Below are 113,909 nucleotides of genomic sequence, written 5' to 3'. Positions count from 1 at the left end.
TCCATCTGAAACAGCGCCTGCACCGCGTAAAGGCGGGCGGCGGATTTCATCTTGCGTTTCTGATTGCCCGACAGGGCGGTGTTCTGCGTGCTCATGCGGTTGAGGATCCGTCGTTTTGCTCTGCCAGCAGGATCGTGTTGAACCCGACCCCCTTGCTTTGGCCGCCCCACTTACGGGCCAAAGCGATCAGATGCAAGGCGGCTGCGGCAGCCCCGCCGCCTTTGTTCATCTGCTCTGTATCGGCACGGACCTCAGCCTGTTGCCGGGTCTCGACCGTCAGGATTCCGTTGCCGATGCACAGGCCCTGCAACCCCATCAACTGGATCGCCCGGCTGCTGTCGTTGCAGACCGTGTCATAATGGGTGGTTTCGCCCCGGATCACGCAGCCAAGCGCCACATATCCGTCGAAATTCGATTTGCGGTCCGCAATCGCGATTGCCGTTGGCACCTCGAGCGCGCCCGGCACTTCGACCAGATCCCAACTGCCGCCCGCCGCCTCGATCTCGGCCTTTGCTCCGGCCACAAGATCGTCGGCGATGTCCTTGTAGTAGGGAGCCACCACGATCAACAGCTTGACCGGCTTGTCAAACGCGGCACGCGGCAGGGTGTAATGGGTTTCGTGTCCGGCCATGGTTCAGTCCTCCGACAGGATCGGGCGAGTCCCGGAAATGGACAACTCGTAGGCGTCCAGCCCGAGATAACGGGTTTGCGGAGAATCGGTCAGCAGAATCAGATCGCGCAATCCGAGGCGCGACAGGATCTGCGCCCCCAGACCGGTTTGCTTGATGGTGCGCGGGCCTTCATCCTCGGCTGCGTAAAGCGCATGGCGCGGCTCTCGGAACAGGCAGACAACGCCGCGCCCTTCCTCGGCAATAAGCTCCATCGCGCGGGGCAACTCGCGCGCCGATTTCGGCCCAAGGCCCAAAACATCCGATGCCTCGTGCAGCGCATGGGTGCGCACCAGAACCGGATCGGGCGTGCCGATATCCCCCTTGATCAGGGCCACGTGCTCGACCCCGTGGGTTTGGTCGGTAAAGATCCGCATGTCCCACTCGCCGCCGAATTCCGAATGAACCGACTTCTGGCCGGTCTGGACCACCAGGTTGTCGTTAATGCTGCGATAGGCAATCAAATCGGAAATGGTGCCGATTTTCAGACCATGCCGGTTGGCGAATTCAATCAGTTCCGGCAGCCGCGCCATGGTGCCATCGGCGTTCATGATTTCACAGATCACCCCGGCAGGCTTCAGCCCGGCCAGACGCGCGATATCGACTGCCGCTTCGGTATGACCGGCACGCACCAGCACCCCACCCTTGCGGGCGCGCAGCGGAAATATGTGACCGGGGGTGGCCAGCTGGGCCATCGTGTTCTGCTCGTTGATCGCAATCGCCACCGTGTGTGCCCGGTCGGGGGCCGAGATACCGGTGCTGACCCCTTCGCGCGCTTCGATGGACACGGTGAACGGGGTTTCATGCCGGGACGAGTTATTGACCGCCATCATCGGCAGCCCCAGATGATCGACCCGCTCGGAGGTCATCGGCAAGCAGATCAGACCGCGCCCATGGGTCGCCATAAAATTAATCGCGTCGGCCGTGGCAAACTCGGCGGCAATGACCAGATCGCCTTCGTTCTCACGGTCTTCGTGATCAACCAGGATAAACATCCGACCCTGGCGCGCGGCCTCGATGATGTCCTTGATCGGCGAGATGGCGGCGCGCAGGTCGTTTTCGACCGGGCCGGGTGTTGCAAAGCTCATGAGGCAGACTTTCCGGTCACTAAAGAGTTGCGCGCCAGATACCGCAGGCAGACGCCAAATGCCAGTCCCGGCGCAATGCGATCAGGTCATACCCGCAACCGCTTTCAGACGGCCTCGTTCAACCGCGCCACATAGCGTGCCAAGGTGTCGATCTCCAGATTGACCATATCACCCAGAGACACATCGCCCCAGGTCGTGACCTCTTTTGTATGTGGGATGAAATTGATGCCGAATTCACATCCTTCAACCTCGTTCACCGTCAGGGACGTGCCGTTCAAGGCGACCGAACCCTTTGGCGCGATGAACCGGGCCAGGTCGTTCGGGGCACGCAGGGTGACGCGGGTGCTGTCCCCCTCGTCGACGATGCCGACCACCTCGGCCACCCCATCCACATGACCGGACACGATATGGCCGCCCAACTCGTCTCCGACCCGCAACGCGCGCTCCAGGTTCACCCGTTTACCCGGCGCCCAGACCCCCAGATTGGTCTTGGCAACGGTTTCGGCGCTGACCTGCACATCATACCAGCCTTCTCCCAGGGCGATCACGGTCAGGCAAACCCCGTCGCTGGCAATCGAGGCCCCGATGTCGATACCGGCCGTGTCATAGCCGGTGCCGATCCGAACCCGCAGATCACCCTCTTGCTGCACATCCTTAATCTCGCCGATATCGGTGATGATGCCGGTAAACATGGCGCTGCCCCTTTCGCGATCGCTTTCCGCCCTGTGACGTAAACAGCGCAGCCCGGAACGGCAAGTCCCCCGTTTCGGCTGAATGTCTTGGCGCGTCAGCGATTTGATCAGACTATCGTGACAGTCAAGCGGCATCCGCAATTCCGCGCAAGAAGGAGCCGACATGCCCCCCAGGGTCAGCCCATCCCGGATGTTCCTGTTCTTGCAGGGACCGCATGGCCCGTTCTTTGGGGCGTTGGCGCGGGCGCTGCTGCGCACCGGCGCTGGTGTCTGGCGCGTCGGCTTTAACGCCGGAGACGGTGCGTTCTGGCCGAAGGCAGCGGCGTACATCCCCTATCGCGGGGCGCTTCAGGATTGGCCAAAGGCGGTCGAGACCCTGTTTGCTGAGCGCGGGATCACCGATATCGTGCTGTACGGCGATACCCGCCCGGTACATGCCATGGCCATCGCGGCGGCCCGGCGGCGCGGCATCACGGTACATGTGTTTGAAGAGGGCTATATGCGCCCCTATTGGGTGACCTACGAGCGCGAAGGCTCAAACGGCCATTCCCGTCTGATGCGGTTGACGGTCAAGGACATGCAAGCCGCGCTTGCACGCGCGGGATTGGACACGCCACTGCCGCCTGCGCATTGGGGCGACATGCGTCACCACATGTTCTATGGCGCATTGTATCATTGGTTCGTAATGTTCCGAAATCAGGGATATCGAAACTTCCGGCCCCACCGCGCCCTCAACGTGCGACAGGAATTCCGCCTGCACCTGCGCCGCCTGCTGCTGCTGCCCATACACGCGCTTGACCGGCGCATCGCCACATGGCGCATTCGGCGCGGCAGCTATCCATATCACCTGGCCCTGTTGCAGCTGGAGCATGACAGCAGCTTTCAGGCACATTCGCCTTTTTCCAGCATGACCGACTTTCTGGACGAAATCATCACCGGCTTTGCCAGTGGCGCCCCCATGCACCACCACCTTGTCATCAAGGCACACCCCCTCGAAGACGACCGCACGCCGTTACGCCAGTATCTGCGCCAGCTGGCGCATGCGCACGGTCTTCAGGGGCGCGTACATTTCATGCGCGGCGGCAAACTGGCACCGCTGCTGGACGATGCGCGGTCGGCCGTGACCGTAAATTCGACCGCCGGACAACAGGTTCTTTGGCGCGGCCTGCCGCTGCGCGTATTCGGCGCCGCAGTCTATGACAAACCCGAACTTGTGTCCCGTCAGCCCCTGGCGGAGTTCTTTGCCAATCCGTACCGTCCCGATATCGGCGCATACAAGGATTTTCGCCAATTCCTGTTGCAAACCAGCCAGATACCGGGCGGGTTCTACTCGGCCCGCGGGCGGCGGCAATTGCTGCGCCATGTGGTCGATCCGATGTTGGCCAAACAGGATCCATATGCCGCCGTGACTCGACCAAACCTGACGCTCATACAACCCTTGCGCGAACTCCGTTAGGCTAACCGTCCCGAATCGCTGGAAATTTACTCGATTTGCAGATATTCACGTTGCAAGACCGCCGCCTAGAATGACAGGTCGAGGAGACTGAGCAGTGAAAACCGTTTCTTTACGCTGGGTTAAACCCATGGTCGTGCTGGCTGTGGCTGGTTTGTCCGCCGCGTGTACGCTGCCGCAGGTTGGCCCCAGCAAGAACCAGATCCAAAAGGGCTCAGTATCCGAGCAGGGCAATGCCTTTGTCGTGCCCGTGAATGACCATGTCGCGCGCGCCACTGCAGTGGTGCCGACATTGGGATTTTCGAACGCTTTCTCAACGGCACCGCAACTGACCTCGGATACGATCCGACCGGGCGATGTTTTGGGCCTGACTGTCTGGGAAAACGTCGATGACGGCCTGCTGTCCGGCGAAGCGACCAATGCGACCATGCTGGAAGAGGTGCAGGTCGACAGTTCCGGGTTTATCTTTGTGCCCTATGCCGGACGTGTTCGGGCCGCCGGCAACACACCGAACGAACTGCGCGAGATGATTACCGAAAAACTGCAGGACCAGACTCCGGATCCGCAGGTGCAGGTAAGGCGCATCGCCGGTGATGGCTCGACCGTGTCGCTGGTCGGATCGGTCGGTGCCCAGGGCGTCTATCCGATCGAACGCCCCACCCGTACCCTGTCGGCGATGCTGGCCAAGGCCGGTGGTGTGATCATCGAGCCCGAGATCGCGCAGGTCACCGTGATCCGCGGAAATCAGCGCGGCAAGATCTGGTTTCAGGATCTGTTTTCGAACCCCCGTCTGGACATCGCATTGCGCGGCGGTGACAAGATCCTGGTGGAAGAGGACACCCGATCGTTTACTGCTGTGGGTGCCACCAGCCAACAGGCCCGCGTGCGCTTTGAATCCCAAGACCTTTCGGCGATCGAAGCGATTGCGCAGGTCGGCGGCCTGATCTCGACCTCGTCGGACCCGACCGGTGTGTTCATCTATCGCCAGGAGCGCGCCGATATCGCGCAACAGGTGTTGGGTCGCAATGACTTGCAAGGCCCCCAGCGCGTCGTCTATGTGCTGAATCTGAAAGAGCCAAACGGCATGTTCGTGGCCCGAGAGTTCATCATTCGCGATGACGACACGATCTATGTCACCGAAGCGCCCTACGCCCAGTGGACCAAGTCGATTTCCCTGATCGCGGGCGGTCTGACTCCCTTCGCCAACGTGGCCACCCTGACACAATAGGGATGGCAACTTCCCGCATCGACGGATCTGCCATAGGCCAACGACACCGGGTTTTTGTCTATAACGCCGGGTTTGTGACGCAATCACGGATCCGCCGTATCCTTTCATTGGCCGGCTACGACATTCGTCTGGGTCTGCCCGGCACGGGCGATCTGGTCGGGGTCTGGGGAAACAGCCCGACTGCGCACCGGGGGCATGGGGTCGCAGCCCGTCGCAAGGTACCCTTGCTGCGCATCGAAGACGCCTTTCTGCGTTCGATCCGACCGGGGCGCGCTGGCGAGCCGCCCAGCGGGCTGGTGCTGGACCGCTCCGGAGTGCATTTCGACGCCACGCATCCTTCCGATCTGGAACGGCTATTGGCTACCGCCCCTCTTGATGACACCGCGCTGCTGGATCGCGCCCGCGCCGCCATCACACGCTTGTGCGAAGGGCACCTGAGCAAATACAACGCTTTCGATCCCGCAACGCCCGGACCCGATCCGGGCTATGTACTGGTGATCGATCAGACCCGTGGCGATGCCTCTGTCACAGCCAGCGGTGGCAATGACGCGCTGTTTCGCGAAATGCTTGTGTTTGCGCAAGAAGAACATCCCGGTTCCCGGGTCGTGATCAAGACCCATCCCGAGACCGTTGCAGGATTTCGCCCAGGTTACTTCACCGCCGGGGATGCCAACGATCGCATCAGCCTCGCAACCGATCCGCTCAGCCCGTGGGCTTTGCTGGAAGGGGCCGTTGGCGTCTATACCGTGTCGTCCCAGATGGGGTTCGAAGCGATCCTTGCCGGGCACAAACCCCGGGTCTTTGGCCAGCCTTTTTATGCGGGATATGGGCTGAGCGTGGATCAGAACCCGGTGCCCCGGCGCACGCGCAACCTGACCCGGGCGCAACTGTTTGCCGCAGCCATGATCCTTTATCCTACCTGGTACGACCCGTTTCGCGACCGGCTTTGCGAACTGGAAACGGTGCTGGACAACCTCGAAGCGCAGACGCGCGCCTGGCGACAGGACCGCAACGGCTGGGCCGCCGCCGGTGTCAGCCTGTGGAAACGCGGCGCGATGCAGCAGATGTTCGGGCAGCAAAAACCGGTGCGGTTCGTATCCGCCACACCACGAACCGGCGCGCCCGCGTCACTGGTCTGGGCCAGCCGCGCCGATCCGCAGCTGGTCGCCACACGGGTCGAGGACGGCTTCCTGCGTTCGCGTGGACTGGGGGCCGATCTGGTGCCGCCGCTGTCGCTGGTGATCGACGATCTGGGCATCTATTACGATCCGGCCCGCCCCAGTCGACTCGAGCAACTTATCGCACAGCGCAGCACGCTGCGCCCGGATCAGCGCCGCCGTGCCGAACGGCTGCAAGCCATCCTGGTCGATAGCGGACTCAGTAAATACAATCAGGGCCGCACCCCGCCGGACCTGCCCAAAGGTCACCGTATCCTGGTTTCCGGGCAGGTCGAGGACGATGCCTCTATCCTGACGGGCGCAGGCCGCGTGCGCAGCAACGCGGCCTTGCTGCAGGCGGTGCGCGCCGCGCATCCGGAGGCCGTGCTGATCTATAAACCCCACCCGGATGTCGAAGCCGGGTTGCGCCCGGGTGCGGACCCTGCGCATCTGGCCGATGTGATCGTCACCCAGGCAGATCCGGCACTGTTGTTGCACGCGGTGGACGAGCTCTGGACAATGACTTCTCTGCTTGGCTTTGAAGCCCTGTTGCGCGGGGTTCCCGTCACGGTTTTGGGCGCGCCGTTTTTTGCCGGTTGGGGTCTGACCACCGATCTGGGCACGGTGCCCGCACGCCGCACCGCGCGGCCCGATCTGGCGGGGTTGCTCCATGCGACCCTGATCGACTATCCGCGATATCTGGATCCGGTCACCGGAAAGATCTGCCCGGTCGAGATTGTGGCCGAACGCCTGGCCTCGGGCGCCCTGCCCCGGCGTGGGCTGGCAAATCGCGGGCTGGCAAAACTGCAGGGGGTATTTGCCACTCAGGCTCACCTGTGGCGGCGACAGACACGAGGCTAAAACGCGCGGCGCCAGCGATGCAGGATGTCCGGCCCTATGGCCCGCGTCTCAATCAACTCGAATCTGGGCGCAGCCTCAAGGCTGTCCAGCCCCAGCGCCCCGATCGCGGGCAGACCCTCGGCCCCTATGGTCAGCCCGGCCGTGAACCCGACGAGTTCGTCCACGATATCGGCCGCCAGCAACGAGCCCGCCAGCGAACTGCCGCCTTCGCAGAACACACGGGTCAGACCCGCCTGCCCCAGCTGTGCCAGGATGTCCGCCGCATTCAGCCGAAGCCCATCCAACGCGCAAGGAAGCAGTGTCGCCCCCAGTTCCTGCCAGGCTTTGACGCGCTCGCCATCGACCGCCTCGCCATGGCAGATCCACAGCGGGATGTCCCTGGCAGACCGCGCCAGTTGCCCCAGCAGGGGCAGTTCCAGATGGCGCGACACCACCACGCGCACCGGCTGACGTGCGATCCCCAGATCGCGAACGGTCAGCGACGGATCGTCGGCGCGCGCCGTCCCCGCCCCCACCATGACGGCGTCATGACGCGCCCGCATCCCGTGAACCGCGCGGCGCGCCTGTGCTCCGGTGATCCACTGGCTCTGGCCCGACGCGGTGGCGATGCGCCCGTCAAAGCTGTTGGCCAGCTTCAGGGTGATCAGCGGCCGACCCTGTTCGGTCCGCAGGAAAAACCCGGCATGATCCTGCGCCGCCCGATCGGCCAGAACGCCAGTGGTGACGGCAACCCCATCTTTGCGCAGCGCCTCAAATCCCTGCCCTGCAACCCGCGCATCAACGTCCTGAAACGGCGCCACGACACGGGCTATTCCGGCGGCGATCAGCGCGTCGCAACAGGGTGGCGTTTTGCCGTGATGGGCGCAGGGTTCCAAGGTGACATAGGCCGTCGCCCCGCGCGCCAGACCACCTGCCTGTGCAAGGGCGACGGTTTCCGCATGCGGCCGCCCTCCCGGTTGGGTCCAGCCCCGACCGACAATCCGCCCGTCGTTGACCAGTACACACCCGACAGCGGGGTTGGGCCAGCACATCCCCTGCCCGCGCCGCCCCAAGGTCAGGGCCAGCGCCATATAGCGTGTATCGGTTGCGCTCACTCTTGCGGGGGCTGCGGGCGCAGCTCGTGGACAAAGTCCTCGAAATCGTCAGCGGCCTGGAAGTTCTTGTAAACACTTGCAAAACGCACATATGCCACAGTATCGATCCGGGCCAGCGCCTCCATCACGATCTCGCCGATCTTGCTCGACGAGATATCGGTTTCGCCCATGCTTTCCAGACGCCGCACTATGCCAGAAATCATCTGATCGATACGTTCCGGATCGATCGGACGTTTCTGCATCGAGATGCGGATGGACCGCTCCAGCTTGTCGCGATCGAAATCTTCGCGTTTGCCGCTGGACTTGATGACCACCAGATCCCGCAGCTGCACCCGCTCGTAGGTGGTAAACCGTCCGCCACATGCCGGACAGAACCGTCGCCGCCTGATCGAAACGTGGTCTTCGGCAGGCCGGGAATCCTTGACCTGTGTGTCGATGTTTCCGCAAAACGGACAGCGCATCAGCCGTTCCCCTTTTATGTTCCGCCACGTGTTGTGCGCGCTCTGGCTCACTTATCCAGAACTATAGGCGAGCCTCTAGAGTTTGGGTAGGGGTGAATTGTCACCGCTAGATGCAGGAGTTGCTCAGCTCAGATGTGCCGCGACCCTGCGGCGATGGGGGGCGTCGCGATGCTCAAACAGATAGATGCCTTGCCAGGTGCCCAGAACGGGCCGACCATCCGCGACCGGAATCGACAGGCAGACCGGCAACATGGCCGCCTTGATATGTGCGGGCATGTCATCGGGGCCTTCATAGGTATGGCGCAGATAGGCCATGCTGGGGTCCGTGCTGGGCGGAGCCAGCCGCCTGAAAAAGGCGGCGAGATCTCCCTGAACTTCGGGGTCGGCATTTTCCTGAATCAACAGCGAACACGACGTGTGTCGTACAAACAGTGTCAGCAACCCGTTCCGATCCACGCCGCCGCGCACCCAGCGGGTGACCTCGGTGGTGAAATCGTACAATGCCGCCCCCGAGGTCTGAATGACAAATTCGGTCTGCCTCGGGGGCGACTCGCCAGAGGTCACCCGCCAGGCGCCTTGTTTGTCAGGCAGTAGTCAAACGCCATCGCGGCGCTGATGTTTTCACCCACGCGGGTGACCGACAACAATCCAATGGTCTGATTTTTGACATTGGCGGGAGCCTGAACCGAAAACTGAACCGCCGACTTGCGGTCGGTGGTTTGCGCCTCGGCCCGCCCCCGCACAATATAGATGCGCTGACCCAATGGCAGCGAAAGAACCCGCCGGGCATAGTCGCCTGCGGCGCACCAATAGTCCACATTGGCCGATCCGGATTGTCCGACCACTTCGAAAACAGCGTCGCGCACCGGATTGACCCGCAGATTGTTCCAGGCCGTCCATGCGGACCCCGCCTCCGGAAGCAAGGCCAGACACATCGCTCCAGTTGCCATGCCGATCCTGTACATGCCCGCTACCTTCCGAAAATGAGCCGGTTTACCACCGGCGGTAGAACTCGTCGCCATCGGCTTGATAGCAATACCATACCGCCGTATGCCGCGCCAGATTGTCTCCGGCGGCCTTGACCGACAGGGACAGCGGGGTGTCGGTATCGGCCCCCGGAGGCGGCGACAACGCGAACTGGACTGCCTTGCGGCCCGGCCGGGTTACGCTGGGTCCGATACCGCGCCAGATGTAAATACGTTCCGCCGCCGGCACGCCCATCACCCGCTGCGCGAAATCGCCGGCCCCGCACCAATAATCCCAGGCCGCCGACCCAACCCGGCCAACCACCTCGTAAACCCCATCCGAAACCGGAAACACCTCGTGCCGGTTGATCGCCCACCAGGCCGAGGCCCAGGTCGGGCTGACCACCACGGCTGCCGCCAGTGCAAGCTTGCCAAAATATGCCATCATTATCCTCTCAACCTGTCAGTGCCCGATCACTGCAACCACTCCAGCCTAGCACAGGGGCCACTTCCTTGTCAGGATTCCGTGTAACTTGCCCAGTGTCAGAATGGCACCTGTTTCTGACAATAGTAAAACCCCTGCTGCACGGTCATGCTCTCGCCGACCTTCATGGAATTGATGCTCAGGGACGACTCGGTTGGCGTGATCCCCGCCGCTTGTGGATCCAGCGTGAACTGAACCGCCGAACGCTTGTTCATGGTTTCACTTGGCCCCATGGCGCGCGCAACGTACACGCGGGCCTGCCAGGATGCTTTCAACGCGCGCTGCGCATAGTCCGCCGCGCCACACCAATACAGATCACCGCCACCACCGCTGCGGGGCACCACCTCAAACACTGCCGCATTGACCGGATTGACACGCACGCCGCTGCGGCTGGTAAAGGCCTGGGCCAGAACGGGCTGGATCGCAGCCAATCCCGCAACCAGGACCATGCCATATATTCTTGGTTTCATTTTACCCTCTTTTCTGCTGGCACCGTGACCTAGCGTGGCCCGGCATCTCGACCATAACCGGTCACGCCAAGTTTATCGTGTGACCGACCGTTTGCCTACATGACCGCTTCTATCAGACAAGGCCCGTCGGACTCCAATCCGGCCTGTACCGCCTGCGCCAATGCCTGCGTTTCATCCACCCGGAAGCCCTCGACACCCATGCCGCGCGCCATCTGAACCCAACCCAGATCCGGACGGTTCAACGACAGCATGTCAACCGCACGCGGCCCCGGATTCCGCACCCCGACATTGGTCAATTCGCCGCGCAGAATTTCATAGCTGCGATTGGAAAAGATCACGATGGTAACGTCTTGCTGCTCGCGCGCCATGGTCCAGAGCGCCTGAACCGTATACATTGCGCTGCCATCGCCGATCAGCGCCAGAACCTTGCGGTCCGGGCAAGCAGTCGCCGCTCCTACGGCCACCGGCAGACCGAACCCGATGGAGCCGCCGCAATTGTTCAGCCAGGTATGCGGTGGCGCCCCGGCGGTTGCAGGAAAAAACGCACGACCGGTCGTAACGGATTCGTCCACCACGATAGCGTTTTCGGGCATCACCCGGGCCAGCACCGCCGCGATGGTTTCCGGCGTGATCGCCCCCTGCGGCACCGTCGTCTCCTGGCGCGACGAGACATGCGCCGCAGTCAGATCGCTTGCGGCCAGCCCGTCGCACAACATACCAAGTACGCCGGTCAAATCGTCTCCGGCCCCTGCAAGGGGTACGATCTGCGCATCCTTGCGGGTCAGAACCGCCGGTTTGCCCGGATAGGCAAAGAACCCGATCGGCGCACGCGCCCCGGCCAGAACGATGCGCCGATACCGGTGCAGAACCTCCAGAGCCATGTCGATGGGATATGGCACCTTGCCGACAGACACCCGCCCGGCTCCGCGCTCCATCCGGGCGTTGGACCATTCCGACAGCAGCGCACAGCCGGTGCGGGCCGCGATTCGCCCGGCAAGCTCCAGATTCTCTGCAGTCAGCGCCGCACCGCCCAGCAGCAACAGGCTGTCCGGCCCATCCAGCGCACCAACGGCCTGATCGACCAGATGATCCGCGACCTGTGACCGCGGCGCTGGCGGCAGCGGCTCGGCCACCGGGCCACCGGGGTTCCACGCGGTGTCGCTGGGCAGGATCAGCGTCGCCACCTGCCCCGGCGGAGTCATCGCCGCCTGCACCGCCCGCGCCCCGTCATCCGCGACATCCGTCGCCAGGACTGACGCCTGCACCCAATGCGAAACCGGCCGCGCGATTCCCGCGATGTCCGACATCAGGGGCGCATCCAGTTCCACATGGCTGGCCGCATGTTCGCCGACGATGTTGACCACACCGCTGCCTGCCTTCTTGGCGTTGTGCAGATTGGCCAGCCCGTTGGCCAGCCCTGGCCCCAGATGCAGCAGCGTGCAGGCCGGTTTCCCCGCCATGCGGTAATACCCATCTGCCGCACCCGTGGCGACACCTTCAAACAGCGCCAGAACCGAACGCATGCCCGCGACATGATCCAACGCGGCGACAAAATGCATCTCCGAAGTTCCGGGATTGGAAAAACAGGTGTCCACACCGCTCGCGATCAGCGTCCGCACCAGGCTTTCGGCCCCGTTCATCGGTGTGGGCGAGGTTTCGGATCTAACTGTCATGGCTACCTGACTCCTTGTAATTTGCCCGACCCTAGGCCGCGCCGCTGGCCCGATGCAATCGTGTTCGATGAGGGCGGGTTCGCGTGATCGGGGTGGTTGCCGTTCCCATCTCTATCTGAAACAGTTGGCCAGCCAGTCACGCGTGAGGAGACCACATGCAATACCACACCCCGGCCAGCTTTGAAGACGCCGCCGCGATTGCCGCACAAGCCGATGGCGTTACCCGCTTTTTGGCAGGCGGAACCGATGTTCTGGTCCAGCTGCGCGCCGATATCGTCACGCCGGATACGCTGATCGACATCAAGGGAATCACCGGCACCAGGGACATCGCCCGCAACCCCGATGGAAGCTGGCAGATCGGCATCGCCGTCTCCGGTGCGGAAATGACCGAACATCCCGCATTGGGACGTGACTGGCCCGGCGTGGTCGAGGCCACCGACCTGATCGGATCGACCCAGGTTCAGGGCCGCTGCACGATGGTTGGCAACCTGTGCAACGGCTCGCCCGCCGCTGACGCAGTCCCGGCCATGGTCGCGGCTGGCATCACCGTAACCGTTACCGGCCCCGATGGCACCCGCGATGTGGCGGTCGAGGACATCCCTACCGGTCCCGGCAAGACCAGCCTCGCCAAGGGCGAGCTGATTTCCGCCGTGCACATCCCGGCGCGCGGCGATCATGGCGGCGACGCCTATCTTCGCTTCATCCCACGCACCGAAATGGACATTGCGGTTGTCGGCGCTGCCGTGAACCTGCGGCTTGAGGGCGACACCATCACCGAGGCGCGCGTGTCCCTTGGCGCGGTCGCCCCGACCGTGTTGCTGGTGCAAGAGGCGGCCGACGCGATCATTGGAACCACGCTGGATGACGCCGCTTTGGCAGCTCTTGCACAGGCCGCCAGAGATGCCTGCAAACCCATCGACGACAAGCGCGGCACCATCAAGTTCCGCACCCATGTGGTCGGTGTTCTGGCCCAACGCGCCGCAAAAATCGCCTATGAACGCGCCCAGAAGGCAGGGAAATAGACCCATGAGCAAGATTCACGTCACAACCACCGTCAATGGCGACGAGGTCGAATTTCTGTGCGATCCGCGCGAAACCGTTCTGGACGTTCTGCGCGACCGTCTGGGCATGACCGGCACCAAGGAAGGCTGCGGCACCGGCGACTGCGGGGCATGTTCGATCACTCTGGACGGGCGACTGGTCTGTTCCTGTCTGGTGCTGGGGGTCGAGGCCGAAGGGCGCGAGATCGCCACTGTCGAGGGCATCGCAACCGGCGAAGACCTGCACCCGCTGCAACAGAAGTTCATCGAATATGCCGCCCTGCAATGCGGCATCTGCACGCCGGGTATTCTGGTCGCCACCAAGGCGCTGCTGGAAAAGAACCCGGATCCGACCGAAACCGAAGTGCGGTACTGGCTGGCGGGCAACCTCTGCCGCTGCACCGGTTATGACAAGATCATCCGCGCCGTGATGGACACGGCAGCGGACATGCGGGAGGCATCGTAATGGCACTGGACAACACGAAATCCACCGGTTTCACCCATGTCGGGACCACGCCGGATCGCCCCGATGGCGTGGACAAGGTCACGGGCCGCGCCCGTTTTGGCGCGGATATTACCGCGCCCGGCATGCTGCATGCCGCCATCGTCCGCAGCCCCCATGCCCATGCGCGCATCAAGCGGATCGACACCAGCAAGGCCGAGGCTCTGGCCGGCGTCAAAGGCGTGGTCACCCGCGCCGATTTCGCCACCGGATTGACTGGCGAAAACTGGAATATCCTGGAAAACGTCATGGCCGGGGACACTGCCCTGTATGACGGTCACGCCGTGGCAGCGGTGGCCGCAACCAGTTCGCTGATCGCGCGCGACGCCGCCAAGCTGGTCGTGGTCGAATACGAACCGCTGCCCCATGTCACCGACGTGGACAAGGCCATGGCCGCGGACGCTCCGGTGATCCGCGAAGGGGCCGCAGATACATCCGTGCCCAAGGGGCTGCATCCCAACGTCGTGCGCTATCACGAAAGCGGGCATGGCGATGTCGAGGCCGGTTTCGCCGAAGCCGATCTGGTGGTCGAGGATCATTTCAAGACCGAGGCCACCCATCAGGGGTATATCGAACCGCATGCCTGTCTGGGCACACTGGGCGGTGACGGCAAGGGCGAGCTGTGGTGCTGCACCCAGGGCCACTGGAACGTACAAAAAATCTGTGCCGCGCTGCTGGGGCTGGAAACCGCCAACCTGCGTGTGACAGCCAGCGAAATCGGCGGTGGTTTTGGCGGCAAGACCGCCGTGTTCATCGAGCCCGTCGCGCTGGCGCTGGCCCGCAAGACCAACAAACCGGTCAAGCTGGTCATGCCGCGTGCCGATGTGTTCAAAGCCACCGGTCCCACCGCGTCAACCTCGATGGACATCAAGATCGGCATGAAAAAGGACGGCACCATCACCGCCGCGCAGGGCACCTTCCGTCTGCAGGGCGGCGCCTTTCCCGGTGCGCCCTGCGAATTCACCGCGATGTGCGCCTTTGCCCCCTATGCGCTGAAAAACGTGCGCCAGGTCGGCTATGACGTGATGAGCAACCGCCCCAAACAGGCGGCTTACCGCGCGCCCGGCTCGCCCATGGCCGCGTTTGCAGTCGAGTCCGTGATTGACGAGCTGTGCAACCGGCTGGATCTGGACCCCATCGAGACCCGCCTGAAAAACGCGTCCAAAAAAGGCACCAAAGCCAGCTTTGGCCCGACCTTCGATCGGATCGGCCTGGTCGAAACCCTGGAAGCCGCCAAGGCGCATCCGCATTATTGCGCCCCGCTGAAACCCGGCCAGGGGCGTGGGATTTCCTGTGGGTTCTGGTTTAACCACGGCGGAGAAACCGCTGTTTCTCTTGCGCTTTCCGAAGATGGAACCGCACAGCTGGCTGTTGGAACTCCGGATATCGGCGGCAGCCGGGCGTCAATGGCGCTGATGGCCGCCGAAGAATTGGGTATTCCGTACGAAAACATCCGCGTCACCATCGCCGACACCGCCACGCTGGGGTATAACGAGGTCAGCCATGGCAGCCGCGTGACCTATGCCAGCGGTCTTGCGACCATCCAAGCGGCCCGCGACGCGGTGAAAAAGCTGTGCGGACGCGCGGCGGCCAAATGGGGCATCCCAGAAGATGCGGTGAAGTGGGAAAACGGCTGTGCCGTGCCCTCCGGCCCCAACGCAGGCGATTTCGATCCGCTGCCAATTGCCGAGATCACCAAGCGGATGGGCGCAACCGGCGGGCCGATCGTGGGCCATTTCGAAGCCACCCCCGAAGGTGCGGGTGTCAGCTTTGCCACCCATATCGTAGATGCCGAGGTCGATCCCGAAACCGGCAAGACCTCCGTGGTGCGCTATACCGTGGTGCAGGATGCGGGCAAGGCGATCCACCCGACCTATGTCGAGGGCCAGTTCCAGGGCGGCGCGGCGCAGGGCATCGGCTGGGCGCTGAACGAGGAATATATCTATGGCGAAGACGGACGGTTGCAGAACGCGCTGTTCCTGGACTACCGCATCCCGGTGGCCAGCGATCTGCCGATGATCGACACCGTCATCGTCGAAGTGCCCAATCCGGGCCATCCCTACGGGGTGCGCGGGGTCGGTGAAACCTCGATCTGCCCGCCGCTGGCGGCGATTGCAAACGCGGTGTCCGCCGCCGCCGGGGTGCGGCTGCGGCAACTTCCGATGTCCCCACCGCGCATTCTGGAGGCGTTGGAGCAGCAACGGAATGGTTGAGGTCAACCTCTGGTCCGGCCTGCGCGCCCTTGCCGATGGCAAGGACAAGGTCGAGATCGAGGCAACAACAGTCGGCGAGGTCCTGTCGGGCCTCGTCAAAGCCCATCCCGGCCTTCAGGACGCAATCGACGCGGGCGTGTCGGTCGCGGTGGACGGGCGCGTGATCGCCAGCAGCCTGACCGAGCCGGTTGCCCCGGACAGCGAGGTCTTTCTGATGCAGCGTCTCAAGGGCGGCTGACCCGGTCAGGCGAAAGCATAGCCTCCGCCGCGTTCCAGCGCGCGTTCGAAACCTGGCCGCGCGTGGATCTGCGCGACGAATGCGGCCAGCTTCGGGTGCGCATCCCCCCGGCCCTGCCGCACGGCGACCTCGGCGGGAAAGCTCATCATGATGTCCACCGCAGACAGCTCATCCAGAACGAAATGCCCGGACGGTCGCAGGACGGTTTCCATGTAATTGAAATGGCTGTCCAATTGGTGCTCGATTCGTGGCCCCAAAGGCGCGCCCGCCGCTCCGAGCCGCCCCACATAGAGCGCCAGAAGGATGGGCGTCATCGCCGAGCCTTCGGCAAAATGCATCAACTCTTGATGGCTGATCCAATCGTCGCTGTCCGCAGCAGGGATCATATGCGCACCATAGCGCGTACAGAGGTATTCCACGATGGCACCGCTTTCGGTAATCAGCCGCCCCTTGTCCTCGATCATCGGTGACTTGCCCAAAGGATGCACCTGCAACAACTCTGGCGGTGCCAGGTTGGTTTCGGCATCGCGTTGATAGGATTTCAAATCATAGTCCAGCCCCAGCTCCTCCAGCAGCCAAAGGATGCGTTGCGAGCGCGAGTTGTTCAGATGGTGGACGATCAGCATGGCGTTTCTCCGCAAAGACGTTGAAGTCACTCTGACCGTTTCAAACCGAAAAGACCAGATTCCGAACCGCCCTCGGACCGTGCGGGACATCGGCAACGCCTGCTCCGTTTGCGCGTGCCCCCTGGTCATGCGGGTTGACGACAAAATTGGCTGCGGTACTGATGTGTCGACAGTGCGACAAACAAGGAAACAACATGAAACGCATCGCTATCGGCAGCCTTCTTATTCTGTCTCTGATCGCGGTCTCCGCCTGTAGTGGCGGTGGGGCAAAAACCACCAACACCATCAGCACCGCAACCACGGGTCAGGAACTGACCGATCTCAAGGCGGCGCTGGACGCGGGGGCAATCACCGAAAGTGAATATGAAAAGAAGCGCAAGGAAATCCTGAAAAGAAAAGGCTAGCCCGCGCCCCAGGCCATTCCCGCAAAAAATCCCCGGCCCGCCCTCGCGCGCCGGGGATTTTTTTCGCGGCCGGCGCTCAGTTGCTCGACGGGGTCGTCGGGAATATCGGCAGGGCCGAGACTGCGCCAGAGGGCGAACTGCCCCCTTGCATCGCATCCCGCAGAACCGCCACCCGGTCCGAGGACTGCCCAAGAACCGCGGTTCCGCCCCCGGCCAGTGCGTTCAGTGCCATGTTCATCCATGCACCGGATTTCTGAGCCGACGCTTGCGCGGCACCAAAGCCTTCGCGCATGTGGTGGCTGACCATTTCTCCATATCCGGTCTGCCCGGCCGACACCAGCAACACGGATGAGGCCAGCGCCATTGCCGCATTATCGGTGCGATAGCCGACCCCCAGACACACCTTTCCAGCCGAGATCAGCTGATCCATCGGGCGACCGGATCCCTCTAAAAAGGCAGAAGTGTCAGCGATCACCTGATTTGGGGTTTCCGTCTCCAGCGCAACCATTTGCGGCGCGATGGCTTGTGCCAGCCCTTCGCATTGCTGGGTAACCTGCGCATCGGTCATGTTTGGAATCGTGGATACGATCGACGTGCTTTCCGCCATTGCATGGGTGCGCGCCAGACAGAACTGCTCGTTCAACGCGAATTCCGCATCGCTGATCCGACCCCCAGTGGCGATACCGCCATTGGCCGCGGTCAGAACGTTGATTTCGTTGCAATGCTCGTTCACCGAGCGCGGCACCTGACCAAAGGTGAATTGCGGCAGAGCGGCGGTATCAGCCCGTGCCGTGACCGGCTCGGGTTGAACCGGGGCCGGGGCCGGCGCCGCCACCGGAGCCGGAATTGGGGCTGGTGCCGGGATTGGCGCAGGAGCCTGCACCGCTGCTGTCTGAACATTGGCGTTCATGTTCGGGGTGGCAATACCGAGCTGTTCGTTGCGATAGGTACGCAGCAGGCCGTTGTACCCCTGACTGGCGACGATCTGGTTATAGGGCGGCACGCTCGAACTGGCCAAGGACCGCTGATAACTGCCCAGCAGAAAGTCCTTTTCATACCCGTCCAGGTACCCGTCCGGCTGATATCCCATATCCGCCTGATAGCGGGAAATGCCCGCGCGGCTCTGACGGCCCAGAGACCCGTCCACGCTGCCCACATGATAGCCGAAATAGTTCAGCGCCGTTTGCACCTGCCGGTTCTCGGCCCGCTGCGCGGACGACACACCGCTGCTATAGGTGCGGCGCGTGGTCGTGGTGGTGCGCTTGCGTTGTTTGTTCTTATGAACCTCATTGACGATGATCCCCCCCAGCAGGGCACCCCCCAGCAAGGCCGCCGCGTCATTGGCCTGGGCCCGCTGAACGGGGACCGCGATCAGGCTGGCGGCAACCAGAGATGTACAGATTTTTCGTGCAAACATTTTTTTACCCTCACTTGAAACCATGTTGCCGGTCCGATCCAGCGGTCCGGCGGTTCTGTGTCAATGGAATACTGAATGATATTATACCAGCCCAACACCCAACCGTATAGTTGTCAAGATTGACGGCGGTTTTTGGCCGCCTCGGGGCCGTCAAATGGCGGGATTGTGAATTCTGCCTTTGCCAGGCGGCTCAATCCAACGCCGACTTCAACAGATCCGCGGGGCTGATATCGGGCCGCGCCGCATAGACCGCCAGATCCGCCCAGAACCGTTCCAGTGTTTGCAGGGTCTGTGTGCGCCCCGACAACGACAGTTCCTCGCGCAGCACGTCATAGGCGGCCTGGCGCTCGGAGGCGCCGATATCGGTGGTCAACGTCTCCAGCGCGGCGCGCAGGGACAGCAGATAGGTCGATTGAACCTGCCGCATCTGCTTGATCTCGGCGACGTGTTTCTCGACCTGCCGACCATAGACCCGGCTGTTGTTTCCAGCCCGTTGCAAATCGATCAGCAGGCGGATGTTTCCCGCCTTGTTTTCGATGTCTCCGGCATTTTCATCCAGCGAGTCGACAAACACCGCGCCGGCCAGCAGGGTCGAGCGTGCCGATTGCTGCAAGGCTGTCTGGGTCCGGTCCCGCGAGCGGCGGAATTCCAGTTTCAGGTCATCCAGCGCCGCCTTGCGCCGGGGGTCGACTTCGGCTTCGATCAGACGGGTGATCTCGGCCACGGGATCAACGGTCGGCTCTGCTTTCTCGCCCCCCGAGCCCGCCATTTCAACCCAGCGATCCCGGATCTGGCGCAGCCGGTCATCCGAGGTGGCGATATGCGATGCCAGCACCAACCGCAGGCCAAAGGTCGCGCCCTGCAGAGGGCCGCCGGTGGCCCAGTCATACGGCGGATATTCGGTGCGTTGCGCGCTGTAGATCTGATCGGCGGTGGACAGAACCGAGCCGCCACGGGTGACGATCCCCCCCACCTGCCCGCCCGCGCGGCCGATAGCATTCAGCCGGAATGGCTCCAGCATCAGCTCTTCGGCATTGCCATACACATCAAACAGGCCCAGCGGATTGGGCTTGCGCAGCCCGATCGGCCCCAGCTTGCCACGCGACGACCCTGCCGCCTGGAACCGGGCATAGGCCCGCAGGTCTCCGGCACCGAAAAACGTCAGCCCGGGAAACTTGGTGGCATCAATCCGCGCTCCGCCCCGTGTGGCATATTCCCATTCGGCCTCGGTCGGCAGCCGCACGAACCCGATGGCCTCGCCCGCGCGCGGCATCCGATCCGGGGCGTTCCGGAACAACCATTGCGAATAATCCCGCGCCAGCCCCACCGCATCGAACCAGCTCAGTCCACCCTGCGCGACCCGGTCGGCCCGTGTCGGCGGCGCACAATCGCCGGTCAGCGCGCGATATTGGCCCCGGGTCAGCTCATATCGCGCGATATAGTAATGGGTGCTGCCCGTATCCGTACCGCTCTCCGCATCGCTGAACGGCCCGCGCAGATAGGCCGGCAACAGATAGTCGGAATAGCCCGTCTGATCCAGCGACTGGCCCAACCGCACCCGCCGGTCCGCCAGCGGATCATCCGTATCCACAGGTACGCTGACTTTCTGAAAGGCCATCGCGACACCGCAGGGCATCGGCAGGATCAGATCGGCAGGATCATCCGCATGGGCGGGGTCGATCAGGTCCAAGGGCCAATCCGACTGCGCCGCAACCGGGGCCGCGCAAGACAGCAACAGCATCGTTAACCAGAACCGCATTTTCAGACCCCTTCCCGCAAAACGCTGGCCGGATCCAGCCGCTGTGCCGACCAGGCCGCAACCCCCGCGGCCCCCAGAACCAGCATCAAAACCCCGGTGCAGATCGCCAGCCCCTGCGGCAACGTGATCCGCGTCAGCCCCGCCTCACCGGGCAAGCCCTGTCCGAACAGCTCTGCCGCAATCTGCCCTGCGATCAGGTAAAACATAAATGAAATCGTCAGTCCGAAAAGCGAAGTGATCAAGGCCTGCACCACCGGGAACAGCGCCAGCTGGCGGCTCGGCACACCCAACAGCGCGATCCCCGCCAGCACAACCTTTTTGCGGCTCACATCGGACCAGAATCCCAATACCAGCGCCGCCCCCAGCCCCAGCGCCGCCAGCCCGGCCGTCAGCCCCAGCGCCAGGTTCAGCTTGCGCCCCAACCCCAGCAACGACTCGACGTCGCGGGTGCGCGCGGTGGTCCCGATGCTCAGGTGGCGCTCGATCCGGGCCTGCAGCGCGGCCAGATCTTCGAGCCGCCGCGCGTAGATCCGCACCCCTTCATAGGAGTCGACCCGCTCAGACAGATCGCGGGTGCCTTTGATGCCAAAGTCCGGCAGGCTGTAGGAATCATAGAACGCCTCGATCAGATCCAGCATCGCAAACGGGGTCAGCACCGCGCGCCCGGACACCGCCGTTTCGGGCAGCACGACGGCCACCGTGACCGGCAGGACCAACTGTTTGGGGCGCCCTTCGGCCTGGCTGATCAGCTCCAGTTGACTGCCCGTCGCCAGATCCAGTTGCGCGGCCAACTGGGCGCTGACCGCAACCTGGTCAGGGTCAATCTGCGTCTCGGGGGGCAGCGTCGGATCCCCGGACCCGGTTGGAATAATCAGCGCCGGGCGCATCCGGCGCCCTCCCTTGGCCCGCACGTTCATATAGTCGAACTGGCCCCGGACCTTGGGCGTCATGAACGCGATTTCGGGCCAGTCGCGCATCGCGACGAGATCGCCCCGGTCAAAGCTGGCGTTGCCCTGGGTGTCGATCTGCCGGTTGGCCGGATCGGCCAGCATCTCGCCGATCAGTGCCGTGTAGACCCCGTTCTTGACTCCGAACAGCACCAACAGCGGCACCAAGATACCCACCATCACCGCAACGTTGCACCACAAAAAGAACCGGTCGCGCATCAGGTCGCGCCAGGCCAGGGTCACGATCAGCATGTCAGGCCTGCGAGCGTGCCGGTCACCTGCGCGCCGCGGGTCCGGGTCGTCAGATGCAGGCGCGGAACGCCAAACCGGGCAATACGCGCGATATCATGACTGGACAGGATCACGCCGGTCTCCTGCTGACGCGCTGTTTCCAACAACAGTTCCAGAACCCCATCCGCGCTGTCGTTGTCCAGCGCTGCGGTGGGTTCATCGGCGATGACAAAGGGCGGGCGATGGGCCAGTGCCCGCGCAATGGCGACCCGTTGGCGCTGACCGATCGAAAGCGCGCCGGGCATCAGCGCGGCAACAGCGTTCAATCCCAATCTGTCGATCAACGCGGCGCACCCCGCCGCATCCGGACATCCATTCACCCGTTGCGGCAAGGCGATGTTCTCGGCGACGGTGAGAAACGGCATCAGACCGCCAGTCTGCGGGACAAACCCGAACAGCCGCCCGCGCATCGCCGCAAGCTCGGTGTTGCGCGCCCCCCTGTCCCATAGCGCGGCCAGATCGCGGTCGCCGCAAACATACCGTGTTCCCCGCCCCGGCGCGCGCAGCAGCCCGAGCAGTTCCAGCAACAGGGTCTTGCCCGATCCGCTGGTACCGGTCAGCGCCACCGCCTGTCCGGGTCGCACCTGCAAGTGATCGATCTGCAGCCGAAACTGCCGGTCGCCATCGCGCAGGCTGACGTGACCATCGCGCATGTACAGGCCAGCGGTCATCGGCGGTCAGGGCAACACATCAAAGGGCATGGCAAAGACATATTCCCCATCCGGCGCACCGTCATACAGCGGCGTCCAGACCGCCGGATCCAACAGCCACTTGCGGTATTGCACCAGTTTCTGGCGCATCCCGTCCAGAATCGCCCGCCGGTTCATCGCGCTCTGCGCCCACCGTTCCTGTGTGGTCAGCATCAACTGGCTTTCATAGGGCAGATCCTCAAGAAATTCGAGCGCCCCGCCCAATGTCTCGCTGTCGGTATTGATCAGCCGGTCGGGGTTCTGCGCCATCCGCGCAACCACATCGCGCACCTGGGAAAAGAAATTTGCAGCGTCTTCGGCGCCCCGGCTCTGTTCTCCCAGCGTCAGCAATTCGGACAGCAGATCCGCCATCGTCGCCATCTCGTTCTTGGTGACCAGCAGTCGCGGCTCGATGGCCAGCCGGGTGGGATCCTCGACCGCCTTTTCCGAGACCCAGCCCTCGATCACGTCAGGGGCCTGCGTGCCCTTGAGCCGCCCCAGATAGGCCAACTGCAAAGCCAGCCCCAGATTGACCAGCTCCGGCCCGGTGTCTTGCGGGCTGAGAACGCGGTTTTCATTGCGCGCCACCCTGATCACGTCGGTCAGGGCGGTGACCAACAAGGTCACCGTATCCTGAAACGCCTGCGGCGAGCCGTCCTCGATGCCGTAGTAAAACGTGTTGTCATGAAACCGCGACAGATCGCGATACTGACTGGCGGCATAGGCATGCTGGGCATCGCCCCCGGCAGGGGTCTGCAGGTGCAGGGTCATGACCGCCACCCCCTTGTCCTGGGCGTTGCGCTGCAATTCCTTGGCCCCGATCTGGCTGCGCGCGTTGGGATCGCGCACATCCTTGGGTCCGGCATCGGTGATCAGGATCACGATACGCGCGTCGAACGGATCACTGCCACCGCCGGTCCAATCGGTCAGATCGACCGCATCCTCGACCCCGGCCAGGCTGTCTTCGTTGAATCCGGGCGAATTGGCCTGCGCCACCCGTGTGGCGGCGCGGATCGTGGCCACCACAGGGGTCTGATCCTGCCGCCGCTGCAACGGCAACAGGGTGCGCGTGCGGTATTCCAGTTCGGGCGCGGCGGCGGTGTTGTCGCGAAACGCCACCACGCCGAACTGCACCCGGTCGCCAATCTCGGTGCCTTGCAGATCCTTGACGATCTTTTCCACCGCCGCCTGGGTGCGCTGAATATACGGATCCATCGATTGGGTGGTATCAAACACGAACACAATGCCCGCATCGAAACTGGCCGACGACGCCTGCGCCGGTTTGCCATCCTCGCGCAGCGGCACCGATGCGACCTTCATCAACAGATTCTCTTCGTAGTTCAGCGGGTGCAGATCCTGGGCGAAATCGAGGATCGGCATCAGATACAGCTGATCGACGATATTGACGAATTCCGGCGGTTCCACTGCGACAATGCCGCGTTCTTCGGGCACGGACCCGGCGGCGATCTCGGCCAGCATCCGGTCCTGCATGCCGCGCAAGCTTTCATGCTCCATCAGGTTGCGCAGCTTGTCTTCGTCGGCAAACAGGAACTGACGTTTGCGCCCGGCGCTGTTGGTAAAGGCGGCGACGATATTCTGTTTCCAGGGCACGACCGACTCGGCCCTGACCCAGCCGGTCGGCCCGCCCGAAACCGACGGACCCACCTGATACCATCCCGCTTGCGCACCATAGACATACAACGGCTGGAACGCCGGATAGCCCCGCGTCGGGTCGGCACCGGGGTCCGCGTGATGCAGCGCGCCCGGACGGGTCAGAACCCTTTGATAGACCGTCTTGCGCCCTTCGGCCAACAACGGTCGCTCGGTGTTCTGGCCCCAGACCGGCGCGACCGCACCGCCAAGGGCCGCCGTCACCCCAAGGGTCAGCGCAATGACACAGGCAGGCAACCGTTTACGAACAGAAATCATCATAAGCCCCTTTGGCTAAGGTCGCAGTGGACGCGGACAGGATCTGGCAGATATCCGCAAGATGGCCTTGGGCCCCGGCTGCACCGGCACCCGCCGCGCGGGCATAGTATTCCGCCGCCTTGGCTGGATCATCCTCAAAGGTCAGCCCCACCAGAGTCTCGATGCGCGGATCCAGCCGGGTGCCATCATAAAGCGTGCCGAACAGCAGCAGCGCGTCGCCATCGTCTTGCGCGGCGGCCTCTTCGACCAGACGCAGGGCCGTATCGGCCGAGACATCGGCACCGCATTTCCGGATCGCGTCGGCAATGGCGGTGAACCCACCCGCAACGGCCGACAGGGCGGCAAGGCTGCAATGCTCGGCCTCGGTTTCCCCGGCCTGGTCATCGTCCGGTAGAGGCCAGAGGTACCAGGCCGCAACGGCCCCAGCCACCATCAAGACCGCCAGAGGCCAGATCAGGCTGCCTATTCGAATTCTCCGTCCCGCCGGTTCCGGCGCCGTCGGCTCGGCGATTGGCGGCTGCACAAGGACAGTCTCTTCAACTTCGGGTGGATCCAGAGTATCGGCCGGGCGCGTTCCGACCAGTCGATCCGCCGACGCTTCGGCCATCTTGCGCGCCACCGGACGCAGACCGCCCAGTACCGCCGCACCGGCACGGGGCGGAACGTCATCGGGCCAGGACACATCATAGCCCTGCCGGTCTACCTCGATACGCAAGGGCATGTATTCGTCCAGCCGATTGACGATTTCGGGGCCGATCCGGACCCAGTCGGCCCCATCGTGGCGATGTACCTCATAGGGACCAAACCCGACGCGATCCGCCTGCCATACGGCGTCACCGATATCGATCCGGTCACCCTGCTCCGGGTGCGGGGCCAGCCAGCGCTCGCCATAGGAATCAAACACGGCCACCGACACCGGTGCATCCGGCAGACTGCCCGACGGCAGTTCGAGAAACGCATAACCGCCCGCCGGGTGCTGGGGGTCTGGATGAATCGTCAGGCTCATACCGCCGCGCACCCGTCCAGCGCCGCCAGGATCTGCCCCAGCCGCAAGTTCTGCTCGACGTTGATCTCGCCACCGATGCCGTCCTTGGCATTGGCCACAAACGCCGCGTCCAGCGCAAAGACCCAGTCGGTCCAGACCTGGTGCGCGACCGCGCGCGGTTGCGCGGGCAGATCGTCCACGGTGTCCGCCGCGGGAGCGTGTTGGAAAATCGGGCGGCTGTTGCCGTCGGGCGTCTGCACCTGTGGCCGATCCTTTGGCGGAATTTCGTCCATCCCCAGCGTTGCGACAAATCCGTTGATGCTCTCGGCCCCCAGGATTGAGGCAGGCTGCGCCTGTTTCTCGACGTTCAGGCCAAAATTCACCTGTTCCAGCTGCGCCGCTGTCCGCCGTCCCAACCCGGTGCGGCGCGCGGCATGGATCAGCTCGGCCACCAGATCCCCGGTGGTGGTTTCGCCCAGACCATAGGCCCCGCGCCGGGTACGGTCGTCACGGAACTGCTTCATCCGGTCGATCCAGATCTCGATCGCGGTCTCGGCCTGAAACTGCTCAAGCGTCATGGTGCGGATATCCGAATCCGGTGCCGCCGCCGCGTCAGGCCGGGTCACTGCCACCGGTGCGCGATCGGGGCGCGCCGGACGCTGCAGCACCGGTGCATCCCGCGTTTCGCCGGCCGCACTGACCGCACTGGTGATCCGTACCGAACTGGGCACCCGCGCGATGCGCCCCTCGATCTCATCCTGATCGACCATCAGCGCCGCCAGAACCGCGCCAAACCGGTGCCGCGCCAGCGCCTGTTCCAGATCGTCGATCACCCGCGTCACCGATTGCTGTTTCTCGGCAATCCGGGCCTGCACATCGTCACTGACATGGTAGGGGGCGATGGCCTGTTTCAACTCGGATTGGGCCTGCTGCAACTGGGCACGGATCTGGCGCAGCTTGCTGTCGGGTTTGCAGACCCGTTCCAGCGCCGCAGTCAAATAGCTGACTCCGCCGTCATTCAGCGACAGCGCCGCATCCCAGGCCGCCTTGGGATCCGCAAAATGGCGCTGTACCGACGGCGCGGCCAGACAGCCCGCGCGCAACTCGGCGATGCGGGCCTGCTTGTCGGTACGGATCTGCCGCTCGCGCTTGTCCGGATCATATTCCATCAGCCCGTCGACATAGAAATTCGGATTACGCAGCCAGAAACAGTTGTCAAACGCCCGCCCCGGCTCCCATTCACCGACCCAATTATCGCTGCCACGTCCGAATTTTTCCAGCAGCGACGCCCCCAAGCGCCGTTCAAACCGGGTTTCGTCACCGCCCTCGGCGGCGGAATCTCCCAGATGCTTGTCGAACTTGGTCAGCACCACAAACAGCACGCACGCGCTTTGCGCCCGCAATTCGGGGGTCGCGCCGTGGGTGGTGCCGATCCAGTTCTGTACCAGTCCGGGCAGGTCCACCGTTTCCATGTTACTGTCCGGCACACACAACAACATCGAGGTAATCTCCTGATTTTGCACATAACGGTCGAACAGATAAGCAACCTTGCCGCGCAATAGCAGCTCGGGCAGGATGGCGGCGGCATTGTCGTCAAACGCCTTGCCCAGATCCTGCTCAAAACGGTTGCGCGCACCGGGGAAATCCAGCAGATCGGTTTCCGCAAACATCGCCGAGGGCAGGCTCTGCATCGGCAGGACCAGTTCAGCCGCCAGACCACAGATGATCGACCGCGGCAGGGACACCGGCTGGCCATCGGCCGCCACCACAGCCAAAGGCGCGCCATCCGCCGCCCCGCTCAGGGTCTTGACGTCGATGATGGATGTTTCGCGCGGTACCAGCGCGTCGAGACCGGCAAAGACCTGATCGACATGGCCCAACTGTGCCAGCGCCTTGGCCAGCCGCGTATAAAGTTCCGACAGCGCGGCATGCCCCCCCCACAGCAACGCAAAAAACGCCGCGCGGTCCTCGGGGCTGAGCCCCGGCGCAATCACCGCCGCGTCTTCCCAGAACGGGCGCAGCGCAACGGCATAGGCTTCGCGCCCAAACGCCGTCTCGACATATTCGCCGATCTCATGCACGTCGTCCTGGCTCATGCCGGCGCGTCCGGCCCCGGCGCGGGCCTTGAACGCATCCAGATGGGCTGCGATCTCGGCAGCCTCGGGGCTGGGTTCGCTGCGGTCGCCATCCATGAAAAAACTGTTCAGCAGAGTGCGGATGATATCCGCCTCGCTCAGCAGAGTCAGTCGCACCGGATACCCGTCCGGCGTCGGGGCATGGTCCATGGTGAACCGCGTCACCAGACCCGTGCTTTCGCCTTCGCCCTCGGGGTTGATCTCGCGGATGTAATCCAGGGTGCCGCCCGGACCGTTAAAATCGGCCACCAGCGGGCCGTCCTCGGGGCGCGCCAGCACCGAGACCAGAAACGACTTGCCCGCCTGGCTGGGGCCAAACACACTGACCGACATGCGGCTTTGCGCCGCGCGGGCCAGACGCCGCGCCCGACGCGCGCCGCGCCGCATCATCTGCACCAGAGACTTGGTTTCCGACCCGACCAGTTCGGCGTTGTCCGCATCGGTGATCCAGGCCAGCGCCTGTTCGGTCAACTTGGCAAATTCGCGACAGTCCGCCGCCAGTTGATCTTGGTCCTGTGTGCTCATACCCGCGCCCTCCTCACAACCGGAACAGCCCCGTGTCGATCCAATAGTCATCCTCAAAACCCAGCGTGTGCAGACGCAGTTCGACCTCGCTCACCTTCATGCCGGTCCCCTCGCTGTCCTCGACCTCGCTCACCACAAAGGCCTCGCGCATCGCTTCGCGGCGCAGCACGGTTTCGCTGGTCTCGCGGTCCGGGTCCTCGTCGAATTCGGTGCGCTCAAAGGTCACCGCCAGCGGCGCGCGCGATTGGGCGGACTGGGTGGCAAAATCCAGCCGGTACAGCGGCGTGGTGGTCCAGCGTTCCAGCGGCAATTGCCGCGACCCCAGATACACCGGCGTGTACATGGTGATCTGCGCCACCAGATCGCTTTCGGTCTTGCGCGCATCCAGATCGACATCGGCAAACAACACCCGGTCGGCCATGATCTGCCCCGAGCTGTCCATTTCGCCGATATAGCGCGCTGTGGATTGCATCCGGAACGCCCCGGTTTCGACCTTGAAATTCGGAATCCGGCTTTCGGACAGGGCAATCAGCATGCCCCCGACGGCGACCGTCGATTTCGGGTCGCCGATCCGCTGTGTGACCGGATCTCGGAACGGATACCACCGCCCCGTCTTGTAGCTGTGCATCGATATCAGCCGGTGCGGCGGCACCACCAGCATCTCTTCCAAAATCGCGCGCACCGCCGGCAGGCGCGAGGGCCGCCCCGTCAACAGCACCACATCCACGCCCAGATGATCGATTACCTCGGCCAGGTTGCTCAGCGCCTTCTGGAACACTTCGCGTGCAATGGCGTCTACGTCTTCGCGACTGAAGGTCAGATCCACAGCCTTCAGACGGAAATCGACCGCCCCCAGATCGCGTGCTGCCTCCTCGATATAGGCAATCAGCGTCTCGGGCACCTGGCTGTCGCCGGCCGGGTCCTCACCGCCCAGCGGCAGCACATCGCGCAGCGCCAGGGTCAGAGGCTGGAACTCACCGGCGGTTTCACAGGCCTTCAGGATGGCAATCGAAACCGGCATCAGCACGCGCAGCGCAAACTGCCGTCGTTTCTGCACGCTCTGCTGATCAAGCCCGCCAATATCCCCGGCAAAAAGCTCGCGCAGTTTCTCGCCGACAAACCGGCCACCCGCCGCCTCGATCGACGCTTGCAATCCCGGCAGGATGATCGCGGCGATGATCCGTTGCAGCATGTCATCGCCCGCCACCCGGAACCCTTCGCGAAAGGTCTGGCGCGGCTGCAGCATGCGGCCCGCCTCGGCCCAATAGGTCGTCACCATCAAATCCGTGGTGCCACCGCCGATGTCGATACAGGCCAGTCGCAGCGACGGTTCCGCCTGCGCCCCCGGCACGCGCGCACGGGGTGTTCCCTTGAGACCCAGAAACCGATCTATCCTCCCGTCGAATTTCTGTGTCAGTTCGGAATAGAGATAGACCAGCTGTGTTGCGCTGGCCTCGTCCCATTCCACGATCAGCTCCGGCATCCGGCTGATGCTGCTATCGCCATCCTTCAGCCCCAGCATCGCCCAGACCAGCGCCAGCGCGCCCTTGGCCTTTGAGCGGATGATGGCCTGTTCCTGCGCCGTCGTTGCCGTGGGCAGGGTCAGGATGATCCGGTCCAGCCGCCGTGGCAGTTCCGATTGCGGGCGCCGCGCCCGGCTGGCCGGGGCGTTCACCTGTATCAGCGCATGGGCAATGATCTCGGCCAGCATGAACCCGAACAGCGAGGCGCGCGAAAACCGGGGCCGGATCGCCGGGGATTTCGCCGTCTTGCCACGTGGACGCAACCGGGCCTTTTCATCGGCCTCGATCTGTTCCAGCACATCGCCCGCCTCGTTCAGATGGCGCATCGCCGCGCGCAGGGACTTGGGCAGGTTGTTGGGGTCCGAATGGTGATGAAACCGCCAGTCCTGCAACATCGGCGCGTCGTCCCACAGATAGCGTTTCGGACTGGACAGCCCCGAGGCGGTCTCGGTCCCCTCTTCGCCCGCCACCAGCCGCAGCGCTTCGGGACCGATACGCACGAAGCTGGGCCACAAGAACCCGTTGCGCCGGCCCGAGCGGCTGGCATAGCGTTCGTCGCCCATCCGATGCTCGCAAAACTCGACCCGGCTTTCAAACAGGCCCGAGTAATGGAATTCGGGCCGCGACAGGTCGCGCACCTCCAAAGGAAAAGACCGCGCCAGGTCCAGCCGCGTTTCACCCGGAAACCGCTCGATCAGGATGCCGCAGGTGCGCGAATTGCCCACGTCCAGCACCAGCTCCACCTCGACCGGGGTGGTGCTTTCGCGCACGCTGACCGTATTGGCGAACCGCAGTTTCGGGATCGAAACCGCGTGTTCGATCAGACGCAGATAGGCCAGATAACGCGCCCAATGCTCAAATTTATGCGGCAGCTCGTTATGGGTGATCCGCCGTCCCGGCCGCTCGGCACGTTTATAGGACATAAAGGTGTCGTCCAGCCAGTCCGACACCCATTTCTGCAAATCCAGCATCTGCCCGTCGCTGTCCGGCTCCAGCCGTCGCAAGAACCAGTCCATCCGCGCCGGATCGCTGACGAACCTGAAATCGCGCGACTTTTCCGCATCGCTGCGCTCGGGCGCGACATATTGAAAACTCTGATCCCCGGCCATCAGCGCCGTATCCAGCGCCAGCTGCACCCGATGGGTGTGTCCGCTCACCGGGTCCGGTTCCTCCAACTCGACAGTGCGGATGCGGGCCCAACTGGACGGGCCGGGATCAAACCGTTCCTCGCCGCCCGGCCCGCGGTCGGTCTTGATCCGCAGCACCGGCACCGGCATCCATTTTGACAGGAACGGCTCCAGCGCCGCCACCGCGCGCACCGAATATTCGTCGTCCTCAGGCGTGGCGTTCTCTTCGACAACCGCGTCGCTGTCGGTATCCCCGGTCAGCGGCAGCAGCGCCCATTCCTCGGCCGCGTCGGTGCCGCCGACGACCCGTTCGACAAACCGCGCATTCTTCAATTCGAGCGTGTCCAGCCGAAAGCCGAAATCAAGGATCTGCGTCCCTGAATAGGGCACCAGCGTCACTTCAGAGCGCCAATCGGTCAGCTGCGCCAGATGGTGTGAATGCTGCATCCTGCCTACCTTGAAATGCTTATGTTTAACGACCACTCAGGGGCCTTGTCACTGACTGTACCAGAATATGACCGGGAACGGCCATCCTGACGCAATACATGCAGCGTCACCGGTTTTTCCCCCTCCGTCCGGTCTCCCTTGAGCGTCGCGCGCACCTTATACAGGCCCGGTGTCACCTGATCGAACACGATGTTTTCGACCGGGTCCGCCACCGCCTGGGCGCGTTTCACATTGGCGTCCAGATCAAAGCTGCCACCGCAATCGCTGCGGTTCTTGTACGAAATCTCCTGCCCGCCCGGGCAGATCACCGCCAGATCGATATCGTCTTCGCTGGCCCAGGACAGCGCAAAATTCAGCGCGCCGCGTTCGGCTCCGCGCGCAACAAGCCGCCGCCCCACGGCCTCGGGCGACAGGTCGGTCTTGTCAGAGGGATCCGCCCGATCGGGCACAGATTTGTCCGGGCCGGTCTTGGGCAGCGGCGGTGCCGGCAGAATCGGAACGCCAGGCTGACAACCGCGATCCAGCAGGGCCAATTCGCGTTGCAACCGCGCCACCTCGTCCTCGATCACCTCGCGCTCGCCGGGGATGGCGGACACCTCGTCGGGGGTGCGCGGGCAATATCCCAGCCGCCCCGGAGTCAGCCCGCAGGGCGCAATCAGCAGATACAGGATATAGCCCAGCATCAACGCCAGCAACAGCCACCCCAGCAGGATCAGCCACCACCACGCGGCCGACGCATTCCCCGGCGTGGAAGCCGCTCCAGCGGCAGGCGCCATTGCCGCCTGCTCCGCCCCTGGCCTGGGCACCATCGCGGTCAGAACCCCGCGCACCGATTGCTGTGCGTCCCGCAGCCAGGCCCAATGCACCAACACCGGATGCAGCGCACCGTCAGCATCCCGAACCACGTGGACCATGCTGTCATCGGGGATCTCGATGGCATTGGCCAGCGCCTCCGACAGCCGCTGATCCTGCGCATCAGCGCTCTCGCCCAGACGCTCGGCCTCGGTGCGTATGTCGGCGACCAGAACGCCCAATCTGTCCCGCACCGCCTGCTGCTGATCCTCCGGCAGGTCCGGCAACGGAACCGCCGCCCCCGCCATCGGCGCATACCAGTCGACCCTGTCGCCATGTTCGGTCGCCACCGGCTCGGCAAACAGCCGGGCGTGGTCATGGCCCAACCGGCTGCGCACCGTCTCGCTGACCAACTCAAAGGACCGCTGGGCCGCCGAGCCCAGAGGCCGCAACCCTGCGGTCGAGGTGGTGACCAGGAAGGCTTCGAACATCTGCGGCCCCTAGTCCGATCCGGGCGCGGTTGCGGGGGCCGAAGTCTTGGCCTCCGCGCGCATCACCACCGGGGCGCAGGGCGCGCTGTCCACCTCGGGCGCGGCCACTGTGCCGTTCAGAAACGCCATCAGATCCCCCGAACTCAGCGCAAAGCCGCGGTTCTGCAAACGACCCTTTCGCACAAAGGTGTTCACCCCGACCAGACGTCCGCACATATCCACCAGCGGGCCGCCCGAATTGCCGCTGGACAGCGCGGCGGAATGCATCAGAACGTGTGTCTGCGCACCGATCTGCTGTTCGGTGTTGATGATGCCATCGGTCACGGTCAACCCCGGCACCGCGCCCAGATCACCGGATTTCAGGGCCGCATAGCTGACATCGGTTGCCAGCACATCCCCGGGGAACCCGGCGGCCACCACATTGTTCAACTGCAACGATGCGGATGGCAAATGGACGGTAAAGGCCGGCGTGTCCGTTTGGTCGATCTGCAACAGGGCAAAATCGCCCCCCGCCTCCATCAACGGCCCCTGGCTTTTAAGAACCCGCGCCGGTTGCGGCGACGACAACACGCCACCGGTCACCAAAATTTGCCCGCCCTCGACCAGCCCCGGCTCAATCACATGCCGATTGGTCACCACCAGGCCGGGGCCGATGAAAAACCCGGTACCCGTCGTCACCCCGGTCGCGCCCGGCGACGCCAGAACCAGCACCGTGCGCGCCTCGATCAACTGCAACAGGCTGCCCTCGCCCGCCGCGTTTGCCCCATCCGGCACCTGCACGCGCGCCGGGCTGTTGGGCAACAGCGCATCGGGAATAACGTTGGCCTTTCGCTGCGGTGCGACGCCAACTGCGGGCGGCGTCAGCCCCTCGGGCGTGCGCCCGTCGGGCAGCACCAGAATTCCGTCCGGTCGACACACCGCCCCATCCAGCGCCGCCTGCAGTGTCGCCCGGCGATCGCGCAGGCTGTCGTTCAGCGCGCGCGCCGCCTGTAATGTGGCCTGCTCGGTGACGGCGGGCACTGTGCCGCTGCGGGCAAACAACCGTGTCCCCGGCATCAACAGCCAGGCCAAAACCGCCCCCGCCAGAACCAGCAGGATCGCCAAAGGCACCCAGGCGATGGGCGAAACCACCCGACGCGCCGGCTCTCGGCCGGGTCCCGTTTGGGCCGCAACCGCAGCCCCGGCAGCAGCCGTGACAGATGCCGGTGGCGTCGATGGTACCGCCTGTGTCGGAGCCGAAGCCGGGGCCAGGGAAAGATACCGGCCGAGCGTCTCGGCAAAATGCGCCGGACGCAGACCGACATTGGCGCCGCCGCCCCCCGGCAGCAGCCCCCAGTTCACGATCACCGGCCTGTCGCCCACCACCAACACATTGTCGTGGCCATAGACGCTCAGCGCCCCCAGCGCGAGATCGGCGGTTTCGGGCTGTTCGGCCAGGACCCGCAAGGGGCGCAGATGGTCGCTCAGATAGGTCTCGACCCGGTCTCGTTCGGTCGGCGACAGGCTGGCCAGAGGGCGGGCTTCGCCTTCACCCTCGCCATACCAGGAAACGGTGGGCGGCGCGGTGTCATTGCCCTGGCTGACCAGCGGTTCGGCAAACAACCCCGCCACCTCGGGTCCGGCCCGTTCGGCCAGCAGCCTGCGCAATTCGCCATGGCGCTGCAGCACCGGCACGCCGTTGGCCTCGACAAAATCCTCGGGCGTCACGCGGATCTTGGACAGGAAATGATCGGCCATCGCGGTTATCTCCCGGCCCGGCGCAGCGTCGCTTCGCCCCGGCCTCTGGTTTCGGGTTGATAGGTATCGCATTTCGCAGTGCCGCGCGCATCCAGCTTGCAGGTCACATCGCGGCGAAAGATCGACGCACCGTTGTCACATTGCAGATTGCCCGGTTCACGCATGGTCAGGGTGCCATTGCCCGGCATCCGCCCGCGCAGCCGTCCATTGCAGCGCGCGCCGTCGGTCGACCGCATCTGTTCGGTGCCGTTGCCGTTCTTGTCAAAACAGATGCGCCAGTATTTGAACCGGGTGATCTTGCCGGTGTTGATATCGCGCACCGCATAATCCGACGACAGCTGCCAACAGCCCTCCATCACCGACATGTCCCGGCCATCGAACGCATCCGGCGCGAGACCGCTGGGCGTTTTTGGCTTGGCCGGCGGTTTGGGCCTGGGCGGCGGCGGCGGGGGCGGCAGCGGTGGTGGATCCGCTTCGCAGACCAGCCCGGCCAATTGCTGCTCAAGCGCGCCGACTTGCGAGGAAAGATCGGCATTGGCCCGGTCGGCAACCGCCAGGTCCGCCCGCAATGCCAACAGATCCGCATTCTCGCATACGCTGATGATGCGCTGCGAAAACGGCAGGCGTACCCCGCAGGACCGCAACAACAATGCGGCCGAGATTCCGATCACCGCCACCAGCAGCAGGGTCAGCAGGGTCAGGGCAAATCGCATGGCAGCCTGATGATCATGTTTCCCGTCTCCTGCCCCGTAGCGCCGCATTGCCATCCAAGGCCCTGCGCCGATGTCGGCGAATGGCTCTATTTCAACAGCTTGACCCTATGCCGCTCGGCTCGAAGGCTGCAAGGGCTGTCTTTCCAGATCGCGGAACGGACGCGCCAACGGGGCCGAAAATGGCCGGTTTTCCCCTCTGGATCGGGGCAGACACGCAAAACTGACGCAATTGTGTAAGAATTTGCCCTGCCGCGCCGCCACAGTTTTCCCGTTGCGGCACGTATAAAGCCGGAAACGGAATGTGCGGTCTTTGCTGAATATCCCGCAAAACGCCGCAGAAATTCAATCCGGACCCGCAGCCGAAACCGTTCGGAAACCGGATGTTACGGGGCTTTGGAACGGCTCTGCCGTGTCGTCAGTACGCCGCTCGCGCGGATGTTTCCGGCGGCATAGACGATGAAGGAACCGGTTCTTGCGAACTGTCGGTCAAATCGGAGCTATAGAATGTATGACAGGCGCGGCCCGCCCGTTTGGACTTGTACAGCGCGATATCTGCCTTGTGCAACAACTCCGCCGGGTCCCCCGTCGCCGACTGGTTAGAAAACACCGTGCCTATGCTGGCCGAAATCTGGCAGGTCTGCCCCTCGATTTGGATCGGCTCTTCCAGCCGATCGATCATGCGTCGCGCGATCCGCGCCAATTTCTTGCGATCCAGCAGCCGGTTGAACACCAGAACAAACTCGTCGCCGCCAACCCGCGCCACCATATCCTCGTCGCGGGTTTCCTCGACCATGATCCGCGCCGCCTGTTGCAGGACATGATCGCCGGCGGCATGACCCATGGTGTCATTCACCGCCTTAAAGAAATCCAGGTCGAGATTCATCAGGGCAAACGGAACCGGACTGGCCACCATCCGCGCCAGCACGTGATCCATCGCCCGGCGGTTCTTGAGACCGGTCAGCGTGTCGGTAAACGCCTGCTCCTCGGCCGCGATCATCGCCCCCTGCAGACGCAGATTCAACTTGCGCGAGGCTTCCATCGCGGCAGATTTTGCCTCGACCAGATACAACAGCTCTATGGTCAGATCGGTGGCCGAGAAATCCGCGCTGGTCAGGGCATAATCGCGCACGGCATCCAGCACAGAAATGCCAAAGGACAGATTCACAATGGCACCCGTCCCATCCGGAACCGGCACGATCACCCCCTTGAGAGAGGTGCGCGGCTCGTCCCGGAACTGCAGGTGCAGCTTGGTACCTGCATTGGCCAGAAGACCCGTCAGGTTCGCCACCGCCCGCGGTCGGGTCAGTTCGAACAGTTCCAGAAACCGCTCGCCCGCCATCTGCATGTCTGGGCGCAGTTTTTGCAGGGTCGGACCGACCCGCACGATATGCCCGGTCGGATCCAACAGCACGAACATCGGACACATCAGTTCAAGCGTATCGGCCAATTGATCGCGGTCAATCATCCTGCACGTGCCCCCAGATCAAAGCTTCGGCCTTCGGCATAAGCGGTTTCGACCAAAGTGATGGAAATGACATCCCGTCCGTTCCCGTTGCCGCCACCCTGACGGTCCAGCATCACCAGCGCGCCGTAGTCGTCGGCCATCGCCCGCAACAGCCCGACCAGCACGCTGCCAAGGCCCGGCAGACCCGGATGGCAGGTCAGGCTGAATTGGCCGGCTGCATGTTCCCGCAGCTCCAGCGCCGGCAAATGCAGATCCGACACCGCCAACCGTGTGCGATCGGGCAAATCATCCAGCGAATGCAGAAACTCCACATAGGTCACGCCGCCAAACCGCAACAACCGGCGCAGGGATTCAACCTGGGGATTGGACACAAGGAAAGTGCCGATATCTTCCAGCACCTCGTCCAGCGGACGGTCCAGTTCGGCGGCCATCGCATCCAGCATGCCAAAGGACTGCTCTTCGTCATAGATCAGCATCGCCTCGTACTCGCAAAACTCCAACCCCGCTGCCTCGGTCACCCGCTGCCAGCGATCGGTGCCGTAGGTCGTGCAAAAAAATGATTGGATGGCTCTGTTGATCAAACCATGCATGTCGGCCCCTTTGCTTGACGTATCAAAACATCGCCAGACAGGTCTTAAGAAAGGCCTGACATTCGCAATTCGACCTATTTTTTCACGCCGGATGACACCGGGCTCACGGCGCCGCCCCCAAAACCGCACCGCCGATGAACAGCGCATTGCTGCCACTGGGGCGAATCTGAAATTCGCCGTCCAGCGCCTGTGCCACCGCTTCCCCTGGCAGTATCGGCCAGCTGTTGGCCACCGGGTCGAAAACATCGCGCACCGCGGCTTCGCCCGGCATACGCAGAACCACATGGTCGGCCCGTGCCGTGCCGTCGCCGTCCAGATACAGCACGATGCCCTGCGCACCGGCCGGGGCCGACGGCGAGAACGCGCCCTGAACCAGAACGCAGCCCGCCCGCCCGTCCGGCAGGCGGCGCCGACATCCGGTTAGCCACTGGTCCAGCCGGTATGCGGGCGCCGCCGCCAAAAGCCCCGGTGACATCCGGCTGCCCTGCGGGCGCACCGCCATTACCTCCAGCAACGCCCGTGCGCGATCCGGAGCCGACCTTGCCTGTACCGCCTGCTCAAACTGGAACGGGTTCACCTCGTTGCGCACGTCCTGAATGCGCGCCAGCAACTCGGCATGATCCGCGCGATCCGTCATGGTCTCAAGCCGCGCCAGCGCCGCTTTCCCGGCGCGCCCCCAGTCATGCCCCATTTGCCACAACGGAAGCTGTACGAGCTTGCTTTGCCCGGCCTGAAACCGGGCCAGCTGACTGGCGCTCGACAAGCGATAGACATCCAGAACGGGCGTCATCCACAACGCCAGAACGGCGATGGCCGCCAAAGCCATCGCAACATTGACCCGGCGGACGCGCGCCATCCAGCCGGTGCGCCCAAGACACGCGGCACCATAACCCAGCCCATAGGCCAGCAGGAACATCGCAAACAGGCTCGCCAAAATCCGATCCGGGGTCCAGCCATAGTCACGCACCCGCAGCACCAGCGCCCAGACCGCCAGCGCGGCCAGCAACGGCAACAAAAGCGCCAGACCGCGCGTGGCCCCCCGCAACCCACGGGTCCGCACCGCGGTCTCATCGCTGCGATCCAGAGCCACGCTGATCAGTGTGACCGCCGCAATCGCCGCCCCCATCAACGGACCCGCCGCCGAGAAATCGCCAAACAGATCCGACAGCCCCCGCACCGGCACCGCCACCAGAAACACCGCCACCACGGCCAGAACCACCGGCACCAAAAGCCGAAACAGCCGCAGAAATACAAATGGAGAGATCGTGTCGCGCAGTTCGTCCACCACGGCCAGACCCAACCCCAGAACCGCACCGCTCAGCCCGAACCGCGCCCAATCCGTTCCCAGCACCTGGCCAATCGCGTCGATATCAACCAGCTTGAGCAGCGAATCCGACAAAAAGACCACCAACCAGAACACCGCCACAAAGGCCCAGGCGGCGACATAGCGCACCGTCATGGTCCAGGCCGCGTCAAACAGGCTGGCATAGCGCAACACGGACGGTCGATCCTGCAACCAGACCAACAGGAACGGCGTGGAAAACAGCACCAAAAGCGCGGCCACGCCCAGCATCGCCGGATCGTCCAGAAGATCGGTCGCCTGCACCTGCCGCAGCCCCGCAAGGCTGACCAGAGCCGTCACGGGAACGGTCAGCGCCAGCGCCCCCGCCAAAGCACGCCCGACCGAAACCGGCCCGGCCAACGCCAGGGCCACCCCGAAATAGACCGGCACAAAGATGAACAGCGCCAGAAAAACCGGCGCAGCCAAAGCCGTGTCGTCCCAGTGATCGCTCAGCAGCCACAGCCCCAGCGCCGCCGCCGCCCCCAGGGCGGCCAGCACCATGCGGTGCACGGCGATCTGCTGTTCGTTGTTCAGTGCCATGTTTCGCCTGTCATGATCCGGCCATCTTCATAATCGTCATCGTATCACCCGATGCGCGGACATGTGGTGAGACCAAAGATCCCCGACGACAGCGCGACAGGTCGATGCGGTTGTCCGCTCCTCGCCCCAAGACACCTTTGTCCTAGTTGGAAACCGCCAGCTTCGCACCCAGAAAACCAAAGGTGCCGGCAAAACAGCGTCTAATCCAACTCATGACCGAGGGGCGGCGAATGACAAAATCTCTCGCAAAAGAAGCAAACGCCCCATAGACCACGAAGACCGCGAACGTCATGATCATAAAGACCATCGCCAGCACCACCAGAGACAGGGTCGCGCTGGTTGCAGCAGGCGAGATAAATTGGGGCAGGAACGCCAGAAAGAACAAGGATAATTTCGGGTTCAGGACGTTCAACACCGCGCCTGTTGCCGCGACGCGAAAATGGCTGGCTTCTTCCCTGTTTTCCGACACCTCCATGACCGTGTCGTCTTTCAGGATCTTCCAGGCCATGTAGAACAGGTAAGCAACGCCCATGAACTTGACGACCTGAAACGCCAGCGCGCTGGTGTGCAGCAGTGCCGCCAGACCGATGATACTGGCCACCGCAGCGGGAACGATGCCAAGCGTACACCCGAACGCCGCTGCAACGCTGGCCCTGAATCCGCGCCCAAGACCGATGGCCAGAGTATAAATGACGCCGGTTCCGGGCAACAGCACCACGACAAGCGAGGTCATCAGAAATTCAACCGACATGACTTTTGCTCCTGCGAGTCCTCTGTCTCTGCTTAAACCGCAAAACCATCGACCTTGGCAATGCTTGCGCTGCTGGCCATGGCCACGCCGGAGCCTCTCAGAAATCGGTCGGTGCGCCACCCTCTTCCTTGCGTTTGGCGACAAAGGCGGCCAGTTCCTCGCGGATCGCCACATCCATCGGCGGTTCCTCGAAACTGGCGATGATCTCCTTGAACAGGTGATGCGCGCGCTCCGGTGTCCAGATGCCGCCAGCGACTTCCCAGCCTTCGTAGTTTTTCCAGTCGCTCAGGAACGGCTGATAGAATGCGGTTTCATACCGGTCCTGGGTGTGCTGAATTCCAAAGAAATGTCCCGTATTGCCCACCGCCCGGATCGCATCCAGCGCGATCTCATCTGGCCCTGTGGCGCAGATCATCGGATCCATATAGCGTTGTATCTGCTGCAAGACCTCGCAATCCATTATGAATTTCTCCGGGCTGGCGATCAACCCGCCCTCAAGCCAGCCGGCGGCGTGATAGACCATGTTGGTGCCCGACTGCACCGCCGCCCACAGGCTGTTAGAGGTTTCCCACATCGCCTGCCCGTCCGGCACATTTGCCGCGCAAACGCCGGAGGACCGCATCGGCAACCCATAAAACCGCGCCAACTGCCCGGTCATCTGCGTGGCGCGCATATATTCGGGCGTGCCAAAGGCCGGTGCGCCCGACTTCATGTCGACGTTGCTGGTGAAAGTGCCGATCACACAGGGACAACCGGGGTTGATGTATTGCGCCAGCGCGATGGCGATCAGCCCCTCGGCCAGCGATTGCGTCACCGCCCCCGCCATGGTCACCGGCGCCATTGCCCCGGCCAGCGTGAACGGCGTCACCACCAACCCCTGACCGCGCCGTGCCAGCCGCATCCAGCCATCCAACATCGGATAGTCGTGTTTCAACGGCGATGTGGAATTGATATTCGTGTACATCCGGGGGGTTGCGTCAAACTCCTCATGTGTCAGCCCGCCGGCGATGCGAACCATTTCCATCACATCCTCGACCCGCTCCTTGCCCAGGGAATAGGCATGCATCACCTTGTCGGTCAGCGTCAGCTTGTCATACAGAACGTCCAGATGGCGCACGCTGGCATGCAAATCGACCGGCTCGACCGGATAGCCTCCCGCAAAATGTATGCAGTTAAAATATTGCGTTAATTTCAACAGGTTGCGGCACATTTCTCGTGTGCCTGGAACCTTTCTGCCGATCTCCATGTCCCAATAGTTGGGCGGCGAACTGACATTGCCGAACAACAGCGTATTGCCGCCCACCGTAATCTGACGGTCGGGATTGCGCGGTGTCAGGGTGAATGTGTCGGGGGCCTTGCCGACCATCTCCATGATGAATTCGCGACTGCACCGCACCACGTCTCCATCGATCGAACACCCGGCCTCGCGAAAGAGTTCCAGCGCCTCGGGGTTCAGGATCGCAATGCCGATATCTTCGAGGATCTGCATTGCGCCCTCGTGAACCGCCGCGACCCCCTCTTCGTTCAGCGGTTCCACTGGCCGGTCGATGTTGATCGGCGGGTGCCACGGCATCTGTTCGATCACCACCCCGCCGCGCCGCGCCGCATTGCCCGCACGCCCGCCGCCCCGCCGCTTGCGTCCTGCACCGTCCGCCATGTCACTCTCCTTCGGCTTCCCCTGCAAGCAAGCACCCGGATTTGGGAAAGTTCCGCTCAGTTCGCGACGTGGCGCGTCGTTTTTGGGTCAGAAAGCGTCGAACCCATCCAGGCGCAAGCGCCCCGCGATCAGCGGCCCAGCCATGCGTGCAGGTGACTGATGTCCGGCAGGATCACATCTGCAAAGGCGGCCAGGTCCCCGGCATCCGCGATTCCGGTCAGAACGCCAACCGTGACCATCCCGGCGCTGCGCCCTGCGATCAGATCGTGGCTGCTGTCCCCGACCATCGCCACCAGATGCGGCGCGACCCCGACGGCCTTGGCAAAGGCCAGCAACTGCCCCGGGCCGGGCTTGGCGCCATGACCGCTGTCGAACCCGGCAATAAAATCGAACCGGTCGATCACCCCGGCGGCCCCCAGATGCGCCCGCGCCGGGTTTTCCGCGTCATTGGTGGCCACGCCCAGCTTTAATCCGAGACCGCGCAGCCGATCCAGAAACGGCCCCAGGGGGACCGCCTCCACCTGGGGCGTCCGTTCGGCCTCGTCATTCAGCATCGCCAGCACCTGGGCGACGGACAGGTCGGGCACATGCGGCGCCAATGCCTCGGCCACCTGCCCCGCCGTACCGGCAATCGCGATGCTGTCGGGCAGGAAACGGCAGGCTTTCATATCAAACCCGATCCCCCAGCCCGCCGCGGCGGCACGGTCCGCATCCTGCGTGCACAGGCGCAGCAACAAGGCCTGCGCCCAGACCTCCCACGTGGCGCCGAAATCAAACAGGGTGCCGTCCTTGTCAAACAGGATCGCCTCGATCTGCCGGGCCTGTGCGGTCACCGGCGCGGGTATCACGGTCATGTCCAATGCACCTGCGCGCCCCCCGGCAGTGCCGCGCGCGCCTGCATCGGCTGCGCATAAGGCACCGCGCAGGTGTCGCAAAAGGCAATCACCCAGGCCTCGTCCATCAGCAGAAAATCCAGCACAGAGCCCAGAAATTCGGGATCCCCGGCCCGGTCCCGCACATCCCGCTCGCTGGCCCCGCTGGAGCCAAGAAAGACAGGCAGCAGATCCTCTTGCCCGACCAGCCAGGTCAGAGCCTTCAGGGCGAGCGTTTCAGCGTGTTCGGTGGATAGATGCATGGGCAGATCTTTGAATTGCAGGGGGCCTTGCGGGCCGGAAAGCCGAAACCATGCCGGGCTCACCCCGACCTGGCGCAGCCGTGGATAACCGCAAACCGCGACCGTGACCAGCACCCCGATCCATGCGATCCACCGCCCCCGCCGTCCCATGTCCATCGGCCTGGCCCCTAAAAAACGACGTCTCAGGGTCGCAATCGGAACGGACCCCTGCCGCCAACCATCTCAGCATGACCGCGAGGAGGCCAAGCCATGAACACCCATTACCGCGACCGTCGCAAGATCGACCCGACCCGGGGCGACACCCTGCCCGATGGCACACCCAACGATCAGGACCGGATGGAGATCGGGCCGACACAGCTGGCGCTGACCGAATGGGCCGAGGCCGGGCTGACCCTCCCGAATTTGCTGGCCATGCGCGACTATCGCTGGCGACGGCTGACCCGCCATATCGTCGACCGGGAATATGGCGGGCTGTTGATGTTTGACCCGCTGAACATCCGCTATGCCACGGACAGCACCAACATGCAGCTGTGGAACACCCACAATCCGTTCCGCGCCGTGCTGCTGTGCGCCGATGGATATATGGTGATCTGGGACTACAAGAACTCTCCCTTCCTGAGCGAATTCAACCCTCTGGTGCGCGAACAGCGTTCGGGCGCGTCGATGTTCTATTTCTCGGCCGGGGATCGGATCGATCCGGTTGCCGATGAATTTGCCAATGAGGTGCGCACCCTTGTGGCCGAACACGGTGGCGGCAACCGGCGTCTGGCGGTGGACAAGATCATGCTGCACGGTGCCAGGGCGCTGCAGGCCCAGGGCTTTGAAATCATGGATGGCGAAGAGGTCACCGAGAAATCCCGCGCCGTCAAAGGCCCCGACGAAATCCTTGCCATGCGCTGCGCCAACCATGCCTGCGAAACCGCCGTCCGCGGCATGGAGGATTTCGCCCGCGCCCACTCCGGCGACGGCAAGACCTGCGAAGACGACATCTGGGCGGTGCTGCATGCCGAAAACATTCGCCGCGGTGGCGAATGGATCGAGACCCGCCTGCTGGCCTCGGGTCCGCGCACCAACCCGTGGTTTCAGGAATGCGGTCCCCGCATTACCCGGCCCAACGAGATCATCAGTTTCGACACCGACCTGATTGGCAGCTATGGCATCTGCATCGACATCTCGCGCAGCTGGTGGATCGGCGACGCCCCGCCCCGGCCCGACATGGTCTATGCGATGCAACACGCGCATGACCACATCATGACCAACATGCAGATGCTCAAACCCGGCGTCACCATTCCCGAACTGACCGCCAACGCCCACCGGCTGGACGACAAGTATCAGGCGCAGAAATACGGCTGCCTGATGCATGGGGTCGGGCTGTGTGATGAATGGCCGATGGTCGCCTATCCCGACAAGGCGGTGCCGGGGGCGTTTGACTATGCGCTCGAGCCGGGCATGACGATCTGTGTCGAGGCCTGTGTCGGCGAGGTCGGCGGCGATTTCTCGATCAAGCTGGAAGACCAGGTCCTGATCACCGACGACGGGTTCGAGAACCTGACAACCTATCCGTTCGATGCGGCGCTGATGGGTGGCCCGATCGGATTGCGTTGATTGGCGCATTATTCCGGCGCATTAAATTGAACGCAACAGACTCCGGGGACGGATTTGGTCCGGTTGTCGCGGTTCTCGGCAGCGACCGCCTTTCTGCGCCGAGCGATCCTTTTCCGCCCCGAAGGGCCGATTTTCATCTTCGGAAAACCCTTTTGGGTTTAAACACGGCTATGTGACCGGATCTTTGCTTGATCTCGCATGCTTTCACAGGCAGTCCTTTTGTGGACTCGCCGCAACCGAGGATCGTGAACCCATGTTGACCCGACGCCATTTTGTACTTTCGTCCGCCGCCCTGTTTTCGGCCCCTCTTGCCGGCACGGCCTGGGCGGCACCGACATCGGACCGCTCCAAATGGTCTCGTTGGGATGCACAAATCACACCGGCGAATTACGATCCGGCCACGTCCAACCCCTGGGGCTTTCATCCGCGCTTTCTGCCGCAACGGGTCGAGGCCAATTCCGGTCTGCGCCCCGGCGACATTCACGTCGATGCGGTAGCCAGATATCTCTATCATATCGGCGACGATGGCACCGCGATGCGCTATGGCGTCGCGATTGCGCGTGGCAATCTCTATGAACCCGGCACCTATACCATCCGGCGCAAGGCCAAATGGCCAACCTGGACCCCGACCGCCGCAATGATCGAACGCGACCCTCAGCTTTACGCCCAGCACGCTGACGGCATGAACGCCGGTCCCAACAACCCGCTCGGGTCGCGCGCCTTTTATCTGTACGACGGCAATCGCGACACCTATCTGCGCATCCACGGATCGCCCAGCCCGCGCTCTATTGGCGGACGGGCCAGTTCCGGCTGTGTGCGCATGGTCATGGTGCATATCAACGGGCTCTACGATCAGGTGGCAACCGGATCGACCGCGTATCTGTATCCCCCCGAGAGCAACGCCACTGCGCGCAGCTAGCGCACAGTGCGTTTTGGCCAGGGTCGGGTATTTGTCCGGCTTGGCGAAGGCCGTGGGGCGCAACGCGCACCAAACGCCCGTAGATCGCGGGTCTTGGGCCTAGGTCGCCTCCGGCGCGCGCGAACAGATCGGTCGCCCATCCGCCGACCGCAACGGCAGGAAAGTCGTTTCGACCGGTCCCACGTGTCGATAGACATAACAGCCATCCGCCGGATCGATACTCACCGCACTCAGATCCTGATAGGGGGCCGCGATCGCAACCACGCCCTCTGGAACCTCGCCAAGATAGCTGTTGGACGGCGACGCAAGGCCGCCTTCATAGGTGTCGCAAGCGGACAGAAGCAAGGTTGCGCCGCCCAATAGCCAGACCAGTTTTTTCACAAAATATCTCCTGTTAGACTGTGTAAATCATCGGCGATTCTGAATGGGAAAACCAGTGCCGGGTGCGGATCTGCGCCCAACGCGGTGTTTTGGCCACGCCCGGTCATCCTCGCCCCGTCCGCAACCCATACTGCGTATGTACCGGGTATGTACCGAGCATGTACGCGATCCATACGCCTGGCACCGCCCGGTTTTGCCCAGTTGCGGTGTCACCTCTGCGTGATCCGCTCCTCCATCGGCTTGGCAATCCCAAGCGCGGCCTCCACCTTTGCCCGACTCAATATAAGGATCGCGCCATGCCCTCAGAACGTCTCACATTTGCCGGTCACGACGGCAGCGAACTGGCCGCGCGGCTGGACCTTCCCAACGGCCCACATCTGGCCACGGCCCTGTTTGCGCATTGCTTCACCTGCTCCAAGGACATCCCCGCCGCACGCCGTATCGCGGCCCGGCTGGCGAGCATGGGAATCGCGGTATTGCGGTTCGACTTTACCGGCCTCGGCCATTCCCAGGGCGAATTTTCCAATACAAGCTTCACCTCAAATGTGCAGGATCTTCTGGCCGCCGCCCGCTATCTACAGAATCGGGACATGGCCCCCAGCCTGGCCATCGGTCATTCCCTGGGGGGCGCGGCGATTCTTAAGTCTGCACATAAAATCAAAAGCTTGAAAGGCATTGTGACCATCAATGCCCCGTTTGACCCGGCCCATGTCAGCCACAATTTTGCCGACGCTGTGCCCGATATCCACGAACACGGCAGTGCCGAGGTCTCGCTGGGCGGGCGCCCTTTCCGCATTACCCGCGCGTTTCTTGACGACATCGACACCGCCAGCCTGACCCCGGCGATCAAATCGCTGAGAGCCGCCCTGCTGGTGCTGCACGCACCGTTGGATGACACCGTCGGCATCGACAATGCCGCGCATATCTTTCAGGCCGCCAAACACCCCAAGAGCTTTGTGACCCTGGACGATGCCGACCACCTGATCACCCGCGACAAGGATGCCGAATATGTCGCGCAGGTCATTGCCACCTGGGCCGGGCGCTACCTGGATCTGTCCCCGCCCGCGCCACCGCCAGGTGCGCCCGAAGGGATCACCCGCATCAGCGAAGCCGACCCCGACGGGTTCCTTCAGGACATCCAGTCCGGCCCCAGACATCACCTTCTGGCCGATGAACCCATTGCCTTTGGCGGCACCGACCGCGGTCTGTCGCCCTATGGTCTGATGGCCGCCGGCTTGGGGGCCTGCACCTCGATGACGATCCGCATGTTCGCGCGGCGCAAGGATTGGCCGCTGGAGCATGTGAGCGTCGATGTCAGCCACGGCAAGCTCCACGCCCAAGACGCTGAAACCACCGATGCAAATCGCATCGACCGGTTCGAACGTGTGATCGACCTGCGCGGCGATCTGAGCGACGAACAAATCGCCCGCTTGATGCAGATTGCCGACAAATGTCCGGTTCACCGCACCCTGGAGCGGGGTGCAAGCGTGGTTACCCGACAGCGCTCGGACTGAATTAACAGGTCCGGCGGTTCAGCGGAGACGCGCGCCCCCCCCGCCTCCCGGCAGTCGGTGGATGGGCGGACGCGCGGTCGGTGCCCCCCCCTCCGGGGGACGGGCACCAGGCGGACGGGCAATCGGGTGTTCGGGGCGCGGCGAGCGCGCCCGCGAAGACGTCAAGACCCAGCGCCCCGATCAGCATGTACCCCAGGATCGTCGCCTGTCCGAGGCGCGCGCCGATGAACAACACGGCAAAACTGCCCATGGCGACCGGAACCGGCCTCATCGGCACTTTGATCTTGGCAGTAATCGCCAGAACGACGATTCCGCCCAGCACTGCCTGATTCAGACGCAGGGCATTGCCGGATTCAGCCCGATAGCCTGTGTCCACAGCGGGTTGGCTATGGTCGCGGTCATCGGCAAATCTCCTGTATCGCGGCCAAAGTCGAATGCCTTGTGGCGTAGATACTGCGCTGCCGCAGATTAATTTGAGCGTTGCACCCTTGCCGCAGGTCGGCACAAACGCAGCATGACCACAGACCTCGGCGGTCAGATCCTATGGTATGTACTAATCATACGATAGGATTTGCGCGGGCCGGACACCTGCCAGGTCACCGTGAAAACCGGCCAGAAATCAAAATCATATGCCCCATCATATTGGTCAGGATCGCACCAATGCGAAGTCGGGCCACCACGGGCCGGAACTGTGTGGAAATACCGGCCATCGGAAAACCACACTGACAGGTCCGCGCGCCAAGAAAAATTCTGGCTGGCTGAAATCGGTACATGCCCCTGTACCTTCAGTTCCCCGTTTTCCACATAGCCCAGCCCCTGTGCCTGCGGGGTCCAAACCGCCCGTGCGACAAACCTGGCCCGGGTCCCATCGGCATGGGTAATCTCACGCTCCAGATGCCACGCTCCTTGAAAATCCAGCAATTGCCGTGCTGCACCATCCATGCCGCCCCTCGTCGGTTGTCGGATCTCGGCTATTGCCTGGCGACCGCACAGTCAACGCATGCTGGCACTGCCCCCTTGGGATCAGTGCAGCCTTGCCGCGCTGCGGCGCGCGGTCTATGAGGCAGGTACCCCAAGCAAAGCAAGGTGCCGCCCTATGATCCCGCGTTATTCCCGTCCCGATATGGTCGCCGTCTGGTCCCCCGAAACCAAATTTCGCATCTGGTACGAAATCGAGGCCCATGCCTGCGATGCCATGGCCGACCTGGGGGTGATCCCTCGCGAAAATGCCGCCGCCGTGTGGAAAGCCAAGGATGTGGAATTCGACGTCGCCCGGATCGACGAAATCGAAGCGGTGACCAAACATGACGTCATCGCCTTTCTGACCCACCTGGCCGAAATCATCGGCAATGACGAGGCCAGGTTCGTGCATCAGGGCATGACCAGTTCCGACGTGCTGGACACCACCTTCAACGTCCAGTTGGTCCGCGCGGCTGACATTCTGATCGCAGATGTCGAAGCGCTGCTGGCGGCGCTGAAACGTCGCGCGCTGGAGCACAAGGATACGGTGCGCATCGGTCGCAGCCACGGTATTCATGCCGAACCGACCACGATGGGCCTGACCTTTGCACGGTTCTATGCGGAAATGGATCGCAACCTGACCCGTCTGCGCGCGGCGCGGTCCGAAATTGCCACCGGTGCCATTTCCGGAGCCGTCGGCACCTTCGCCAATATCGATCCGCGCGTCGAGGAACACGTCTGCGCCCAGTTGGGCCTGGAACCGGAACCGATCAGCACCCAGGTGATCCCGCGCGACCGCCATGCCGCCTTTTTTGCAACCCTCGGCGTGATCGGCAGCAGCATCGAGAACGTGGCCACCGAAATCCGCCACATGCAACGCACAGAGGTTCTGGAGGCCGAAGAGTTCTTTTCCAAGGGCCAGAAAGGCAGCAGCGCGATGCCCCACAAACGCAACCCCGTGCTGACCGAGAACCTGACCGGGTTGGCGCGACTGGTGCGCATGGCCGTAATTCCGGCGATGGAAAACGTGGCCCTCTGGCACGAGCGCGATATTTCCCACAGCTCGGTCGAGCGCAACATCGGGCCGGACACCACGATCACGCTGGATTTCGCCCTGTCCCGCCTGACCCAGGTCGTCGACAAGCTCGTGGTCTATCCGGACAACATGCTGGCCAACATGAACAAATTTCGCGGCCTGGTGATGAGCCAGCGCGTGCTTCTTGCCCTGACGCAGGCCGGTGTCAGCCGCGAAGACGCCTATAGCCTGGTGCAACGCAATGCGATGAAGGTCTGGGAACAAGGCAAGGATTTCAAAACAGAGCTGCTGGGCGATGCCGATGTGCTGGCCGCGCTCAGCGCCGATGAAATCGAAGAGAAATTCGATCTGGGCTATCACACCAAACATGTCGACACGATTTTCAAACGCGTATTCAAAAACTAACGCGTCGATATTGATGCTGTCAGCGGCCCGCACCGGCGTCATCACGCCATTGTGGGCCGTTTTCGTTTTGTAAATCCGGCTTTGCCGTTTACGATCAGGATGACTACGTAAAGACCAACTGCATGTAACACTTGGAGGACACTCATGACCCTCAGAACAGGTATGGTTGCACTGGCGCTCATTGTTGCGCCAAGCCTGTCTTTCGCCATGTGCTCGGAGCGAGATCACCAGGCACAGTCCTGTGCACCGGGAACGACATGGGATTCAACAAACCAGAGCTGCGTGCCGCAAACCAACAGCTAGCGGCGCGTCTGACCGTTTTTCCAATGACCGGGCATGATCGTAGATCTGCCTGCGGTTTCTTGTCATTTGAAGTACCTATAACCTGCTATGTAATCGGAGCGTTTCATGCGTCTGCCCCTTATGGCCCTTCTCCTTATTCCCAGCCTCGGCTTTGCGGCCAGTGACGATAACGCCCCACCAAAGCCGACGGAAACGACCACGTCCTGCAAAGGAGTCGAGGTCTGGGATGCGGCCACGCAGAAATGCGTAAAACCCAAGGGGGCCGCGCTGGACAGCGACGTGCTCTATGGGGCGGCGCGCGAACTGGCCTATGCCGGACGCTATCAGGACGCACAGAGCGTGTTGGCGGAGATGCCGGATCAGGGATCGGACCGAGTGCTGACCTATTGGGGTTTCACCCACCGCAAGCTCGGCAATCTGGAGTTGGCTCAGATGTTCTATGAACAGGCCATCGCCCTTAATCCAAACAATATTCTTGCGCGCTCCTACATGGCGCAGGGCCATGTGCAAGAGGGCCGGGTGGACGAGGCGATTGTCCAGTGGCGCGAAATCAAGGCACGTGGCGGCGAAGGCACCTGGGCAGAGGCCTCGCTGCGCGAAGCAATCCGCACCGGACTGACATACAACTACTGACTTTTCAGCCTTTGTTTACAGCTGTCGGCCTAGACTGCCTGCGATCCTGAAATGGGGTTTCAAGGCAAGGGCTGACAGATGCACAAAGACTCGGCGGTTTCGCAGCTACCTATCGCGGCACCTGGAAATGCCGCCAATCAGGTTGCAACCACGCAACCCAAGCCCTTGGGCAGCAAGGCCAAGGCCGCCATCGTGGTGCGTCTGTTGATGAATGAGGGCGCGGATCTGCCACTGGAGGATCTGCCGGACGAGCTGCAGGGACGACTGATCCAGCAGATGGGCACCATGGGGTTGGTGGACCGGGACACCCTGACCACCGTAATCGACGAATTCGCCACCAAGCTGGACGGAATAGGTCTGTCCTTCCCTAACGGGCTGGCCGAGGCACTGTCGGAAATGGATGGCAAGATCAGCCCCCAAACCGCTGCCCGGCTCCGCAAGGAAGCCGGCGTGCGTCAGGCTGGCCATCCATGGTCCCGGCTGCGCGCCCTGCCCGTGCCCGATCTGGTGGCCATGGCCAAGGCCGAAAGCATCGAGGTCGCTGCGGTGCTGCTGTCCAAGCTTGACACAGCCAAGGCGGCGGCCATGTTGGGCGGTCTGCCCGGTCCGCTTGCCCGGCGTATCACCTATGCCGTGTCGCAAACCGGGCAGGTCACGCCCGACGCCGTGGATCGCATCGGGCTCTCCCTCGCCAGCCAGTTGGACGACAAGCCGAACGTGGCCTTTGCCGACGATCCCGGCGCGCGCATTGGTGCCATTCTGAACCAGTCTGCCGCCACGATCCGCAACGACATGCTGACCGGCCTGGACGAGACCGATACCGATTTTGCCAGCGCTGTCCGTAAGTCGATCTTTACCTTTGCACACATCCCTGCCCGAATTCTGGCCCGCGACGTGCCAAAGATCATCAAAGCCATCGACCCTGAGGTTTTGGTCACTGCGCTGGCCGCCGCCACCGACGAAGAAACCGCTCCGGCTGCTGAATATCTGCTTGGCAACATGTCCTCGCGCATGGCGGACAGCCTGCGCGAAGAAATGCAGGAAAAAGGCAAGGTCAAAATCCGCGACGGCGAGGTCGCCATGACCGAGGTGATCGCCGCAATCCGGGCCCAGGAACAGGCCGGCGAACTAACGTTGGTGGTTCCGGAAAGCGAAGAAGACGACGCCGAAGATTGACCCGCCCCCAGCATACCGGCGGGTGTGTGTCGGGGATATCGATTACCGAGCGCCTCTTCGGAGTGCGGCAGCCACCCCCTGTGAAAGTCTGCGCCTCACCCCACAAGGCTGGGCAGGTACAGCACAATACCGGGGAAAGCGACCAACAGTGCGATCGTTACCGCGTCGGCGATAAAGAACGGCATCACCCCACGAAACACGTCCTGCACGCTCAGGTCATCGCGCACCCCCGCGACCACGAAACAGTTCAAGCCGATAGGCGGCGTGATCAGGCAGAACTCGGCCATCTTGACCACCAGGATTCCGAACCAGATCGCGCACATGGTGCCGGACATGCCAAAGGCGCTGTCCGCAGCCGCAACCGTTTCGCCCCCATTCAGCGCCATCACCGCCGGATACACCACCGGCAAGGTCAACAGCAGCATGCCGATGGCATCCATGAACATGCCCAGAACCGCATAGGCCAGCAGGATGCACACCAGAATCAACATCGGCGACAGGGTCAGCGAGGTAATCCAGTCCGCAAAAGCCGCCGGCAGTTCGGCAAAGCCCAGGAAGCGGACATAGATCAAGACACCCCAGATGATGGTAAAGATCATCACAGTCAGCTTGGCCGTATCCAGAAGCGCCGACTTCAGTTCGGACCAACGCATGCCACGATACAGGGCCATCAGAAAAACGATGAAGGCCCCGATTGCGCCCCCTTCCGTGGGTGTCCCCCAGGCTTCACCAAAGGGATTGTAGACAAAGAAGATGATGATCACGACAACTGCCACGATGGGCAAGGCGGGCGGCAGCGCCGCAAAACGCTGGCCCCAGGTGAAGCCTTTGACCGGCGGGCCAACAGTCTTGAAAACCACGGCGATACCGATAATCAGAACGGCATAGACCACGGCGGAAAACGCACCGGGAATGAAGCCCGCCAACAGCAGCTTGCCCACGTCCTGCTCAACGATGATGGCATAGATCACCAGAATCGCAGAGGGCGGTATCAGCGAAGCCAGCGTCCCACCCGCCGCCACCACACCGGCTGCGAATTGCTTGTTATAACCGATCTTGAGCATCTCGGGGATGGCGATCCGGGCGAACACCGCTGCCGTTGCCACGGACGCGCCGGATACGGCGGCAAAGCCGGCGGTGGCAAAAACGGTCGACACGGCCAACCCGCCGGGCACCCAGGCAATCCAGCGTTTTGCCGCCTCAAACAGGGCCGTGGTCAGTCGCGCGTAATAGGCCATATAGCCGATAAGAATAAACACCGGGATCAGACTGAGCACTTGGGCGCTGACCTTGGAATGCGGCGTCAGACCGGCGATGCGCACGCTGACCTCCAGCGCCTTGCCGAACCGCGCCGGGTCATAGTCAAATCCGTTCCAGCGCAGCCAGACCAGCCCGACAAACCCGGCCATACCGGCAGCAAACGCCACCCGCATGCCCAGCAGAACCATGACCAGCAGGCCACCACTGGTCCAGAGACCGATATCGATGGGTTCCATCATTCATGCCCCGCAAGTTGGCTGGCCTCGGCCTGCGCCTGTTCCGCCACAGTGAGCGTCAGCGGGACCGCGACCGGATTGTCCAATCCCAGAATCAGGGCCCGACCATAGCCGACCGCCTGCACAATCAGACGCAGCACCAGGACACCAAAAGCCACGGGCACCACCAGTTTGCTGGGCCATGTGGGCAGGCCGATGTCGATGGAACTGTCGCGGCTGCACAAGGGGCGCGAGCAGTCAAAAGAGCGATCGAAATGCTCCCAGGCGCCCCAGGCCAGCGCGACGATCAGCACCAGGATCAGCAGAACCGATATCAGCTCAAACAGCCACAGCACCCGCCCATGCAGCGCACCCACCAACATATCCATGCGGATATGGGTGCCATCCCGCTGCACATAGGACACGCCCATGATCGCAATGATCGGCATGGCCGCCTCGATATAATCGACATATCCCAACAAGGGAGAGCCAAAGAACTTGCGCCCGACAACCGAATAGGCGGCCAGAAACATCAGCGAAAAGATCGCCAGTCCGCTGAGCAACGCGCAAAACCGCTCGATGGGCAAAAGCGCCCGATCCAAACGGCTGAGCAGGCTGGAGTCTTCCAGCACCGCGGCAGATCCCGCCATTCCTATCCCCTGTCATGTAATGGGGCGCGCGGCGTGCGCGGCCCCGGTTTCGAACCGATCAGTAAAGGATCAGTTCGTGCCCTTGGCCTGGGCCAGAGTTGTCGTCAGCAGGTCAAACAGTTCCTGCCCCGGCAATCCCTGCGCCTCGATCTCGGCAATCCAGGCATCGCGAATCGGGTCTGCGGCCTGGGTCCGGAACGCGGCCAGTTCCTCGTCGCTTATGACAACCTTCGTGACGCCCTTTTCATCCAGAATCGCGTCCCATTTCTTTAGCAATTCACCATAATTGGCCAAATAATGTGTGATCGCCTCGTCCACCGAGCCGTCCAGCGCGGCGCGTTCCTCGTCGCTCAGGCTTTCATAGGCGTCGATGTTGACGACCACCGGGCAGTTCACCGTGCCGGGGTTCAGGTTTGCTGTCCACCAGTCGGCCTGGTTGATGGTGCCAAACGACAGATGCGCATGCTGGGCAAAGGCCACCGTGTCTACGACACCGGATTCCATTGCCTGATAGGCTTCGGTCGCGGTTACCGAGGTCGGCACCGCGCCAACGGCCGTGAACGCTTCGCCCAGCCCGCCGGTGGCACGCACGCGCATTCCCTCGAATTCGGCCAGCTCATCACGCGGCTCGCCGGTTCCGACAATATTGTATTGCGGCATCGGGCTGGTCATCAGCAGCTTGGCATTCCACTGCGCCATTTCTTCCTGCACCGCCGGGTGGCCATAGATCGCATGGCTGACGGCCACCTCCTGATCCAGGTTCTCGACACCGAGGAAGGGCAATTCCAGTACGGTGATCAAGCGGTTCTTGTCCGGATGATACCCGGCGCAGAACTGCGCCATCTCGAACGCGCCGATGGAAATCCCGTCCAGATTCTCGCGGTTCTTGGACAAGCCACCATAGCTGACGTTCATGGTAAACTCGCCACCGGTTTTTTCGCTGACCAGTTCGGCGATCTTTTCGATGTGCTCTGTAAAGGCGCGACGCTTGCCCCAGACAGATACGTTCCATTCGGTGGCCGATGCTTCGGCCACAAATGACACTGCCACAGCCGCAGCGACGGCTCCGCTTACCAGCTTGCTCATGAGTTTCTCTCCCTTGTTACGGCCCGTTGCGCGGGCCGCTTGGACCGAAAGCTAGCGCGGGTATCCGGATATGCCAAGCCCTTGCCATTGACGGCAGCGCCCGGGCGACTCGGATCGGTTCCCGGACCCTTCATCGCATCGGGAAACGCCCGCCCTGCCCTGGTTCAAAGACTGCCGCACACAAAATGTCACCCCAATGATCGACACAGGATGACGCAACGATACCCACGATCGAGAGTCACCGGGTATCACACGCACCGGGAGAGTTAACAGGCAATGCCTTATGGTTTAACAAAAAATTAATCCCATCGGCCAAAACTTTACAAGAACAAAGAGGTGTACAAAAAATATTTACAAACTAATCGTTTCTTTACTGATAGTTATTTCATTATTTTCAGTCTCCACTATTGTTTGCCCTAGGAGCGTACAGAGAGTTATCTCTCTGCTATGGCCCGGTTTCGGGCGATCAGACACAGTCAGAGGGAGGAGCCACATATGAGCACCACGACAGCAATCGAAAAGTCGGAAGAAAAGGTCTATCCACCTTCGTCCGAGGCGGTCGCTCATGCGCTGATTGATGCAGCTAAATACGATGAAATGTATGCCGCATCGATCAATGACCCACAGGCATTCTGGAATGAACATGGCAAACGGATCGACTGGATCAAGCCCTATACAATAGTGCAGAACACCAGCTTCGAACCCGGCAACGTCGACATTCGCTGGTTCGAGGATGGAACCCTGAACGTCAGCGCCAACTGCATCGACCGGCATCTGCCGACCCGTGGCAACCAGACCGCGATTATCTTTGAGCCCGACGATCCCAAGGAGCCGGCACAGAGCATTTCCTACAACGATCTGCACCGCCGGGTCTGCCGCATGGCGAATATTCTCGAGGACCTCGGTGTGCGCAAGGGCGACCGCGTCGTGATCTATCTGCCCATGATCCCAGAGGCCGCCTATGCAATGCTGGCCTGCGCACGTGTGGGTGCGATCCACTCGATCGTTTTTGCCGGGTTCAGCCCGGATGCTCTGGCCGCCCGGGTGAACGGCAGTGACGCCAAGGTTGTCATCACCGCCGACGAAGCCCCAAGGGGGGGGCGCAAGACACCGCTGAAATCCAACGCCGACGCCGCGCTGCTGCATTGCAAGGACACCGTCAAATGCCTGGTGGTCAAGCGCACCGGCGGTCAGACCACCTGGGTCGATGGGCGGGATTTCGACTATAACGAGATGGCGCTTGAGGCGGACGATTATTCCAAACCCGCCGAGATGAGCGCCGAAGACCCTCTCTTCATCCTCTACACCTCGGGCAGCACCGGTCAACCCAAGGGCGTCGTGCACAGTTCGGGCGGGTATCTGGTCTTTGCCTCGATGACCCATGAGTATGTGTTCGACTATCACGATGGTGACGTGTTCTGGTGCACCGCCGACGTCGGCTGGGTCACCGGCCACAGCTATATTGTCTATGGTCCCTTGGCCAATGGCGCCACTACGGTCATGTTCGAGGGCGTTCCGACCTATCCCGACGCCAGCCGCTTCTGGCAGGTTTGCGACAAGCACAAGGTCAACCAGTTCTACACGGCACCCACCGCCCTGCGCGCCCTGATGGGGCAAGGCAATGAATTCGTCGAGAAATGCGACCTGTCCAGCCTGCGCATCCTGGGCACCGTGGGCGAGCCCATCAACCCCGAGGCCTGGAACTGGTACCATGACGTGGTTGGCAAGGGCAGATGCCCGATCGTAGATACCTGGTGGCAGACCGAGACCGGCGGCCATCTTCTGACCCCCCTGCCCGGCGCGCACGCGACAAAGCCCGGCTCGGCGATGAAGCCGTTCTTTGGCGTCAACCCGGTGGTTCTGGATCCGCATTCCGGCGAAGAGATCGACAGCTATCCCTGCGAAGGCGTTCTGTGTCTGAAAGACAGCTGGCCCAGCCAGATGCGCACCGTCTGGGGGGATCACGAGCGGTTTGAAAAGACCTATTTCAGCGACTACAAGGGCTATTACTTTGCCGGCGACGGCTGCAAGCGCGACGACGATGGCGATTATTGGATCACCGGTCGGGTCGATGACGTGATCAACGTGTCGGGTCACCGCATGGGGACCGCCGAAGTGGAAAGCGCACTGGTCGCACATGCCGCCGTGGCCGAAGCGGCCGTGGTCGGATACCCGCATGACATCAAGGGTCAGGGCATCTATTGCTATGTCACCCTGATGAACGACCGCGAACCCAGCGACGCATTGGTCAAGGAGTTGCGCCAGTGGGTGCGTACCGAGATTGGCCCGATTGCGAGCCCCGATGTTATCCAATGGGCCCCCGGCCTGCCCAAGACCCGCTCGGGCAAGATCATGCGCCGAATCCTGCGCAAGATCGCCGAGAACGACTTTGGCTCTCTGGGCGACACCTCGACACTGGCCGATCCGTCGGTGGTGGACGATCTGATCGCAAACCGGGCGGGGTAAGGATTATGGATGCAAGCACAATGACCAAACCTGCTGTGCTGATTTTGCTTGGTCCTCCTGGGGCTGGCAAGGGGACGCAGGCGCGGATGCTGGAGGGAGAATTCGGTCTCGTGCAACTGTCTACCGGGGATCTTCTGCGTGCGGCGGTTGCCGCGGGCACCGAGGCTGGCAAGGCGGCCAAGGCGGTGATGGAAGCCGGTGAACTGGTCAGCGACGACATCGTGATCAACATCCTGCGCGACCGTCTGGCCGAGCCTGACTGCGCCAGGGGCGTCATCCTCGACGGCTTTCCCCGCACCACGGTTCAGGCTCAGGCGCTGGATGCGCTGCTGGCAGAATCCGGCCAGGGTATCAACGCGGCCATCAGCCTCGAGGTCGATGACGCCGCGATGGTCACCCGCATTTCCGGCCGCTTTACCTGCGGCGATTGCGGCGAGGGTTATCACGACACGTTCAAGGCCCCTAAAATCGCTGAAACCTGCGACAAATGCGGCGGCACCGGGATGAAGCGCCGCGCGGACGATAATGCGGAAACCGTCGCAAGCCGTCTGGTGGCCTATCACGAACAGACCGCCCCCCTGATCGCCTATTACACGTCCAAAGGCGTGCTGAAATCCATCGATGCGATGGGTGACATCGACGCGATTGCCGCTGAATTGGGCGCGATCGTGAAACAGGCCACGGCCTGATTCAAGACAAGACCGGGCGTCGTCTCAATTCAGCGATGCCCGTCATTTTCCGGAGGAAGAAGGAGGAACCGCCATGGCGGACCAAACCACTAGCGCCTCAGACACTGCCGAGTCCGACAAGGGCTATTGGGCAGCGAATGTGCGCATAATTCTGATCAGCCTCGTAATTTGGGCGCTGGTCTCGTTCGGGTTCGGCATTCTGCTGCGCCCGATGTTGTCGGGCATCCGCGTCGGCGGCACCGATCTTGGCTTCTGGTTCGCCCAGCAAGGCTCGATCCTCGTGTTCCTGGCGCTGATCTTCAACTACGCGTGGCGGATGAACAAGCTCGACGCGCAATTCGGCGTCGAAGAGGAGTAAACAGGACATGGATCAGTTTACAATCAACCTGCTGTTTGTCGGCGCGAGTTTTGCGCTGTACATCGGCATCGCAATCTGGGCCCGGGCCGGGTCCACATCGGAATTCTACGCCGCCGGCCGCGGCGTTCACCCGGTTACCAACGGCATGGCCACCGCGGCTGACTGGATGTCGGCGGCCAGCTTTATCTCGATGGCGGGTCTCATTGCCTTTACTGGCTATGACAACTCGACCTACCTGATGGGCTGGACAGGCGGCTATGTTCTGCTCGCCCTTCTGCTGGCCCCCTATCTGCGGAAATTCGGCAAATTCACCGTGTCGGAATTCATCGGCGACCGGTTCTATTCGCCGACAGCCCGTCTGGTGGCCGTGATTTGTCTGATCGTGGCCTCGACCACATACGTGATCGGCCAGATGACCGGCGTCGGCGTGGCCTTTGGACGGTTCCTTGAAATCAGCAATACCTCGGGCCTGCTGATCGGCGCGTGCGTCGTCTTCGCCTATGCGGTGTTCGGTGGCATGAAGGGGGTGACCTATACCCAGGTGGCGCAATACTGCGTGCTGATCCTGGCCTATACGATCCCGGCCGCGTTCATCAGCCTGCAACTGACCGGTAACCCCGTTCCGGCCCTGGGCCTGTTCGGCGATCATGTTGCCTCGGGCGAGCCGCTGCTGATGAAACTGGATGCGATCGTGGCGGAACTGGGGTTCAATGAATACACCACCCACCACAGCGACACCATCAACATGGTGCTGTTCACGCTGTCGCTGATGATCGGCACCGCCGGTCTGCCGCATGTCATCATGCGCTTTTTCACCGTGCCGCGGGTTGCGGATGCACGCTGGTCCGCGGGCTGGGCGCTGGTGTTCATCGCCCTGCTGTACCTGACCGCCCCTGCGGTCGGTGCCATGGCGCGTCTGAACATCACCGACATGTTCTGGCCAAATGGCACCGATGCCGAAGCGGTTTCGGTCGAGCAGATCAACAGCGATCCTCGCTATGACTGGATGGCCACATGGCAGAAAACCGGTCTGTTGGGCTGGGAAGACAAAAATGGCGACGGCAAGATCCAGTACTATAACGACAAGGCCGAAAGCATGCAGGCCAAGGCCGCCGAGAAGGGCTGGGAAGGCAACGAGCTGACCAACTTCAACCGCGACATCCTGGTTCTGGCCAACCCCGAAATCGCCAACCTGCCCAGCTGGGTCATCGGTCTGGTGGCTGCGGGTGGTCTTGCAGCGGCGCTGTCCACCGCGGCGGGGCTGTTGCTGGCCATCTCTTCCGCTGTCAGCCACGACCTGATCAAGGGGCGGTTCGCTCCGGACATCTCGGAAAAAGGCGAATTGATGTCTGCACGTGTCGCCATGGCGATCGCGATCGTTGTCGCAACCTACCTGGGTCTCAACCCTCCGGGCTTTGCGGCGCAGACCGTGGCGCTGGCCTTCGGTCTGGCGGCAGCGTCGATCTTCCCGGCTCTGATGATGGGCATCTTCTCCAAGAAGGTGAACAACACCGGTGCGGTCGCGGGCATGCTGGCAGGTCTGGTCACGACGCTGATCTACATCTTCCTGCACAAGGGGTGGTTCTTCGTGGCAGGCACCAACAGCTTTACCGATGCAGATCCGTTGCTGGGTACGATTCAGTCGACATCGTTCGGCGCGGTCGGTGCGGCAATCAACTTTGCAGTGGCCTATGTCGTGACCGGCATGACCAAGCCTCTGCCCGAGGATATCATCGAGCTGGTCGAAAGCGTCCGGGTGCCGCGTGGCGCCGGGGCCGCAGCCGCCGACCACTGATATCGAACGATGCGGGCGGCTCCCCCCGGTTCCGCCCGCATCCCCGGCCCCGCCATCTCTATGCCGGCGGGGCCGGCCTCATTCCTGACATCCGGTGCCTCATGACCCTTACTGTCCAAGACCTGCAACGGTTTCTGACCTCGGTCCATCCCTATGACAGTCTCGACCCTGACGTACTGGACCAGCTGACGCCTCGTTTCCGGGTTCAACCTGTCCCCGCCGGAGAAACCGTTTATGAGCTGGGCAAGCCGCTGGACGGTTTGTATCTGGTGCATGAAGGCGAAATCGAGGTGAGCGATGAAAACGGCATTCCCGTATCCCTGCTGGGGCCGCGCAACTCATTCGGCGAGCGCGGCCTGACCCGCGATGGTCTGGCTGTCACCTCGGCCAGAGCCACCAAGGATGCCGTGCTGTTGATGCTGCCGAAAACCGCGTTTGACAGTCTGATGGCAGGCCAACCCTGCGTCGCAAAATTCTTTGACCGACGACGCAACGATACGCGTCGCGGCAGCGATCTGGCAACCAGCCGGGTCGAAACCTTCATGGGCGCAAACCCGATCACCTGCACGGTTGCCACCGATGTGCAAACCGCCGCAAGACTGATGCAGCCCCACCGGGTCTCGTCGCTTTGTGTCACCGATGCTGCGGGCCTGGTCGGGATTGTCACCACCCGCGACCTGACCGGCAAGGTTCTGGCCCTTGGCCTGCCTGTGACGACACCCGTCGAACAGGTCATGACCCGATCCCCCCTGACCCTGTCGCCGACCGCGATCGGCTCGGACGTGCTGCATGCAATGATGGAACACCGCATCGGTCATATCCCTATCGTTCAGGGCGGCGATCTGGTCGGCATCGTCACCCAGACCGACCTGACCCGGTTTCAGGCGGTCAGCTCGGCCGAGCTGGTTAGCGCCATCGCGCGCGCCGAGACCGCCACGGAAATGGCCCGCGTCACCGCCGAAATTCCGCGCCTGCTGGTGCAACTGGTCGCCGGGGGAAACCGCCACGAAATCGCCACACGCCTGATCACCGACATCGCCGACACAGTAACGCGCAGATTGCTGACGCTGGCCGAAGCGAAACTTGGACCTCCACCTGTGCCCTATCTCTGGTTGGCCTGCGGAAGCCAGGGCCGACAGGAGCAGACCGGCGTGTCGGATCAGGACAATTGCCTGTTTCTGGACGATGCCGTGACCGCCGATCAAATGCCCTATTTTGCCGAACTGGCCAAATTCGTATCTGACGGGCTGGATGCCTGCGGCTATTTCTATTGTCCCGGAGACATGATGGCCACCAATCCGCGCTGGTGTCAGCCACTGCGAATCTGGCGGCAGTATTTCCAGGGCTGGATCGCCAAACCGAATCCCGAAGCGCAGATGCTGGCCAGCGTGATGTTCGATCTGCGGCCCATCGGCGGGGACACATCGTTGTTTGAACAACTCCAACAGGAAACATTGGCAGCCGCCAGCCGGAATTCGATCTTCGTGGCGCATATGATCGGAAACTCGCTGAAACACACGCCGCCCCTGGGGCTGCTGCGGGGTTTTGCAACGATCCGTTCAGGCGAGCACCGCAACACGCTGGATCTGAAACTGACCGGGGTCGTCCCGGTGGTGGATCTTGGCCGGATCTATGCGTTGCAGGGCTGTTTGGTCGAAGTCAACACCCGCGCCCGCCTGCAAGCTGCCGCGTCCGCAGGGATCATCTCGGCCACCGGAGGACGGGATCTGCTGGATGCCTATGATCTGATCGCGGAAACCCGGCTGGCGCATCAGGTCCGGCGGGTCAATGGCGGCGATGCACCCGACAATTTTCTCGCCCCATCCGATCTGTCCGACTTTGAGCGAAGTCATCTGCGTGATGCCTTTGTCGTGATAAAGACAATGCAGTCGGCCGTTGGTCATGGGCGCGGCATGCCCGGTTGATGACTGCCCCAACGGAAATCGGAGGAACCTCCGGCGGGGAAATTTGCAGCAAAAAAAGACAGGGGCGCGAAATGCCCCCTGAGGGAGAAATGGAATGTTCCTGGAATTGATCGGAACGGTATTCGGCGGGATCGCCATGGCCGGTGTCGTCATGATTGTAAATCGCCTGACCGGAGGGCGGCTGCCCCGCTGGGCCGCGCCCGTCGCAGCAGGTCTGACAATGATCGCAGTCACCATATCGATGGAATACAGCTGGTACGGACGCACCACTGCCAACCTGCCCAAAGGGGTTGTGGTGGCAAACACCGTTCAAAAACAAAGCTTCTATCAGCCATGGACTTACCTGTCGCCCTACGTGGACCGGTTTGTTGCGGTGGACGAGTTGTCACTGAAGAAAAACGCCGACTTGCCGGGCCAGCGCATGATCGACTTGTATTTTTTTGGCCGCTGGGCCCCGTTGAAAAAAGTGCCGGTTGCCTATGACTGTACGGACGCCCGCCTGGCAACGCTGATCGACGGGGTGGATTTTGGTGCCCAGGGCGAGATCAGCAATGCTGACTGGCGTCAGGTGGCGGCGGACGATCCGGTCCTGATGGCGGTCTGCGAGGTCTCCTGATGCTCACCCATCTCAGCCTGCGTCTGCGCATCTTCCTGTTCTTCTGCCTTTTGGCTGTGGGCGGCGTCGCGGTCACATCCGGTGCGTTAGTGATCGGATACCGCCGCGCCGCCAACCCCGAAATGATGGATGCCTTCGTGTTTTCGGGCTTGCTGAGCGGGTTCGCTCTGGTGGCCATGATCGTCGGCGTTTGGTTGCTGTTCGACGAAAACGTCGCGAAACCGGTCCAGCGCCTCGCCGCACAGATGCGCGCGCGCGCCCATGCCGGAGTCAGCGATGACATCGACCTGACCGCCGCCCGCTATTTGGGCGACCTTGCCCCGGCAGTGCAGGCAGTCTCGGGCCAGCTCAGCGACAACACCATGCACACCGCCGCAACCGTGGCCACCGAGACCGCGCGCCTCTCCGCAGAGAAAGACCGCCTGACCACCCTGTTGACCGAGATCCCCATGGCCATCATTCTGGTCAGCCCCGCGCATCGGATCGTGCTGTATGACGGTCAGGCCGCCGGGATCCTGTCGCAGGTCGCTCCGCCTCGGCTGCATGCGTCCCTGTTTGACTATCTTCAGCGCGACGCGATCGAGGCCGCCTATCGCAAACTCGCCAAGACCGGCCACGAAGTCCGCTGCACTGTCGACAGCGTCGATGGCGCGCAGAGCTACGAAGTGCGGCTGAAACCGCTGGGGGACGTGGCCAGCTATATGCTGATCCTCGATGACGGCGTGCCCCTGATCGCCCCCGAGGCCCCCCGCCCGCTGGTCTATGATTTCGATCTGCTGGAAACGCCCGGCGATGCCGCATTCGAAGACCGCGACCTGTCAGATTTGTGTTTCGTGGTGTTTGACACCGAAACCACCGGCCTGCTGCCTCACAAGGACGAGGTGGTTCAGATCGGTGCGGTCCGGGTTCTGCGCGGTCGTATCATTGCCGGTGAAGTGCTGGACATGCTGGTGGATCCCGGCATTCCAATCCCTTCGGCCTCAAGCCGCGTGCACAAGATCACCGACCATATGGTGGCCGGAGCCCCAAAGATCGCCGAGGCCGGACGCGCCTTTCACCATTTCGCCCGCGATGCGGTGATCGTCGCCCATAACGCACCGTTCGACATGGCGTTCCTGCATCGCCATGCTCAGGCGATGGGCGTGGCCTGGGACCATCCAATCCTGGATACGGTGCTGTTATCCGCCGTCCTGTTTGGCGCCTCGGATACCCACACGCTGGACAAATTGTGCGATCGGCTCGGCGTGGTCATTCCTGACGCGTTGCGCCACACCGCATTGGGAGACGCGCAGGCCACGGCCGAGGTCCTGTGTCGGATGCTGCCGATGCTGCAGGCACGCGGCATGCGGACCTTTGGCGACGTCATCGCACAGACACGCAGGCACGGGCGGCTGCTGGAAGACCTGAACTGAGCACCGCGATGACATCCCGGCAGTGACGCCCGGCCATGGACAAACCCGGACGGGCGTGGCACCCAACGCGTCAGTTCAACAGACGCGCAGGCCCATGTCCGATAGCAGCTTCATCCCTGGTCCCGAAACCGACCGTGCCTACCGTGATGCGTTGGGGTGTTTCGGCACCGGGGTCACGGTGGTCACAACCCGCACCGCCCAAGGTCCGCTCGCGATGACGGCCAATTCCTTTGCATCGGTATCTCTGGACCCGCCCATAGTGTTGTGGTGCGCGGCCAAACGCTCATTGCGCCACGCCGCGTTTGCCGCCGCGCCGAATTACGCGATCCATGTGATGGCCAATGATCAGCAGGACCTGGCGTTGCATTTCGCCCGGTCTGGTCATGACTTCGACACGGTGTCCTGGACCGAGAATGCTGCTGGTATACCAATACTGCGGGGGTGTCTGGCGCGTTTTGAATGCCGCGGCTCTGACTTGCACGATGCAGGCGATCACACAATCATTGTCGGACAGGTTCTACGGGCGGCCTGCAGACCCGGCACCGGGCTGATGTACAAACGCGGGCAATATGGCGGCTTTCTCGGGCTGGATGGGCCGGGCTAGTCGCCCGGACATCAGTTACCCTGAACAGCAGGTACCGGGCGGCAATCGGCTCGCAGAACCGTAAATGTCGTGCGTCCTCGGGCGCAGCGCCGGATCAACTCAGCCTTCGGGCGATCCGTGGATCGCAAATTGTTCCAGACCCGCCGCCGATGCGGCAATGGTCCGATACGCCTCGTGCACGCCGGACGGGGTCAAGGCACGGGACACGGTGATCAGGGTGTTGGGTTCATGCGCGTCGCACAGATCCGCCATCTGGGCGATTTCCTCGCGTGCAACGCCCGTGGCCTCCGCAAGAGATGGCGCACCGTAAAGATCAACAAAATGTTGCGCCAGCGCGCCCGTCAGTGCGCTGGCCTCGCTCTCTTCGATCCGCGTCACCGCGACAAATGTCACGCGCCCAAAGGTTTCGATCCCCAGCCAGCCATTGGCAAAGGCCTGCCGTGCCTTGCCGCTCAGGTCTGCGTCGGTCCAGTTGGAAAACTCGAACCCGCCGGAAATGCACCATTCGCCCGTGCGCGCAGGGCTTGAAAATACATTTCGGTCGCTTTCGTCGAAATGGATCGCACGGGCCAGTTTCATGTCGGTTCTCCCGCCAGACTGCTAAGCGGGACAAGATGCGTGGTCTCATTGTCGCGGATCAACATGCCGAATTTCTCGTCAACTCCCAGAAACACGCCGCGCACCCCGGCCCGTTCGATCGGCTCTCCGACGCCCACCAGCAATCCCATCCACTGGTCATGCAGCGAAGCATTGCCCTCATCCCCCCACCGGTTGATCCAGACCAGCGTATGCCGCGCCCATCCTTCCAACAGGTAGTTTGGCCCCATATCGGCACAGCCTTCGTCATGCAATGCGGTGACATCCGGGTTTGCGCCCGGATCGGTTTCGGTCTGCATCAACGAAATCTCGATCCCGACTACCAGCCACTCGGGCACCGCCCGGGCTTCGCTTCTGGATGCTCGCGCCTGCAGGAATCCACAGCCCGCACCATTAACGCGAATTCCCCCGTCCCAGGTCAACTGAACGGCCACCTCGGGCGGGGCCAGTGCCCCCAGGGCATTCTGAAACCCCACCCCGCACACCGGCACCATCGCCATGGCATCCTCCAGCGGCACCTCGGGCGCAAAGACCAGCGCCGCGCGCAAGCGGTCGGCCATCAGCGAATACACCAGCGTCCCGCCATCACAACCCAGCGCGGCCATGGCACAGGCCTTTTCAAACGGATCCTCTCCGCTGCCGGCTGCCACGCCACGCAACAACGGCGGAAAACGCGGGGCCTCGGTCACGCCAGCCCTTTGGCGATCAGATTACGCGCCACATGACGGAAGCCGGCGGCCTGAGCGCTATCCGGCTTGGCGACAACAATGGGTGCCCCGCCGTCCGATGCGATGCGTATATCCAGATGCAAAGGGATTTCCGACAGCAACGGCACGCCCAGCTTTTCGGCCTCGGAGGCAACGCCGCCATGGCCGAACACATGCTCTTCATGCCCGCAGTTGCTGCAGATATGGGTGGACATGTTTTCGATCATGCCCAAAATCGGCGTCTTCAATTGCTTGAACATGTCGATGCCCTTACGCGCATCCAGCAAGGCAACATCCTGTGGCGTCGAGACAATGATCGCACCGTCCACGGCAAATTTCTGCGTCAGGGTCAGTTGCACATCCCCGGTTCCGGGCGGCAGATCGACGAGCAACACGTCCAGCGCGCCCCATTGCACCTGCATCATCATCTGCTGCAACGCGCCCATCAGCATCGGCCCGCGCCAGACCACCGCCTGATCCTCGTTGGTCATCAGGCCCATCGACATCATCGTGACGCCGTGGTTTCGCAGCGGCAGGATGGTCTTGCCATCGGGGCTGGCCGGGCGTCCGGACACACCCAGCATCCGCGGCTGGCTGGGGCCGTAGACATCCGCATCCAACAGCCCGACCCGGCGTCCCTCGGCCGCCAGGGCACAGGCCAGATTGGCCGCCACGGTGGATTTGCCCACCCCGCCCTTGCCGGACGCTATCGCGATGATGCGCGCGATCCCCGGTACCGGTTGCGGCCCCTGCGGTTCGGCTTTGCGGGCCGGTTTCAGATCCGGCGGTGCCTTCTGGCTATGCGCGGTCATCAGGGCGGACACGGTCGAGATGCCCTCCAGCGCACTCACCCGCGCCTCGGCTTCGGCGCGCAAAGGCTCCATCGCCTGCGCCCGCGCCGGATCGATCTCCAGCACAAAACGCACCGCGCCGTGCTCGACCGTCAGCGCCCGCACCAGCCCGGCGGCAACGATGTCCTGCCCGCTGGCCGGATCGGTGATCTGTTTCAGTTCGGCCAGAACCGCGTCGCGCCCCGCCATGATCTAGTCAGCCGCCTTGATGGTACCGGTCACCACGTGCTCGACATCCAGCCCGTCTATGGTCAGAACCATTTTGGCCTCGTAACTCTTGCCCGTCGTGCCCTCCGCAGTGCGCAGCGCCTCCTCGATCGCCTGTTGACTGGTCACGCCAACCTGTTTCAGAAATTTGCGCATCGACATGTTGAAATCTTCACTCATCTCGTCAGTCCTTTCGTGTTCAATCCAATTGACGCATTGCCAATTGCCCACCTAGGCTTGTGGCATGCGCGCATTAATCATTTGCCTCACTCTGGTGTCGAATGCCAGTCCCGCCGCCGCACAGGACGCCCTTGGGCTTGCGGCCCCAGAGGCGGTGGCCGACACCGGGTTGTTGAAACATATCCTGCCGCGTTTCTCGCTCAAAACCGGGATTCGCGTCGCGCCCGATGCGGATGGACCGATGCAGCTGGCCAACACCGCCCCCGGCGTACCGGTGTTTGAGGCCGGTGGTACCACCTATTTCCTGCGCATTCAAAACGACCCCCGTCAACAACGCTTTCTCGACTGGCTCAACTCGGAAATCGGCAAAACCACCGTAGACAGTTTTGCCCCCGATGGTGTGCAACTGTTTTCGGCACGATTTGACGAGGTCCAAACGCTCAGCGCGCCGACGTTCAGCGGCAATGCCGCACGCGGTGCCCGCCTGTCGCTGACCCATTGCGGACGCTGCCATGTCATCGGCCCGCAAAACCGGATGAAGGGGTTGGGTTCGACCCCGTCTTTCCCGGTGTTGCGCAGCCTGAGCGATTGGGATCTGCGGTTCCAGGAGTTTTTCGTGCGCAAACCCCATGCCGCCTTTACCCAGATCAAAGACGTGACTCCGCCCTTTGACCCAGAACGCCCGTCGCCCATTGTCCCGATGCGGATCACCTTGCAGGATCTGGATGCCATCCTTGCGTTTGTGGCCCAAACCGAGGCCGCCGATCTGGGAGCGCCGCTGCAATCTCAGTGATCCCGGCGCTTTGAAAGATAGTCCTCGGTGGTGCGCACCTTGGGTTTCGCGCCGCCCTGAAACGGGTTGTCCCCTTGCGCGAACTGGACCTTTATGCGGCAATTGTCGCACATCTGGATCATCCTTGCCTGCGCGGAACTTGCAAACATCGGATGGCTGCCTGCCAGCTTGTCCATGATACGCTCGACCGTCGATTTCACCCCGAACAGCGCACCGCATTCGATGCAGGCAAACGGTTCCTCTTCGTTCAGAACCCTTTGCGCCAGCGCGGCATCGCTGAGGTCCAGTTGCGGTCTCAAAGCGATCGCGTCCTCGGGGCAGATGTTGGCACAAATCCCGCATTGCAGACAGGCGTCTTCCTGAAATCTTAGCTGCGGCATGTCCGGGTTGTCCAGCAGCGCACCCGAAGGACACAAAGACACACAGCTCAGACACAGGGTGCAGGCCTCGGTATCGACCAGCACCGCGCCATATGGGGCCCCATATGGCAAATCAATCCGTGCCTCGGCCTGCGGATTCAGCGCCTGCGCCGCGAGTCGCGCGATCTGGCGACGGTTTCCCATCGGCAGAACAAAATCTGTGGAAATACATGTTTTATCAGCATGATACAGCACGCGGCTCATGTTGTCCGGATCGCTTTCATCCAGCATCTCCACCTTGCCTGCACCGGCAATCGCCGCCGCCAGCGCCATTTCGCGCTCTAACGCTTCCCGTTCGGTGGTCGGGGCCAGCAGCACGGTCACACCGGCAAAGCCATACGCCAGCGCAGCCAGCATTTCCGCATGGCCAAAGCCCGAGATCACCTTCAGTTCCAGCGGGATTACATCCGCCGGTATCCCGCGCCCGAACCGCGCCGCCAACCGGATCATCTCGGCTCCGTGCGCATCGTGCACCAACAGGCGCGGATCCCCGCCCCCCGCGCCGCGAAACGCGCGGGCCAGCGTTTCCATCCGGGCCAAAAGCTGCGCCACCGGCGGATCGTCATAGGTGATCGCGGTCGAGGGGCACAGAGCCGCACAGGCCCCGCACCCGGCGCAGATCATCGGGTCTATGGCAACGTGATCTCCGGCCGGGGTGATCGCCCCGGTCGGGCATATGTCCAAGCAGTTGGAACAGCCGACCTGCCCGGCGCGCGCATGGGCGCAGAGCGTTTCCTCCAGCCGCAGGAACAACGGTTTTTCAAAGGTTCCGGTCAGCTGTACGGCCACGAACGCCAACCGCGCCACCGCAACCGGGTCGCGCGGATCGGCGCGTAAATACCCCTCGCGCTTGTCCGGGGCGGGTACCATTGCCGTTCCGCCGGTCAGGTCGATCACGATATCACAGGCCGATTGCCCCCCGTCGCGCGGCGGGGTCAGTCCAAATGCGCCGCGCCCACCCGGCACCACCTGTTGCAGCGCATCGATGGTGATCTGAAAACCGCCCAACGCACCGGTCACCCGCCGCAGACGCCCCCGCACCGCATCAAAGTTGCGGCTGGCTGGCAAATCGCCATCATCGGTGATCAGCGCCGTCACCGCCAGGCTGTCGGCCAGTTGCGCGGCCAAGGGCAGGATCGCCTCGCCCGGTCCGGCGATCAGGCAGGTGCCGTCGGACACCACATCGATGTTGCGGGTCATCGTGGCGGGCACCAGGGCCTCGGCCACCAGGGCGGCCATCTTGGGGCCGGCCTGTGCGCCCTGCTCGGACCACCCCGCCCGGTCCCGCAGGTCGACAAATCCGGGAGGGTCAATGCCCAGTTCCGCCGCCAGATCCTCGAACACCGCGCGTTCCTGCTGGCACGCTATGATGGCGTCGCCGCCTTGCATTGCCTGGGCCGCAACCTCGATTTGGGTGGTGCACAGGGCCGTGTGTACCCGCGAACAGACCACTGTCTGTGTCCCGGCCAATCGATCTGCGTCGAGTGTCTGGCTGCCCATGCAATCACACAGAATCAGGGACTTGACCATGAACCCTCCGTTTATGAACCGCAGATGAGCAGCGGCGCGCAAGCACCCTAGGCCAGGCCGGGTGCAAAGGTAAAGAGCCTGTTCAGGTAGATTGTCCGCCAACCGGGTCCGGTTGGGCGCCCGCAATGCAACCGATACGATACCTTCCACAAATCCACACCCGGCATGCGAATGCGCACGCTACATACTTTCGTATACAATTTAACCAAAACTTCTTGGCGTGAAGAGAGTTTTGTCCCATGATCGGCCACGGAAGGCGTTCAAAACCTTTCAGGGGAGAATTACGTGGCGAAGACAGTCGGCATTCATGTCGAGATGGCTTTGGGGGTTGTCGTCCGCAAACAGCCAGGCGTGACCCGCTGGGCCAAGTGGAATTGGACCGCAGTTGCGGTGCTACCGGGTGCGTCAGCGGCGGAATGGTCCGTTCTGCGGCATGAAGGCGGCGCAACCGAATACCATGCTGCCACCCTGCCCCTGACCCTCTGGGCCAGCGATACGGACGCCTATCTGGCAAACCTCTCGGATCACATCCCGTCAATTTATGTCATACTGCGCGCCACCGACAGCGGCGACATCCCGATGGAGGTGGCAGTGGTCACCGCTTCGCCGTTCGAAGGGCAGGACTATGCCGATACCGGCGAGGAAATCGTCGAAAAGGTGCCTATGCCAGACGGTCTTGTCGCCTGGGTGCGGGATTTTGCGCAGGCACATCACCAAGAGGACCCGTTCGTCAAGCGCCGCCGCGACATGGCCCGTATCGATCAGCACGAGGACGGCAAGGGCGATGCACGGATCCGTCAGGATTCGGATGTCTACCGCGCACCGAGGCGGGTCGTACAATGAGCCAAGCCCGTGATTTCTGGAGCAAACGCCGCGCCGCCGTTCAGGCCGAACAAGCGGCCCGTGAACAGGCGCTTGCCGTACAGTCTGACGCGGCGGATCGGGCGGTTGCTGAGGCAAGGGACGACGCTGAAATACTTGCCGATCTGAACCTGCCCGACCCGGACGATCTGGTGCTTGGGGACGATATCCGCGCTTTCATGTCCAAGGCGGTGCCAGACCGTTTGCGCCGCCGCGCATTACGGCGATTGTGGCGCCTGAACCCGGTGCTGGCCAATGTCGACGGGCTGGTGGATTACGGGGAAGACTATACCGACAGCGCGACGGTGATCGAAAACCTGCAAACAACCTATCAGGTGGGCAAGGGAATGCTGGCGCACCTGCAGGAAATGGCGCGTACAGACGAAATCGCCGCAGACGAAACCGACGAAACGCCGGATCAATTGGCCGAGCCCGAGGCACCGGCCTCTGCGCCGCCCCCCCCTGTCGTGCTCGCATTCGATGAGCCGGAAGATCCATCCCCAGCTCAACCGATGCCACGGCGCATGCGATTCGAATTTTCCGCGCCCGACACAGACACGCACATCCAGAGGACCTGAATGACCCAGACCGCCGAAATCGCCAGCGATGTCACACCAGAAGATCGCCTGCGCGCCGATTTCTACAATTTCCTCGGCTTGCTGCTGTCTGCGCCGCCGACACGGACGGTGCTGGAGCAGATGGCTGGGCTTGGCGGGGACGAAACAGATCTGGGTCAGGCGATCCAGGGCATGTCCCGGGTGGCGCGGGTGACCAAACCGGCCGCTGCAGAACGGGAATTCAACGCCCTGTTCATCGGTTTGGGACGCGGCGAGTTGCTGCCCTATGCCAGCTACTATCTGACCGGGTTTCTGAACGAGAAACCGCTGGCGCAACTGCGAAGCGACATGGCCGCACGTGCGATTACCCGGGCTCCGAATGTTTATGAACCCGAAGACAATATCGCCAGCCTGATGGAGATCATGGCGGGTCTGATTGTCGGTCGATTTGGTCAACCGGCGTCCCTGGGCAATCAGAAAACATTCTGGAATCGCCATATCGGCCCCTGGGCCGGGCATTTCTATTCCGATCTGGAAGCGGCAGAAAATTCGGTTCTCTACGCCTCGGTTGGTGCTGCGGGCCGAATGTTTATGCAGATCGAACGGGACGGATTTCGCATGACAAAAGATTAGCTTTAGCCAGCAACTACATGAAATAAAACAAAAGGAAATAAGCCAATGCGCAAGAAACAAAAGGACGACACCAGCCGCCGCGATTTTCTGAAACTGGCCGGAACCGCAGCGCCCGCAGCCGTGGCCGCCGCCGCCCTAAGCGGCTCCGATGCCGAGGCCGCCGCGCTGCCGGTCGACGAAACCCGCCTGCAGGACACGGCACATACCCGTGCCTATCTGAATTCTGCGCGGTTCTAAGACCTGCTGAAAGCAAACAGACAGCGCCCGGCCCCAGGCCCGGACGAGGTCAAGCCCCGGCAGACGGTTGCGTGACGCCCTGACACCGGTCCGGACAAATCACCAAGCAAGCCGTGTGCGGGCAAGCAAGGGAGGAAACAAAACATGCTTAGGAAAAAGACCAACGGGGTTGCGCGACGCCCCCAGCGGACCAGTATCCTGTCTGACATCGCCGAGAAATCCGTGGACCGCCGCGCATTTCTGCGCAGCTCGGGTCTGGCCATTGGCGGATTGGCCGCCATCGGCGCCACCGGCGGCACGGTGACACCGGCCAGCGCCCAAAGCGCCGCCGTGACCGCAGTCGAGACCGTCAAATCCATCTGCACCCATTGCTCGGTCGGTTGCACGGTGATTGCCGAGGTGCAAAACGGCGTCTGGACCGGTCAGGAGCCCGGCTGGGACAGCCCTTTCAATCTCGGGGCGCATTGTGCCAAGGGCGCGTCAGTGCGTGAGCACGCCCATGGCGAGCGCCGTCTGAAATACCCGATGAAAAAAGAGGGTGGCGAATGGAAACGCATCAGCTGGGAACAGGCGATCGCCGAAATCGGCGACGGCATGACAACCATCCGCGACGAATCCGGCCCCGACAGCGTTTATTGGCTCGGCAGTGCCAAGCATAGCAACGAACAGGCCTATCTGTTCCGCAAATTCGCCTCGTACTGGGGCAGCAACAACGTCGATCACCAGGCCCGGATCTGCCATTCCACGACCGTGTCGGGCGTGGCGAACACATGGGGCTACGGCGCCATGACCAACAGCTACAACGACATCCACAACAGCCAGGCGATGTTTCTGATCGGCAGCAACCCCGCCGAGGCGCACCCCGTTTCGCTGTTGCACCTGCTCAAGGCCAAGGAACAGAACAACGCGCCGCTGATCGTCTGCGATCCACGGTTCACCCGTACGGCGGCCCATGCCGATGAATACGTGCGCTTTCGTCCCGGCACCGATGTCGCGCTTATCTGGGGCATCCTGTGGCACATCTTTGACAACGGCTGGGAAGACAAGGAATATATCCGCACCCGGGTCTGGGGCATGGATCAGATCCGCGCCGAAGTCGCCAACTGGCCACCCGAAGAGGTCGAGCGGGTCACCGGCACTCCCGGCAGCCAACTGCGCCGCGTCGCACGGACGCTTGCCAACAACCGGCCCGGTACGCTGATCTGGTGCATGGGCGGCACCCAGCACACCAACGGCAACAACAACACCCGCGCCTATTGCGCGCTGCAACTGGCGCTTGGCAATATCGGCACCTCGGGCGGCGGGGCAAATATCTTCCGTGGCCATGACAACGTGCAGGGCGCAACCGATCTCGGCGTGCTGTCGCACACCCTGCCCGGCTACTACGGCTTGTCCAAGGGTGCCTGGGCCCATTGGGCCCGCGTCTGGGAGGAAGACCCCGAATGGCTGGCCGGTCAATTTGATACCATCACCGACAAGGACGGCAAGGAACAGCCGCTGCAATACCTGACCGGCATTCCCGTCAGCCGCTGGATCGATGGGGTGCTGGAAGACGCCGACAATATGGACCAGCCCAACAAGGTCCGCGCCATGGTGCTGTGGGGGCACGCGCCCAACAGCCAGACCCGTGGCAAGGAAATGAAGACGGCGATGGAAAAGCTGGACATGCTGGTGGTGGTGGATCCCTATCCCACCGTGTCAGCCGTGCTGCATGACCGCAGCGATGGCGTCTATCTGCTGCCGGCCTGTACCCAGTTCGAAACCCGCGGCTCTGTCACGGCCTCCAACCGCAGCCTGCAATGGCGCGACAAGGTGGTAGACCCGCTGTTTGAATCCAAACCCGACCACGAGATCCTCTATCTGTTTGCGGACAAATTCGGCTTTGCCGACCGCATGTTCCGCAATATCGGCATGGACAGCGAAACCGAACCCAATGTCGAGGACATCACCCGCGAATTCAATCGCGGCATGTGGACCGTCGGTTATACAGGCCAGTCGCCCGAGCGGATCAAGCTGCACATGGCCAACCAGCACACCTTCGACAGAACCACGCTGCAGGCGATTGGCGGCCCGGCGGATGGGGATTATTATGGCATGCCATGGCCCTGCTGGGGCACCCCCGAGATGAACCATCCCGGTACGCCGAACCTGTACGACATGTCAAAACCCGTGGCCGAAGGCGGGCTGACATTCCGTGCCCGGTTCGGGGTCGAGCGCAACGGCGAAAACCTGCTGGCCGAAGGTGTCTATTCGGTGGGTTCGGAAATCCAGGATGGCTATCCCGAATTCACCTATCAGATGCTCAGGGATCTGGGCTGGCACACCGATCTGACCGAAGCGGAACGGCGCGCCATCGCGCGGGCCGCCTCGCTGGACGGGTTCAAAGAGATCGGAGAAGCGGGGATGTCGCCTTTCCCGTCCGATTACGATGATCGGGTCAGCAGCGTGAACTGGAAGACCGACCTGTCGGGCGGCATCCAGCGGGTCGCGATCGCCCATGGCTGCGCCCCCTTCGGCAACGCCAAGGCCCGCACCGTGGTCTGGACCTTCCCCGACCCCGTGCCGGTCCACCGCGAACCCCTCTATACCCCGCGCCGCGATCTGGTGGCGGACTATCCCACCTACGAGGACCGCAAGTTCTATCGCCTGCCGACCATGTACGCCTCGATCCAGAAACAGGACTTCAGCAAGGACTACCCGATGATCCTGACGTCCGGGCGCCTGGTGGAATACGAAGGCGGCGGCGATGAGACACGATCCAACCCCTGGCTGGCCGAATTGCAGCAGGATATGTTCGTCGAGGTCAATCCGCGCGACGCCAACAACCTCGGCATTCGCGACGGGGCGCAGGTCTGGGTCGAAGGGGCCGAAGGCACCAAGGTCAAGGTGATGGCGATGGTGACCAACCGGGTCGGAACCGGCGTGGCCTTCATGCCTTTCCACTTTGGCGGCCATTTCGAGGGCAAGGATCTGCGCGATAAATACCCCGCCGGTGCCGACCCCTATGTGCTGGGCGAAAGCACCAACTCGGCACAGACCTATGGCTATGACTCAGTGACCCAGATGCAAGAGACCAAGTGTACCCTCTGCAAGATCTGGGCAGCGTAAGGAGACCTGAACAATGGCAAGAGCAAAGTTTCTCTGCGACGCCGAACGCTGCATCGAGTGCAACGCCTGCGTCACCGCCTGCAAGAACGAACACGAAGTGCCCTGGGGCATCAACCGGCGCCGGGTCGTCACCATCAACGATGGCGATCCCGGCGAACGGTCGATCTCGGTCGCCTGCATGCATTGTTCCGATGCGCCCTGCATGGCGGTCTGCCCGGTGGACTGTTTCTATCAGAATGAAGAAGGCGTGGTGCTGCACAGCAAGGATCTGTGCATCGGCTGCGGCTATTGCTTTTACGCCTGCCCGTTTGGTGCACCGCAATACCCGCAGGCGGGCAACTTCGGATCGCGCGGCAAGATGGACAAATGCACCTTCTGCGCCGGTGGCCCCGAGGAAAACCATTCGACCGCCGAGTTCCAGAAATACGGCCGCAACCGGATCGCCGAAGGCAAGCTGCCGATCTGTGCCGAGATGTGTTCGACCAAGGCATTGCTGGCCGGCGACGGCGACGTGGTGTCCGGCATCTATCGCGAACGTGTCGTCGCTCGCGGGTTCGGCTCGGGGGCCTGGGGCTGGGGCACCGCCTATGACCAAAAGGGCGGCTGACGCCGGTCTATCTGCAAGATCACGGGGCGGCCCCCTTTCTGCGGGCCGCTCTTTCTGTCCACCGACTTACGGGGTGATCCGTCATGTTGCGCGCCTTCCTTTCCATCCTGTTGTGCCTGGGACTGGCCACCGCACTGAGCGCGCAGGACGTAGCGCCGGATTCAGCCCCTCGGGCCTCAACTGGTGGCGCCCAAACGTTACAGGACATCATGGCCCGTCAGCGCGGAGAACCGGTCGATGACAGCTTTCGCCGCGCCGCCACGGGAAACCCCGGTCACGCGGCCGACATTGCCGCGCAACTGGGAACACTGGGCGGAGCCTCCGATGCCGAAGTCTTCCGCGCGCTACGGTACGGCACCGCGGATGTCACCGTCACCTCACGTGGCCCGGCAGCAGGCGTTCTGATCCAGGACGGTGGCATGTGGTGGCTGGCCTTCCGGCAAGGGCCGCTGGCGACATACGGCGCCTGGCTGCTGGGCGGCACGCTGGCCCTTCTGGCGTTATTCTACCTGTTGCGCGGCAAGATCCGCATCGAGGGCGAAAAGACCGGGCGCACGATCACCCGGTTTTCCGGCTTTGAGCGGTTTGGCCACTGGCTGTTCGCCGGCAGCTTTCTGGTATTGGGCGCAACCGGGCTGATCTCACTGTTCGGGCGCACCGTGCTGATCCCGCTGTTCGGACATCAGGGATTTTCCACCCTCGCAGTGGCGTCGAAATGGGTCCACAACAACATCGCCTGGGCCTTCATGGCCGGGCTGGTGATCGTGATTCTGAACTGGACCCTGCACAATATCCCGAACCGCCACGATCTGATCTGGCTATCCAAAGCGGGCGGGCTGTTTTCCAAGGGTGTGCATCCGCCCGCGCGCAAATTCAATGCCGGTCAAAAAATGATCTTCTGGGGCTGCGTGGTTCTGGGCCTATCGATCAGCGTCTCGGGCCTGTCGCTGCTGTTCCCGTTCGAGTTGCCAATGTTCGCCAAGACCTTCACCGTCCTGAATGATCTCGGCGCGCCGGGCTGGGTCGGCATGGCCCCGCTGCCCGAACAGCTGGCGGCGCAGGAAGAGATGCAGTTTGCCCAGATCTGGCATGCCATGGTCGCATTTGCATTCATGGCGATGATTTTTGCCCATATCTATCTGGGCAGCATCGGCATGGAAGGCGCGTTTGACGCCATGGGCAGCGGCGAAGTCGACCTGCAATGGGCGCGCGAGCATCACGGTCTGTGGGTGCAGGAGGTGGGGACCAAACAGGCCGCCGCCGGAACCGCCCCCCCCGCCGAATAGACATGCAACACGGCGCAGTCCTGTTGCTGGCCCTGATGCCCTCGTTGGTGACAGCACAGGATTTCTTTACCCTCAAGGGTCATGGCGGGCCAATCATGGGTATCGCCGTATCGCCAGGCGGCCAGATCGCAACCGCCAGTTTCGACAATTCTGTCGGGTTATGGGACGGGCAAACACCCCACTGGTTCGAAGGCCATCGTGCCGCCGTCAACACCGTCGCCTTCTGGGACGACACCACCTTGGTATCCGCCGGAGAGGATTTCGACATCCGCGTCTGGATGACCGTCAGCGACATCGGATCTCTACTGGGACAACACAAGGGAAAAGTGGTCGATCTGGCCCTGTCGCGCAAAGCCGAGCTTGTCGCCTCGGCCAGTTGGGACGGCACCATCGGTCTGTGGCCCCTGTCCGACCATTGGGCCAAGGTCATCTATCCTCCATTGGACCAGGCGTCCGTTCTGCTGCATGGCCACGACCAGGGCGTGAACAAGGTGGCTTTTTCCAGGGATGGCGCGACGCTCTATTCGGCTTCGGTGGATGGCACACTCAGAGTCTGGGATGTTGAACGCACCGCGCAACGACAGACCCTCGTGAACCACGGTTTCGGGATCAACGAAATGGTCCTCAACGAGCAGGACGGCTGGATTGCCTATGGTGCCGTCGACGGCGTCACCCGTGTGATCGATCTGGAGACTGGCGCACAGATCGCCGATTTCACCCTGGACCGCCGACCGATCCTGGCACTGGCGCTGTCGCCTGACCGGCGGCAACTGGCGGTCGGGGATGGCGAAGGCTATATCACGATCGTCGGCACCCAGGACATGCGCATCGCCCACGATTTCCGCGCCACCCAGCGCGGGCCGGTCTGGGCGCTGGCGTTCTCGGCAGATGGGCAGAACATCCACGCTGGCGGCCTGGACAACGCCATGTACAGCTGGCCGGTGGCCTCCCTTGGGACGCACAACCAGGCGACTACCGCGCCCCGCAGCTTTCAGCGCGATCCGGCCGAGATGGACAATGGCGAACGCCAGTTCGCCCGCAAATGCTCGATTTGTCACAGCCTGACCCCCGACAGCGAGCGGCGCGCCGGCCCGACGCTGCACAACCTGTTCGAACGTGCCGCCGGGACTGTGCCGAACTATTCATATTCCGAGACGCTGGGCGGGTCCGACATCGTTTGGGACGCGGACAGTATAAACGCGCTTTTCGATCTTGGGCCCGACCATTACATTCCGGGCACCAAGATGCCGATGCAACGTATCTCCGACCCACAGGATCGCGCTGACCTGATCGCCTATCTGCGGCAGGCCACCGCCAAGGAGCCGACCCCATGAACGCCATGTTTGCCGCCTTTGTGGCCATGTTTCTGATCGCACTCGCCGCCTGGTTCGGTCTGGAACAGGCCAGGTTTTCCGCTGCCGACAAGGGCAGCGGCCCCGCAGTCCGACTGGACGGCGAATGAGCGACTACCTCACGACCCGCGAACTGGCCGATCTGCTGCGCATTGGCGAACGCAAGGTGTATGACCTGGCCGCAAACGGCGAAGTTCCCTGCGTTCGTGCGGTCGGCAAGCTGCTGTTTCCGCGCGCGGAAATCTCTGCCTGGTTGGCGGCGTCACGCACAGGTCCGCAGGTCGCCCACCCCCCCCTGCCCCCGATTCTGGCGGGCAGCCACGATCCGTTGCTGGATTGGGCGCTGCGTGAAAGCGGATCCGGCCTGGCCAGTTTCTACGATGGATCCTATGACGGCCTGGACCGGCTGGCCGCCCGATCGGCGCAGGCTGCCGGGCTGCATATTCGCGAAGCGGACGGATGGAACCGTGCCGCCCTAAGCGACGCCCTGGCCGAGGCACCGGTTGTTCTGATCGAAATCGCCCGCCGACAGCGCGGGTTGCTTCTGGCGCCGGGCACCAAAGGGATCGGCGACTTTGCCGATCTGGTCGGTCGCCGCGTGGTTTTGCGCCAGGACAGCGCCGCAAGCCAGCGCGAGTTCGACGCGCAACTGGCCGCTGCCGGGCTGACCCATGACGATTTCACCTCCCTGCCAACGCGGGCCCGCACCGAAGAAGAACTGGCCATCGCCCTGCATGACGGCAAGGCCGAAGCCGGATTCGGTCTGGGCGCGCTCAGCGGGTTGTATGGGCTGGATTTTGTGCCGCTCAGTGTCGAGCGGTTCGACCTGGCCGTCTGGCGCAGGGCCTGGTTCGAGGCTCCGATGCAAAACCTGATCCGGTTTCTTGCCTCGCCTGCCTGTGCCGCCCGCGCCGCCGAATTGCCCGGCTATGATCTGAATGGTCTGGGTACGGTCCATCACAATGGTGCCAGCGGATAGTTGCGCATCATCACACAACAAAACACCCCGGCCAACCGCACCGACAGGAGCCCATGGGGGGATCTGACAGGAACGATTGAACCGAGGCGCTAGATTGCCCGATGTCTCGATGAGACACCGGGCAATCTATTCTCTTATCAGATCGGAACGACGACGTCACAGTAGTAGTCATCGGCCTCGGGGCATTTCGGGCAATACAGATCGTTCTCTGCATCCCAGGAACCCACTGCGGTGTACCCGCCAGAGTCCAGACCGTTGGCTGTGGCATTGATGCCGACACCACCCTGCAGGTTCGCGTCCTGACCCAGCGAGGTGAACTCGGTCGCCGGGAAGTCGAAGTCCACGACGTCCTGCCAGTTGATATCTTGCAGGATGATCGAGTGACCACCGATATCGATCCGCGTATCCGTCGCCGAGGTTCCGACCCCTTCGTCGCCTTCAGAGACAACCGCTGCGTCGTCCAGCAGTTCGAAGATCTTAGTGCGGATCTGGGCCATGGTGTCGCCCAGTTCGCCTTCGGCGCTCTCGTCCACATGGACGCGGAAGCCGAGGACATCCTGATCTTCGTTGAAGTCGAAGTCGGTGATGACGTCTGTACCGTCGTTGGACGAGAACGAGAAACCGTTATCGTCGTCATAGGACAGATGCAGATCCGAGAAGAAGACATCCTTGCCGGCATTGCCGGTCAGAGTGTCGTCGCCTTCGTTACCGGAGATGAAGTCATCGCCCTTTCCACCACGGATGGTGTCCTCGCCATAACCGCCGCTGATGCAGTCATCGCCAGAGTCGCCGTCGATGGTATCGTCGCCATCTTCGCCGAACAGGGTATCGTTGTGCCCGCCGCCGCTGATATAGTCGTTGCCGATGCCGCCGAACATGGTGTCTTCACCATTGTCACCGTGCATCTGGTCGTCGCCGGCTTGACCGAACATGAAGTCATGTCCGCCGCCACCCGACATATAGTCGGCCAGGTCTGGCTCGGGCGGACGGGAGACATCCGGTCCCTCAACACAGTCATAGGGCTTGGACAGTTCAGGCAGGGGCGAATAGTCTTCGCACTCGCCGTCCTGATCCAGGTCCACCATGTCGGCATAACCCGTACCACCAAACATGATGTCGTTACCGCCACCACCGTTCACATAGTCCATGCCGCCGTTACCCTGCAGGATATCGTCGCCACCTTGACCATTGACCGTGTCGGTGTCGTTACCGCCCTCGACCCAATCGCGACCGCCGCCGCCTTTCAGCGTATCCTGGCCATCGTTGCCCTTGATGGTGTCGTTTCCGCCCTGGCCACAAATCGTGTCGTCGCCGGTTCCGCCATAGATCGTATCGGCACCGCCGTTGCCACGGATGAAGTCGTTGCCCTGGTCGCCCATGAGGAAGTCAGCACCGCCGCCGCCGACAATTTCGTCGTCGCCAGTTCCGCCGGACACGAAGTCGTTGCCACCTTGACCATACAGACGGTCGTCGGCACCTTCGCCAAAGATCATGTCCTTGCCGCCGCCACCAGTGATGATGTCGCTGCTCTCGAAATCGCTGTCACCTTCAGGCGGGTAATATTCGGGGCATTCGCCGTCGTGCTTGCTCGACTGAGGCGCGAAGTCGATTTCCGGGCATGCCCAGTCTTCGTCGCAATCATAGCCTTCGATGCCGGCGATATTGCCGTTGTCACCAAACAGGATGTCGTTGCCGGCCGCGCCGTCGATGATGTCGGCATCGCCGCCGCCACGCATCACGTCGTTGCCCTGGTCACCATTCATGGTGTCCTTGCCTTCGCCACCGCTCATGGTGTCGTCGCCGCGACCACCGAACATCAGGTCGTCGTCGTTGCCACCGAACATGGTGTCATCGCCGCCCTGGCCGTCCATCTCGTCGTCGCCGTCTTCACCATACATGCAGTCGTCACCGTCTTTGGTGGTGTCGGTGCCGTAGTTCAGGTTCGGACCAAGACCGGTACGCACGTCGCCGTACATCTCGTCGTCGCCCGAGCCGCCGCGCATCAGGTCGTCGCCCAATCCGCCGGCCATCTTGTCGGCATCGCTCTGACCGTCCATGCGGTCATTGCCCGAGCCGCCATACATGAGGTCACGGCCAGAACCGCCCCACATGCAGTCGTCGCCGCCTTCGCCGTCCATGCAGTCATCGCCGGCGCCGCCATCCATCCAGTCGTTACCGTCGCGATAGCTGTCGGTATCGATGGTGGCATCGTCGCCCGACATGATGTCGTCGCCGTAGCCGCCCCACATGACGTCCGACTCGGAGCCGCCGATCATCCGATCGTCACCCCATTCACCCCAGAGGCAGTCATCGCCTGCTTCGCCGTTCAGGTAGTCGTCATCGTTGTAGCTGGGCGGAAGCCAGTCATAGTCGCCGTCGTAGCCATAGATGTAGTCGTCGTCGTCACCGCCATAGATGGAGTCGCCGCCGTCCATTCCCCACAGCTTGTCCTGGCCTTCCTGGCCATTGATGTAGTTGAAATTCTCGTTGCCGAAGATCGAGTCATTGCCTTTTCCGGCCTCAACGTGATCGGCATCGTAATCGGATGTCAGCGTACCGACATCGTCATCGTCCTTCAGCTGCAGAACGGCGTCCTTGAGATCGGGGAACGGTTTGTTGGGATCGCATTCGCCCCAATAGTCATACGGTGTTGGATTTTTATCTGGCATTGTCACAATCTCCGTTTGCGCAGGGCATCCCGGATCAACGTGATCCGGGCTCTGCTGTTAAAAACGCCGGCAAACCGGCCTCGATACGCGAGCGAAAAACCGCCCATAGCGCAATTAAGCGCGCAAACGCGCCGGTAAACTGCCCCCATTCAGGGACAAAGTGAAATTTTTCAGCAGTTTCGGGAAATATTTTAGCAATACGGTCGCAACCGAAAGGGGACCGCGAACAACGCCCATGGCGCAGGTCGCGGTCCCCTTGAAACGTTGTCCTCAAACAGATCCTTGGCCGGTCTCAGTCGCTTTCGCGCAGGGCCGTCTCTAGGCTCGCCACAACCGGGCTGAGCAGATAGTTCGCAACGGTCTGTTCACCGGTCGCAATCATGATCTGCGCCGGCATGCCGGGCAGCACCTCAACTCCCGGCAGCGTGGCCAGTTCCTCATCCGCAATGCGGATGTGGACCTTGAAATATTGCAACCCGGTCTCATCATCGACAAAGCTGTCCGCCGAAACGTGGGTCACCACACCTTCAACCGCAGGCGTGGTGCGGAAATTATAGGCGGTCAGCCGCACGCGGGCGATATGACCCTCGGCCACCTGATCCACGTCCTCGGGCCGGACCCGGCCCTCGGCGATGAATGCGGCATCGTCCGGCACGATCTTGAGGACCGTCTCGCCATCCCCGATCACCTCACCAGCGGATCGGAACTGTAAATCGATGACACGCCCCGCGTGCCGGGCGCGGATCAGACGGCGTTCCTTGATGTCGGCATTGGCCACGATCCTCTGACGCAGTTCGAATACCTGTTGCTTGACCAGCTGCCGTTCATCGGAAATCTGCTTGATACGATCGCGGTGCACCTGCAGAATGCGTTCTTCGGTTTCGGCAACCCGCTGGCGCACACCGTCGATCTGGCTGACAATATAGTTGACCTCGCCCAGAATGGCGACCTCAGCCTCGCGACGCGACGTATAGCGGCTTTTGGTAATCAGACCCCGATCGTACAGCGTCTTGAGATCCTTCAACTCGTCCTGGATGATCTCGAGCCGCTCGCCCAGCGATCCCTGGCGCGATGCAAGCCCGGCCAATTGTTCCTTCTGCTCGGCCACCCGCTCTTTCAGGATCGCAGCCTGACCGCGCCACATTGCGCCATTCGAAATAAACAGTTCGGCCTGGCTCTGGACGATATCCATGTAAGACGGATCGCGCGTCAGCAGCGATTTCAACTCGTCCGACAATACGATCTTGTCCAGCCTGCGGTATTCGGCGTCCAGACGGGCATCCTGCGCCAACAGGCTGACCAGCTGATTGTTCAGGATACGATCCTGCGCCGCTGAAACCGTGTCGGCCAGCACGATCAGAACCTGATCGCGCTCTACATGATCGCCTTCGCGGACCCGGATTTCGCTCACAAGGCCGCCTTCCAGATGTTGCACCTCGGGCAGATCGCCTTCGACCTTAAAGCTGCCCATGGCAATCACCGCGCTCTGGATCGGAGCCAGCGCCGCCCAGGACCCCAAACCGCCCCAGAAACCGCCGATCAACAGAACCAGGATCAGCACCAACCGGCCAATCCGCGTCGGCGGCTGGATCGGTTCTTTCTGCGCGCCCGGCATCTGATCCGGCAGGGCGACGTCGCCTTTGCGAGGCATCGAAACAACATGGGTCATCGTGCGCCCTCCTCGGCCAGCTTGACATCATCGGGAACTTTTCGTTTCAGAACAAAGACCTTTGACTTGTCGTCCTCATCTGTGACCTTGGCCGCCATTGGCTTGACCTCGCCGCCCAAAACCGCGTTGGATTTGCCGAACCGAACCAGACGGCCCCGGTCCATCAACCCGGCATGGTTCAGAACCTTCAGCACGCTCATGCGATGGGTGACCACGATCACCACCGCGCCCTGTGCCGACATCGACAGGATCCCAGCGGCCAACGCCTCTTCGCCCGCCGGGTCCAGATTGGCGTTCGGCTCGTCCAGAACAACCAGTTTCGGATTGCCATAAAATGCCCGCGCCAAACCGATGCGCTGGCGTTGACCAGCGCTCAGGAAATCTCCGTTCGGTCCAACCCGCGCGTTATACCCGCCCGGCATGGCCAGGATCAGCTCGTGCACCTGTGCGCGCTTGGCGGCCTCGACCACTTTGCTTGGCTGGGCATCGGAATCCATCAGCGCGATGTTTTCGGCAATCGTGCCGTCGAACAATTCGACCCGTTGCGGCAGATAGCCGATGTTGCGCCCGATCTGCTCGGCCGGCCAGTCGGTCAGCGCGGCATCGTCCATCCGCACATAGCCCCGCGCCAATGGTTGCAGCCCGACGAGCGCGCGCACCAAAGTGGTCTTGCCCGCGCCCGACGGTCCGATCACCCCCATCGTATCCCCCGGCTTGAGCTGAAAACTGACATCCAGCACCAGCGGATCCTGACGCCCGGCCGACACCACCGTGGCGTTTTCAACCGACAGGTGGCCTTCGGGTTCGGGCAGTTCCATCTGCGCGCGCTCCACCTCGGTCTGTGCCAGCAGCGCATTCAGGCGCTGCAACGACAGGCGCACCTGCAACAGGGTCCGCCAACCGGCAATAGATTGCTCGACAGGAGCGGCCGCGCGCCCCAGCAGGATCGACGCCGCGATCATCATGCCCGGGCCCATCTGCCCTTTCAGAACCAGAATCACACCGGTGGCCATGATCGCGATCTGCAGCATCATCCGCACCATCTTGGCCAGCGAGGTCATCGCCGAGGTGCGATCCGTCGCCCGTGTACCCAGCATGATCGAGGTAAAGGACAGTTGCTGCCAGCGCTGCACCAGCGTCGAGGTCTTGCCCATCGAGCGCACGATATCGGCGTTGCGCAGCACCTCGTCCGCCGTCGAATTGGCCTTGCGCACCGCATCCGATGCCTCTTTGGCCGAATCCCGCCCCGACAGTTCGCTGATCACCCCCAACAGGAACAGGATCGCGATGCCGATGGTGGCGACCACGCCCAGCAAGGGATGAAACGCATAGATCAGCATCACGAACAGAATCGACCACGGCGCGTCCAGCAAGGCGGTGAAAACCGGAGAAATCACAAAACCACGGATCTCGTACAGATCCCGCACCGGTTGGGTGTCCGACGTGCCGCCGGTGCCCTTGACCACCGCGCCCAGGATATCGGGGCCGATATTCGCCTCCAGCCGGTTGCCCAGCCGCGAAATCAGTTTCTGCCGCAACGCATCAAACAGCATGAAAAAGAACAGCGCGATCCCGGCCCCCACGGTCAACGCGACCAGGGTCGACATGCTGCCAGACGACAGCACCCGCGAAAACAGCTGCAGCATATACAGCGGAGCGGTCAGAACCAGCAGGTTGATGCAGAGACTGGCCACGAACACGGCCATGATCAATCCGCGTTGTCCGTCAAAAACTCGCCTGTTGCGCATCATAAAATGCCCCTTGCAAACCAATTAAACAAAAACGCGATCACGCCAGAGGACCCGCCGTGATCGTAAGGTCAGAGGTTCAAATAGGCTCTGGCCTGGGAAACAAAATCCTGCCCCTGCGCCACCACGGACAGCACCGCGTCTTGAAACACCGCACCGATCACGGCCCCGACGCACAGCGTCGCCAGCACCAAAACAATACCTTTCCAGCTACTGCGCGGTTTCGTCTGTGCAGCCTGCAAACTCGCGATCATCGACTTTTCCAGCATCGGCGCCAATTCTATGCGCAATGCACCTTCGAGGCTGTTCAACGTCGATTGCAGGTTCTCGAATTCGGCCCGGATTTCCGCCGTCTGTGTCTCGCCGGACGACCTCAGCGCAAGCGGAAGGGACTCGAATTTTTCCCCGATACGCTTGTGCAGTTCGACGATATCGCCTTGACGTGCAAACCCGCCCATGCCCTGACCCAGATGCGTCCGCAACCGGTCAAGGTCCGCGTCCGTCAGCGCGACCGGCACCGGCTTACCTTCGCCGTCAGGCATTTTCAGGTTCAGCTTCTGCTTTTCGTCCTGTGTGGCTGCAATATTCATAGAGAACGCTCCGCAGCCGACTGCCAGGTCAGCATCTGCGCCATTTCAGCACGGCAGGTCACATTCATCTTCGACAGGACGCGCTTGGCATATGTGTTGAAAGTCTCGACCTTGAGACCGGCGATTTCGGCCGCCTGACGGTTGGAATAGCCGTCGCGCATCAGCGCCGCGACACGGGCTTCCGAGCGGGTCAGACCCAACCGCATGGCCAGTTCCTCGATCCGCTTTTGCTCCGGCGGCATTGGCAGCATCGCCAGAAACAACCGCGCCCCGCCGTTGGGTTCGCTGTACAGCGACAAAGACAGCGGCACATGCCCTGTCCTTTTCTGCCCCCGCAGCATCAGCACGAATTCCGGTTTCTGTTCACCTTGGGCCTGACGGCATTCGGCAATGGCCTGGTGCAGCGCACGGGTTTCCTTGTCCCGCAAACAGACCACGCCATGCGCCGTGTTACGCAACAGCGTACCTTCGGACAGTAATTCGCGCCCGGCCGCATTGGCCTTGATCACCTTGCAATCCTGATCCAGCACCAGAATCGAGGCATTTACCTTCTGACTGACGGCCCACAACATGGCGTCATCGGACAGGTCGGAAAGCAAATGGCACGCTTCCTGCACGCACATGCCACGTACCCCCGGCCACATGGTGGACAGGTAATCGGCGTTGTCCTCCGCAGTCTCGGCACTCATGACCGCGATCAGATCCTCGACCCCAGTCTCGAACTTGCAGCGAAACGCCTGCCATACCACATCGACCGAGTGACCGATATTGGCGGGCATTATCGACATCAGAAACGACGAGTCTTCGATCGACAACCCAACGGCATCGACCGATATCAGCACGCCTACATCTCTTTCGACATCGACCGCCACAGAAGGGAAATGCCCCGTGGCCGCCGTCGTTATTCCAACACGTTCGCCCCCGGCGTCCAGACAAATAGCCGAAACCGGAAACTTCAAACCAACCACGTTCTTTAATACTTCACAATGAAACATTTGACCTGTCGATAATACAGATCGACCCAATACACTCATGCTACCCCCCAAAAGGCTCAGACTACAAAAACTACGAAAACCTCCAATCTCAAAATATCGCCATCAAATTCGATCCCCATAATAGGTATAAAACCGCACCCATGAAAGTGTACCCAAAGTACTAATCCGGCGGCCGGATTCATTAGGGCGTGTTTTCTCAATTGGTATTAGCGAAATTCCGCCGTCGCGAGGCAGGAAAAATTGACACCCTGGAACGGCGGGGGCGGATTTTCGCGTTTGACTTGCTCGAAAGCAGTGGCAATTTACCAAAAATTTACGCCAAAAGTAGTAAGAATGCCCCTCAATGGGCAAAACAATGCAATTTCATTGCCTTATCGGCAAGAATCCGCAACACCCCGCGCTGATAGCGCAATCATCTAACCCGATGGCTCCACCAGGGCGGTTGATTCGAAATTCCCCTATAAGGTTATTAGATGATCGCGCTCTCCCCTATCGGTTGCCTATCCTCATCCGTATTCCCTTATCTTTCAGTAGCTTGCTAATTGGGGGTGGAGTTTTTTCAGGAATACGCCGATAATTCGGTTGGGGAAGATAACTGCGCTCGGCTATTTGGCCGCTGGTGCCTGTTCCTTTATATTGTTTAGTTCTGATTTCCGGGATATTTGTGCATGCCGTTTCTTATTGTTTCTCAAAGGCGCCTATTTGCCGAAACGCTGATTGCAGTCCTGTCGCAAAACGGACTTGATGTATCAGGAATATATCAATCGTTATCCGAAGTTCCAAGCCGGGTCGGGGAAATCTCGGTAATCCTGCATGTCGTACATGGCGCTTGTCCCGCAAAGCAGGATGTTCAGGATTTCCGCGACCGGGCCAGCCAGTCCACAGTGGTGATACTGGCATCCTCTTCCGTCATTTCGCAGATCGCCAGCGACTACGAAGATATCGTGGATGCGCTGATCACCGACGACCTGTCCGCCGTGTCGCTGATCGGGTTGCTGTCGGCGGTGCAACAGGGGTTCCGGGTTACCCTGCCGGCCGGTCGCCGGCGTGGCGACCCGCTTGCCGCGCCGCCCGCGTTGGCACCACAGTCCAACGCCAGCGCGCAGGCACAGGCCGCGTTTCGCTCTTCCATCACCGAGCAACAGGTGTCCCCTGCTGCCTCCACCGCATCGGCAGACCGGATCCTGGACGACATCGCCCGGCAAACCAACCTGTCGGCGCGGGAAATGGCGGTGATCCAAAGCCTCAAGGATGGGGCGTCAAACAAGGATATCGCCAAGACGCTCAACATTGTCGAGAACACGGTCAAGGTGCATCTGCGGTCGTGCTACCGCAAGATCGGTGTCAAGAACCGCACCCAGGCGGCGGTCTGGGCCGCCAAGCATATTCCGGGCTGACACGACCGCAGGCAGCCACCCGCTCCCTGTCAGTCCTCGCGGTTCGTGTTGTCGCGGCCGTGCCGCCTGCCACGCTTCTGAAACTCCTCCACACGTTCTGCATAGCCCCCCCGTTCGGCATCGTCCATTGCGCTGACCCGGGACAACCACGCTTTCAGAACCGCATCTTCCCAGACATCATGCGCGCGGATCTGCTCGGCCAGGATCGCTTCCGCCCGATCGGCATCAAAGGGTGTGCCGCGCAACGCCGCCGCCAAGGCACGGGTACCGGCCCGGCGGTCCTCGATCTGCGCGCGGGGCGCTTTGTGCAAGGCGCTTCGTACGGCCTGGCGGTCTTCGCGCGGCAGGGCGCGGTAGAGGGTCGCCACCAGTGACGGGGACGGTCGCCGCGCATTTTCCGGCCCGCCAAAGCGCATCACCGCGCCGATAGCCAATCCGACCACCAACAGGTTCATCGCCAGCGAACCCGCCAACAGCCAGCGAACCCAACGCCCGGTGCGCGGCGCCTTTTGTTTATCGGAATCACTCATGTCTCACTCCTCCACCATGGCGAGAACCAGATCGTCGTCCGCAAACAATCCGGTGTCCCCGGACTGCACGAATCCAAATGGATCCGGCAACGCCTGGGGCGGGGCAAACCCCAGCCAGATGCCTGTGGCGCACGCCATGGCCAATCCACCCATCGCCGGCCATCCGCCCAGCAGATCCAGAAACTGCCGCACCCTGCCAGCCGACGCGCGCCTGGGTGATGCCGATCTGCCTTGCCGCGCGCGCTGCACCTGCAGACCATCGGCAATGATCCGGTCTTCCAGACCGTCCGGTAACGCAATGCCCTGTCGACGTGCCGCCTGGAACAGATCCTCGAGATCGGTAACGTCCTTGTCGCGCTCAGCCATCGCTATACCCCAATTCTTCGCGCCGCCCGGCCAAGGCCCGGCCCAGCGCCCGTTTGCCCCGGGCGGTCAGGCTCTCGACCGCCTCGGTGCTGATATCCATGATTTCGCCTATCCTCGGATTGGACAGTTCTTCGAGATGGCGCAGCACCACCGCCTGGCGTTGCCGCTCGGGCAATTGCATCAGCGCCCGTTGCAACGCATCCATCCGCAAGCCCTGCTGCATCCGCTCGACGGCGGCTGGCTGTGGATCTGCCGGTTCCGGCACATCGTCCAGCCGCGCCATGCCGCCCCGACGGCGGCGTTTGACGTCCAGACACAGATTCAGCACAACCCGGTACAGCCAGGTGCTCACCCGCGCTGTGCCCGGCTGCCAGTCCGGTGCCATGCGCCACAACCGCATCATCGCCTCCTGTGCCACGTCCTCGGCTTCGGCCCGATCGCCCAGCACCCGGAATGCCACGCCAAAGGCGCGCGGCGCCAGGCGCCAGGTCAGGGTACGCGCCGCATCCTGTTCGCCATTGGCGAACAGGACCAGCAAAGCATCGTCGGTCGGTGCGGCCGGGGAGTCTTTCATGGCACCCCGCCCGCTCCGCCCATGCTTCGATGGTTCACGGCAAACACACTCAGTTCTTGCCAGAATGCTGTTTCTTGTTCTTGTGACCTTTCATCTTCGTTTGGGCCTGATCGAATTCGGCCTGCGAAATGCTGCCGTTTCCGTCCTTGTCGACCCGGTCGAACATCTTGTCGGACCGGCGCTGTTTGGGCATCTCGTCCTGGGTCAGCAGCCCGTCGAGATTGGCATCGAATTGCTCGATCATCTCATCCGCCCGCGCGCCGGCGCGCTTGACGCTGGCTTCGATCATCTCCGCGCGGCTCAGCGCCCCATCGCCGTTGGCATCCGTCTCGCTGAACCGGGCCTGATGATGGGTGTTCATTTCCTCACGGGTGATTTCGCCATTGCCGTCCGCATCCAGCGTCTGAAACGACATCTCGTGATAGGGCTTTGCCCCCGGCCCCTGCGCCGCTGCCGCAAACGCGGTCAGCGAGACAGCACCAACGATGATCGTTGCGATAAAACCTGTATGTTTCATCCTCTTCATTCCTTTTCTCGCGACGGCCCCTTGCCGTCATCGTACAGTCCAAACGCGCGGGCCGCACGATTCCGTCGGATTTTTTTGCAGCTATGTCCGATTTTATAAAACCGGCACCTTCCCCCCCCCAGACCGATCAATTCGCGACATCGCGCCGCAAGGGCGCAGTGCGCCCTTTCCCACAGGCGCATTCCCCCCCATCTTTGCTGTGGGAGAAATTGGATTACCATGACCGAAGAATCGACTATGCAATCGCCGGCAACGGGCGATGATACAGCACGCGACGTCTGGCCTGCCCTGGCACGGGGCTGGCGGCGCAAATGTCCGCAATGCGGCAGCGGCCCGCTGCTCAGCAGCTACCTCAAGGTTAACGACAGCTGCAAAGTCTGCCGCGAGGACCTGCACCATCACCGCGCCGACGACGGCCCGGCCTATCTCACCATCCTGATCGTGGGCCATATCATGGCACCGCTGTTGCTGATCGTGTTCGAAACCTGGCGCCCCGAGCCGCTGACCCTGTTCACGATTTTTGCGGTTGGATGTGTCGGCCTCTCGCTCTACCTTCTGCCTCGACTGAAAGGGGCCATCGTCGGGTTCCAATGGGCCCGGCACATGCACGGGTTCTGATACCGAACAGGTCCGCATAGCGCGAGGCAGACAAACCATGGACAAAACCGCAGTCCGGAATGCGGCGACAGTAATCGTGTTGCGCGACCGTCATGACGACCCGTCGATCCTGATGGGTCAGCGAGGCGCATCCGCCGCCTTTATGCCCAATAAATTCGTATTTCCCGGCGGCGCGGTCGACGCCGAGGATGCTCAGGTGCCGCTTGCGACCCCCTTGCCCGCTGTCTGCCACGACCGTCTGGCGGACGATGCGCCAGATGGATTACAGCACGCGCTGGCCGCCGCCGCGATCCGCGAATTGTGGGAAGAAACCGGGTTGATCCTGGGCCGTCCCGGCACCTGGCCCGGTGACGTTCCCGAAGATTGGCAGCAATTTGCCGCCACCGGGCACCTGCCCGCCGCCGACCGTTTGCAGTTCGTGTTCCGCGCCCTGACCCCACCTGGCCGCCCGCGCCGTTTCGATGCCCGCTTCTTTCTGGTAGATGCTGCCCATATCCGCACCGATATCGACGATTTCACTCATGCCTGTGACGAACTTTCGCACCTGCAATGGATCAAGCTGCGGGACGCACGCAGCTTTGATCTGCCCTTTATCACCGAGGTTGTGCTGGCCGAAGTCGAAAGCCGGGTGGCCACCGAAGACCCGCCCGCCTCGGTGCCCTATTTCCGCAACAGCGACGAGGCCAGCCTGTTCCTGCGCCTGCGCGGCCATCCGATGCCCGAAACCGACTGAGCCATCCTGTCAGATCGCCAGAACCAGCAACAGGATCGACAGGCCCAGCAGTGAAATGCCGGTGATCTCGCGCCGGGTCACGGTTTCACGAAAGAACAGGACCGACGCCAGCAGACTCAGCATCAGCTCGACCTGCCCCAGTGCCTTGACATAGGCAGCGTTCTGCAAGGTGAAGGCCAGGAACCAGCAGAACGATCCGGCCATGCTGAACAGGCCGACCCAGACCCCGACCCGGCGCGTCGACCAGACCGCACGCAGCTCGGCCCGATCCCGCACCCCCAGCCAGAGCGCCATCGACAGCGCCTGCAGGCTGGCCACACAGGCCAGGGTGATCGCCGCGCGCAGAACCGGCTCTAGGTCACCCAGCTGCAGGGACGCACCGCGATAGGCCACGGCCGAGAACGCAAACAGCACGCCGGACCCCAGCCCCAGCACCGATGCCGGGCTGGTCAGGTGTCGCACCCAGTTGCCTTGCACATCGGGCGATTTTGACAGGATGAGCACCGCCGCCAATCCCAGAAGTATTGCCACAAACCCACCGGCGCTGACGCCCTCGCCCAACACGATCCACCCGACCAGTGCAGTCTGGATCACCTCGGTCTTCTTGAACGTGATCCCCACTGCAAAATTGCGCTGTTTGAACAGCGCCACCACACAGATCGTCGCCAGGATCTGCGACAGCCCGCCGATGATGGCATAGCTCCAGAACCACCCGCCCAGTGGCGGCAGGCTGCGCCCGCTGACCCACAGATAGCCCGCCAGCAGCGCAACGATCAAAGGGGCCGAATAGGCAAACCGCGCAAACGTCGCCCCCGCCGCCGATAACTTGGCCGTGCTCAGGCTTTTTTGCAGCATGAACCGCAGCGTCTGAAACACCGCGGCCGCCAGGGTGACGGGAATCCAAAGGCTCATGCGCCCCTAGTGGCGGATATTCATCCCCGAGGCCAGAGCGGATGCACCACCGGATCCTTGGCCCGCCACAGGTGACGCCGGAACACCTCGCCGTAGGAGCGATAGACATAGCCCTCGTTCATCGCCTGATAGCGCGCCTTGCCGGCACGATACAGACCCGGCAGCCGATACCAGGGCGCTGTCGGATTCATGTGATGCACCACATGCAGGTTGTTGTTCAGAAACAGAAACGCCAGCGGTCCACGATCTTCGATGATCACCGTGCGCCCCCGCACCTGACTATGCGCCTGATGCTCCAGAAAGGTGCGGATCTTCAGCAAGGCCAACCCGGCATAGGCGGCCAGCAGATAGGCCCAGACGGGCATTGCCGAGGCCGTCACCAGCGCCATCACAACCACCACACCCGGCAGGTGCAGCGCCCATGCCAGCCACACCGCCCGGTCGCCCCGCAGCGCCAAACGGGAGTCGTCCCAGACAAATCGCACCTGCCCGATCACCGGCCCCAACAGGATGCGCCCCAACAGTGTGTTGTTGGCCCGGTACAACCCGCGTTTCCACCCCGGCAGGGACGTCCAGACCGCCGGATCCAGATAATTGCTTTCCGGATCGTCATACGGATCGGTCAGGTTGCAATCCAGATGATGCGACAGATGCAAATCGCGAAACCGATTGTAAGGGATGCACAGGTTCAGCGGCAGGGCCATCAGCGCCTCGTTCGCCACCCGAACCGGAAACGGATGGCCATGCAACGCCTCGTGGGTCAGCGACGCGTGCCATGCCACCAGCACCCCGGTCAGCAGAACCGCCAGAACCGGGGCCGCCGCCGCCACCCAGAAGATCGCCACCAGCCACAACCCGTAACAGGCCAGAATCATCCCCAGGGTCAGCCATTCGATACCCGGTGCCGGGGCGCGCGGATCAGACATGCCGCCCCCAGGTGACATTGGCCCAGGCCCGTTCATAAACAAGATAGGTGGTGAACCCGATGGCGCTGTTGACCAGCGCCATCGCGCCCCCGGTGGTCAGCGACCCGGTCGCCACATATCCGACCAGCGCCATTACCGTCAGGCCGATGACATTCCAGATCACCGCTTTGACAAGTGATCGCCTCCGAGTTTCCATTTTATTTCCGTATGTTATTGTTCTTTCTTCTTGCTAGCGGATCAATGGCTTGGTGAGAATTCTGAATGTGATTAACAATTGTCTACATCCGTGATATATATCACCAAATGATATATATGGTCGACAAACGCCTGCGCGCCGAACGCTTCCGCACCCGCCTGGCCAAGGCGATGCAGGAGCGGATCGTCACCCAAAGCGCATTGGCGCGGCAGATCGGCGTGGATCGCTCGACCATCTCGCAGCTGCTCAAGGGCGACGGTGCCCGCCTGCCCAACGCCCATGTGGTCGGGGCCTGTGCCGCCGCCCTTGGCGTGTCGGCGGATTGGCTGCTCAGCCTCAGCGACCGCCCCGAAAACGCCGCCGACCTGCTGGCCCACAGCCTGAGTCTGACCGAAGCCCCGCGCGCCCTGGTCGATCAGCGCATTTTCGACTGGCACCAGGAGGCCGCAGGCTACAAGATCCGCCATGTCCCGGCGGCGCTGCCCGACATGCTGAAAACCCGCGCCCTGCTGGAATGGGAATACGCCCCGCATCTCGGCCGCACCGCCGATCAGGCCATCGGCGCATCCGAGGATCGCCTGCACTGGATGCGCAGCGCCCAGTCGGATTATGAAATCGCCATGCCCGCCTATGAGCTGCGCAGCTTTGCCCATGGCACCGGCTATTATGACGGTCTGCCGCTGGACATCCGGCTGGCCCAGATCGACCGGTTTCTCGAATTGGCCGATCAGCTTTATCCGCGCCTGCGCCTGTATCTGTTTGATGCCCAGCGGCTCTATAGCGCGCCGCTCACCCTCTTTGGCCCGCTGCTCTGCGTGTTCTATGCCGGCGGGCATTATATGGCCTTCCGCGACAGCGACCGGGTGGAGATTTTTTCACGGCATTTCGACACGCTGGTACGCGAAGCCACCCTGACCGCCCGCGATCTGCCGAACGAGTTGCACCGCCTGCGCGCCGAGATCGACCCTGGCGGGGGCCAGCCCCCGCACCCCCGGAGTATTTCCAGTAAGAGGAAGTGAGCCGAGTCCAGATCAGCCCGGTTTGCGGATCGACGCGCCCGCCCACTCGGGCCAGGGCAGCGCGCTCTGCGCCCGGGCAATCCGCGCCATCGCCCCTTCGATTGCCGCAGGCGGCGCACAGGGCTTGCGGGTCGCAAGGCTGACGTGCAGCAGGAAATGTTCGCCCGTGGCCAGCAGCTGACCGCCCTTGTACATGCGATGGAACAGCTGCAACTTTTTGCCCTGCCCCAGCAGCATCTGGGTTTCCACCCGGATCCGATCCCCGGCATGCGCCTCGTCCAGATGCCGGATATGGGTCTCGGCGGTAAAGTAACTGCCGCCCGAGGCGATATAGCTGCTATCGCAGCCGATCAGCTCCATGAACCGGTCGGTTGATTGGGCAAAGGCGTCCAGATAGCGGCTTTCGGTCATATGGCCGTTGTAGTCGGTCCAGTCCAGCGGCACCGCACGGGCCAGCGTCAGAATCGGCTGGCTCAGATCGGCGCGGTCCAGATCCGGCAGCGCCTCCGCCTTGACGCGGCGGTCCTGCGCGTTCAGCACCGCCCCGGCCCCCCAGTCCTGTGCCTTGAGCGCACGCATCATCGACACCAGGTTGTTGTCGCGGATCCGCTCCAACTCGCGGATCGAATGCCGGCCCGATTGCGCATCCGACTGTTCGGCAATCATGTCGACCAGCTCGTCGGTGAACTCGGGCACATCCATCAGCTTGGTCCAGGGCCATTTCAGACAGGGACCGAACTGTGCCATGAAATGCCGCATCCCGGCCTCGCCGCCCGCCACGCGATAGGTTTCAAACAACCCCATCTGCGCCCAGCGGATGCCAAACCCCATGCGAATCGCCTCGTCGATTTCCTCGGTGGTGGCGACACCGTCCTTGACCAGCCACAGCGCCTCGCGCCAGACGGCTTCGAGGAACCGGTCGGCGATATGGGCGTCGATTTCCTTTTTCACGTGCAGAGGGAAAAACCCCAGCCCGGTCAGCAGGTCCTTGGCACGATGGATCAGGTCGGCATCGTTCAGGGCGCTCGGCACCAGTTCGATCAACGGCAACAGATAGACCGGGTTGAACGGGTGCGTCACCACGATCTGACCGGGGCGCGCCGCGCCCTGCTGCAATTCGCTGGGCTTGAACCCCGAGGTGGACGAACCGATGATCGCCGTCGCATCGCACGCTGCCTGAACAGCCGCAAAAGTCTTGTGCTTCAGGTCCAGCCGTTCCGGCACGCTTTCCTGAATCCAGCCCGCCCCGGCCACGGCCTCGGCCAGATCGTCATGAAAGCTCAGCCGCCCTTCGGCAGGGAGCGGCATGTCCGACAACCCCGGCAGCGACCGGCGCGCATTGTCCAGCACTTCGCCGATCTTGCGCGCGGCCTGCGGATCGGGATCAAACACCTGCACATCCCAGCCGTTCAGCAAGAACCGCGCCGCCCAACCGCCACCAATTACCCCGCCACCGACAATCGCCGCCACGTTCTTTGTCATACCCTATCCTTCAGGTTGCGGCACCCTGTACAAGGGGGCCGTGTCATATCCATTGCGGCGCAAGACGTCGACCGCCGCATCAAATTCCGCCGGGCTGATCCGCGCCTTGCGCGCCAGAATCCAGCCGGTCTTGCCCTTGGGTGTGCCGACCACCGCGATGCCGTAATCGTCGGTCACATCCAGCACCCAGTAATCTCCCCACAGAAACGGCAGCACCGACAGCGCCGGCACAAAGGTCACCTCCAGCTTGCCCGCACCGGCGGGACGTGCCACGCCTTTGGCAATTTCCAGCGGACCGTCCAGAGCGCCCTTGTGGCAGCTGTTTCGCACTGTGATGCGATTATCCTCGCGCAGGCTGTATTGCGCCGTCACCGCATGACACTCGGCTTCAAAACTGTTGGGAAAGCGCGCGATCTCGTACCACTTGCCCAGATACCGGTTCAGATCCAGATCGGTTTGCACCGTCATCGGCACTGTCGTATCCCGGTAGCTGTCAGCCTGAGCCATTCCTGTGGCGGCAAAGGCGGCCAGCATCCCTGCGGGCAGAATTCTACGGACTGTCATGGCGTTACCTCGTGTTCTGGATCGCAATTACGATCCAAACGCGCCCCGCGCCGAAATGTTCCGTGATCCGCCCTCATGGTTCGCCGCTTTTCAGAGGTCCCGTATCATAGCCGTTGAACTCCAGAATCGCCGTAGCTGCCGCCAGCCGATCGGCGCGCAACTCCGTGCCTCGACTCACGACCCAACCCATTTCTCCGCCCGGCGTCCCGATCGCCGCGAGGCGCCCCTCTTCATCCATCCACAACACCCAGAAGGCCCGCGACCGGGAGTCCAGATCGGATGTCTGCACCCGCAGCACCCCGCGCGGATCCACACCCAATCCCGACGACAGGACGGGCCGGTCGCCGGACCCACAGGTGACGTCAATAGATCCTGGATCCGACATGATCTGCCAGGTTTGCCCCGGGCAGGACGGCAGGAACGCGTTTGGATAGCCTGCGATCACATGCCAGGTCCCGTCGAACCGCGCGGGCGTGAACCGGCTGGTCGCGCTGATCGGCACATCGGTGTCGCGATAGCTGCCGTGAACCACGGCGCACCCGCTTAGGGCGGCCAGAACCGCAAGGGCAGCGCCGCAAAATACTGCACTGCGGGTATGTACGCGGTATGCACACAGTATGTACGCTAGCCATACCCCCCGACAATGCGGATCCTGCCGCGCCGCGGCACTCACTTTGGGGACCGTTTGACCAACCCCAGATTCGCACGCACCTCATCCGGCCCGATCACCCGCGCGCCCATGGTCTCGATGATGGTTGCGGCGCGCTCGACCAGTTGCCAGTTCTCTGCCAACTGCCCCTTGCCCAGCCACAGGTTGTCCTCCAGCCCGACGCGCACGTTGCCCCCGGCCAGCACCGCGGCGGCGACATAGGCCATCTGATTGCGCCCCAGCGCAAAGGCCGAAAACGTCCAGTCCTGCGGCACATTATTGACCATCGCCATGAATGTGTTCAGGTCATCCGGCGCGCCCCACGGCACCCCCATACACAGTTGCACCAATGCCGGATCTTCCAGCACCCCATCGGCAACCAATTGTTTTGCATACCATAAATGGCCGGTGTCAAAAGCCTCGATTTCGGGCTTGACCCCCAGTTCGGTCATCATCCGCCCCATCGCGGTCAGCATGCCCGGCGTGTTGGTCATGACATAATCGGCTTCGGCAAAGTTCATCGTGCCGCAGTCCAAGGTGCAGATCTCGGGCAGGCATTCGGCGATATGCGCAACCCGTTCTGCCGCACCGATCATATCGGTCCCGCCGGCCACCGGAAACGGGCTTTCGGTGCTGCCAAAAACGATATCCCCGCCCATTCCAGCGGTCAGGTTCAGCACGACATCGGTTTCAGATTCCCGAATGCGGTCAGTGACTTCCCGGTATAACTTCAAGTCACGGCTGGGCGCGCCGGTTTCGGGATCGCGCACGTGGCAATGCACCACCGCCGCCCCGGCCCTGGCCGCCGCAATCGCGCTGTCGGCAATCTGTTTCGGGCTGCGCGGCACATGCGGGCTTCGGTCCTGTGTGCTGCCCGAGCCGGTGACCGCACAGGTGATGAAAACCTCGTTGTTCATGGTCAGTGGCATCTGCTTTTCCTCTGGTTGGTTGCTGCGCAGAATGGCGCGGCTTGGCAGATCAAAGTTTACACTTTATGTACACCACTTGATGAAACCCGCAAAAAATATCTTCCGCCCGTCCACTCGGGCATTGCACGCTGCGGTTCTGGTTCTGGATGAATGCAATACCCTCAGCTTTGCCGCAGCTGTCGACCCGATGCGGGCCGCGAACCGCATGGCCGGACGCCGCCTGTTTGACTGGCATTATGTCACGGCCACCGGCGCGCCCGCCACGCTGACCAGCGGGATTTCTGTAGACGGAGCGCCTCTGCGCCAGCTTCAGGACTGCGAACTTCTGATGGTCATTGCAGGCTTTGGGTTGAAGTCCCATTCCACGCCCGCACTGCACGCCAGCCTGCGTCGGATCGCCGCCATGGGCGCGACTCTGGCCGGGATCGATGGCGGACCCTGGTTGTTGGCCGCATCCGGAGTTTTGGATAAGCATAGCGCCACAACGCATTGGGAGGACTTAGAGAAATTTTCAACCCAGTTTCCGTCTGTGAACACATTGAAGGACCGGTTTCACATCGACCGCGCGCGAATGACCAGTGGCGGGGCGATGCCGACCATAGACATGATGTTGCACCTGATCCGGGTCAGATACGGTGCCGCATTGGCGGCGCGCGTTGCCGGAGCCTTCATCCACGACACGCCCCCCGATCCCGCCCGCGCCCAGACCCGCAGCGGCAATCCGGGACACAGCAGGCTGACGGCGCGTGTCAGCGCGCTGATGGAACAGACCCTCGATGCCCCGCTGCCAATACCCGACCTGGCCCGTCAGGCCGGAACCAGCCCGCGCGCCTTGCAGGCGCAGTTCCGCGCCCGGCTGAACACCACGCCCAAGGCGCATTACCTGTCCCTGCGGCTGACCGAAGCGCTGCGTCTGGTCACAGATACCGACTGGCCGCTGCTGGATGTCGCCCTGGCCACCGGCTTTGCCTCGGCCGCCAGTTTCGCACGCGCCTTTCACGCGGCCCATGGCCGCTCGGCGCGCAGCCTGCGCCACAGCGCGTCGGGCCAGGATCAATAAGGCATCGGATGCGCGCGATGTGCCAGATCGATATCTGCCAGCACCTCGTCGCTCAGCGCCACATCCGTTGACGCCAGCACACGATCGAGCTGATCCATACGGGTGGCTCCAAAGATCGCCGAGGCCATGAAAGGGCGCGAGCGGCACCAGGCCAGGGCCATATGCACGGGATCCAGCCCATGCTTTCGCGCGATGTTCAGATAAGCCTCGACGGCCCCGTGAACCCTTGCAGTCTCGCGCCCACCCAGTTCGGGGCTCAGGGATTTGCGCGATCCCTGCGGTACCGCGCCGCCCTGATACTTTCCGGTCAACAACCCGGTTCCCAAAGGCGAAAACGCCAGCAGACCGACGTCTTCGTTTGCGCTCAGCTCGGCCAGATCGGTGTCATATAGTCGGCATAACAGCGAGTATTCATTCTGGATCGACGCGACCCGTGGCCATCCGCGGTCCTCGGAAAGGCGCAGCCACTGCGCCGCTCCCCAGGCGCTTTCGTTGGACAGGCCGAAATGACGGATATTGCCTTTGTCCACCTGATGTTGCAGCGCCTCCAGACAGTCCTCGATATTGGCGATCGTAGCGCTGCGATCCTGCCTCGACGGATCATAGGTCCAGTTCTTTCGGAACATATAGCTGCCCCGGTTCGGCCAGTGAAATTGGTAGAGGTCGATATAATCTGTCTGCAACCGACGCAGCGATCCTTCGATTGTGGCTGGGATGGTCGCGCTGGAGATCGGTGCGCCATCGCGCACGATCTGCAACCCTTCGCCGGAATGTTTGGTCGCTAGAACATAGTCGGCACGTCGCGCGGGATTGGCCGCATTCCAGGCGCCGATGATCTCTTCGGTACGCCCGACGGTTTCCTTGCGCACCGGGTTTACCGGATACATCTCGGCGGTGTCGATGAAATTGATCCCTGCGGCCAAGGCCCGGTCGATCTGCGCATGGCCTTCGGCTTCGCTGGTTTGGGTGCCAAAGGTCATCGTACCCAGGCAAAGTTCGGATACGGTCAGGCCGGTGCGGCCCAGCGGGTTCATCTGCATCTTGCACATTCCTGTTCTGATTGCCCGCACCCTAGCGGCCGCTGCGCCGGGAGCAATCTGAAATCCGGTCGGAAACCGTCGGCCCCGATATGGGCAAGGCAGGCTGATACACCCGTTTAAGCGCCCGGATCTGACATTTCCGTGACACCGGAAAACAATGCCCAATCCGGACGGATCCCGAGTATACTCGACACGGGAGACCTCCATGATCCTGCTTGCGCGCCGCACTGCCTTGATCGCCATTGGCTGCCATATGTTCAGCCCCGCATTTGCCGCGCCGACCCGATACCAGCTGGACAGGGCTGGCTCCTCCGTCGGATTTGACTTTACCCTCAACGGTATCTCTCAGAATGGCATGATGCCGATCCAGAGCGCCGATATCCAGATCGACCCCGGGAACCTTGCCGCCACGCAGGTCGATGTCATCCTGAATGCCGCGGCCGCGCGCACCGGGCTTGCGCTCGCCACGCAGGCAATGACCGGGCCAACTGTCTTGAATGTCGCGCGTTTCCCAACGATCCGGTTTGAATCCCTGTCCGTGCGACTGGCCAAAGATGGCCGCCTGTCCGACGGTGCCCGCATCGAGGGTCGGCTGACCCTGCGGGACGTGACCCGGCCCATCATTCTGGACGCGGCGCTGTTCCGGGCCCGGGGCAGCACGGCCAACGACCTTTCAACGATTGTCGTACGCCTGGGTGGGCATCTCAGCCGCTCGGCCTTTGGGGCCAGCGGCTATCCCGATCTGGTCGGCGACCGGGTGACATTGGATATCACAGCCGTCATCCGGGCCATCCGCTAGAAACAGGCAAAAACGACATAGCAAAGTCGAAAAAAACCAAGCCCGGCAATCAGTCTGGCGCATGGTGGCTGGACATGCGCATGTTGATTTCCTTTGCTGCCCTGTTTCTATCCGTGGCCTTGTTGCAACTGTCCACGGGCGGAGTCGGCCCGCTGGATGCGCTGTCCGGACTTGCCCTGTCTTTCAGCACGTCGGAAATCGGCCTTCTGGGGTCGGCGCATTTCTTCGGGTTTTTCATTGGTTGTTGGTGGGCCCCGCGCCTGATGGGCAGCGTGGGCCACTCGCGCGCCTTTGCAGCCTTTACCGCAACCGGTGCGATCGGTTTGCTCGCGCATATGCTGGTGCTCGATCCCTATGCCTGGGCGTTGATGCGGGTGATGTCCGGCCTGTGCGTCGCAGGCTGCTATACGGTGATCGAGGCCTGGTTGCAGGCCAAGGTCACAAACCAAAGCCGCGGCCGCACCATGGGGGTCTACCGCGTTGTCGACATGAGCGCCTCGCTGTTTGCGCAGCTTCTGATCGGGGTGCTGAGCCCGGCCAGCTATGTCAGTTACAATATACTCGCCATTCTATGCTGTGCAGCGCTGATCCCGCTGACTCTGACCACCGCAAAGCAACCGGAAACCCCCAACGCCCCCCGTCTGCGCCCGATGCTCGCGGTACAGATGTCACCACTTGCTGCGGCGGCAGTGGTTGTGGCGGCGCTGTCCTCGGCCAGCTTTCGCATGATTGGCCCCGTCTATGGCCAGGAGGTCGGGCTAAGCCCGGCCCAGATCGGCTGGTTTCTGGCAACATTCGTTCTGGGTGGGGCGCTGGCACAGTATCCGGTCGGATGGCTTGCGGACAGGTTTGATCGCCGATGGGTTCTGATCTGGTTGTCTGTTGCGGCCATCCTCAGTTCGATGATGACAATGGGCGCGCCCGGTTTCGGTCAGGGGGGTGTCATGATGGCGGCGCTTGTGTTCGGGGCGACCACATTTCCGATCTATTCGGTCGCCGCGGCCCACGCCCATGACTTTGCCGACGATTCCGAGCGGGTGGAACTGTCGGCTGCGCTGATGTTCTTTTTCGCCTTGGGCGCTATCGCGGCACCCTATGCCGCATCTGCCCTGATCAGCCGCTTTGGTCCGCATGCCATGTTCACCATGATCGCGGTCGGGCATCTGGCGCTCGTGATCTTTGGTCTGACGCGAATGTTGGCACGGCCCGCGCCGGGCAACCGCACACGTTATGTCTATGCCCCACGCACCTCGTTCCTGATCGGTCGCCTGACACGACGCCAGCGCGAGCGCGACGGCAAGGGCACTTGAGACCTAGAAATCCTCCAACACGCTGCGCGGGTCGATCTTTGACATCGGCACAGCGCATTCCATCACGATCTGCACACACAACGTCGGGTCAATCAGGCCTTCGGATCTTGCGATCACCTGCTGGATGGCAAAGGCACAGGCGGCGAAATAGTCGTCCGGATGCAGGCTGTAGCGTTCCAGAACCGGTAGGCAAGTCGGGAAGCGGCGTCTCACCATCTCCTCTGGCGGTGGGTCCATGCCCAGCCCGTTCGGCAATCGCGGCACGCCGAACTCAACTGTCGTCGCCGACTTTGTCACCCTCTCGAACAGTTCCGGCAAATCAGGAAACACGGTCGCACCCAGTTTCTTGGCCATGCCCGCGGTCAGGTTGAACAGAGAAATCTGCTGTTCCGCCAGACGGCGATTCAGAAAATTGCCAAAGTATCGCCTGGAACCGTCTGACAGCGTCATCACGATCACTTCCGGAGCCTGCAACGACAGCGATCCCTCATCGATCCGCCTCGCCAGGGCGTAGGCAGTGGTGAAACCGGCAATCGAACCGAGAACGCCGAGAAAGTCCTCCAGCGGCGGCTCGGGATCCTCATCCAGATCTTCAACCAGGTGCGCAAGCAGATCCTTACCCGTAACCCGTGCCCGCGCCAACGGTGTTTCATCCAGTTGCGACGGGACCGGGTCCCTCGCCAGAGCAGTTGTGGGCTTGGCCAAGGGCCTGGCTGTGGCGTGCGTCATGGGGATGTTCGCACGAAGCGGGGCAGACGTTGGGGACATAATGTCCCGCTCCTGCGCCACAGCCAAGTTCGTTGTTCTTCGCGTTTCGAAATGCATTTGTTCCCCAAATCGTTATCCTGCGATCCTGGGCAAACTCACCTGCAATTCTGTCCAAAATCGGACCAGCAGACGACGATTTCCAGGTCCCACAAACGGATGCGGTCGGTTTGGGGTCGACCGGCATCGTCGCGGATCGTCCTGCACCGTCTGGCGCTGCAGCCCGCGATGATGTAACCGAGGCCCAAACCGACCAAAGGCAAGACCCACATGGCACGCATACTCATCACCTCGGCGCTTCCCTATATCAATGGGATCAAACATCTGGGCAACCTGGTTGGCAGCCAGTTGCCCGCCGATTTGTTTGCCCGATACATGCGCGCACGTGGCAATGAAGTGCTGTTTCTCTGCGCCACAGACGAGCACGGCACACCCGCCGAACTGGCCGCTGCAAAGGCGGGTCAACCAGTGGCCGAATACTGTGCCCAGATGCACACGGTACAAGCCGATATCGCCAACCGATTCGGCCTCAGCTTTGACCATTTCGGTCGCTCCTCCAGCCCGCAGAACCACCGTTTGACCCAACATTTCGCAGGCGTTCTGGCCGAGCGCGGGCTGATCCGAGAAGTAAGTGAAAAACAGGTCTATTCCAACGCCGATGGACGGTTCCTGCCAGATCGCTATATCGAGGGCACCTGCCCCAATTGCGGCTATGACCGGGCGCGCGGCGATCAATGCGAAAACTGCACCAAACAGCTTGACCCCACAGATCTGATCGAGCCGCGCAGCGCCGTATCCGGGTCGACCGATCTGGAAGTCCGCGAAACCAAACACCTGTACCTGCGCCAGTCCGAACTGAAGGGCGATCTGGACAAATGGATCGACTCCAAGACCGACTGGCCGATTCTGACGACGTCCATCGCCAAGAAATGGCTGCATGATGGCGACGGTTTGCAAGACCGGGGCATCACCCGCGATCTGGACTGGGGTATCGCAGTCAAAAGGGGCGATCAGGATTGGCCGGGCATGGAGGGCAAGGTATTCTATGTCTGGTTCGACGCCCCGATCGAATACATCGCCTGCGCTGCCGAGTGGGCCGAAGCCACGGGCAACGACTGGGAGCGTTGGTGGCGTACCGACAAGGGCGCGGGTGACGTGCATTACGTTCAGTTCATGGGCAAGGACAACGTCCCCTTCCACACCCTGTCCTTCCCGGCAACGATCCTGGGATCTGGCGAGCCGTGGAAGATGGTCGATCACCTCAAATCCTTTAACTACCTCAACTACGATGGAGGCCAGTTCAGCACCAGCCAGGGTCGCGGCGTGTTCATGGATCAGGCCTTGGCGATTCTGCCGTCGGACTTCTGGCGCTGGTGGCTTCTCAGCCATGTGCCAGAAAGCAGCGACAGCGAGTTCACCTGGGAGAATTTCCAGCAGTCTGTGAACAAGGATCTGGCGGATGTGCTGGGCAACTTTGTCAGCCGCATCACCAAATTCTGCCGGTCCAAATTCGGCGAATCCGTCCCTGAGGGGGGGGGGTATGGCGAACAGGAAAATGCGCTGATCGCCGATCTGGCCATCCGCATCCGCGCCTATGAGGGTCATATGGCCGACATGGAGGTGCGCAAATCGGCGCAAGACCTGCGCGCGATCTGGGTTGCGGGCAACGAATACCTGCAAAGCGCGGCCCCCTGGGCGACGTTCAAGACCGATCCCGACCGCGCAGCGGCACAGGTCCGTCTGGGCCTGAACCTGATTCGCCTCTATGCGGTGCTGAGCGCCCCCTTTATTCCCGATACCTCCAGCCGGATGCTGCAGGCGATGAATACGACCGATGCCAGCTGGCCGGACGACGTCGCCGCCGCCTTGTCCACCCTGCCCGCTGGCCAAGCCTTTAGCGTGCCCGATGTACTGTTCGCCAAGATCACGGACGAGCAGCGTGAAGAGTGGGAAAACCGGTTCTCTGGCACGCGCGCCTAACGCGTTTCGACTTTGACTCGAGACGTCGGGTACCACCTATCGCGTTGAAATCTTTGACTTCAGGCAGCGATAGGTGATTCAGGTATAAGTCGAAAGGCTTTAGGACGATCTGCGCGAGCTGTCATAGGCCGCCGAGGTTTCGTAATAGGCGTCAAATCCGATCCGTCGGCGCAATTCGGTGAACTCCATCAGGTGAGGGTCGCGTGGCGTGTCCTTGGCCAGAGCCTGCAACGTGGTCGCCATCGCCTGCATTGCCGCCGCCATCAGGGTCAGCGGATACGCGGCAATCGAATAGCCGATATCGGATAATTCGGCATGACCGGGGTCAGGGGTTTCGCCGCCTTCGACGATATTGGCCATCTTTGGCCCCGGCAGGTCGGCACAGATCTGACGCATTTCGACGAGGGTCGCGGGGGCTTCGACGAACAGAATGTCGGCACCGAGTTCATGAAATTTCGCGGCCCGGTCAATCGCCTCGCCCAGGCCGTATTCATGGCGGGCATCGGTGCGCGCCAGGATCAGGATGTCGTCATCGGCGCGCGCATCCACCGCCGCCCTGATGCGATCAAACGCCTCATCCCGACCGACCACCGCCTTGCCCGGCGTGTGCCCGCAGCGTTTCGGGGCGAGCTGATCCTCGATCATCACCGCCGCACAGCCCGCCCGCGCAAACCCGCGCACCGTGCGGCGCACGTTCATCGCGTTGCCATAGCCGGTATCCCCATCGGCGATCAGCGGGATCGACACCGCCTCGGTGATGTTGCGCGCACTGTCGAGCACCTCGCCATAGGACATCAGCCCCAGGTCGGGCGCGCCGATCCGCGCCGCCGAAGTGGCAAAGCCGGACATAAATGTCAGCCCGAACCCGCTCTGCTGAATCATCCGCGCCGAGAGGGCATCAAAACAACAAGGCATGACGTGCAGTTTGTCCTGTGCCAGCAGGGCGCGCAATCGGTTCGGTGGGGTCATTGGCAGGCTCACAATTTGAAGGGCAGATACAGCGCCAGATCCGGCCACAGATACAGGATCGCCACGCAAAGGAACATCAACAGCAGGAACGGCAGCACACCGCGCGCCACTTCGCCCAGACCGGTGCGCGCAACGGCCTGAATGACATACAGGTTCAACCCCACCGGCGGGGTGATCAGCGCGCATTCCACCATCACCACCATGAAGATGCCAAACCAGATCGGATCGAACCCCATCGCCAGTGCCGAAGGCAACAGCACCGGCGTCATGATCAGCACCATCGACAGGGCTTCGAATACCAGGCCCATCACCAGCAACACGCCTGCAACCACCAGAACGAACACCAACGGCGTCTCGATGGTCTGGGCGATGATGGCGGATATGTCCTGTGGAATGCGATACAGCGTGATCGCCTTGCCGAACACCTTGGCTCCGGCGATGATCAGGATAATCGCAACCGTCGTGACCATCGACTCAAACAATGCCTCGCGAAACCCCTGCCACGACAGCGAGCGCAACACCACCACGGTGACGATCAGGGCAAAGGTAAACCCGATGGCGGCGGCCTCGGTCGGGGTAAAGGCCCCGGAATAGATGCCGCCGATAATCAACATTGCCAGCGCGATTGACGGCAAGGCGCGCAACGATGCTGCGCGACGTACCGCCATACTTGCGGCCGTGACACCTTGTTGAACGGTCGTCACCCGCGCATAGACCATTGAATAGCCGATAAACAACAGCACCAGCGCAATACCCGGTCCGACCCCGGCCAGGAACAGCGCACCAACGGATTCTTCGGTGATAAAGCCATAGACGATCATCGGGATCGAGGGGGGGATCAGAATGCCCAGCGTTCCGCCAGCCGCCAGCAATCCGTAGACGAACCGCTTGTCATACCCGCGCGCGATCATCGCGGGAATTGCAACCGTACCAATGGTGGCCGCCGTGGCCACCGAACTGCCGCTGATGGCGGCGAAAATCGCACATGAAATGATTGTCGCCACCGCCAACCCGCCCGGCCAGTGACCGACCCAGGAATTCACCGCCGCAAACAGGTCGTCACCGACCCCGCCCTTGAGCAGTACATTGGCCATCAGCAGGAACAGCGGCACCGCCAGCAAGATGAAACCGTCGAGCGTCGACAAGATCGCCTGAGGGGCCATCAGCGGTGAAAACCCGCCCAACAGTAGCAATGCCAGCCCCATGCCGCCCAGGGCAAAGGCCACCGGCACCCGCGCCAGCAACAGAGTGAACAGCGAGGCGAGAATAAGTACGATGGTCATTCCAGTGCGATCTCCCGATCCGCCGCCCTGCCCCGCGCCGAGCGAACGGTTTCGATCAGGGCCTGCACGAACAACAGCGCAAATCCCAGCGGCACGGCCAGTTCGACCACCCAGCTGGGCAGGTCCAGCATCGAACCCGTGGTGCGCCCGCGCTCAAACGAATCCCAGAAGATGTCCCAGCCTTTCCAGGCGACGATCGCACTGAAGACCGCCACCATCAGCATCGCCGCCGCCTCGATCCGGTTCTGCGCCGCAACCGGCAGCAGCCGTATCACCGCGTCCACCGCGATATGACGCCTTGCCGACAGCAACCAGGGCATGCCCATAAGACAGCCCCAGATCAGGCAAAGCTGACTGAGTTCCGCCGCCCAAATCGTTGGGCGGACAAAGAAATAGCGGGCTACAACCTCGTAGGACAGCATCAGGCCGGCGACGGTGAACAACACCGCCGCAAGCCAGGCCAACGCCCGAACGAGCGCATCAAACCAGTACATGGACCGGTTCCAAAGGCCCGTTCACAGCCCCTCGGCCGCGTTCAGAACAGCAGCGCCCAGATCGCCCGACTTGGCACGATAATCATCATAGACCGATGTAGATGCAGCTCTCCATGCCTCGATGTCGGCCTCGGTCGGTATGTATAGGGACATGCCGTTTTCCTGGGCTGCGGCATAGGCATCGGATTCAATCTGGCTCATGCGGTCACGCACATCGGCCTCGGCGATCAGCGCCGCCTGGGTGATCATGTCGCGATGTTCGGCGGGCAGACCGTTCCACCAGTCCGTATTCACCACCACGATGAACTCGATATCGGCGTGATTGGTGACGGTGATCGTATCCATTACCTCCCACAACTTGCGGGATTTGACGCCCGATATACCGGTCATGCCCACATCCACCGTACCACGCTGATAGGCCAGGTATTGCTCTGATCCCGAAATCAGCGTCGGCGCACCGCCGGTTGCGGAGACGAAGTCACCCAGCGTCTTGCCGAACACCCGCACCTTCTTACCCGCCATGTCTGCGGGCGATTTCAGCGGCTCTTCCTTGGTCAGCATAATCGCGCCGCCATAGGCCTGCCACCACAACACCGTGCTGCCGGTATCCTTGATCGCCTCGTCGATCGGGCCGCGCACCGGCGAACCCGCTGCAACAGCCGCACGCACCTTGTCCTCTGTGTTCAACAGGAACGGCAGATAGAACACGTCAACTGCGGGGATATCGCCGACATAGCGGGTCAACGACGCCACGCCTGCCTCGATCGCACCGGATCCGACGGCGGCGGGCACTTCCTTGTCCTTGTACAACTGCGCGGAATCATAAATTTCGACCTCGATGGTGCCGTCCGAAATCTTCTCTACTTCTTCCTTGAACAACACCAGGTTCTGTCCCAGGTGGCTTTTCAGGGGCAATTGCAACGAAATCCGCATGGTGGTGTCGGCGGCCATTGCCTGAGACGACGCCAGGCCCAAAGCCAGCGCCGCACCGGCAAAGAGATGTTTGGTGAACATATTGGTGATCCTCCCCGATCGAATGTTGTCTGGGCAGCTTATTGAACAAGTGCAGGATCACAAGCCTTTCCGTCAGAAATCCTGCCAGGTGGGCCCGGATCTCAAAAGACCAGCCCGGAAAACGCCACGCCCAGTCCCAGAACCGGGACCAGCACGCGCGGCACGGGACTGCGCAGTGCAATCAACCCGTGGCTGATGATCCATAGGCCCAAAGCCATCCGTAAAAAGGCCAACAGAGCCGGCCCCGTCGCTTCGGTCAGCCGCAGAAGATCCGGGTTTGCGATCATCCCCAGCGGAATGACATACAACCCGACCCCCAGCGCCATAGCTGTCAGCGCCACCTTGATCCAATTTTCGCCGATCATCCCCGCGGCGATAAAGACCGCGCCACAGACCGGCGGCGTAATGGTGGACAGCAGGGCGAACCAGAACACGAACAGATGCGCCTGCAACGGGTCCAGCCCCTGGTCAATCAGTGCCGGTCCGGCAACCGAAACGCAGATGACATAGGCCGCCGTGGTTGGCACCTCCATACCCAACACCAGGCAGGCCACCGCCGTCAGCACCAGCGAAGGCCACAGCATCCCCCCCGAGGCGGACAGGATCAGCGACGTGATCTTGACCCCCAGGCCAGTCACCGCCAGAACGCCGATGATGATCGAAGCACAAAAGATGATCGAGGCGATCATCGCGATTTGCCGCGCAGCTGTCAGCAAAGCCAGCGAAAGACGTTCGGCAATCTGCGCGCGATCCAGCCGCCCACGTCGGTTAAAGAACAGCAACACCGCCCCGGCCAGAATCGCCAGACACGCCGCGTATTGCGGCGTGAATCCAGCCCCGAACATTCCCCATAACAGGATGCCAAACGGTATCGCGAAAAATCCGGATGTGATCAGCACATCGCGGCGGTTCGGCCGATCTGCATGATCGATACCACGCAGTTCGACACGGCGCGCATAGGCGTCGATCCCGACCCAGACAGCAAAGAAATACAACACTGCAGGCAGGATCGCTGCCGCCATGATGCCGGTGTAAGGAACACCGGTGAGTTCGACCATGACAAAGGCGCCGGCCCCCATCAAGGGCGGCATGATCTGCCCCCCCGAGGACGCCACCGCCTCGACCGCCGCCGCCAGCCGTTTCGGATAACCCAGCCGTGTCATCGCCGGCAGCGTAATCGCGCCCGTCGATGCGACATTGGCCGAGGCCGATCCGGAAATCGATCCGAACAGGGCCGAAGAAATCACCGAAACCTTGGCCGCACCGCCTTTCAGATGCCCGGCGGCAGCGGCGGCAACGTTCATGAACCCCTGCCCGGCTTCGCCCGCATTCAAGACCGCGCCAAAGATGACAAAGATCGACACGACCCCGACCGACACCGCCGTCAGGCTGCCCCAGATCCCACCCTCGGCGATGGTCATGGTGCCCAGAAAGCTCTTTAACGGCGTGCCGGAATGGCCAAATTCGCCGGGTATATACTGCCCCAACATGGCATAGGCCAGGGCCACGATGGCCACCAATGGCAGCGGCCAACCAATCGCGCGGCGTGCGGCCTCGACGACGCAGACCAACAGAATAATCGCGACCGCGATCTGAAATCCGTTTTCCAGGAACCCGTATTGGTCACCCAAAGCGTTGTGATCGACTGCGATCCACAGCGATGCCGCCACGCCCAGCCCCGCCAGCACCACCCCCGAAGCGCGCTGAGCCGGCGATTTGGCATCAAAGACAAAGACCCATGGCAACACAAAGGCCAGATGCAGCGGACGGCTCACCAGATTGGGCACCAGCCCCCAGAAAATCAGACCGAGATGAAAGGTCACCATCGCTGTGGCCAGCACAAGCCAGAACAGGCGCAGGAATTTTGATGTATCGTTCATGACGCCTGGCTCTTTTCAAAGAAAGGCCGGGCTGCAAGCCGCCCGGCCCGATCACTCGTCTGCTGACGGGGTTATTTTTGTGCGTCGGCCAGTTCGATCCCGGCCTCGGCATAGTAGCGCTGCGCACCAGGATGAAAGCGGGTCGTGACATTGGCCAACAGCGCCGGATCGACACCATTCCACCACGCCGCTCCGGCCCCCATGTCGCTCTTGCCCTCCCAGAACGTCCGGGTCAGCTCATACGCCGTATCGTCATCCATCTTGGTGGTTGTGAATGCCGCCACCGGCAACGAGGTGGTGACAATATCGGTATCCTGCCCCGCATAGGTGCCTGCCGGAATTACCAGCCGCGCCCTTTTGGTGACCGCAATCTGCTCGTCAGTCAACGACAGCACCGTCACGCCGGTCGAGGCGGCAGCCTCGATCACGTTGGGCGCGGGCCAGGATCCGGCGGTGACGAAACCGTCGATCTGGCCGTTCTTCAGTGCGGGCACGGCCCCTGAAAGCTCGACATCGGCGATCTTGATCTTGCCGTCCAGCCCGAACAGACCAAGGTATTTTTCGCCTTCGCGCGCGCCGAACGAGCCTTTTCCCAGCAGGATGGTCTTGTTTTCCATTGCAGTGAAATCAGTGATGCCCGACGCATCCGACATGACAAAATGCATGGTCAAAGACGGGATCGGGAACAAGGCCCGGATCTCGTCAAAGGCCGGATCGCCCTTGCCGTCGAACATTGCGGTGCCACCCTGCGCCAATCCGATCAGCGCCGGCGGGGAGGTAAAGACATAATCGCCGCCCCGCGCACGCACTTCCATCACGTTTTGCACCGAGCCCTGGCTTTCCTCGACCGTAACGATGATGGAGCCTTCGGTCCCGGCCTTCATGGCTTCGGCAATTTGAACGCCCATCTGGTAATAAGAGGACCCGGTCTTGGCCGACTTGTACGTGACCCGCGTTTCCGCCAGCAAGGGTGTCGCAAGCACGGCAGCGGCCAGGGTTGCAATGAAGGGTTTACGAATTGAGATCATCTGTGGACTCCCTGTTTTCAATCTTGGCGCCTGTCTATCAGGGAAGCCCAGCGGGTCGAACGGAAAATTCGCTCGCCGACCAATGCTGCCGCATCTGCGCCTCTCTCTCGATCACAGCCGGATACAGGCCAGATGTTTCTCGATCGGGGAGGTATCAAACTGCGCAAAGTTTTCAACAATTGCGTCGCATCAAGAAGAATTGTTTCCAAATTGCACCCCCACGCGCACAGAGATACCGTTGAAAACGTTGCAAAACAGAAGCATTGGCTGGTTTGCCCCCCTCCGGGGTAGCAACTTCAGTTTTTGTTAACCTGCTGCAACGTATCGCTTTGACGAAAGCCCGCTGAACATGGCCTAATCGTGGCCGGGCAAATGCCAATTGCGTGGAGCGATGACATGTTGTTTTTGGCGAGTATGTTGGGGCTGATCGCCGTCGGAGGCGTTGCGCTATCCGCCGGTTTTTCCGCAGAGCCGGACGAGAGCGATGAGGCCGAAGACCAGATGGACGAGGCGTTGCCCGACTCCGCGACCAACAAAACCACGCCGATGGACTTCGCGACCGACGGGGCAGATCAGATCTTGTCGGGGACAGACACCAACGACCAGATCCTGGGCGGGACCGGCAACGACCAGATCAACGGCTACGGTGGAGATGACGTTATTTCGGGCGGCGACGGCAATGACGATCTGCATGGCAGCGAAGGTCAGGATAAACTCTCTGGATCCGCCGGCGACGACCCGCTGCACGGCGAAGACGGTGCCGACATGCTCAGCGGCGACACCGGTGACGACATGATGTTCGGCCACAATGACGACGATCTGTTGTTGGGCGGCGATGGTGATGACGAAATGTATGGCGGCGATGGTGACGACACCCTCCAAGGAGAGGATGGCAACGATGCGCTGCATGGCGGACTGGGCGATGACGTACTGACTGGAGGTGCGGGCCAGGATGTCCTGTTCGGCGGTGCAGGCGATGACCTGATCTCTGGCATCGAAACGGAAGATGAACTCGGAGTTCCCGATGCGCACGCGGACGCAAACCAGGACTTTCTGAACGGCGGAACGGGGGACGATACCATCCTGGCAGGCGAAGGCGATGTCGTCACGTCCGGCGACGGCGAGGATGATATCGTTCTGGGCGATTGGATCGCCGATGGTGAAGCTGCCGAGTTGATGGATTTCGAGAACGGCAAAGACCAGTTGCTGATGGTTTACGATCTGGAAGATAATCCGGACCCAGAAATCGATATCGTAGCTGACACCCAAACACCTGGGCTGAGTCACGTTTTTGTTGACGGCAAGGAAATCGCCATGGTCCACAGCGTTTCTCCACTGACCGAAGACGACATCGTGCTTATGGATCACGCCGATGGGGCGAGCTTCAGCCTGTCCATGGTGTCCTGACCAACCCACAAGATTGCGCGGAAATCGAGCCGCGATCTTGTTCACAACTCCGCTCTGCCGCAATTGCGCTGGAAGCCGCCTGCCGGTGCCACTGGAATCGCGGGCGCAAGTCTGGCTGTCCGGACTGGCGGTCAGCCTTGCTCAGCTCAGCCTTGCCTAGCACCGTGCCCCTCAACGGTAGGAATTTTTGCGACCGCATCGGGGGCCGAGACAATGCTCAAAACTGGTATATCCAACAAAGATGTTCCCTTCCTGCGGAACAGTCGGCCCTCTATGCAATAATTGTCCAGCCGGGAGCATCCTGAAAACCCGGCGAACACCCCGTCCGCCCACCGCTCTTCAGGTCTACCCTTTTCTCCGACCCCATTCGATGCCACTGTGTATCCCATGCGTTGCGCCTCCACGATAGGGGGGGTGCTTCGCAAAATGATACGTCATCCAAAATGACGGACTAACTTGGGAGAACACAATGACGTTTAAGTCTTATATTGCAGCCGGGGCAGCGGCGCTGGCGCTTTGCGCCGGGTCCGCCTCGGCGCAGGCTCTGGTCTATTGCTCGGAAGGCTCGCCCG

Annotated in this window: 110 protein-coding genes (2 of these 110 cut by a window edge); 45 read left to right on the top strand and 65 right to left on the bottom strand. The window is 62.2% G+C overall.

Annotation, left to right across the window (positions count from 1 at the left end):
* The 4 genes from nusB to NANH_RS0104420 form a co-directional block, all read right to left on the bottom strand.
* Positions 1-95: the beginning of a transcription antitermination factor NusB gene (nusB, locus tag NANH_RS0104435; protein ID WP_027260941.1), read on the bottom strand. 388 nt of this gene lie to the left of the window's left edge; 95 of the gene's 483 nt are visible here — the first part of the coding sequence; it begins with the start codon at positions 93-95; its stop codon lies off the left edge, out of view.
* Positions 92-631 (bottom strand): 6,7-dimethyl-8-ribityllumazine synthase, encoded by a 540-nt coding sequence (locus tag NANH_RS0104430; protein ID WP_027260940.1) that lies wholly within the window; start codon positions 629-631, stop codon positions 92-94. The genes nusB and NANH_RS0104430 overlap by 4 nt, the downstream gene beginning before the upstream one ends.
* A gap of 3 nt (positions 632-634) precedes the next feature.
* Positions 635-1,756 carry a 3,4-dihydroxy-2-butanone-4-phosphate synthase gene (gene ribB / locus NANH_RS0104425; RefSeq protein WP_027260939.1) on the bottom strand — a complete coding sequence of 374 codons (1,122 nt, stop codon included), beginning with the start codon at positions 1,754-1,756 and terminating at the stop codon, positions 635-637.
* Positions 1,757-1,860: 104 nt separating this feature from the next.
* The gene (locus NANH_RS0104420) at positions 1,861-2,448 is read right to left on the bottom strand and encodes a riboflavin synthase (RefSeq protein ID WP_027260938.1); all 588 of its coding nucleotides are present in this window, start codon (positions 2,446-2,448) and stop codon (positions 1,861-1,863) included.
* Positions 2,449-2,611: 163 nt separating this feature from the next.
* Between NANH_RS0104420 and NANH_RS0104415 the strand changes: the two genes are divergently transcribed.
* From NANH_RS0104415 to NANH_RS0104405, 3 genes are all read left to right on the top strand, one after another.
* Complete coding sequence (locus tag NANH_RS0104415; protein ID WP_027260937.1) at positions 2,612-3,904, top strand: capsule biosynthesis protein; 1,293 nt, start codon at positions 2,612-2,614, stop codon at positions 3,902-3,904.
* Between the two features lie 127 nt (positions 3,905-4,031).
* The gene (locus NANH_RS0104410; protein WP_175543403.1) at positions 4,032-5,129 is read left to right on the top strand and encodes a polysaccharide biosynthesis/export family protein; all 1,098 of its coding nucleotides are present in this window, start codon (positions 4,032-4,034) and stop codon (positions 5,127-5,129) included.
* 2 nt (positions 5,130-5,131) lie between these two features.
* Positions 5,132-7,147 (top strand): capsular polysaccharide biosynthesis protein, encoded by a 2,016-nt coding sequence (locus NANH_RS0104405; protein WP_036049422.1) that lies wholly within the window; start codon positions 5,132-5,134, stop codon positions 7,145-7,147.
* Here the strand turns inward: NANH_RS0104405 and ribD are convergent.
* The 7 genes from ribD to NANH_RS0104370 form a co-directional block, all read right to left on the bottom strand.
* The gene (ribD, locus tag NANH_RS0104400) at positions 7,144-8,241 is read right to left on the bottom strand and encodes a bifunctional diaminohydroxyphosphoribosylaminopyrimidine deaminase/5-amino-6-(5-phosphoribosylamino)uracil reductase RibD (protein ID WP_281171003.1); all 1,098 of its coding nucleotides are present in this window, start codon (positions 8,239-8,241) and stop codon (positions 7,144-7,146) included. The two genes, NANH_RS0104405 and ribD, sit on opposite strands and share 4 nt — an antisense overlap.
* Positions 8,238-8,702 (bottom strand): transcriptional regulator NrdR, encoded by a 465-nt coding sequence (gene nrdR, locus NANH_RS0104395; protein WP_027260933.1) that lies wholly within the window; start codon positions 8,700-8,702, stop codon positions 8,238-8,240. The genes ribD and nrdR overlap by 4 nt, the downstream gene beginning before the upstream one ends.
* A gap of 123 nt (positions 8,703-8,825) precedes the next feature.
* Entirely contained in the window at positions 8,826-9,266 is a 441-nt protein-coding gene (locus NANH_RS0104390; protein ID WP_027260932.1) for a secondary thiamine-phosphate synthase enzyme YjbQ, read from the bottom strand.
* Complete coding sequence (locus tag NANH_RS25460; protein WP_139236323.1) at positions 9,263-9,652, bottom strand: hypothetical protein; 390 nt, start codon at positions 9,650-9,652, stop codon at positions 9,263-9,265. The genes NANH_RS0104390 and NANH_RS25460 overlap by 4 nt, the downstream gene beginning before the upstream one ends.
* Before the next feature lie 43 nt (positions 9,653-9,695).
* A complete protein-coding gene (locus NANH_RS0104380; RefSeq protein WP_027260931.1) occupies positions 9,696-10,115 on the bottom strand; it encodes a hypothetical protein in 420 nt (139 codons plus the stop codon).
* Between the two features lie 95 nt (positions 10,116-10,210).
* Positions 10,211-10,621 (bottom strand): hypothetical protein, encoded by a 411-nt coding sequence (locus tag NANH_RS0104375; protein WP_027260930.1) that lies wholly within the window; start codon positions 10,619-10,621, stop codon positions 10,211-10,213.
* A gap of 95 nt (positions 10,622-10,716) precedes the next feature.
* On the bottom strand, positions 10,717-12,294 hold the full coding sequence (locus NANH_RS0104370) for an acetolactate synthase large subunit (RefSeq protein WP_245601397.1): 1,578 nt from the start codon (positions 12,292-12,294) through the stop codon (positions 10,717-10,719).
* 155 nt (positions 12,295-12,449) lie between these two features.
* Between NANH_RS0104370 and NANH_RS0104365 the strand changes: the two genes are divergently transcribed.
* The 4 genes from NANH_RS0104365 to NANH_RS0104350 are packed head-to-tail and all read left to right on the top strand — an operon-like array spanning position 12,450 to position 16,287.
* On the top strand, positions 12,450-13,316 hold the full coding sequence (locus NANH_RS0104365) for an FAD binding domain-containing protein (RefSeq protein ID WP_027260928.1): 867 nt from the start codon (positions 12,450-12,452) through the stop codon (positions 13,314-13,316).
* 4 nt (positions 13,317-13,320) lie between these two features.
* On the top strand, positions 13,321-13,800 hold the full coding sequence (locus NANH_RS0104360) for a (2Fe-2S)-binding protein (protein WP_027260927.1): 480 nt from the start codon (positions 13,321-13,323) through the stop codon (positions 13,798-13,800).
* On the top strand, positions 13,800-16,049 hold the full coding sequence (locus NANH_RS0104355; RefSeq protein ID WP_027260926.1) for a xanthine dehydrogenase family protein molybdopterin-binding subunit: 2,250 nt from the start codon (positions 13,800-13,802) through the stop codon (positions 16,047-16,049). Before NANH_RS0104360 ends, NANH_RS0104355 begins: the two co-directional genes overlap by 1 nt.
* On the top strand, positions 16,042-16,287 hold the full coding sequence (locus tag NANH_RS0104350; protein ID WP_027260925.1) for a MoaD/ThiS family protein: 246 nt from the start codon (positions 16,042-16,044) through the stop codon (positions 16,285-16,287). The genes NANH_RS0104355 and NANH_RS0104350 overlap by 8 nt, the downstream gene beginning before the upstream one ends.
* Before the next feature lie 5 nt (positions 16,288-16,292).
* On the opposite strand, the gene NANH_RS0104345 is transcribed toward NANH_RS0104350, so the two are convergent.
* The gene (locus NANH_RS0104345) at positions 16,293-16,913 is read right to left on the bottom strand and encodes a glutathione S-transferase family protein (protein ID WP_027260924.1); all 621 of its coding nucleotides are present in this window, start codon (positions 16,911-16,913) and stop codon (positions 16,293-16,295) included.
* Between the two features lie 194 nt (positions 16,914-17,107).
* Here NANH_RS0104345 and NANH_RS0104340 point away from each other — a divergent pair, with 194 nt between their 5' ends.
* Complete coding sequence (locus tag NANH_RS0104340) at positions 17,108-17,317, top strand: SHOCT domain-containing protein (RefSeq protein WP_027260923.1); 210 nt, start codon at positions 17,108-17,110, stop codon at positions 17,315-17,317.
* Positions 17,318-17,393: 76 nt separating this feature from the next.
* Here NANH_RS0104340 and NANH_RS25455 read toward each other — a convergent pair whose 3' ends face one another.
* From NANH_RS25455 to NANH_RS0104250, 18 genes are all read right to left on the bottom strand, one after another.
* On the bottom strand, positions 17,394-18,734 hold the full coding sequence (locus tag NANH_RS25455) for a peptidoglycan-binding domain-containing protein (RefSeq protein ID WP_036049419.1): 1,341 nt from the start codon (positions 18,732-18,734) through the stop codon (positions 17,394-17,396).
* Positions 18,735-18,924: 190 nt separating this feature from the next.
* Entirely contained in the window at positions 18,925-20,493 is a 1,569-nt protein-coding gene (locus tag NANH_RS0104330; protein WP_036049417.1) for a formylglycine-generating enzyme family protein, read from the bottom strand.
* A gap of 2 nt (positions 20,494-20,495) precedes the next feature.
* Positions 20,496-21,692 (bottom strand): ABC transporter permease family protein, encoded by a 1,197-nt coding sequence (locus tag NANH_RS0104325; RefSeq protein ID WP_027260921.1) that lies wholly within the window; start codon positions 21,690-21,692, stop codon positions 20,496-20,498.
* Positions 21,686-22,402, bottom strand: coding sequence for an ABC transporter ATP-binding protein (locus tag NANH_RS25450; RefSeq protein ID WP_036049415.1), 717 nt, complete (start codon positions 22,400-22,402; stop codon positions 21,686-21,688). The genes NANH_RS0104325 and NANH_RS25450 overlap by 7 nt, the downstream gene beginning before the upstream one ends.
* Positions 22,403-22,408: 6 nt before the next feature.
* The gene (locus NANH_RS0104315; RefSeq protein ID WP_036050456.1) at positions 22,409-24,349 is read right to left on the bottom strand and encodes a vWA domain-containing protein; all 1,941 of its coding nucleotides are present in this window, start codon (positions 24,347-24,349) and stop codon (positions 22,409-22,411) included.
* A complete protein-coding gene (locus NANH_RS0104310) occupies positions 24,333-25,355 on the bottom strand; it encodes a hypothetical protein (RefSeq protein ID WP_036050453.1) in 1,023 nt (340 codons plus the stop codon). Before NANH_RS0104310 ends, NANH_RS0104315 begins: the two co-directional genes overlap by 17 nt.
* Positions 25,352-27,994, bottom strand: coding sequence for a virulence factor SrfC family protein (locus NANH_RS0104305; RefSeq protein ID WP_027260918.1), 2,643 nt, complete (start codon positions 27,992-27,994; stop codon positions 25,352-25,354). The genes NANH_RS0104310 and NANH_RS0104305 overlap by 4 nt, the downstream gene beginning before the upstream one ends.
* 13 nt (positions 27,995-28,007) lie before the next feature.
* Entirely contained in the window at positions 28,008-31,091 is a 3,084-nt protein-coding gene (locus NANH_RS0104300) for a virulence factor SrfB (protein WP_036049413.1), read from the bottom strand.
* Positions 31,092-31,096: 5 nt separating this feature from the next.
* On the bottom strand, positions 31,097-32,374 hold the full coding sequence (locus tag NANH_RS25445; protein WP_051372237.1) for a hypothetical protein: 1,278 nt from the start codon (positions 32,372-32,374) through the stop codon (positions 31,097-31,099).
* A gap of 9 nt (positions 32,375-32,383) precedes the next feature.
* Positions 32,384-34,111: a trypsin-like peptidase domain-containing protein gene (locus tag NANH_RS25440; protein ID WP_051372236.1), complete on the bottom strand. Its 1,728-nt coding sequence runs from the start codon at positions 34,109-34,111 to the stop codon at positions 32,384-32,386.
* Positions 34,112-34,116: 5 nt separating this feature from the next.
* Positions 34,117-34,824: a hypothetical protein gene (locus NANH_RS0104285; RefSeq protein ID WP_139236319.1), complete on the bottom strand. Its 708-nt coding sequence runs from the start codon at positions 34,822-34,824 to the stop codon at positions 34,117-34,119.
* Between the two features lie 415 nt (positions 34,825-35,239).
* On the bottom strand, positions 35,240-36,289 hold the full coding sequence (locus NANH_RS25435; RefSeq protein WP_051372235.1) for a GGDEF domain-containing protein: 1,050 nt from the start codon (positions 36,287-36,289) through the stop codon (positions 35,240-35,242).
* A complete protein-coding gene (locus tag NANH_RS0104275; protein WP_027260915.1) occupies positions 36,286-36,879 on the bottom strand; it encodes a heme NO-binding domain-containing protein in 594 nt (197 codons plus the stop codon). The genes NANH_RS25435 and NANH_RS0104275 overlap by 4 nt, the downstream gene beginning before the upstream one ends.
* 103 nt (positions 36,880-36,982) lie before the next feature.
* Positions 36,983-38,761: a DUF4153 domain-containing protein gene (locus tag NANH_RS0104270; RefSeq protein WP_051372234.1), complete on the bottom strand. Its 1,779-nt coding sequence runs from the start codon at positions 38,759-38,761 to the stop codon at positions 36,983-36,985.
* Between the two features lie 142 nt (positions 38,762-38,903).
* Positions 38,904-39,512: a LysE family translocator gene (locus NANH_RS0104265; protein WP_027260913.1), complete on the bottom strand. Its 609-nt coding sequence runs from the start codon at positions 39,510-39,512 to the stop codon at positions 38,904-38,906.
* A gap of 97 nt (positions 39,513-39,609) precedes the next feature.
* Positions 39,610-41,169: a trimethylamine methyltransferase family protein gene (locus NANH_RS0104260; RefSeq protein ID WP_027260912.1), complete on the bottom strand. Its 1,560-nt coding sequence runs from the start codon at positions 41,167-41,169 to the stop codon at positions 39,610-39,612.
* Between the two features lie 128 nt (positions 41,170-41,297).
* Positions 41,298-42,023, bottom strand: coding sequence for an HAD family hydrolase (locus NANH_RS0104255; protein ID WP_051372233.1), 726 nt, complete (start codon positions 42,021-42,023; stop codon positions 41,298-41,300).
* The gene (locus tag NANH_RS0104250; RefSeq protein WP_027260910.1) at positions 42,020-42,304 is read right to left on the bottom strand and encodes a DUF3572 domain-containing protein; all 285 of its coding nucleotides are present in this window, start codon (positions 42,302-42,304) and stop codon (positions 42,020-42,022) included. Before NANH_RS0104250 ends, NANH_RS0104255 begins: the two co-directional genes overlap by 4 nt.
* 249 nt (positions 42,305-42,553) lie before the next feature.
* Here NANH_RS0104250 and dddP point away from each other — a divergent pair, with 249 nt between their 5' ends.
* Together dddP and NANH_RS0104240 are read left to right on the top strand one after the other, a co-directional pair.
* Complete coding sequence (gene dddP, locus NANH_RS0104245) at positions 42,554-43,909, top strand: dimethylsulfonioproprionate lyase DddP (protein WP_027260909.1); 1,356 nt, start codon at positions 42,554-42,556, stop codon at positions 43,907-43,909.
* A 253-nt stretch (positions 43,910-44,162) separates the two neighbouring features.
* Positions 44,163-44,828: a L,D-transpeptidase gene (locus tag NANH_RS0104240; RefSeq protein ID WP_027260908.1), complete on the top strand. Its 666-nt coding sequence runs from the start codon at positions 44,163-44,165 to the stop codon at positions 44,826-44,828.
* Positions 44,829-44,927: 99 nt separating this feature from the next.
* On the opposite strand, the gene NANH_RS0104235 is transcribed toward NANH_RS0104240, so the two are convergent.
* Complete coding sequence (locus NANH_RS0104235; RefSeq protein ID WP_027260907.1) at positions 44,928-45,209, bottom strand: hypothetical protein; 282 nt, start codon at positions 45,207-45,209, stop codon at positions 44,928-44,930.
* A 296-nt stretch (positions 45,210-45,505) separates the two neighbouring features.
* Between NANH_RS0104235 and NANH_RS0104230 the strand changes: the two genes are divergently transcribed.
* Positions 45,506-46,723 carry a bifunctional alpha/beta hydrolase/OsmC family protein gene (locus tag NANH_RS0104230; protein ID WP_027260906.1) on the top strand — a complete coding sequence of 406 codons (1,218 nt, stop codon included), beginning with the start codon at positions 45,506-45,508 and terminating at the stop codon, positions 46,721-46,723.
* 1 nt (position 46,724) lies between these two features.
* On the opposite strand, the gene NANH_RS29640 is transcribed toward NANH_RS0104230, so the two are convergent.
* Together NANH_RS29640 and NANH_RS0104220 are read right to left on the bottom strand one after the other, a co-directional pair.
* Positions 46,725-47,099, bottom strand: coding sequence for a biotin transporter BioY (locus NANH_RS29640; protein ID WP_027260905.1), 375 nt, complete (start codon positions 47,097-47,099; stop codon positions 46,725-46,727).
* Positions 47,100-47,257: 158 nt separating this feature from the next.
* A complete protein-coding gene (locus tag NANH_RS0104220) occupies positions 47,258-47,665 on the bottom strand; it encodes a DUF6314 family protein (RefSeq protein WP_036049411.1) in 408 nt (135 codons plus the stop codon).
* Positions 47,666-47,819: 154 nt separating this feature from the next.
* On the opposite strand from NANH_RS0104220, the gene purB reads away from it, so the two are divergent.
* From purB to NANH_RS0104205, 4 genes are all read left to right on the top strand, one after another.
* The gene (purB, locus tag NANH_RS0104215) at positions 47,820-49,124 is read left to right on the top strand and encodes an adenylosuccinate lyase (RefSeq protein WP_027260903.1); all 1,305 of its coding nucleotides are present in this window, start codon (positions 47,820-47,822) and stop codon (positions 49,122-49,124) included.
* Between the two features lie 144 nt (positions 49,125-49,268).
* Entirely contained in the window at positions 49,269-49,427 is a 159-nt protein-coding gene (locus NANH_RS29775) for a chitin-binding domain-containing protein (RefSeq protein ID WP_081710420.1), read from the top strand.
* Positions 49,428-49,532: 105 nt separating this feature from the next.
* Positions 49,533-50,060 carry a tetratricopeptide repeat protein gene (locus tag NANH_RS0104210; protein WP_027260902.1) on the top strand — a complete coding sequence of 176 codons (528 nt, stop codon included), beginning with the start codon at positions 49,533-49,535 and terminating at the stop codon, positions 50,058-50,060.
* Positions 50,061-50,138: 78 nt separating this feature from the next.
* Positions 50,139-51,236, top strand: coding sequence for a flagellar motor switch protein FliG (locus NANH_RS0104205; RefSeq protein WP_027260901.1), 1,098 nt, complete (start codon positions 50,139-50,141; stop codon positions 51,234-51,236).
* Positions 51,237-51,331: 95 nt separating this feature from the next.
* Here the strand turns inward: NANH_RS0104205 and NANH_RS0104200 are convergent, their stop codons facing one another.
* From NANH_RS0104200 to NANH_RS0104190, 3 genes are all read right to left on the bottom strand, one after another.
* Positions 51,332-52,732 (bottom strand): TRAP transporter large permease, encoded by a 1,401-nt coding sequence (locus tag NANH_RS0104200; protein WP_027260900.1) that lies wholly within the window; start codon positions 52,730-52,732, stop codon positions 51,332-51,334.
* Positions 52,732-53,361: a TRAP transporter small permease subunit gene (locus tag NANH_RS0104195; RefSeq protein ID WP_027260899.1), complete on the bottom strand. Its 630-nt coding sequence runs from the start codon at positions 53,359-53,361 to the stop codon at positions 52,732-52,734. Before NANH_RS0104195 ends, NANH_RS0104200 begins: the two co-directional genes overlap by 1 nt.
* 69 nt (positions 53,362-53,430) lie before the next feature.
* Positions 53,431-54,447 carry a C4-dicarboxylate TRAP transporter substrate-binding protein gene (locus NANH_RS0104190; RefSeq protein ID WP_027260898.1) on the bottom strand — a complete coding sequence of 339 codons (1,017 nt, stop codon included), beginning with the start codon at positions 54,445-54,447 and terminating at the stop codon, positions 53,431-53,433.
* A 495-nt stretch (positions 54,448-54,942) separates the two neighbouring features.
* Between NANH_RS0104190 and acs the strand changes: the two genes are divergently transcribed.
* The 8 genes from acs to NANH_RS0104150 all read left to right on the top strand — a co-directional run bounded on the left by acs (position 54,943) and on the right by NANH_RS0104150 (position 64,312).
* Positions 54,943-56,913, top strand: coding sequence for an acetate--CoA ligase (gene acs, locus NANH_RS0104185; protein WP_036049409.1), 1,971 nt, complete (start codon positions 54,943-54,945; stop codon positions 56,911-56,913).
* A 5-nt stretch (positions 56,914-56,918) separates the two neighbouring features.
* The gene (locus NANH_RS0104180) at positions 56,919-57,602 is read left to right on the top strand and encodes an adenylate kinase (RefSeq protein ID WP_027260896.1); all 684 of its coding nucleotides are present in this window, start codon (positions 56,919-56,921) and stop codon (positions 57,600-57,602) included.
* Between the two features lie 73 nt (positions 57,603-57,675).
* Complete coding sequence (locus NANH_RS0104175; protein ID WP_027260895.1) at positions 57,676-57,960, top strand: DUF4212 domain-containing protein; 285 nt, start codon at positions 57,676-57,678, stop codon at positions 57,958-57,960.
* Positions 57,961-57,967: 7 nt separating this feature from the next.
* Positions 57,968-59,755, top strand: coding sequence for a sodium:solute symporter family protein (locus NANH_RS0104170; protein WP_027260894.1), 1,788 nt, complete (start codon positions 57,968-57,970; stop codon positions 59,753-59,755).
* Between the two features lie 101 nt (positions 59,756-59,856).
* Positions 59,857-61,680: a DUF294 nucleotidyltransferase-like domain-containing protein gene (locus tag NANH_RS0104165; RefSeq protein ID WP_027260893.1), complete on the top strand. Its 1,824-nt coding sequence runs from the start codon at positions 59,857-59,859 to the stop codon at positions 61,678-61,680.
* Positions 61,681-61,774: 94 nt separating this feature from the next.
* Positions 61,775-62,296 carry a hypothetical protein gene (locus tag NANH_RS0104160; RefSeq protein ID WP_027260892.1) on the top strand — a complete coding sequence of 174 codons (522 nt, stop codon included), beginning with the start codon at positions 61,775-61,777 and terminating at the stop codon, positions 62,294-62,296.
* Positions 62,296-63,708: a 3'-5' exonuclease gene (locus NANH_RS0104155; protein ID WP_027260891.1), complete on the top strand. Its 1,413-nt coding sequence runs from the start codon at positions 62,296-62,298 to the stop codon at positions 63,706-63,708. The genes NANH_RS0104160 and NANH_RS0104155 overlap by 1 nt, the downstream gene beginning before the upstream one ends.
* Before the next feature lie 94 nt (positions 63,709-63,802).
* Positions 63,803-64,312 (top strand): flavin reductase family protein, encoded by a 510-nt coding sequence (locus NANH_RS0104150; RefSeq protein WP_027260890.1) that lies wholly within the window; start codon positions 63,803-63,805, stop codon positions 64,310-64,312.
* A 99-nt stretch (positions 64,313-64,411) separates the two neighbouring features.
* Here the strand turns inward: NANH_RS0104150 and NANH_RS0104145 are convergent, their stop codons facing one another.
* The 4 genes from NANH_RS0104145 to NANH_RS0104130 are packed head-to-tail and all read right to left on the bottom strand — an operon-like array spanning position 64,412 to position 66,854.
* Entirely contained in the window at positions 64,412-64,891 is a 480-nt protein-coding gene (locus NANH_RS0104145) for a DUF6505 family protein (protein WP_027260889.1), read from the bottom strand.
* Entirely contained in the window at positions 64,888-65,598 is a 711-nt protein-coding gene (locus NANH_RS0104140) for a biotin/lipoate--protein ligase family protein (protein WP_027260888.1), read from the bottom strand. Before NANH_RS0104140 ends, NANH_RS0104145 begins: the two co-directional genes overlap by 4 nt.
* Positions 65,595-66,656, bottom strand: coding sequence for an Mrp/NBP35 family ATP-binding protein (locus tag NANH_RS0104135; protein ID WP_027260887.1), 1,062 nt, complete (start codon positions 66,654-66,656; stop codon positions 65,595-65,597). Before NANH_RS0104135 ends, NANH_RS0104140 begins: the two co-directional genes overlap by 4 nt.
* A gap of 3 nt (positions 66,657-66,659) precedes the next feature.
* Positions 66,660-66,854 (bottom strand): DUF6494 family protein, encoded by a 195-nt coding sequence (locus NANH_RS0104130; protein WP_027260886.1) that lies wholly within the window; start codon positions 66,852-66,854, stop codon positions 66,660-66,662.
* Positions 66,855-66,918: 64 nt separating this feature from the next.
* Here NANH_RS0104130 and NANH_RS0104125 point away from each other — a divergent pair, with 64 nt between their 5' ends.
* On the top strand, positions 66,919-67,647 hold the full coding sequence (locus tag NANH_RS0104125; protein WP_027260885.1) for a c-type cytochrome: 729 nt from the start codon (positions 66,919-66,921) through the stop codon (positions 67,645-67,647).
* On the opposite strand, the gene NANH_RS0104120 is transcribed toward NANH_RS0104125, so the two are convergent.
* Positions 67,641-69,596 (bottom strand): 4Fe-4S binding protein, encoded by a 1,956-nt coding sequence (locus tag NANH_RS0104120; protein ID WP_027260884.1) that lies wholly within the window; start codon positions 69,594-69,596, stop codon positions 67,641-67,643. The two genes, NANH_RS0104125 and NANH_RS0104120, sit on opposite strands and share 7 nt — an antisense overlap.
* A gap of 285 nt (positions 69,597-69,881) precedes the next feature.
* Between NANH_RS0104120 and NANH_RS0104115 the strand changes: the two genes are divergently transcribed.
* The 10 genes from NANH_RS0104115 to NANH_RS0104070 all read left to right on the top strand — a co-directional run bounded on the left by NANH_RS0104115 (position 69,882) and on the right by NANH_RS0104070 (position 79,216).
* A complete protein-coding gene (locus NANH_RS0104115) occupies positions 69,882-70,439 on the top strand; it encodes a DUF3305 domain-containing protein (RefSeq protein WP_407694698.1) in 558 nt (185 codons plus the stop codon).
* Positions 70,436-71,035 (top strand): DUF3306 domain-containing protein, encoded by a 600-nt coding sequence (locus NANH_RS0104110; RefSeq protein WP_027260882.1) that lies wholly within the window; start codon positions 70,436-70,438, stop codon positions 71,033-71,035. Before NANH_RS0104115 ends, NANH_RS0104110 begins: the two co-directional genes overlap by 4 nt.
* A complete protein-coding gene (locus NANH_RS0104105; protein WP_027260881.1) occupies positions 71,036-71,647 on the top strand; it encodes a TorD/DmsD family molecular chaperone in 612 nt (203 codons plus the stop codon).
* Positions 71,648-71,692: 45 nt separating this feature from the next.
* Positions 71,693-71,884: a ubiquinol-cytochrome c reductase iron-sulfur subunit N-terminal domain-containing protein gene (locus NANH_RS0104100; protein WP_027260880.1), complete on the top strand. Its 192-nt coding sequence runs from the start codon at positions 71,693-71,695 to the stop codon at positions 71,882-71,884.
* Positions 71,885-72,028: 144 nt separating this feature from the next.
* Positions 72,029-74,992, top strand: coding sequence for a formate dehydrogenase subunit alpha (locus tag NANH_RS0104095; protein WP_027260879.1), 2,964 nt, complete (start codon positions 72,029-72,031; stop codon positions 74,990-74,992).
* A gap of 13 nt (positions 74,993-75,005) precedes the next feature.
* Positions 75,006-75,599 carry a formate dehydrogenase FDH3 subunit beta gene (gene fdh3B, locus NANH_RS0104090; protein ID WP_027260878.1) on the top strand — a complete coding sequence of 198 codons (594 nt, stop codon included), beginning with the start codon at positions 75,006-75,008 and terminating at the stop codon, positions 75,597-75,599.
* A gap of 83 nt (positions 75,600-75,682) precedes the next feature.
* Positions 75,683-76,885 carry a formate dehydrogenase subunit gamma gene (locus tag NANH_RS25425; protein ID WP_036049404.1) on the top strand — a complete coding sequence of 401 codons (1,203 nt, stop codon included), beginning with the start codon at positions 75,683-75,685 and terminating at the stop codon, positions 76,883-76,885.
* A 2-nt stretch (positions 76,886-76,887) separates the two neighbouring features.
* Positions 76,888-78,219, top strand: coding sequence for a c-type cytochrome (locus NANH_RS0104080; protein WP_027260877.1), 1,332 nt, complete (start codon positions 76,888-76,890; stop codon positions 78,217-78,219).
* Positions 78,216-78,347: a hypothetical protein gene (locus NANH_RS29545; RefSeq protein WP_281170999.1), complete on the top strand. Its 132-nt coding sequence runs from the start codon at positions 78,216-78,218 to the stop codon at positions 78,345-78,347. Before NANH_RS0104080 ends, NANH_RS29545 begins: the two co-directional genes overlap by 4 nt.
* Positions 78,344-79,216 carry a helix-turn-helix transcriptional regulator gene (locus NANH_RS0104070; RefSeq protein WP_027260876.1) on the top strand — a complete coding sequence of 291 codons (873 nt, stop codon included), beginning with the start codon at positions 78,344-78,346 and terminating at the stop codon, positions 79,214-79,216. The genes NANH_RS29545 and NANH_RS0104070 overlap by 4 nt, the downstream gene beginning before the upstream one ends.
* 137 nt (positions 79,217-79,353) lie before the next feature.
* Here NANH_RS0104070 and NANH_RS25420 read toward each other — a convergent pair whose 3' ends face one another.
* The 5 genes from NANH_RS25420 to NANH_RS0104045 all read right to left on the bottom strand — a co-directional run bounded on the left by NANH_RS25420 (position 79,354) and on the right by NANH_RS0104045 (position 86,734).
* Complete coding sequence (locus NANH_RS25420; protein WP_051372232.1) at positions 79,354-81,885, bottom strand: calcium-binding protein; 2,532 nt, start codon at positions 81,883-81,885, stop codon at positions 79,354-79,356.
* 292 nt (positions 81,886-82,177) lie between these two features.
* Positions 82,178-83,554: an HlyD family type I secretion periplasmic adaptor subunit gene (locus NANH_RS25415; RefSeq protein WP_051372231.1), complete on the bottom strand. Its 1,377-nt coding sequence runs from the start codon at positions 83,552-83,554 to the stop codon at positions 82,178-82,180.
* Positions 83,551-85,302, bottom strand: coding sequence for a type I secretion system permease/ATPase (locus NANH_RS25410; protein ID WP_036050430.1), 1,752 nt, complete (start codon positions 85,300-85,302; stop codon positions 83,551-83,553). Before NANH_RS25410 ends, NANH_RS25415 begins: the two co-directional genes overlap by 4 nt.
* A 71-nt stretch (positions 85,303-85,373) precedes the next feature.
* A complete protein-coding gene (locus NANH_RS0104050; RefSeq protein WP_027260875.1) occupies positions 85,374-85,892 on the bottom strand; it encodes a hypothetical protein in 519 nt (172 codons plus the stop codon).
* Positions 85,889-86,734 carry a helix-turn-helix domain-containing protein gene (locus tag NANH_RS0104045; protein ID WP_161631360.1) on the bottom strand — a complete coding sequence of 282 codons (846 nt, stop codon included), beginning with the start codon at positions 86,732-86,734 and terminating at the stop codon, positions 85,889-85,891. Before NANH_RS0104045 ends, NANH_RS0104050 begins: the two co-directional genes overlap by 4 nt.
* Positions 86,735-87,075: 341 nt before the next feature.
* Here NANH_RS0104045 and NANH_RS28785 point away from each other — a divergent pair, with 341 nt between their 5' ends.
* Both NANH_RS28785 and NANH_RS0104040 read left to right on the top strand, forming a co-directional pair.
* Entirely contained in the window at positions 87,076-87,291 is a 216-nt protein-coding gene (locus NANH_RS28785) for a hypothetical protein (RefSeq protein ID WP_161631359.1), read from the top strand.
* A 264-nt stretch (positions 87,292-87,555) separates the two neighbouring features.
* On the top strand, positions 87,556-88,284 hold the full coding sequence (locus NANH_RS0104040) for a helix-turn-helix transcriptional regulator (RefSeq protein ID WP_027260873.1): 729 nt from the start codon (positions 87,556-87,558) through the stop codon (positions 88,282-88,284).
* Positions 88,285-88,313: 29 nt separating this feature from the next.
* Here the strand turns inward: NANH_RS0104040 and NANH_RS25405 are convergent, their stop codons facing one another.
* From NANH_RS25405 to NANH_RS0104020, 4 genes are read right to left on the bottom strand one after another with little or no spacing between them, the layout of a single operon-like run.
* Positions 88,314-88,814 carry a periplasmic heavy metal sensor gene (locus tag NANH_RS25405; protein WP_051372229.1) on the bottom strand — a complete coding sequence of 167 codons (501 nt, stop codon included), beginning with the start codon at positions 88,812-88,814 and terminating at the stop codon, positions 88,314-88,316.
* A 3-nt stretch (positions 88,815-88,817) separates the two neighbouring features.
* Positions 88,818-89,180, bottom strand: a complete 363-nt coding sequence (locus tag NANH_RS25400) for a hypothetical protein (RefSeq protein ID WP_036049401.1) — start codon at positions 89,178-89,180, stop codon at positions 88,818-88,820.
* A complete protein-coding gene (locus tag NANH_RS0104025) occupies positions 89,173-89,754 on the bottom strand; it encodes an RNA polymerase sigma factor (RefSeq protein WP_027260872.1) in 582 nt (193 codons plus the stop codon). The genes NANH_RS25400 and NANH_RS0104025 overlap by 8 nt, the downstream gene beginning before the upstream one ends.
* Before the next feature lie 49 nt (positions 89,755-89,803).
* A complete protein-coding gene (locus NANH_RS0104020) occupies positions 89,804-90,271 on the bottom strand; it encodes an EF-hand domain-containing protein (RefSeq protein ID WP_027260871.1) in 468 nt (155 codons plus the stop codon).
* A gap of 246 nt (positions 90,272-90,517) precedes the next feature.
* Here NANH_RS0104020 and NANH_RS0104015 point away from each other — a divergent pair, with 246 nt between their 5' ends.
* Complete coding sequence (locus NANH_RS0104015; RefSeq protein ID WP_027260870.1) at positions 90,518-90,898, top strand: DUF983 domain-containing protein; 381 nt, start codon at positions 90,518-90,520, stop codon at positions 90,896-90,898.
* 37 nt (positions 90,899-90,935) lie between these two features.
* Complete coding sequence (locus tag NANH_RS0104010; RefSeq protein ID WP_036049395.1) at positions 90,936-91,631, top strand: NUDIX hydrolase; 696 nt, start codon at positions 90,936-90,938, stop codon at positions 91,629-91,631.
* A 9-nt stretch (positions 91,632-91,640) separates the two neighbouring features.
* Here NANH_RS0104010 and NANH_RS0104005 read toward each other — a convergent pair whose 3' ends face one another.
* From NANH_RS0104005 to NANH_RS0103995, 3 genes are read right to left on the bottom strand one after another with little or no spacing between them, the layout of a single operon-like run.
* Positions 91,641-92,543, bottom strand: a complete 903-nt coding sequence (locus tag NANH_RS0104005; protein WP_027260868.1) for a DMT family transporter — start codon at positions 92,541-92,543, stop codon at positions 91,641-91,643.
* Between the two features lie 20 nt (positions 92,544-92,563).
* Positions 92,564-93,469, bottom strand: a complete 906-nt coding sequence (locus NANH_RS0104000) for a fatty acid desaturase (RefSeq protein ID WP_027260867.1) — start codon at positions 93,467-93,469, stop codon at positions 92,564-92,566.
* Positions 93,462-93,665 carry a DUF2061 domain-containing protein gene (locus NANH_RS0103995; protein WP_027260866.1) on the bottom strand — a complete coding sequence of 68 codons (204 nt, stop codon included), beginning with the start codon at positions 93,663-93,665 and terminating at the stop codon, positions 93,462-93,464. Before NANH_RS0103995 ends, NANH_RS0104000 begins: the two co-directional genes overlap by 8 nt.
* Positions 93,666-93,772: 107 nt before the next feature.
* On the opposite strand from NANH_RS0103995, the gene NANH_RS25395 reads away from it, so the two are divergent.
* Positions 93,773-94,684 (top strand): helix-turn-helix domain-containing protein, encoded by a 912-nt coding sequence (locus tag NANH_RS25395; protein WP_051372228.1) that lies wholly within the window; start codon positions 93,773-93,775, stop codon positions 94,682-94,684.
* 12 nt (positions 94,685-94,696) lie between these two features.
* On the opposite strand, the gene NANH_RS0103985 is transcribed toward NANH_RS25395, so the two are convergent.
* The 4 genes from NANH_RS0103985 to NANH_RS0103970 form a co-directional block, all read right to left on the bottom strand.
* Positions 94,697-96,166, bottom strand: coding sequence for a carnitine 3-dehydrogenase (locus NANH_RS0103985; protein ID WP_027260865.1), 1,470 nt, complete (start codon positions 96,164-96,166; stop codon positions 94,697-94,699).
* Positions 96,167-96,169: 3 nt separating this feature from the next.
* Positions 96,170-96,730 carry a lipocalin family protein gene (locus NANH_RS0103980; RefSeq protein WP_027260864.1) on the bottom strand — a complete coding sequence of 187 codons (561 nt, stop codon included), beginning with the start codon at positions 96,728-96,730 and terminating at the stop codon, positions 96,170-96,172.
* A 73-nt stretch (positions 96,731-96,803) separates the two neighbouring features.
* A complete protein-coding gene (locus NANH_RS0103975; protein WP_051372227.1) occupies positions 96,804-97,262 on the bottom strand; it encodes a lipocalin family protein in 459 nt (152 codons plus the stop codon).
* 137 nt (positions 97,263-97,399) lie between these two features.
* The gene (locus NANH_RS0103970; RefSeq protein ID WP_027260862.1) at positions 97,400-98,308 is read right to left on the bottom strand and encodes a BKACE family enzyme; all 909 of its coding nucleotides are present in this window, start codon (positions 98,306-98,308) and stop codon (positions 97,400-97,402) included.
* A 79-nt stretch (positions 98,309-98,387) separates the two neighbouring features.
* On the opposite strand from NANH_RS0103970, the gene NANH_RS0103965 reads away from it, so the two are divergent.
* Positions 98,388-99,368 carry a GlxA family transcriptional regulator gene (locus NANH_RS0103965; RefSeq protein WP_027260861.1) on the top strand — a complete coding sequence of 327 codons (981 nt, stop codon included), beginning with the start codon at positions 98,388-98,390 and terminating at the stop codon, positions 99,366-99,368.
* Here the strand turns inward: NANH_RS0103965 and NANH_RS0103960 are convergent.
* A complete protein-coding gene (locus NANH_RS0103960; protein ID WP_027260860.1) occupies positions 99,362-100,408 on the bottom strand; it encodes an aldo/keto reductase in 1,047 nt (348 codons plus the stop codon). The genes NANH_RS0103965 and NANH_RS0103960 overlap by 7 nt on opposite strands.
* 205 nt (positions 100,409-100,613) lie before the next feature.
* On the opposite strand from NANH_RS0103960, the gene NANH_RS0103955 reads away from it, so the two are divergent.
* Together NANH_RS0103955 and NANH_RS0103950 are read left to right on the top strand one after the other, a co-directional pair.
* A complete protein-coding gene (locus NANH_RS0103955; RefSeq protein WP_036049391.1) occupies positions 100,614-101,207 on the top strand; it encodes a YceI family protein in 594 nt (197 codons plus the stop codon).
* Positions 101,208-101,281: 74 nt separating this feature from the next.
* Entirely contained in the window at positions 101,282-102,517 is a 1,236-nt protein-coding gene (locus tag NANH_RS0103950; protein WP_027260858.1) for an MFS transporter, read from the top strand.
* A 3-nt stretch (positions 102,518-102,520) separates the two neighbouring features.
* On the opposite strand, the gene NANH_RS0103945 is transcribed toward NANH_RS0103950, so the two are convergent.
* Positions 102,521-103,246: a hypothetical protein gene (locus NANH_RS0103945; RefSeq protein ID WP_027260857.1), complete on the bottom strand. Its 726-nt coding sequence runs from the start codon at positions 103,244-103,246 to the stop codon at positions 102,521-102,523.
* A 306-nt stretch (positions 103,247-103,552) separates the two neighbouring features.
* Between NANH_RS0103945 and metG the strand changes: the two genes are divergently transcribed.
* A complete protein-coding gene (gene metG, locus NANH_RS0103940) occupies positions 103,553-105,262 on the top strand; it encodes a methionine--tRNA ligase (protein WP_027260856.1) in 1,710 nt (569 codons plus the stop codon).
* A 99-nt stretch (positions 105,263-105,361) separates the two neighbouring features.
* Here metG and NANH_RS0103935 read toward each other — a convergent pair whose 3' ends face one another.
* From NANH_RS0103935 to NANH_RS0103910, 6 genes are all read right to left on the bottom strand, one after another.
* Positions 105,362-106,231: an isocitrate lyase/PEP mutase family protein gene (locus tag NANH_RS0103935; RefSeq protein ID WP_175543407.1), complete on the bottom strand. Its 870-nt coding sequence runs from the start codon at positions 106,229-106,231 to the stop codon at positions 105,362-105,364.
* Between the two features lie 8 nt (positions 106,232-106,239).
* Positions 106,240-107,514: a TRAP transporter large permease gene (locus NANH_RS0103930; RefSeq protein ID WP_027260854.1), complete on the bottom strand. Its 1,275-nt coding sequence runs from the start codon at positions 107,512-107,514 to the stop codon at positions 106,240-106,242.
* The gene (locus NANH_RS0103925) at positions 107,511-108,008 is read right to left on the bottom strand and encodes a TRAP transporter small permease (RefSeq protein ID WP_027260853.1); all 498 of its coding nucleotides are present in this window, start codon (positions 108,006-108,008) and stop codon (positions 107,511-107,513) included. Before NANH_RS0103925 ends, NANH_RS0103930 begins: the two co-directional genes overlap by 4 nt.
* Positions 108,009-108,029: 21 nt before the next feature.
* Positions 108,030-109,022, bottom strand: coding sequence for a TRAP transporter substrate-binding protein (locus NANH_RS0103920; RefSeq protein ID WP_027260852.1), 993 nt, complete (start codon positions 109,020-109,022; stop codon positions 108,030-108,032).
* Positions 109,023-109,123: 101 nt separating this feature from the next.
* Positions 109,124-110,902, bottom strand: a complete 1,779-nt coding sequence (locus NANH_RS25385) for a TRAP transporter permease (RefSeq protein WP_036049385.1) — start codon at positions 110,900-110,902, stop codon at positions 109,124-109,126.
* Between the two features lie 71 nt (positions 110,903-110,973).
* On the bottom strand, positions 110,974-111,930 hold the full coding sequence (locus NANH_RS0103910; RefSeq protein ID WP_027260851.1) for a TAXI family TRAP transporter solute-binding subunit: 957 nt from the start codon (positions 111,928-111,930) through the stop codon (positions 110,974-110,976).
* A 396-nt stretch (positions 111,931-112,326) separates the two neighbouring features.
* Here NANH_RS0103910 and NANH_RS0103905 point away from each other — a divergent pair, with 396 nt between their 5' ends.
* Positions 112,327-113,337: a calcium-binding protein gene (locus NANH_RS0103905; RefSeq protein WP_027260850.1), complete on the top strand. Its 1,011-nt coding sequence runs from the start codon at positions 112,327-112,329 to the stop codon at positions 113,335-113,337.
* A 469-nt stretch (positions 113,338-113,806) separates the two neighbouring features.
* Positions 113,807-113,909 carry the beginning of an ABC transporter substrate-binding protein gene (locus NANH_RS0103900; protein ID WP_027260849.1) on the top strand. It continues 1,487 nt past the right edge of the window, so the window shows 103 of its 1,590 coding nt (coding positions 1-103); its start codon is at positions 113,807-113,809; its stop codon lies beyond the right edge, outside the window.

It is taken from the genome of Sedimentitalea nanhaiensis DSM 24252, assembly GCF_000473225.1.
Taxonomy (GTDB): Bacteria; Pseudomonadota; Alphaproteobacteria; order Rhodobacterales; family Rhodobacteraceae; genus Sedimentitalea; species Sedimentitalea nanhaiensis.
The sequence above is the reverse complement of the archived record's forward strand: the minus strand, read 5'-3'. Positions and strand labels throughout refer to the sequence as shown.

Bases quoted from the DNA above. Each gene is read 5' to 3' on its own strand.
- NANH_RS0103965 (WP_027260861.1), top strand. From the start codon at position 98,388: ATGAAACCCGCAAAAAATATCTTCCGCCCGTCCACTCGGGCATTGCAC.
- NANH_RS0103905 (WP_027260850.1), top strand. From the start codon at position 112,327: ATGTTGTTTTTGGCGAGTATGTTGGGGCTGATCGCCGTCGGAGGCGTT.
- NANH_RS25450 (WP_036049415.1), bottom strand. From the start codon at position 22,402: ATGACCGCTGGCCTGTACATGCGCGATGGTCACGTCAGCCTGCGCGAT.
- NANH_RS25460 (WP_139236323.1), bottom strand. From the start codon at position 9,652: ATGGCAACTGGAGCGATGTGTCTGGCCTTGCTTCCGGAGGCGGGGTCC.
- NANH_RS0103925 (WP_027260853.1), bottom strand. From the start codon at position 108,008: ATGTACTGGTTTGATGCGCTCGTTCGGGCGTTGGCCTGGCTTGCGGCG.
- NANH_RS0104420 (WP_027260938.1), bottom strand. From the start codon at position 2,448: ATGTTTACCGGCATCATCACCGATATCGGCGAGATTAAGGATGTGCAG.
- NANH_RS0103910 (WP_027260851.1), bottom strand. From the start codon at position 111,930: ATGATCTCAATTCGTAAACCCTTCATTGCAACCCTGGCCGCTGCCGTG.
- NANH_RS0104040 (WP_027260873.1), top strand. From the start codon at position 87,556: ATGCCGTTTCTTATTGTTTCTCAAAGGCGCCTATTTGCCGAAACGCTG.
- NANH_RS0104130 (WP_027260886.1), bottom strand. From the start codon at position 66,854: ATGAGTGAAGATTTCAACATGTCGATGCGCAAATTTCTGAAACAGGTT.
- NANH_RS0103960 (WP_027260860.1), bottom strand. From the start codon at position 100,408: ATGCAGATGAACCCGCTGGGCCGCACCGGCCTGACCGTATCCGAACTT.
- NANH_RS0104240 (WP_027260908.1), top strand. From the start codon at position 44,163: ATGTTGACCCGACGCCATTTTGTACTTTCGTCCGCCGCCCTGTTTTCG.
- NANH_RS29775 (WP_081710420.1), top strand. From the start codon at position 49,269: ATGACCCTCAGAACAGGTATGGTTGCACTGGCGCTCATTGTTGCGCCA.
- metG (WP_027260856.1), top strand. From the start codon at position 103,553: ATGGCACGCATACTCATCACCTCGGCGCTTCCCTATATCAATGGGATC.
- NANH_RS0104080 (WP_027260877.1), top strand. From the start codon at position 76,888: ATGCAACACGGCGCAGTCCTGTTGCTGGCCCTGATGCCCTCGTTGGTG.
- NANH_RS0104370 (WP_245601397.1), bottom strand. From the start codon at position 12,294: ATGACAGTTAGATCCGAAACCTCGCCCACACCGATGAACGGGGCCGAA.
- NANH_RS0104025 (WP_027260872.1), bottom strand. From the start codon at position 89,754: ATGAAAGACTCCCCGGCCGCACCGACCGACGATGCTTTGCTGGTCCTG.
- NANH_RS0103930 (WP_027260854.1), bottom strand. From the start codon at position 107,514: ATGACCATCGTACTTATTCTCGCCTCGCTGTTCACTCTGTTGCTGGCG.
- NANH_RS0103980 (WP_027260864.1), bottom strand. From the start codon at position 96,730: ATGACAGTCCGTAGAATTCTGCCCGCAGGGATGCTGGCCGCCTTTGCC.
- NANH_RS0103985 (WP_027260865.1), bottom strand. From the start codon at position 96,166: ATGACAAAGAACGTGGCGGCGATTGTCGGTGGCGGGGTAATTGGTGGC.
- NANH_RS0104070 (WP_027260876.1), top strand. From the start codon at position 78,344: ATGAGCGACTACCTCACGACCCGCGAACTGGCCGATCTGCTGCGCATT.
- NANH_RS0104015 (WP_027260870.1), top strand. From the start codon at position 90,518: ATGCAATCGCCGGCAACGGGCGATGATACAGCACGCGACGTCTGGCCT.
- NANH_RS0104375 (WP_027260930.1), bottom strand. From the start codon at position 10,621: ATGAAACCAAGAATATATGGCATGGTCCTGGTTGCGGGATTGGCTGCG.
- NANH_RS0104350 (WP_027260925.1), top strand. From the start codon at position 16,042: ATGGTTGAGGTCAACCTCTGGTCCGGCCTGCGCGCCCTTGCCGATGGC.
- NANH_RS25405 (WP_051372229.1), bottom strand. From the start codon at position 88,814: ATGAGTGATTCCGATAAACAAAAGGCGCCGCGCACCGGGCGTTGGGTT.
- NANH_RS0104050 (WP_027260875.1), bottom strand. From the start codon at position 85,892: ATGAATATTGCAGCCACACAGGACGAAAAGCAGAAGCTGAACCTGAAA.
- NANH_RS0104315 (WP_036050456.1), bottom strand. From the start codon at position 24,349: ATGATTTCTGTTCGTAAACGGTTGCCTGCCTGTGTCATTGCGCTGACC.
- NANH_RS0104190 (WP_027260898.1), bottom strand. From the start codon at position 54,447: ATGAGCAAGCTGGTAAGCGGAGCCGTCGCTGCGGCTGTGGCAGTGTCA.
- NANH_RS0104270 (WP_051372234.1), bottom strand. From the start codon at position 38,761: ATGGCACTGAACAACGAACAGCAGATCGCCGTGCACCGCATGGTGCTG.
- NANH_RS0104340 (WP_027260923.1), top strand. From the start codon at position 17,108: ATGAAACGCATCGCTATCGGCAGCCTTCTTATTCTGTCTCTGATCGCG.
- NANH_RS0104305 (WP_027260918.1), bottom strand. From the start codon at position 27,994: ATGAGCACACAGGACCAAGATCAACTGGCGGCGGACTGTCGCGAATTT.
- NANH_RS0104000 (WP_027260867.1), bottom strand. From the start codon at position 93,469: ATGTCTGATCCGCGCGCCCCGGCACCGGGTATCGAATGGCTGACCCTG.
- NANH_RS0104010 (WP_036049395.1), top strand. From the start codon at position 90,936: ATGGACAAAACCGCAGTCCGGAATGCGGCGACAGTAATCGTGTTGCGC.
- NANH_RS0103955 (WP_036049391.1), top strand. From the start codon at position 100,614: ATGATCCTGCTTGCGCGCCGCACTGCCTTGATCGCCATTGGCTGCCAT.
- NANH_RS0103995 (WP_027260866.1), bottom strand. From the start codon at position 93,665: ATGGAAACTCGGAGGCGATCACTTGTCAAAGCGGTGATCTGGAATGTC.
- NANH_RS0104330 (WP_036049417.1), bottom strand. From the start codon at position 20,493: ATGCGGTTCTGGTTAACGATGCTGTTGCTGTCTTGCGCGGCCCCGGTT.
- NANH_RS0104415 (WP_027260937.1), top strand. From the start codon at position 2,612: ATGCCCCCCAGGGTCAGCCCATCCCGGATGTTCCTGTTCTTGCAGGGA.
- NANH_RS0104300 (WP_036049413.1), bottom strand. From the start codon at position 31,091: ATGCAGCATTCACACCATCTGGCGCAGCTGACCGATTGGCGCTCTGAA.
- NANH_RS0104380 (WP_027260931.1), bottom strand. From the start codon at position 10,115: ATGATGGCATATTTTGGCAAGCTTGCACTGGCGGCAGCCGTGGTGGTC.
- NANH_RS0104250 (WP_027260910.1), bottom strand. From the start codon at position 42,304: ATGCATCTATCCACCGAACACGCTGAAACGCTCGCCCTGAAGGCTCTG.
- NANH_RS0104405 (WP_036049422.1), top strand. From the start codon at position 5,132: ATGGCAACTTCCCGCATCGACGGATCTGCCATAGGCCAACGACACCGG.
- NANH_RS0104260 (WP_027260912.1), bottom strand. From the start codon at position 41,169: ATGGCGGACGGTGCAGGACGCAAGCGGCGGGGCGGCGGGCGTGCGGGC.
- NANH_RS0104265 (WP_027260913.1), bottom strand. From the start codon at position 39,512: ATGTCGGTTGAATTTCTGATGACCTCGCTTGTCGTGGTGCTGTTGCCC.
- NANH_RS0104410 (WP_175543403.1), top strand. From the start codon at position 4,032: ATGGTCGTGCTGGCTGTGGCTGGTTTGTCCGCCGCGTGTACGCTGCCG.
- NANH_RS0104325 (WP_027260921.1), bottom strand. From the start codon at position 21,692: ATGCTGATCGTGACCCTGGCCTGGCGCGACCTGATGCGCGACCGGTTC.
- NANH_RS0104210 (WP_027260902.1), top strand. From the start codon at position 49,533: ATGCGTCTGCCCCTTATGGCCCTTCTCCTTATTCCCAGCCTCGGCTTT.
- NANH_RS0104100 (WP_027260880.1), top strand. From the start codon at position 71,693: ATGCGCAAGAAACAAAAGGACGACACCAGCCGCCGCGATTTTCTGAAA.
- NANH_RS0104180 (WP_027260896.1), top strand. From the start codon at position 56,919: ATGGATGCAAGCACAATGACCAAACCTGCTGTGCTGATTTTGCTTGGT.
- NANH_RS0104275 (WP_027260915.1), bottom strand. From the start codon at position 36,879: ATGCATGGTTTGATCAACAGAGCCATCCAATCATTTTTTTGCACGACC.
- NANH_RS25435 (WP_051372235.1), bottom strand. From the start codon at position 36,289: ATGATTGACCGCGATCAATTGGCCGATACGCTTGAACTGATGTGTCCG.
- NANH_RS29545 (WP_281170999.1), top strand. From the start codon at position 78,216: ATGAACGCCATGTTTGCCGCCTTTGTGGCCATGTTTCTGATCGCACTC.
- acs (WP_036049409.1), top strand. From the start codon at position 54,943: ATGAGCACCACGACAGCAATCGAAAAGTCGGAAGAAAAGGTCTATCCA.
- NANH_RS0104095 (WP_027260879.1), top strand. From the start codon at position 72,029: ATGCTTAGGAAAAAGACCAACGGGGTTGCGCGACGCCCCCAGCGGACC.
- NANH_RS0104020 (WP_027260871.1), bottom strand. From the start codon at position 90,271: ATGAAACATACAGGTTTTATCGCAACGATCATCGTTGGTGCTGTCTCG.
- NANH_RS0104365 (WP_027260928.1), top strand. From the start codon at position 12,450: ATGCAATACCACACCCCGGCCAGCTTTGAAGACGCCGCCGCGATTGCC.
- ribB (WP_027260939.1), bottom strand. From the start codon at position 1,756: ATGAGCTTTGCAACACCCGGCCCGGTCGAAAACGACCTGCGCGCCGCC.
- nrdR (WP_027260933.1), bottom strand. From the start codon at position 8,702: ATGCGCTGTCCGTTTTGCGGAAACATCGACACACAGGTCAAGGATTCC.
- NANH_RS25385 (WP_036049385.1), bottom strand. From the start codon at position 110,902: ATGAACGATACATCAAAATTCCTGCGCCTGTTCTGGCTTGTGCTGGCC.
- NANH_RS0104120 (WP_027260884.1), bottom strand. From the start codon at position 69,596: ATGGTCAAGTCCCTGATTCTGTGTGATTGCATGGGCAGCCAGACACTC.
- NANH_RS25455 (WP_036049419.1), bottom strand. From the start codon at position 18,734: ATGTTTGCACGAAAAATCTGTACATCTCTGGTTGCCGCCAGCCTGATC.
- purB (WP_027260903.1), top strand. From the start codon at position 47,820: ATGATCCCGCGTTATTCCCGTCCCGATATGGTCGCCGTCTGGTCCCCC.
- NANH_RS0104175 (WP_027260895.1), top strand. From the start codon at position 57,676: ATGGCGGACCAAACCACTAGCGCCTCAGACACTGCCGAGTCCGACAAG.
- NANH_RS0103920 (WP_027260852.1), bottom strand. From the start codon at position 109,022: ATGTTCACCAAACATCTCTTTGCCGGTGCGGCGCTGGCTTTGGGCCTG.
- NANH_RS0104285 (WP_139236319.1), bottom strand. From the start codon at position 34,824: ATGCGATTTGCCCTGACCCTGCTGACCCTGCTGCTGGTGGCGGTGATC.
- NANH_RS0104165 (WP_027260893.1), top strand. From the start codon at position 59,857: ATGACCCTTACTGTCCAAGACCTGCAACGGTTTCTGACCTCGGTCCAT.
- NANH_RS0104345 (WP_027260924.1), bottom strand. From the start codon at position 16,913: ATGCTGATCGTCCACCATCTGAACAACTCGCGCTCGCAACGCATCCTT.
- NANH_RS25440 (WP_051372236.1), bottom strand. From the start codon at position 34,111: ATGGCCGATCATTTCCTGTCCAAGATCCGCGTGACGCCCGAGGATTTT.
- dddP (WP_027260909.1), top strand. From the start codon at position 42,554: ATGAACACCCATTACCGCGACCGTCGCAAGATCGACCCGACCCGGGGC.
- NANH_RS0104255 (WP_051372233.1), bottom strand. From the start codon at position 42,023: ATGACCGTGATACCCGCGCCGGTGACCGCACAGGCCCGGCAGATCGAG.
- NANH_RS25420 (WP_051372232.1), bottom strand. From the start codon at position 81,885: ATGCCAGATAAAAATCCAACACCGTATGACTATTGGGGCGAATGCGAT.
- NANH_RS0104205 (WP_027260901.1), top strand. From the start codon at position 50,139: ATGCACAAAGACTCGGCGGTTTCGCAGCTACCTATCGCGGCACCTGGA.
- NANH_RS0104145 (WP_027260889.1), bottom strand. From the start codon at position 64,891: ATGAAACTGGCCCGTGCGATCCATTTCGACGAAAGCGACCGAAATGTA.
- NANH_RS0104110 (WP_027260882.1), top strand. From the start codon at position 70,436: ATGAGCCAAGCCCGTGATTTCTGGAGCAAACGCCGCGCCGCCGTTCAG.
- NANH_RS0104220 (WP_036049411.1), bottom strand. From the start codon at position 47,665: ATGGATGGTGCAGCACGGCAATTGCTGGATTTTCAAGGAGCGTGGCAT.
- NANH_RS0103945 (WP_027260857.1), bottom strand. From the start codon at position 103,246: ATGACGCACGCCACAGCCAGGCCCTTGGCCAAGCCCACAACTGCTCTG.
- NANH_RS0104160 (WP_027260892.1), top strand. From the start codon at position 61,775: ATGTTCCTGGAATTGATCGGAACGGTATTCGGCGGGATCGCCATGGCC.
- NANH_RS0104230 (WP_027260906.1), top strand. From the start codon at position 45,506: ATGCCCTCAGAACGTCTCACATTTGCCGGTCACGACGGCAGCGAACTG.
- NANH_RS0104360 (WP_027260927.1), top strand. From the start codon at position 13,321: ATGAGCAAGATTCACGTCACAACCACCGTCAATGGCGACGAGGTCGAA.
- NANH_RS0104430 (WP_027260940.1), bottom strand. From the start codon at position 631: ATGGCCGGACACGAAACCCATTACACCCTGCCGCGTGCCGCGTTTGAC.
- NANH_RS0104355 (WP_027260926.1), top strand. From the start codon at position 13,800: ATGGCACTGGACAACACGAAATCCACCGGTTTCACCCATGTCGGGACC.
- NANH_RS25445 (WP_051372237.1), bottom strand. From the start codon at position 32,374: ATGTTCGAAGCCTTCCTGGTCACCACCTCGACCGCAGGGTTGCGGCCT.
- NANH_RS0103935 (WP_175543407.1), bottom strand. From the start codon at position 106,231: ATGACCCCACCGAACCGATTGCGCGCCCTGCTGGCACAGGACAAACTG.
- NANH_RS0104105 (WP_027260881.1), top strand. From the start codon at position 71,036: ATGACCCAGACCGCCGAAATCGCCAGCGATGTCACACCAGAAGATCGC.
- NANH_RS25395 (WP_051372228.1), top strand. From the start codon at position 93,773: ATGATATATATGGTCGACAAACGCCTGCGCGCCGAACGCTTCCGCACC.
- NANH_RS25415 (WP_051372231.1), bottom strand. From the start codon at position 83,554: ATGACCCATGTTGTTTCGATGCCTCGCAAAGGCGACGTCGCCCTGCCG.
- NANH_RS25410 (WP_036050430.1), bottom strand. From the start codon at position 85,302: ATGCGCAACAGGCGAGTTTTTGACGGACAACGCGGATTGATCATGGCC.
- fdh3B (WP_027260878.1), top strand. From the start codon at position 75,006: ATGGCAAGAGCAAAGTTTCTCTGCGACGCCGAACGCTGCATCGAGTGC.
- NANH_RS0104135 (WP_027260887.1), bottom strand. From the start codon at position 66,656: ATGGCGGGGCGCGACGCGGTTCTGGCCGAACTGAAACAGATCACCGAT.
- NANH_RS0104150 (WP_027260890.1), top strand. From the start codon at position 63,803: ATGTCCGATAGCAGCTTCATCCCTGGTCCCGAAACCGACCGTGCCTAC.
- NANH_RS0104005 (WP_027260868.1), bottom strand. From the start codon at position 92,543: ATGAGCCTTTGGATTCCCGTCACCCTGGCGGCCGCGGTGTTTCAGACG.
- NANH_RS0104125 (WP_027260885.1), top strand. From the start codon at position 66,919: ATGCGCGCATTAATCATTTGCCTCACTCTGGTGTCGAATGCCAGTCCC.
- NANH_RS0104200 (WP_027260900.1), bottom strand. From the start codon at position 52,732: ATGGAACCCATCGATATCGGTCTCTGGACCAGTGGTGGCCTGCTGGTC.
- NANH_RS0104170 (WP_027260894.1), top strand. From the start codon at position 57,968: ATGGATCAGTTTACAATCAACCTGCTGTTTGTCGGCGCGAGTTTTGCG.
- NANH_RS25425 (WP_036049404.1), top strand. From the start codon at position 75,683: ATGTTGCGCGCCTTCCTTTCCATCCTGTTGTGCCTGGGACTGGCCACC.
- NANH_RS25400 (WP_036049401.1), bottom strand. From the start codon at position 89,180: ATGGCTGAGCGCGACAAGGACGTTACCGATCTCGAGGATCTGTTCCAG.
- NANH_RS0104195 (WP_027260899.1), bottom strand. From the start codon at position 53,361: ATGGCGGGATCTGCCGCGGTGCTGGAAGACTCCAGCCTGCTCAGCCGT.
- NANH_RS0103950 (WP_027260858.1), top strand. From the start codon at position 101,282: ATGCGCATGTTGATTTCCTTTGCTGCCCTGTTTCTATCCGTGGCCTTG.
- NANH_RS0104155 (WP_027260891.1), top strand. From the start codon at position 62,296: ATGCTCACCCATCTCAGCCTGCGTCTGCGCATCTTCCTGTTCTTCTGC.
- NANH_RS0103970 (WP_027260862.1), bottom strand. From the start codon at position 98,308: ATGCCACTGACCATGAACAACGAGGTTTTCATCACCTGTGCGGTCACC.
- NANH_RS0104310 (WP_036050453.1), bottom strand. From the start codon at position 25,355: ATGAGCCTGACGATTCATCCAGACCCCCAGCACCCGGCGGGCGGTTAT.